This is a genomic window from Pseudomonas syringae (genome assembly GCF_001698815.1).
Lineage (GTDB): Bacteria > Pseudomonadota > Gammaproteobacteria > Pseudomonadales > Pseudomonadaceae > Aquipseudomonas > Aquipseudomonas syringae_A.
This window is the reverse complement of record NZ_LGSI01000041.1, coordinates 1-102,906: the sequence shown is the minus strand read 5'-3', so window position 1 is coordinate 102,906 and position 102,906 is coordinate 1. Positions and strand designations below refer to the sequence as shown.

Sequence of the window (102,906 nt, the reverse complement as noted above, 5' to 3'; positions counted from 1 at the left end):
TGTCACGCCAGTGGCATTGCCGGGTAGCTATGTTCGGAATAGATAACCGCTGAAAGCATCTAAGCGGGAAACTAGCCTCAAGATGAGATCTCACTGGAACCTTGAGTTCCCTGAAGGGCCGTCGAAGACTACGACGTTGATAGGTGGGGTGTGTAAGCGCTGTGAGGCGTTGAGCTAACCCATACTAATTGCCCGTGAGGCTTGACCATATAACACCCAAGCAATCTGTGACTCGAATGAGCATCAGATTGCGGTGACTGTGAAGACGACACGAACCGAAAGTTCGCGACGCACACGCACAAAAGACACCTGACTATCACATACCCGATTTGCCGAAACGTCGCAAGACGCGTCGGTACCCGAATTTCTTGACGACCATAGAGCATTGGAACCACCTGATCCCATCCCGAACTCAGCAGTGAAACGATGCATCGCCGATGGTAGTGTGGGGTTTCCCCATGTGAGAGTAGGTCATCGTCAAGATTGAATTCCAGAACCCCTGATCGCTTACGCGTTCAGGGGTTTTGTTTGTCTGCTCGAAAATGTCCTGTTAGGTGATATCAATTTTGGGCGCGACGGCGCGTCTTGTCTCCGGTATTACCCCGGATAATTGCTTCATCCAGAAATCTGCAAGCTCGCCGAGCTGGAACCGTTCTTGCATTGCGCTAAGGAATGACCTTTTTTTGACTCCTCGCGACAGGAATCTCGATGCTGGCGTACAACCAAAAAAGCTTTCTTATCGTCGATGATTTCTCTGACTTTCGAAGTTCCGTCAGATCGATGTTGCGCGAGTTGGGCGTGAAGGATGTCGATACTGCAGACACTGGCGAGCAGGCGCTGCGAATGTGCGCGCAGAAACGCTACGATTTTGTCCTGCACGATTTCAATCTCGGTGACGGCAAGAAAAACGGTCAACACGTGCTGGAAGATCTCATGGTCGACAAGCTGTTGAGCCATGAAAGCGTGTTCATCATGGTTACCGCCGAAAACAGTCAGGCGATGGTCATGAGCGCTCTTGAATGGGAACCGGACGCTTATCTGACCAAGCCTTTCAACCGTGCAGGCCTGGCCCAGCGCCTCGAAAAGCTTGTCCAGCGCAAGAGCCTGCTCAAGCCTATCCTCCAGGCCTTGGACCGAGGCAAGCCAGCCGAGGTATTGGCTGCCTGCACCGATCTTATAAATCAGGATCAGCGATACGCGCCTTTATGTTTGCGTTACAAGGCCGATGCCCTGCGCGACCTCAATCAGCATGATGCGCTGGAAACCTTTCTCAAGAGCATTCTTGCCGACCGCGCTACCCCTTGGGCTTACGCAGCACTGGGCAATCTGCTGTTCAAGCGCAACAAGGTCAGTGAAGCTCAGTTGGTCTTTGAGCAAGCATTGAAAGCGTTTTCGACAATGCCGGCGCTCTACGATGGACTCGCCGATGTATTGGTGGCTCGCGGCGATTCCAAGCGCGCGCAGGAGGTGCTGGAGGCTGCCGTGCGCTTGTCACCGTTGGCTGTACGGCGTCAACGGTTGCTTGGCAAGTTGGCCCTTGTTAACGAAGATTTCGAAAGTGCTTCCAAAGCTTATCGGCATGCAGTGGCCCAGGGGCAACATTCTCGGTTCAAGGATCCCGAAGCCAATCTGGGATTTGCTCAGGCATTGATCAGCAAAAACGGCGATCAGGGTCTCGATTCGCGATCCAGAGTAGAGCTGAACCAGACGCTGAGTGAGGTCGCCAAAGAGCATGGCAGCGATCAGGGCCTTCAGGTGCGAACCCGCTTGATGAAAGCCACCAGCCTGCAATTGTCGGATCCTGAAGCGGCGGCGAAGCTGACCGAAGATGCAATGGGACGCCTGCAGGGCATGGAGCAGTTTCTTAGTGCCGATGCGGCGTTGGTAGTTGCTGCGCAATTACAAAAGCTGGGGCAGGAGGATGCCGGTGCTGGCGTGCTTAAAAGTTGTGCCGAGATCTACGGCGATGACCCGGTGGTTATGCAAAGTATCGCAAAGCAGACCGACGACCCTGCGATTCTGGGTGCTGGCAAAGCAGCAATGGACCTGAATCTACAGGGCGTTCGCAGCTACAAGGCTGGCAGTTTGCCCGAAGCTCGGGATTTTTTCCGCAATGCTCTGGCCTTGCAACCGAAGAACATCAGTATCGCGTTGAACCTGGCGCAGTCGTTGCTGCATGCCAAGGGATTGGCTCCGGACGCTGCCAACCTACAAGAGTGCCAAACCTGCCTGAAAATGGTCGGCAATATGCCTGACAGCGATCCGCGATATGACAGATTCCAGAAATTACAAAGCAGGGCATTCGGCGCATGAGCGAAATGAATACCGGTCTTGATTTTTCCATGGTCATTGCATCCACAGTGCATGACATGAAAAACGCCCTCGCGACGTTGATGCAGGCGCATGGCCAATGGTCAGGCCGGCTTACCGATGCGGAGCGCGACACTCCCGAACACGGCGTGATCGACTATGAGTTCGCTAATCTTAATGGAATGCTGGTGCAGTTGCTTGGCTTGTACAAGTTGGGTGTCAACCAGTTGCCATTGCGTCCGGATTATCACGAACTCGATGACTTTATCGAAGCACAGCTGGCACTGCATCATGAGGTGCTAAGCAGTCGCGGGATCACCGCTACGTTGGTAATGAACAGCTCGAACCCGCTGGGCTTCTTTGATCGAGAATTGATTGGTTCGGTGATGGCCAACATTATCATCAACGCTATCCGTTTTGCCCGCCGAGCGGTGGTGATCAATATCGGGGAAGCGGCCGACGGGCTGGTAATAACGATCAACGATGACGGCCCCGGCTACCCGCTATTTCTGATCGAGCGCCAGTCCGACTACGTACAAGGCATCAATCAAGCCAGCGGCAGTACGGGCCTGGGCCTTTATTTTGCTGCGCGTATTGCAGAGATCCATGAGCGGAACGGGATTCGGGGTCGAATCGAAATCGCAAATGGTGGCCGTCTCGGTGGGGGACTATTCAGCATTTACCTGCCGTGAACAGCGGGCCAGCGGTAGTCAGGCTGACCCCTCGCTACGCTTAATTTTGTCTGGCTCCAGCCGATGATTGAGTAGGTGCAGATTTAAGGAAGGCAAACGTGAACTTGTTTATCAACCGACTTCAAAACAAGAAAGACTTCCGCAAGGCCGTATATTCCAGTGACATCTCTCTGAATACCAATCTTCAGTCCCCACGTCGATCTTTACGACTATGCTCGTCATAGCGTCACCGCAGCGTTCAGGGGTGAGAGCAATCATCAGGCACTGCACTGCACACGATGATGCCTGTTGAGGAGTTCGTAACGCTGGTCACGCGCCTCAAAGGTCACTTCACTAACTGCCTGGAGGTCAAGGGGATAATCCGCCGTTTCGTTTTGGAAATAGGCGTTGATCCTGCCGAATATCTCTTTGATGTGCCACGAATTCGTGTGGTGCCGAACTATAACTATTTGCACGCAGGCGTCAGCTACGGCTACAAGCCGCATCGCGATACCTGGTACGGTGGGTCGGATTGCCAGATCAACACCTGAATGCCGGTTTATATTATTCAGCCGGACCAGGCAATGATGATCAATCCCGGCTACTTCTCTGCCCCGGCGAAGAATTCTTCAGCCGACTGGAACCTGTCCAACTGGATTAACGTGCAGCGTTCGTTGGCCAAGGACAACGTGAAAGAAGAGTTCGCGTTCATCCGGATCCTCTTGAAGATATATCCACTGCTTCGGAGATCCGGATTGTCGCCAATGCTGGCGAAATCATCACGTTCTCTGGCTCACATCTTCATGCCTAAAGGTGCCATCGTGGTGCTGGACGAAGTTGCCTATCGTAACTTCCCCGGAGAAACGAGCGCGCTGCGTGAAGTGCTGGATCTGAACAAGGTTGAACTCAAGCGCCTGCCGTTTGACTCGTGTGTCGGGTACTTCCGGATCTGATTCAACTGTTCTGGCTCCCCGACCTCTGCGTCGAGGAGCTTCAGACCATTATCCAGCGAATCAAAATAACCAACCCGTCCGCCCGGCATCATTCACGTGTGCCCCTTCAGCATCCAGTCCCGCAGCACCTGCCGCTTCGCCGGGAAACTACAGACTCTTTATTTCAGCAGTTGGATGTCCCAGAGCCATTGGCTTTTTGGCGCGTGTTCGCTGCTCCATTCGCCTGAAGTCTTGTGGATGAGCATTGAGTGCTTGAAATTCCGAACGGCTGGTGCGTATTTTGTACGCCTTGCCGCAGAGTCGGCCTGCACAAAAACGAAGGATTCGAGTCATGACCAGCGATGGCCACAATTCACTCGCGCAGCGATTGATGGGCATTGATGAAGTTGAGTGTGTTACTCCCGATTTGAATGGTATCGCCCGCGGCAAGGTGATGACCGGCGAAGGGTTTCTGCAAGGTCGCAGATTACAACTGGCCCGAGGCGTATTGCTGCAATGCATCATGGGCGGCTATCCGCCGTCGCGCTTTTACGGCAGCGATGATGGTGACGTGGCGATGATTGCCGACCCGCAGCAGATTCATCGCCTGCCGTGGAGCGCAGAGCCACGTGCCCTGGCGATCTGTGATGCCGAAGAGCTGAGCGGGCAGCCCTGCAGTCTGTCGACGCGAGGACAATTGAAGGCGGTGATCGCGCGCTATGCCAGGCACGGTCTGTCACCAGTGGTTGCGACAGAGCTGGAGTTTTTTGTCTTCGCTCCCAACCCGGACCCAACCCACGCGTTTGTGCCGCCTGCCGGTCTGGACGGCCGCCGGGAAGAGGGTTTTTCCGCTTTCAGCATCAGTTCAAATAACGGCTTGCGGCCATTTTTCAGTGAGGTTTATACCTGTATGGCCGCGCTGGGTTTGCCCCGCGATACGTTCATGCATGAAATGGGTGTCAGTCAGTTCGAGATCAACCTGTGGCACGGCGACCCTCTGTTGTTGGCCGACCAGACGTTCCTGTTCAAGCACCTGCTCAAGGAAGTGGCGCTCAAACATGGCTTGATCGTGGTGTGCATGGCCAAACCGTTGGCGCACACGCCGGGCAGTTCGATGCACATTCATCAGAGCGTCGTGGACTCTGCGTCGGGTCGTAACGTATTCACCTCGGATGATGGTTTGCCGACCGACCTGTTTCGGCATTTTTTGGGTGGTCAACAGGCGTGCATGGCGGATTTCACGGCATTGTTCGCGCCTAATGTGAATTCCTACCAGCGACTGTGTCATCCATTCGCGTCGCCCAATAACGCGTGCTGGTCCCATGACAATCGCGCCGCCGGTTTGCGCATTCCGGCCAGCACGCCAGAAGCGCGGCGTGTGGAGAACCGCCTGCCGGGTGCGGATGCCAATCCGTATCTGGCGATTGCTGCAAGTCTTGCTGCCGGCCTGTATGGCATCGAGCATGGGTTGGAGCCTGAGGCTGCCGTGCAGGGGGAAATCCATGTGCCTGACCATTTGTCACTGCCATGTACCCTGCATGCTGCATTGGAACGTCTGAAACGCAGTCAGTTGGCCAAGGAACTGTTTGGTCATGAATTCATCGAAGGCTACATCGCTTCGAAGACGATGGAGCTGACCAGCTTTTTCGACGAAATTACCCCCTGGGAGCGGCGTGTTCTGGCCGCCCAGGCTTAAGAACCGCTGTTTTGCAGTCACCCCGTGCGGGTGACTGTTTATTTTTGGAACGTCGATGCGCCAAATCTGGAAATCTTTTCAAGGGCTCTACTTTGCTTCGCTGATGATGTTGATCGGCTCGGGTCTCTTAAGTACCTACCTTGCGTTGCGACTGGCGGCTGATCAGGTGGACAGCCTGTGGGTTGGTGCGCTGATGGCCGCCAACTATTTCGGTCTGGTGCTGGGCGGTAAGATTGGTCACCGGCTGATCGGCCGGGTTGGCCATATCCGCGCGTACGCAACCTGTGCCGGGATTGTCGGCGCAGCCGTGCTGGGTCACGGTTTGATTGATTACCTGCCCGCGTGGCTGTTTCTGCGGATGATTGTGGGCCTGGGGATGATGTGCCAATACATGGTCATCGAAAGCTGGCTCAACGAGCAGGCAGAAGCCAGGCAGCGGGGCAAGGTGTTCAGCGGCTATATGATCGCCTCGTACCTCGGTCTGGTACTCGGCCAGTTAATCCTCGTTATCCATCCACAATTGGGTCTTGAGCTGCTGATGCTGGTCGCGCTGTGCTTCGCATTGTGTCTGGTGCCTGTGGCCATGACTCGCAGCATTCACCCGGCGCCCATGCACCCCGCGCCTTTGGAACCACGGTTTTTCATCGGGCGTGTGCCGCAGTCGTTGACCACCGTATTGGGCGCTGGATTGATTATCGGCTCTTTTTACGGCCTGGCGCCGGTGTATGCGGCGGAGCAGGGGTTGTCGACCGAGCAGGTCGGTTTGTTCATGGGCTTCTGCATTCTGGCCGGGTTGTTGGTGCAGTGGCCGCTGGGCCTGCTGTCTGACCGTTATGACCGGGCAAGGCTGATGCGTGGTTTTGCCGGCGTGCTGGCTGTGGCCGCGTTGCCGCTGGCGGTATTGCCAAGCGTGCCTATCGAGGCACTGTTCATCATTGGCTTCGTCGCCTCGTTGGTGCAATTTTGCCTGTATCCATTGGCGGTGGCCTTTGCCAATGACCACGTTGAGGGCGAACGCCGGGTGTCACTGACGGCGATGCTGTTGATGACTTACGGTATCGGCGCGAGCATCGGTCCGTTGGCGGCAGGCGTCTTGATGAAGATGTTTGGCGGCAACATGCTTTATGCATTTGTCAGCTTTGCCGGACTGGTTCTGGTTGTGCTGATCCGGCCGAAGGCTGTGACGCACATTCACCAGGTAGACAACGCGCCGCTGCACCACGTGGCAATGCCGGACAGCATGTCCAGTTCGCCATTGGTTGTAGCGCTTGACCCACGGGTTGATGAGCAGGTGGTTCAGGACCAGATGCAAACGACGGTTGATCCGGACGTTACGCCCCAGGAGCCTGTCGAGCCGGCAGCTGAAACGGCTGCGCAGGACGATCCTGAAACGGCGGCTAAACCGCAAGCAGTGGCAGAGCTGGAAGGCGAGGAGATCAACCGGCCCTGAAGCAAACGTGTCATCTGATCTGCAGCGATTCCGCTGATTTGAAGGCACAAAAAAAGGCGATTGCGGATAAAGCGCAATCGCCTTTTTTATGCTGCGTGTTTTGCCTGGAAAACTGCTGCTCAGAAGTCGTCGTCTTTGTCGAATCGGCGCGCTTCACGCTGCAACTGATAGACAAAGCGTTCAACCTGACGCTGCACCAGCCCGCTCATATTATGGAAGCGCACACCGGCAAACGTGGTGTTGACCCTTTCTTCGAAATGCAGGTAACGCAACTCAACCGGCGCAGTCATGGTGCCGAATGGCAGTTGCGCCGCAAACCGTTCGTAGACCTGGCCCAGTTGTATGCGTTCCGAGATGTCGCCTTCAAAGCGCAGCTTGCAGCCAGTCGCGGAGATATCCAGCAGCTTGCCGCCCAGCGGCGCCTTGAGCTTGTCACCGCCAATTTCGACATTAACCAGTGATGCGAGCTTGAGTGCTGCACGAAAGGCGTTGCGACGTTGGTGATAAATGACTTCCTCGGGCAGCGCGCCGCGGTAAAGCCGCTGGCCGTCGTTGTCCGAAATGGTCAACTGGCCGCTGCTTTCCCATGCGATACGCACGCCGTCATGAAAGCCTTCGACACGAAAGGGCTCGCCGTTGGTGAGGAAGCGTTCACCATCGCGGGGGATCATTTCGTCCAGGGCCATGGTGTTGGCTTCGCGATCTACCTCGATCAGGTAGCTTTGAAAACGCTGTGTGCGCTCATGAAAGGTAATGATCAAGGGATCATGACTTTCAAGTAACTGCCGCAGGTTGGCGGCAATTTCCAAAGGTGTAGTTAAAACCTTTGGGGGCTGCGGAGCATCTTCCGCGCTTGAGCCATTCACTTTTTTCCATCTCCAGGCAAAATACGACAGCAACGCAATGGCAGGCATTTTGCCAGCATGCAAAGCGCCTTGATACAGAAATTACGCTTGGCTTAACGGCCTTGGCTTGGCGCGCCCGGATGTCGAGCCACGGCTGTCATAAAGCGTTGGCGTATCGCCCGTCAGGATTCTCAGCTGATGAGCCGTAGCAATTTGCTGATGCTGAATCGAGCCACCATTACTTTCGTTTGCCGCCTGACATTGCACAATCAGCGCGCTCAGTTCATCGCCGGCCTTGACCAGTTCTTCGCCGACTGCCGAATGACTCGCCAGCTCAACCAACCCTTTGCGATCCGGACTCAGGCCCATGGCGACCAACAACTGACTGCGCTTGCGGCCATGCTGCTCCAGCAGAATCACCATCGCCTGCTTCTGCGCGAGGATATGCTCCATCTCGACCATGTCGCGACCGTGAAGGGCAATCGATTCGGCCTGCAAAAGCTCCAGCAATTGCCGGGCGGGTATAAAGTCATCGGTGATCAGTTGCAGCAAAGTAGTGTCTTGCATCGCATGCTCTGGTTTTTAAGCGTCCAGAAAATCCACCGCGAGCACCGGGCTAGCGTTGGGCTTCGAAATTGAGCAGCTTGCTGGCCACCCGGTTGCTGTCCACCTGATAACTGCCGTCTGCAATTGCCTGCTTCAATTCCGCCACTCGGGCGCTGTTGACAGCAGGCTGATCGCGCAACGTATCGGTGATTTTTTTCAACTGCTGAGCCTCGCCGCTCAAATGAACGGATTCTCCGGTTTTGCCAGTTTCAACTGCTGCGCCGGTAGAGGCAGATTCGGTCTTGCCGGTTTCCTTGGTGGTGCTGGTGCGCGATGTACTGCCCACCGATGGCGCGTTGTTCAGCCTGCTGAAATCAATGACCATGATAAAAAACCTCTGGGTATTTGGACGCTTGCCATGGTTTCGACCAAATCCATGAAAACTTTAGTCCGAATGCGAAATGCATGTGAAGCGCACGTGAGAATGGACCTCACATCACGGGACTTGTTTCGCAGTCTAGAAAAAACCAGCGTTCTCTACCAGCAGTCAGTTATTTATATGGCTATTCACATAGGCACTTCCACTTGGCCGGGGCCCGTGACACTGGCTTTTATGACCCGTTTCGAATTGAGGTTGCGCACGCGTATTTGCTCGTTCAGTCCACCATCCGACAAGGCCTCGCCGGGCATGCGTACCGCCAGGGTGCCGCTGCGCGCAATAATCACGACCTGATCGCCTTTATGGATGAGTTGCGGCTGTTCCAGGTACGCCGGGGAAAGAACCTGATCCATTACCGCCGGTCGGACAGTTTTTTGCCCGACGGCCTGATCCAGCGATGTGAGAAAACCTTGCCCGAGTTGGCCAATGTCGCGCTCGCGCAGGGCGACATCCTCTTCGCTGACCAGACTGTCACGCTTGAGGGGCCGCACGGCCGTTACGACGTTGCGAAACAGATGCACCTGCGCAGGCACGAACACCGTCCAGGGCGATGTGCCTTCGCAGCGAACCTTGACGTTGACCCGGCCCACGGGCTTCGGGCTTTCCAGTGATGCTGTCAAATCCTTGTCGCAAAAAGGCATCCGTGTACGTGGATCCAGCTGCTTGACCTCGATTTCCGAACGGCCTTCGATTTGATTGGTCGCCAGATAGTCTTCAACAGTGAATTCAAGAAACCCCTGAGTGACGCCGATAAGCTGTTCAGGCAGTGTGAAAGTGTCGGCGCGGCTGAAACCGGCCAGGCTAAACAGGCACAATGCTGCCACTACACAGAATAGGCTGCGTTTTCTGAAAGAAATGTGTCGGGAAATTGTCGTTTCTGTGTTCATAACGTATAAAAAGCAAGGGCCGTGCCGCTTCCCAAATGGGGTGGAGTGGTGATCGGTTGCTTTTGAAGGGGAGTCGGAGCATGGCCGGTGTAATGGATTCAGTGAACCAGCGCACGCAGCTGGTTGGGCAGAATCGCCTTGAGCTGTTGTTGTTCCGTCTCGACGGCAAGCAACTGTATGGGATCAACGTGTTCAAGGTGAAGGAGGTGCTGCAATGCCCCAAACTTACCGTGATGCCCAAATCCAACCGCATCGTGCGTGGCGTGGCAAGTATTCGCGGGGGAACGATTCCGATCCTCGATCTGGCCATGGCGACAGGCTCGTCCGGACAGATGAGCCTGGACAATACATTCGTGATTATCACGGAGTACAACACCAAGGTTCAGGGCTTCCTGGTGCATTCGGTCGAACGCATCGTGAACATGAACTGGGAAGAGATTCATCCGCCACCCAAGGGCACGGGTCGCGATCACTACCTGACGGCCGTTACCCGGGTCGATAATCAGTTGGTGGAAATCATCGATGTCGAGAAGATCCTCGCTGAGGTGGCGCCGATTTCCGAGGCGGTGTCTGTCGGTGTGATCGATACGGAAACCCAGCACAAGGCTATTTCGCTCAAGGTTTTGACCGTCGACGATTCATCGGTGGCGCGCAAACAGGTCAGTCGTTGCCTGCAAACGGTCGGTGTCGAGGTCGTGGCGCTGAACGATGGCCGCCAGGCGCTGGAATACCTGCGCAAGCTGGTCGACGAGGGCAAGAAGCCCGAAGAAGAATTTTTGATGATGATATCCGACATCGAAATGCCGGAGATGGACGGCTACACGCTGACCGCCGAGATTCGTAACGATCCGCGAATGCAAAAACTGCATATCATTCTGCATACTTCTCTGTCCGGCGTGTTCAATCAGGCTATGGTGAAGAAGGTTGGCGCAGATGATTTCCTTGCCAAGTTCCGGCCTGATGATCTCGCGGCCAGGGTTGTGGATCGGATCAAGGCCGCAGATAACAGTTAGGGTTGCCGCTTTGGCACGGCCCGGCAACGTGGCTTGTGCTGAACGGCAACAGACCCTGGGGACGTCGTCCCTGGTGGTTCACATGATTTGAGAGGCGGCATCTTTGTCTACGGGTAATTTGGATTTCGAACAGTTCCGGGTCTTTCTGGAAAAAGCCTGTGGCATCCTGCTGGGTGAGAACAAGCAGTACCTTGTTTCCAGCCGTCTCAACAAGCTGATGGAACAACAGGGCATAAAATCCCTGGGTGAGTTGATCCAGCGCATTCAGACCCAGCCCCGCAGCGGTTTGCGCGAGCAGGTCGTGGATGCCATGACCACCAATGAAACGCTATGGTTTCGTGACACCTATCCATTTGAAGTCATGAAGAACAAAGTGCTGCCTGAGTCGATCAAGGCCAGCCCTGGTCAGCGCTTGCGTATCTGGTCCGCAGCCTGTTCGTCCGGCCAGGAACCGTACTCGCTGTCGATGACCATCGATGAGTTCGAGCGCAGCAATCCGGGACAGCTCAAGGCGGGGGTGCAGATTATCGCCACCGACTTGTCCGGTCTGATGCTGACCAATTGCAAGTCGGGCGAGTACGACAGTCTGGCGATTGGCCGGGGCTTGTCTCCGGACCGCCTGCAGCGTTATTTCGACGTGAAGACTCCGGGCCGCTGGGTGATCAAGGCGCCGATCAAAAGTCGCGTCGAGTTTCGTGCCTTCAACCTGCTGGACAGCTACGCGAGCTTGGGCAAGTTCGATATCGTGTTCTGCCGTAACGTGTTGATCTATTTCTCTGCGGAAGTGAAAAAAGACATCCTGTTACGCATTCACGGTACGCTCAAGCGGGGCGGCTATCTGTTTCTGGGCGCTTCCGAAGCCCTCAACGGTCTGCCGGATCACTACCAGATGGTTCAGTGCAGTCCGGGCATTATCTACCAGGCCAAGTAGATCGGCCTGATCAATGAGAGGGGACCTTCGGGTTCCTTTTTTTTTGCGCCGAATATTGGAGCGAACTCGTTCGCGAAACAGTGTTGCAGGCGCTGAATCTTTGGCGGGTGTGCCAACCCTCGCGAATAAATTCGCTCCTACAATTTCGAAGTCGGCGCGGTCTGTAGGACCGGATTTATCCGGGAAGGCGTCGGTTCAGACAACACATCGGTGGCGCCCGAGTATTGCCCCCAAACATAGAATCTCCAACGAGCGCGCGCCGTCGAGATGTCCCGGCGCTCTGAACCGGCAACGGCAATGGCAAAATTACGGCGCTCTGTTTGCCGCATTTGACCCGCATAGCGGAAACACCTTGCCGCTTTTCTGACATTGCCGTGCCATGACCGGCCTCGGGCCCTTGGTTTACGGGGATTTCAGAACTGGCACGCTGATTGCTTTGTCACTGATACGAAAATCTGGTCAACCGGTAAAGGTTTCCCGACATGAGCATCAGCTTCGATAAAGCGTTAGGTATCCATGAGCAGGCCCTCAACTTCCGCGCCAAGCGCGCCGAAGTGCTGGCCAACAACATCACCAACGCCGATACGCCAAATTACAAGGCTCGTGATCTGGAGTTTTCTTCCGTGCTGGCCGCTGAAAGCGACAAGGCCAAGAACGGCACCTTTACGCTGAACAAGACTAACAGTCGCCATATCGAAGCTGACGGCGTCGGCAATACCGACGGTTCGCTGTTGTACCGCACGCCTTCGGCGCCATCGCTGGATCAGAATACCGTGGATGCCCAGGTCGAGCAGGCCAGCTATGCCGAGAACGCTATTGGTTTCCAGGCCAGCTTCACGTTGCTCAACAGTAAATTCAAAGGGCTGGTTGCAGCCCTTCGCGGAGAGTAATTCATGTCTCTAGCCAACGTTTTCAATATTGCCGGCAGTGGCATGAGTGCGCAGACCACTCGCTTGAACACCACCGCCAGTAACATCGCCAACGCCGAAACCGTGTCTTCGAGCATGGATCAGACTTACCGGGCGCGCCATCCGGTGTTCGCCACCGTGATGCAGGGGCAGGGCAGCAGCGGTGGCGGTTCGTTGTTTCAGGATCAGGGCGAAGCCGGGCAGGGCGTGCAGGTTTCCGGGATTATCGAAGATGCCTCCAACCTCGAAGCGCGTTACGAGCCAAATCATCCTTCCGCCGACAAGGACGGGTACGTTTACTACCCCAACGTCAATGTCGTCGAAGAAATGGCTGACATGATTTCTGCCAGTCGGTCTTTCCAGACCAACGCAGAGATCATGAACACCGCCAAAACCATGATGCAGAAAGTCCTGACCCTCGGTCAGTGATAAGGGGCGAAACAAATGGCCATTGAAGACGTATCGACGAGTTTTATCAGCTCCTTGCAGAACCCGACACCGACCGCGACCAACTCCGGTACCGCGCTTGGCAAGGATGCGTTCCTGCAGTTGCTGGTGACGCAGATGAAGAACCAGAACCCACTGGATCCGCAGGACAACACGGCGTTCGTCGCCCAGTTGGCGCAGTTCAGTAGTCTGGAAAGCATGCAGAATCTGACCGCGACGGTCGACTCAATTGCTACCAGCTACACGTCGTCTCAGGCACTGCAGGCATCTTCTCTGGTCGGTCGTTCAGTGATCGTGGACGCTGGTTCGGCGGTGGTTGATACCACTAAGGGTATGACCGGTTCGGTGGTCGTGCCGTCTTCGGCTACCGGTACAACGGTCAAGATTTACGATTCCAGCATGACTCTCGTCGACACGGTGGACTTGGGTACGCAACCTGCCGGCACCACCAGCTTCACTTGGGATGGCACTGATAGCAGTGGCGAAGCTGCTGCTTCCGGCACCTATAGCTTTGTCGCAAACGGCACCATCGACGGCAAGGGAACGGCACTGACGACTTACCTGCCGGCCACCGTCAATAGCGTGACCACTGCGGCCGCTGGCGGGGAAATGACTCTCAACCTGGCAGGCGGTACCAGTATCGCTTTGTCCAAAGTGCAAACAATCGGAATTTAGAGCCGACTAGACGGCGTAGGAGTGTTACATGTCATTCAATATCGGTCTTAGTGGGCTCTATGCGGCAAACAAAAGTCTCGACGTCACCGGCAACAACATTGCCAACGTCGCGACCACGGGCTTCAAGTCTTCCCGTGTGGAGTTTGCCGACCAGTACGCGCAATCCATTCGTGGTACTTCAGGCACCAGCACTGTCGGCAGTGGCGTTACCACCGCCGCAGTGTCTCAGCAGTTCACCCAAGGTACGTTGACCACCGGTACTGCCAATAGTCTCGACCTGGCGATCAATGGCAACGGCTTCTTCATGCTCAGCAACAACGGTGAAAAGCTCTACACTCGTGCCGGAGCTTTCCATACGGATAAAGACGGTTTTGTTGTTAACAGCTCGGGCCAGAACTTGCAGGGTTATAACGTCGACGCCAACGGCAATGTTGTGATCGGTGCGCTCAGCGATCTTAAAATCGACTCGTCCAACCTTGAGCCTAAGTCAACAACTTCGATTACCAACGCGGCGAACCTGAACTCTTCAGCAGTTGCTCCTACCATCACGCCGTTCGATGCGACCGAGACCAGCAGCTACAACGTCAAATACAGCACCCCGATCTATGACACGCAGGGCAACGCCCACACGCTTGATCAATATTTCGTGAAGACCGACACCAATACGTGGTCCATGTACTCTTTGGTTGATGGTCGGAGCATCAGTGATCCGGTGAACAGCACGGCTGCTGATGAGGTGAAGCTGACGTTCGATTCCAGTGGTTCTCTCGTCACCAGCGGCACGGGTGCGCCGGTTGGCTCTGCCAACGTCACAGTCAATACCGACGGCACTTTCCAAATAGAAAACTGGCAGCCTGCCGCGCAGGTGGGTACCGGCACAACCGCGACCTGGGTGCTCAATGGTGCTGACGGTACCGCTGACGGCATCAAGCTCGACATGCTCGCCACTACCCAGACCGCGTCGGCGAGTGGTTTGATCAGCCAGAGTCAAGATGGCTACGCCACGGGCCAGATCAGCGCCATGAACGTAGACGCGACCGGCAACCTGTTCGCCACTTATACCAACGGGCAATCGAAGGTCATCGGTCAGATCTCGCTGACCAACTTCGCCAACGTGCAAGGTCTGGCGCCTGCCGGCGGCACCAACTGGCGCGAAACCTACGCTTCGGGCGTGCCGGTCAGCGGTGTGCCGGAGTCGGGCACGCTGGGTTACCTCACAGGTCAGGCGCTGGAAGATTCCAACGTCGATCTGACCGGCGAGCTGGTTAACCTGATCAAGGCGCAGAGCAACTATCAGGCGAACGCTAAAACCATTTCGACCCAAAGCACCATCATGCAGACCACTATTCAGATGACCTGATAACAGGGTTGGGCTGATGGATAAAGAACCCCTCTTTGGAGGGGTTTTTTTATCGCTGCGAGTTGCAGATATCAATAAAATATAAGCAGTGGTTAATATAGAAATAAGTGTCCAAAGTTGTAGAGCTGTCGCACAATTTATATGGAAATTTCCTACTTGCATTGCTGCGAGAATAAAAACTCCTCAATAAAAGTGCCGCGTTTGCGGTTCGGGAGTTTTCATGTCGTTCAATGTTGCTATCAGTGGTATTCATGCTGCCAATAAAAGGCTTGAGACGGCGGGTAATAATATCGCCAACGTCGGGACGCTCGGTTTCAAGTCATCTCGCGCAGAGTTTGCCGCGCTTTATTCTTCTGCACACTTGAGTAACGGGCGTAGCGCTGTAGGTGACGGCGTGCGCCTGGCCAATGTGTCGCAGAACTTCAATCAAGGCACTTCCATGACCACCCATGGCAGGCCGCTGGATATGCGTATTCAGGGTAACGGTTTCTTCGTGGTCAGTGATGGCGGTGCCCTGGCGTATACCCGCGCCGGGGCTTTCTTGAAGGACGCCGAGGATTTTGTTGTGGACAGCGAAGGCGGGCGCTTGCAAGGCTATGCAGCCAATGAGAAGGGCGAGATTATTGATGGGGTGCGTACCGATCTGAGGATCGATACTTCGGCCATGGCCCCCAGGTTCACGACGCAGATCTCGGACACGATCAACCTGAACGCTTCATCGCAATCATTGGCAGCGCTAGCAAAGTTTGATGCAGGGGATGCGGCGACCTATACCAAAATGACGCAAACAACTATTCAGGATAAAGGAGCCGGTGCTATACCGCCCGCTGATCATCAACTCAGCCAATATTTCGTCAGGACGGACGACGATCAATGGTCAATGTATGTATTGATCGATGGTCGCAATCCGGTTGTTCCTTCCAGTACCAGCGCGCTGCACGTCACTTTAAATAAAGCAGCGGATGGGACAATCAAATATTCCGGCAATACCGAACATATCAGAAAGCTCTCTGATACGGAGTTCACATTGATTGGCTGGAAGCCCGCGCAACAAACAGGTGGTTCATGGAGTGCCAGCCCTGCGCCAAATAATGGCGCTGTATCCCTGTCTTTGGAGGATGGCGCGCTCAGTGCGCTGGACGATAATGATCCGGTAATGGCGCGTCCCGTTCCGGTGTTCGATGCGTCCGATATCAAGACCTACAACAACACCTTCCCCACTGGCATCTTCGACAGCCAGGGCAACAAGCACGAACTCAAGCAGTATTTCATCAAGGACGGCGTGAACAGTTGGCAGATGCAATTGCTGGTCAACGACCGCAATCCCATGGACCCTGGCTCGAAACAGCCCCTGACGGCAAATATCGTGTTCAACACCGACGGATCATTGCGATCGATCACCGGTTCTCCGGGGTTGACGGCCAGCGGCGACGGCAAGCTTCAACTGCAAGGCTGGGTGCCGGCCAAGGTGCGGGATCGAGGGACCAGTCGTGAGGAATGGATGTCCAATGGCGCGGTTGCTGGCGCAGGCGGCATCACCCTCGATATGAGCAGGCTCAGCCAATACAGCGCTGCAACGGCGCGGACTTCGCCACAGGTCGATGGTCACGCCGCAGGCGGATTGATGGGCCTCAACCTCGAACGCGACGGCACTCTGCGGGCCTCGTTCAGTAACGGGCTGACCCGCAATATCGGCCAGGTCATGCTTGCCAGTTTTGCCAACGAACAGGGTTTGCAACCGCAAAGCGATTCGCGCTGGACTGCAACCAATGCATCCGGGATCGCCAATTACGGCACGGCCGGGGTGGGTACGCTGGGCAATATCATCGGCGGGGCGCTGGAGGGTTCAAACGTCGAACTCAGCGACGAACTGATCGAGTTGATTCAGGCGCAGACGGCGTATCAGGCGAACTCCAAGGCGATCTCGACGGAGGTCACGTTGCTGCAAACCTTGATTCAATCCACTTGATGAATGTGCGATGAGCCCTGCCGCAATCAGATCGAGCAATCCGATTTGATGAATGCGCCGTGCAAGCGAGTCCAGCCCTTTCCGGGGCTGGTTTGCGCGCAGACCACGCGGTCCGCACCTTGCCATTTGTAATAGCGGGCGGTCTGAGCCTGGACGCTCATTGGGCCCAGCACCAGCAGCGTTGCGATGATCAGAGTGAAACCAATGCGGCTGTTCATGAGGTACCTGCTGCGCTGAAGAGTGCGCTGCGATCAAGCCTATCACTGCGCGGGTGTATGCGAGGAAATTTCATGGCTGCGATGTCGGCGGTTCAACGAAGTTTTTTTGGCGGCGCCTCCGGTGGTTTTGGCCAAATGCGGCAGTCTGCCGCCGCGTCGGCAGAGCGAATTTCGCCGGGGGTAGCGCCTGCGCCCGATATTGCTGGCGAATCAGTGCTTTGTACCCGGCCTGACAAGTTGGTTCGATAATTGCTTTGTCCCTATCAGAACAGCTACAGGCGGCAAGCGTCTGTCAGAGGAGGAAGACTGTGGACAAGTTGCTTTACGTCGCAATGAGTGGCGCATCCGAAAACGCCATTGCGCAAAAGGCTCATGCCAACAACCTGGCAAACGTCTCTACCAACGGTTTCCAGCGTGACCTTGAGCAGGCGCGTTCGATGCCGGTGTTTGGTGAGGTTCAGCCGTCGCGTGCCTACGCCATGAGCGAGCGTCCCGGGACTGACTTCAGTGGCGGCGCAATGATCGACACTGGCCGCGACCTCGACGTTGCCGTCAAGGGCGATGGCTGGATTGCCGTACAGACACCTGACGGTGGCGAGGCTTACACCCGCACTTCCAGCATGAACATCGATGCCCTCGGCGTGTTGCGTGATGGCAGCGGTTTGCCGGTTATGGGCAACGGCGGTCCTATTGCCGTGCCGCCTCAGCAGCAGATCGAGATCGGCGCCGACGGCACGATCAGCGTTCGCTCCCTGGGTGAAACGCCGACAGTGATGGCGCAGATCGACCGCATCAAGCTGGTCCGGCCAGACATCAAGAACATGGAAAAAGGCCCTGACGGCCTGATGCACACCAAGAGCGGGGCTGCCGCTCCGGCAGATGCCACCGTTCAGGTCGAGTCAGGTTTCCTGCAGGCGAGCAACGTCAACGCCGTTGAAGAGATGACTTCGGTGCTGACCTTGTCCCGTCAGTTTGAACTGCACGTCAAGATGATGAAGACCGCCGAGACCAACGACGAGTCCATGGCTCGCGTCTTGCAGATGGTCTAACCATTGACAGCTTGCGTCGATAATCCGACGCACGAGGAGAGAAACAATGCTTCCTGCACTATATGTCGCCAAAACCGGTCTGGCCGCCCAGGACACTAACCTGACGACCATCTCCAACAACCTGGCCAACGTGTCGACCACCGGTTTCAAAAGTGATCGCGCCGAGTTTCAGGACCTGCTTTATCAGATCAAACGCCAGCCAGGCGCTCAGTCGACCCAGGACAGCGAATTGCCGTCCGGTCTGCAATTGGGTACCGGTGTGCGGATCGTTGGCACCCAGAAGAACTTCACTGCTGGCAGCCTGCAAACCACCAATAACCCGCTCGACCTGGCTGTAAACGGTCGTGGGTTTTTCCAGGTCATGCAGCCTGATGGCACCATCGCCTACAGCCGCGACGGGACCTTTCACCTGGACTCCACCGGCCAGATCGTGACCTCCAACGGCTACGCCCTCGAGCCTGCGATTGTCGTGCCGCAGAACGCTCAGACCTTCACGGTCGGGCAGGACGGTACGGTGTCGATCACACTTGCGGGCGCCGTTGCTACGCCCCAGGTTATCGGCAACATCCAGACATCTGACTTCATCAACCCGGCCGGTCTCCAGGCGCAGGGCGGCAACCTGTTCCTGGAAACGGCTTCCAGCGGCGCACCGCAAGTCGGTACGCCTGGCCTGAACGGTCTGGGCCCGGTTCTGCAGAACACCCTGGAAAACTCCAACGTCAGCACGGTTGAGGAGCTGGTCAACATGATCACCACCCAACGCGCCTACGAGATGAACTCCAAGGTGATCTCGACTGCTGACCAGATGCTGCAGAACATCACGCAAAACCTGTAAGGCCTTGATGGATCTGTCCGGCCTGCTGCACCACCTGCTCAATCCGATAGGGCGCCTGATTAAGCGTCTGCTACACCGCGAGGTTTAAGTGTCATGAAACGGCTTCCTGTTCTGCGGCTTTCTCTGTTAGTCGTTCCATTCTGTGGAATCGCGCTACTGACGGGTTGCGTTGCCCCGGCTGCCAAGCCTAATGACCCTTATTACGCGCCGGTGTTGCCGCGCACGCCGTTGCCTGCTGCGGCGAACAACGGTTCGATCTATCAAGCGGGTTTCGAGCAGAACATGTATGGCGACCGCAAGGCTTACAGGGTGGGTGACATCATCACCATCACCTTGTCCGAGCGGATGGCGGCGAGCAAGGCGGCCAGTTCCGGGATCACTAAGGACAGCAGTAACAGCATTGGCCTGACCTCGTTGTTCGGTGCCGGTCTGAGCACCAACAACCCGCTGGGCAGCGGCGATCTGAGCCTGAATGCGGGTTATACCGGCAACCGTACCACCAAAGGTGACGGGAAAGCTGCGCAGAGCAATAGCCTGACCGGTTCGGTCACCGTGACTGTCGCCGATGTGATGCCCAACGGCATCCTGGCGGTACGTGGTGAGAAGTGGATGACCCTGAACACCGGCGACGAACTGGTGCGCATTGCAGGCCTGATCCGCGCCGACGATATCGCCACCGACAACACCGTTTCCTCCACTCGTGTGGCAGATGCGCGCATTACGTATTCAGGTACCGGTTCGTTCGCCGATTCCAGTCAGCCGGGGTGGTTCGATCGGTTCTTCCTCAGCCCGTTGTTCCCTTTCTGATAGCGGGATAGACATGATCAAGCTCAAGCAACTGATAGCGGTCGCACTGCTGTTGTCCGCCACATTCGGTGTACACGCCGAACGTTTGAAGGACATCGCCAGTATTTCCGGCGTGCGGACCAACCAATTGATCGGCTACGGTCTGGTAGTCGGCCTCAACGGTACCGGTGACCAGACCACACAGACGCCGTTCACGCTGCAGACCTTCAACAACATGCTGGCGCAGTTCGGCATCAAGGTGCCGACCGGTTCCGGTACGGTGCAGTTGAAGAACGTTGCCGCCGTGGCGGTGTATGCCGATCTGCCGCCGTTCGCCAAGCCGGGTCAGATGGTCGACATCACCGTCTCGTCCATCGGTAACTCGAAAAGCCTGCGCGGCGGCGCGTTGCTGATGACGCCCATGAAAGGTGTCGACGGCAACGTCTACGCCATTGCCCAGGGCAACCTGGTGGTGGGCGGCTTCGACGCCGAGGGTCGTGACGGCTCGAAGATTACTGTCAACGTTCCGTCGTCCGGGCGAATTCCGGGTGGTGCATCGGTAGAACGTGCCGTGCCAAGCGGTTTCAATCAGGGCAATACCCTGACCCTGAACCTGAACCGTTCCGACTTCACCACCGCCAAGCGCGTGGTCGACAAGATCAACGATCTGCTCGGGCCGGGTGTTGCCCAGGCATTGGACGGCGGTTCGGTGCGGGTGACTGCGCCGCTCGATCCGAGCCAGCGCGTGGATTACCTGTCGGTGCTGGAAAACCTTGAAATCGATCCGGGTCAGACCTCCGCCAAAGTCATCATCAATTCCCGGACCGGCACCATCGTCATCGGCCAGAACGTCAAAGTATCGCCCGCCGCCGTGACCCACGGCAGCCTGACCGTGACCATCACCGAAGACCCGATTGTCAGCCAGCCGGGCGCTTTGTCCGGTGGTCAGACCGTGGTCGTGCCGCGCTCGAAGATCAACGCGCAACAAGAGCTGCACCCGATGTTCAAGTTCGGCCCTGGCACCACGCTGGATGAAATCGTTCGCGCGGTTAACCAGGTGGGCGCTGCGCCCGGCGACTTGATGGCCATTCTCGAAGCATTGAAGCAGGCCGGCGCGTTGCAAGCCGACCTGATCGTGATCTGAGGAACTGCGCATGGATATGCCTAAGAGTCCGATTTCCTCGGCCAGCGATTCAGGGGCCTACACCGACCTCAATCGTCTGAATTCGATGAAAAACGGTGACAAGAACAGCGAGGGCAACCTGAAAAAGGTGGCTCAGGAGTTCGAATCGCTGTTCGTCAGTCAGATGCTCAAGGCCATGCGTTCAGCCAACGAAGTGTTGGCCAAAGACAACCCGATGAACACCGCGGCAACGCGTCAGTACCAGGACATGTACGACCAGCAACTGGCGGTTTCCATGTCCACCAAAGGCGGCGGTATTGGCCTGCAGGACGTGTTGATGCGGCAGCTGTCGAAGAACAAGAGCGTGCCGCCAGTGACTGCGGACACCGCGACGGCTGATGGTGCGGTCGCGCCTGTCAAGACCGCATTGGCCACCAGCGTTTATCAGCGTCCGCTATGGGCCACGCGTTCGGCTGCGGCGGATCAGGCGGCAGCTGCAGCGGCGGCCACCGGCGAAGGGCGCAACGACATGGCGATGCTCAATGCGCGTCGTCTGTCGCTGCCGACCAAACTGACGGATCGGCTGTTGGCCGGCATTGTTCCGAACACTGCCAATGCCTTGTCGCCCACCGCGCGCACGGCTGCCAATGTCGCTGGCAGCAGTGTTGTCGGCAAAGGCAATGGCGACTGGACGCTGGACCCCAATTTCGCACCGGCAACGCCCAGTTATGTGCGCAGCATGGCGCAGCCACCACTGGCTCCGGCCAAGCGGGCGTTTAGCAACGCCGATCAGTTTGTGGCAACCATGTTGCCACTGGCCAAGGAGGCCGCAGCCCGTATCGGCATCGATCCAACGGTGCTGGTTGCCCAGGCGGCGCTGGAAACCGGTTGGGGCAAATCCATCATGCGTCAGCAAGATGGCAGCAGCAGTCACAACCTGTTTGGCATCAAGGCGCAAGGCAGCTGGAAAGGCCCGGAAGCACGGGCAATCACCAGCGAGTTCCGTGACGGAAAGATGGTCAAGGAAACCGCGGACTTCCGTTCCTATTCGTCCTACGCCGACAGTTTTCACGACCTGGTCAGCCTGTTGCAGAACAACGATCGCTATAAAGAAGTCGTGAATTCGGCCGATAACCCGGAACAGTTTGTCAAAGAGTTGCAGAAGGCTGGATATGCCACTGACCCGGACTACGCCAGCAAGATTTCGCAAATCGCCAAGCAGATGAAGAGTTACCAGACTTACGCAGCCGCAACGGGCTCTTCCACTACTTTATAAGGTTTGAACCATGTCACTGATTTCAATTGGGCTCTCAGGGCTGACCGCAAGCAGTGCCGCGATGAACACCATCGGTAATAACACGGCAAACGTGGATACCGCCGGTTACTCGCGACAGCAGGTCATGACCACCGCTTCGGCGCAGCAGAATCTGGGCGCCGGTTATATCGGCTCCGGTACGACGCTGTCCGACGTGCGCCGGATCTATAACAGCTATCTCGATACCCAATTGCAAACCAGTACAGCACTGGGCGCCGATGCGACCGCTTATTCGGCTCAGGCGAGCAAGACCGATACGCTGCTGTCCGACACTGCGACTGGCATTTCACCAGCCCTTGCGTCGTTTTTTACCAATCTGCAAGGGGTCTCGACCTCGGCAACCGACACGACTGCGCGTTCGTTGTTTCTGCAGCAAGCGTCAGCGCTCAGCGCGCGATTCAACTCCATCGCGGCGCAGCTGAACACCCAGAGTTCAACCATCAATACCCAACTGGCGACGCTGGCCGATCAGGTCAACAACCTGTCGTCTTCGATTGCCAAGCTCAATCAGCAAATCACCTCCAGTGCTGCGACCGGCGCCACGCCGAACAGCCTGCTTGATGCGCGCAGTGAATCCGTCCGCCAGCTCAACGAACTGGTCGGCGCCAAGGTGGTTGAAAACAACGGCAATTATGACGTCTACATCGGTACTGGTCAGGCGTTGGTAAACGGTAGCACCGCCAATGCGATGACTGCCGTTCCAAGCGCCGCCGATCCAGCACAGTACAGCATCAAAATAGCCTCGGGTTCCACGACCACGGATGTGACCTCGGTGCTCGCCGGCGGTAGCATCGGCGGCCTATTGCGCTACCGTACTGAAGTCATGACGCCTGCCATCAACGAGCTGGGCCGCGTGGCGCTGGTGCTGTCTGATCAGGTCAACAGCCAGCTGAATCAGGGTGTCGACAGTAATGGTAAGTTCGGCAGTAACTTGTTCAACAGCATCAATGATGCAAGCCAGATATCTCAACGCAGCATTGGCAAGACTGGCAACAGCGCAGGCTCCGGCAATCTGGATGTCACGATTACCGATACGAGCAAGCTGACCGCCAGCGACTATTCGGTAACGTTCACCGACGACAAAAACTTTACTGTTCGCCGTCTGCCCGACGGCACTAGCCTCGGTGCTGGCAACCTGGACGATGATCCGGCCACCGAGTTTGAGGGGTTCACGGTAAGCCTCAATGGCAACCCGGTTGCCGCGGGTGACACGTTCACCCTGACCCCAACGCGCAATGCCGCTGCAGCCTTATCGACGGTTATCAGCGATCCCAAGGATTTAGCAGCCGCTGCGCCGCTGACCGCAACGGAAGGAGCCAGTAACTCGGGTTCAGGCGGGTTCACGCAGCCGACGCTGACCACCGTTGCTGACATATACGACACAGCCGGCACGACTGATCTGCGTAATGGCATTACAGACAGCGCACCACTGAAGTTGTTGTTCGGAGCGGTGGTCGATGGCTCGCAAAGCTATCAGTTGCTCGATGCACAGGGCAATGCGGTGCTGGACAAGACCGGCACCGCTGTAACCGGAACCATCGTACCGGGGCAGAGTAACTTGCTGAGCCTGAAGGTGGGCTATGAAGACTCCACAGGCGCCGCGCAGGAGTATTCGTTTGAAATGACGATCTCTGGTGCGCCCGCCAACAAGGATACCTTCAACATTGCGTTGACAGGTGCAGGTTCGGCGGACAACCGCAATGCCATCAAGACCCTGGACCTGCAGACCAAGGAAACAGTGGGCGTGAGTGGGGAGACAGGCCTCAGCCTGTCCGGTGCCTACGGTGCCCTGGTTTCTGAGGTCGGTATTTACGCTGCGCAAGGTAAAACGGACGTTACTTCTACGGGGGCTCTGGTGACCCAGTCCAAAAGCGCTCGTGACGCAGTCTCAGGTGTGTCTCTCGATGAAGAAGCCGCCAACCTGGTCAAATATCAGCAGTACTACACCGCTTCGTCGCAGATCATCAAGGCTGCGCAAGCCATTTTCAGCACGCTGATCAACAGTCTTTAAGGAGTCGTAATTCATGCGTATTTCAACTGCCCAGTTTTACGAAACCAGCTCCGCAAACTACACCCGGACCTATGCCAACGTCATTAAGACTGGCGAAGAAGTGGCCAGTCAAATCAAGCTTAATTCCGCTGCCGATGATCCCGTTGGTGCCGCACGTGTGCTGCAACTGGCCCAGCAAAACGCAATGCTGACCCAGTACAAGTCCAACATTAGTACGGTCGACACCAGTGTTGCGAAGTCTGAAACTGCGCTGGACAGCATCGGCGACGCTTTGCAGAGGGTTTCGGAATTGCTGGTTTCGGCCGGTAACGGGACCTACACCGACAAGGACCGCCAAGCCTCGGCCGATGAACTCGAAGAGTTGCAGAAGCAGATTCTGAGTCTGATGAACAGCAAGGGTGCTGATGGCCAATATCTGTTTTCCGGATCCAAGAGCGGTACACCGCCGTACTCGCAGAATTCTGACGGCAGCTACTCTTACAACGGTGATCAGACACTGATCAAACTCGCCATTGGTGATGGCCTGAGCATTGCCAGCAACACCACCGGCTGGGATGCATTTGAAACCGCAGTGAATACCACGCGTACCTCCGCCACCCTGACATCACCGGCTACAGATGACGGCAAGATCAGTCTGTCGGGAGGTGTCGTCACTACAGCATCCAAGTACAACTCTGAATACGTCAGTGGTCAGCCTTACAAGCTGACGTTCGTGAGCAGTACCGAGTACAAAATCACCGATGCCAATGACGTTGATGTCACTGCCGATGCCGGTAGTTCAGGAGTCTTCTCCTCGGCCGATGCCTCCACCCAAACGATCAGCTTTCGCGGTGTTGACCTGTCATTGAACGTCAACCTGACGACTGCCGAGCGTGCGACGACTGCTGCTGCCGATGCGGCATTGGCCGGTCGTGAGTTCGCCCTGACCACCACGCCGGATAAAATCAGCACCACGCGCAGCCCAGGCAATGCATCGGCGGCGGTGATCACCGCTGCAGCGGTCGGCACGTCGGCGCAGGATCTGGCGGACTACAACAATAGCTTCCCGGCTGGCGGGGCGATCATCAAGTTCACCAGCGACACCGAATACGATCTGTACGCATCGCCGCTAACCAGCACGTCTACCAAGATTTCCAGCGGTACTATTGGTACACCGGCGACGAGTTCCTCGGGGATCAGTTTTACCGTCAGTGGTACGCCAGTCGTGGGCGATACGTTTGTGGTCAATGGCGGCACTCAACAGACCCAGAACGTGCTCAACACGTTGAACTCAGCGATCACCGCCCTCACCACGCCGGCCGATGGCGACCCGGTTGCTACCCAGAAATTGCAGGCAGCCCTGGATTCTGCGCTGGGCAACATCAAAAGTGGCGACGAAAGGGTTTCCAACGCCATTTCCGAAGGGGGCGCCAGAAAGGCCGCGACCGAATCTCAAGGCACTACCAACGACCTGCTGCAGGGCAATAACACGGTCGAGCAGGGCAAAATTGTCGATTCCGATCCGGTAGATGCTATTGGCCGTCTGACCATGCAGCAAACCATGCTCACCGCTTCGCAGCTAGTCTTCACTCGGGTTTCGCAATTGAATCTGTTCAGCAAGCTTTAATCGACTGGCCGCAAGGACGCGCGCATGTCGAGCCCCAGTTGTCTTTCTACCAGCGGTTAATGGGCGTTGTCTTGTAGCGACAGTGCCCGCTGCTTGCGAGTACGCCTTGTGAATTCAGTTCCCCTCGTCAGTATTGTCATCCCCGCTTTTAATCCGCGTTTTTTTGGCGCCGCCCTTGCCAGTGCCATCAGCCAGACTTATTCGAATCTTGAAATCATTGTCTGCGACGACAGCCATGACGACCAGATCAAGGCAATTTTCGATGCTTACCGCGACAGCACCCGCTGCGACCTGCGTTATGTGCGTAATGCCGGGCACTTGGGGTTGGTCGGTAATCTCCTGGCTTGCGTGGAGGAGGCACAGGGAGATTTCATCAAGTTCCTGTGTGACGACGATCAGTTGTTTCCAGCCTGCATTGCCACTCAGCTCAACGGCTTCGTGGGGCAAGATGATGTGAGGCTGGTACTTGCCCAACGTCTGTTTTGGGATGCCGACAACCTTCAATTGCCCTCCCGCCTGGAAAACAGTGCGTTGGCACCCACCAGTGCGGTTTTCAAAGGGGATGATTTGCTGGCGATCCTCGAGAGCTTCCCCGCCAATTTTCTGGGAGGTTTCAGTAACGCGCTTTTTCGGCGCGCCGACGTCGCCGAGTTGTTGCCGGCATTGACTCAGCCGGGGCACTGCTTCGTAGCTACGCTCGATTTTGCGCTGTACGTCTGCTTGTTTCGGCGCGGCAACCTGACCGTGTTCAATGACATTCTCAGTGTCGAGCGTCTCTATGCCGGACGGTTGAGTGAGCAGCAACCGATGCTTGATGCCAAGCAAGAGGAGCGCCAATGGCTGCGTCAGATGCTTGAGGCGCGTAGTGGCGAAGCAGCGCCCGCTTCCGGCTGGGTTCGTTATCTGCCCTGGTCTCGTGCCACTGAGTCGCCACGTTGTTGGGAAGAGCTGGCGGTGGGGCGAATACTGGGGACCAAACAAGCGACATTGGCCCGCAAAGTCGGTGTCGATAGTCATAGTTTTGCCGAGCTCTATCGGCAATGGCTGGCGTGTCGTACGTTATCGGCTGACCAGCAAAAACGGCTGCCCGATGATCTGGAAAGCTGGCCGGTACGAACGAAGGTTGTCCCCGTTGTAATTGATGACCTGATGGATCGCGTCGGTGTGCAGGCAACACTTGACAGCCTTGCCGAGCAGGTCTACGCACCTGAAATGATTATCTTGCTCTGCGCCGATTGCACTGAGTGCGTGCTGGATGAGCGGGTATTACGTCTGCCGCTTCAGAAAAACTGGCAGCAACAGCTTACTGAAGTTCTGGCGCAGATAGAGGTCTGTGACTGGTTCTACGTGCTGCATGCTGGCGACAAGTTGCGCGACACGGCGTTGCTGATCTTGGCTGAACGGATTGCCGCGTTTCCCGAAGCACTGTGCTTTTACAGCGACGAAGGCGGGATGCGTGACGGTGAGTCCATAGACCCGGCCTTCAAGCCTGATTTCAACCTGGACCTGCTACGCAGTTACCCCTATGTCGGACGTGCGTTGGCTTTCGAGCGCCGTCAGTTCCTGCAGACCGGGGGTTTTGATGCCACTTTTGGTGAGTTGGCCCCCCTTGATCTGCTCTGGCGACTGGTTGAGAGCCAGGGTACTCAGGTTATTGAACACATTGACGAGATTCTCGTTGAATCGGCGCTAACCCTTGCCAAATGGCTGGCCACGCCGGAGGTTATCGAGCAGAACCCGGCAGTGCTTGGGGCGCATCTGCAGCGTATGGGCCTCGCCCATGAAATTCGGCAGGGTAGTTTCGAGTTGATCAATCGGGTGGATTACGAGCATTCAATCCGTCCGTTGGTATCAATCATCATTTCCTTCCATGACCAACTTGCCGCAGTGCAGCGCTGTGTCGAAAGCTTGCTGGAGAAAACCAGCTACAGCGAGTACGAACTGTTACTGGTAGACAATGGCAGCGAGCGGTCCGACACCCTGACCTGGCTACGCGGCATGGCACAGTTGGGCAGCGACAGGCTACGGGTGCTGACATTTGCTGAGCAAGGCAATACGGCTGCACTGTTTAACTTCGCCGCAGGCCAAGCAAATGGCGACTACTTGTTGATGCTCAATCCCCTTGCAGTGGTCACTGACCAGGACTGGCTGGACGAGATGCTCAATCATGGGCAGCGCCCGGAAGTTGCAGTGGTGGGGGCGAAGTTGTTCAGCCCGAATGGTTACATCCTGCATGCGGGCATGGTGCTGGGGCTGCGCGGCACAGCGGGCACGCCGTTTTATGGCGATGCCATGCACGCTTCAGGTTATATGCATCGTTTGCAGGTAGTTCAGAACTTCAGCGCTGTCGGCTCCGATTGCCTCATGGTGCGCAAGCAAGTATTCGATGACCTGGGCGGTCTGGACGAACAAAGTTACCACACCAGTCTGAGCGCGATTGATCTGTGTTTACGCACTCGCCAACTCGGTTATCTGGTGGTTTGGACGCCCTATGCGCTTCTGGCCCTGGGCAGCCAGCCAGTCGAGCCTGCTGACGCCGAGTTCCAGGCGAAGACAGCCAGGGAGCAGGAGGTTTATTTCAAACGCTGGCTCCCAATCATCGCCAGGGACCCGGCCTACAACGCCAACCTTTCTCTCAGTAAAGTAAGTGGGGCCAGTTTCACCCTTGAACCAGGACTCAATACCGGCTGGAGCCCGTTTCTGCGCCGGCAGCTACCGATGATCGCTGCATTGCCTGTCAATACGTCGGCCGTGGGGCATTATCGGGTGACTCAGCCTTTAATCGAGCTGGAAGCGGCAGGACGCGCGGTGGGCCGTATTTTTTATGATATGCCTTCCATTATCGAGTTTGAGCGTCAGGCACCTGACGTAGTGATTCTGCAATGCCGCTATGCCGCAGCGTCTATTGACGAAATGATTCCGCTCAAGACTTATTCACAGGCGCGGCGCATTTACGAACTCGACGACTATGTCATCAGTGCGCCGAAGAAAAATGCGCATACGCGCAATAAGCCAGCCAGTGATGAAATGGAGCGCATGGTGCGGCGCGGTATCAGTATGTGCGATCGGGTAGTGGTTTCGACGCAGCCGCTGGCCGACGCTCTTTCGAGCATGCACCATGATATCCGCGTGGTCCCCAACATGCTGGCGCCTCATCTCTGGAAAGGCGTGACCAGCCAGCGGCGAGTCTCTACCAAGCCACGAATCGGCTGGGGCGGTGGCACCAGTCACCATGGCGATCTGGCGATCATCGCCGAGGTCGTAAAGGAGTTGGCCGATGAAGTCGATTGGGTGTTTTTTGGTATGTGTCCTGAGGACTTGCGGCCTTACCTGCATGAGTTTCATGGAATAACCGGTCTGGACGCCTATCCGGCCAAACTCGCCAGCCTGAACCTGGACCTCGCCCTGGCGCCGCTGGAGTTTCACATCTTCAACGAATGTAAAAGCAATCTGCGTCTGCTGGAGTACGGCGCTTGCGGCTACCCTGTGATCTGTACCGACACCGCCGCTTACCGCGGGTACCTGCCTTGTACGCGAGTAGTGGGCAACAGCACTCAAGAGTGGCTCGCCGCGATCCGTATGCATCTGGCCGATCCCGAGGCCAGCTATAAGATGGGCGACCAACTACGCGAAATGGTGCTGCGCGATTACATGCTCAGCGGCAACAACCTCAGCGCCTGGGAACATGGCTGGCTGGCCAATTGATGCTTATCGCTGACTGATCACCACGCCGGCCCGGGCGATCCGAGCTGGCGCGTTTCCTGCAAGTCCCCTCTCAATCGCCATAAAAGGTGTACTTCCGGCGTTTCTGGAAGATGCATGTTTGTGGTGCTGACGGTTTATTCAGCTGGCCTGCAAAGCCCCGAAAAGCTTGGTTGAGCCCTGTGAAGTAGAAGAGGGGACGAGATGAAGGCAGTAATTCTGGCCGGTGGCCTGGGCACAAGGATCAGTGAGGAATCGCACCTCAAGCCCAAGCCGATGATCGAGATCGGCGGCAAGCCAATTCTTTGGCACATCATGAAGCAGTATTCGGCTCATGGTATCCATGACTTCGTGATTTGCCTTGGCTACAAGGGCTACGCGATCAAGGACTTTTTCGCCAACTACTTCCTGCACACCTCTGACGTCACCTTCGACATGTGCAACAACCGCATGGACGTGCATCAGAACTACAGCGAGCCGTGGCGCGTCACCTTGATCGATACCGGCGAAGACACCATGACCGGTGGCCGTTTGCGCCGGGCCAGTCGCTACGTACAGGACGAAGAAGCGTTCTGCTTCACCTACGGCGATGGCGTTTCCGATCTCAATATCAGTGCGCTGGTGGACTTTCATCTGTCCCATAAACAATTGGCCACGGTCACCGCCGTGCAGCCTCCGGGTCGCTACGGCGCACTGGAGCGCGATGGCGATCTGGTTCGCGGTTTCACGGAAAAACCCCGTGGCGACGGTGGCTGGATCAATGGTGGTTTCTTTGTGTTGTCGCCCAAAGTGCTGTCGCTGATCCCCGACGACGGAACCGTCTGGGAAGCCGAACCTTTGATGGGGCTGGCGGATCGCGGCGAGCTGGCTGCGTTCCAGCACGACGGTTTCTGGCATCCGATGGACACCCTGCGCGACAAGAATTACCTCGAACAACTGTGGCAGAGCGGGGAGGCCCCGTGGAAGCAGTGGGCCTGAGTTCGCAATTCTGGAGTGGCAAGCGGGTATTGCTCACTGGCCACACCGGATTCAAAGGCAGTTGGTTGACGCTATGGCTGCAAAGCCTGGGCGCCGAGGTCAGTGGTTTTGCCCTGGCACCCTCCACCGAACCCAGCCTGTTCGAACTGGCGGGCGTGGCCGACGGCATCAACGATCAACGCGGCGACCTGCGTGATCTTGGCGCCTTGCTGGAGCTGATCGCCGAGACGCGTCCGGAGATTGTCCTGCATCTGGCGGCCCAGCCATTGGTGCGCGAAGGCTATCGCGATCCGCTGGGCACCTATTCCAGCAATGTCATGGGCACGCTCAATCTGCTCGAAGCCATTCGCCAGATCGGCGGCGTGCGCGCCTGTGTTCTGGTAACCACCGACAAGGTCTACGCCAATCAGGAATGGCTCTGGCCTTATCGTGAGAATGAACCCCTGGGCGGGCATGATCCCTACAGCAGCAGCAAGGCTTGCTGCGAGTTGCTGGCCCAGTCATACGCGGCGTCGTTCTTCGCTGCGGATCGGTATGCCGAACACGGCCTGGCGCTGGCGACCGCGCGCGCGGGCAACGTGCTGGGCGGCGGTGATTTCGCCCCGGAACGCTTGATCCCGGATGTACTCAAGGCCTGGTCGGCCAATGAACCCGTGACCTTGCGTTACCCGCAGGCGGTGCGCCCGTGGCAGCACGCCCTGGAACCGCTGGCGGGTTATCTGCTGCTGGCCGCCGGCTTGTACGAACATGGGCCGGCATTTGCCGGTGCCTGGAACTTTGGCCCCGGCGAAAACGATATGTGCAGCGTCGGGGAAGTGGTGCAGTTGCTGGCCAGCCGCTGGCCTCGCGGGCCTGGCATGCGCATCGAACCGAGCGAACTGCACGAAGCCGGCCTGTTGCGTCTGGACAGCAGTCGCGCCCATCAGCTACTGGCCTGGAAGCCGCGCTGGTCGCTGCAACAATGCCTGGAACATACGCTGGATTGGCACCTGGCCTGGAAATCCGGCCAGAACATGCGTGAGATGACCCTGGCTCAGCTGAACCTGTATCGGGGGCAGCCGTGAGCGAGTTCCTGTTGAAAGCATTGCCGTTGCCGGGATTGTTCAGCGTGCAGCACAAGCGTCACGAAGATACTCGCGGGCACTTTTCCCGGTTGTTCTGCGAGGGCAGCCTGAGCGGCTTTGACCAGCCGTTTCATATTCGCCAGATCAATCATTCCCGCACGCGCGAGCAAGGCAGCGTGCGGGGCCTGCACTATCAGAACGGCGACCATCCGGAAGCCAAGCTGATTACCTGCCTGCGCGGCGAAGTCTGGGATGTGGCGGTTGATTTGCGTGCGGATTCGCCAACCTTTCTGCACTGGCATGCCGAGCATCTGCGTGCCGGTGATGGCCGCAGCCTGCTGCTCCCGGCGGGGTTCGCCCATGGCTTCCAGACCCTGACCGATGATGCCGAATTGTTGTATCTGCACAGCGCTGACTATGCGCCGGAGCATGAGGGCGGTCTGTCGGTACATGACCCTCGTCTGGCGATTGGCTGGCCGTTGGCTGTCAAAAATCTGTCGGCAAGGGATGCGTCCCATCCACTGCTGGATTCCCAGTTTTCCGGAGTGCACGTATGAATTGTCGCGGCTGCGGCACCCTTTTGAATCTGCCGCTGATTGATCTCGGCACTGCGCCGCCATCCAATGCGTATCTGCGCCCGGAACAGCTGGAAGTCGCCGAGCAATGGGTGCCTTTGAAAGTCCAGGTCTGCCAGTGCTGCTGGCTGGTCCAGACCGAGGATTACACCAGCGCCGAAAGCCTGTTCGACGCCGATTATGCTTACTTCAGCTCGTTCTCCAGCACCTGGCTGGAACATGCCGAGCGCTATGTGGCAACCATGGTCGAGCGCTTCGGCCTGACTGCCGAGAGTCGCGTGGTGGAAATCGCCGCCAATGACGGTTACTTGCTGCAATACGTTGCAAAACGCGGCATTCCTTGTCTGGGCATCGAACCCACCCGCAGCACCGCCAAGGCCGCGCGGGAAAAGGGCCTGGAGATACGCGAACTGTTCTTTGGCCGCGAGACCGCGTTGCAGCTGGTCGAAGACGGCTGGGCAGCGGATCTCATGGCGGCCAACAACGTGCTGGCCCATGTGCCGGATATCAACGATTTCCTGGCTGGCTTCGCGGTGTTGCTCAAGCCTGAGGGCGTCGCCACCTTCGAGTTTCCGCACCTGCTGGCGCTCATGGCGGGCGCGCAGTTCGACACGCTTTACCACGAGCACTATTCCTACCTGTCACTGACTGCAGTGCAGACGTTGTGCGAGCGCAATGGCCTGGAAATCTTTGATGTCAGCCACCTGCCGACGCACGGTGGCTCGCTGCGTGTGTTCGTTCAACGTGCGGACGGTACGCGTCGCGCTCAGCAACCCGCCGTGCAGCAGGCACTGGCCGCCGAATTGCTGGCTGGCGTCACCCGGCCCGAGTTCTACGCGACCCTGGCGCCAGCCGCCGAACGCATCAAACACGAACTGCTGCGTTTCCTGCTACAGGCCAAGGCCGAAGGCAAGCGCGTCGTAGGTTACGGCGCGGCAGCCAAGGGCAATACCTTGCTCAACTATGCCGGGGTCAAGCCGGACCTGCTGGCCTGGGTGGCGGATGCCAACCCGCACAAGCAGGGCAAGTTCTTGCCGGGCAGTCGTATTCCGGTGGTAGGCCCCGAGCGCATCGAACTGGAAAAGCCGGACTATGTGCTGGTCCTGCCGTGGAATCTGCTGAACGAAGTCAGCGCGCAGCAAGCGACTATCCGTGAATGGGGCGGGCGCTTCGTGATCGCGGTGCCCGAGCTGCGCATTCTGTGAGCAGCATGCAGATATTAGTGACGGGCGCGACCGGGTTTGTCGGGCGCCATCTGGTCAGCGCCTTGTTGGCGCGAGGCTGTCGCGTTCGTGCCGTGGCGCGCAGTCTGGACGTTGCGCGGGGCATGTCATGGTTTGAAGATGTGGAGTTTATCGCTGCCGATGTTCATTCGCCCGAGCTCGATGTTCTGGCGCTGACTCAAGGTATCGATGCCATGGCGCACCTGGCCTGGCCTGGCCTGCCGAACTACAAGGGTCTGTTTCACTTTGAGCACAACCTGTTTGCTGACTATTCGTTCATCAAGCGTGTGGTTGAGGCCGGTGTGCCTCAAGTGATGGTCACAGGTACCTGTTTCGAATACGGCATGCAAAATGGCGCTCTCGACGAGTGCGTCACTCCTCAGCCCGCAAACCCATATGGCCTGGCCAAAAACACGCTACGGCTGTTCCTGGAAAGCCTTCAGCGTGAGCAGCCATTCACCCTGCAGTGGGCTCGACTATTTTACCTGCACGGCGAAGGTCAGAACACGAACAGCCTGCTGGCGAGCCTGGACAGGGCAATCGATGCGGGTGAGGACTCGTTCAACATGTCAGCCGGTGATCAATTGCGCGACTACTTGCCAATCAACGTCGCCGCGGGCTACCTCGCCGGGCTACTGCATTGCCACGAATTTTCAGGCGTTATCAATTGCTGCAGCGGTCAGCCGATTTCGGTCAGAGCACTGGTTGAACAGCGGCTGCGCGAGCGTGGCGTGTCGATGAAATTGAATCTGGGGTTCTACGGTTATTCAGTCCATGAACCTCTGGCGTTCTGGGGTGACGGGCAACGCCTGCAACAACTTTTGAGCGCTGAAGTAATCGATTTGTCATTAGCCTCCTTCACAGAGAACGGAATATGAACAAGACAGCATTAGAAGTATTTGAAGCTGAATGCAAAGAGGAGGTCAGCGCTCAGGGCCAGAACCAGGCACTCAGCAATCTGGCACAAGAATTTTATAACGAGTCGGCCAAATACAAATACACCTATCACTTTTCATGGATGGGCCGGCCGATCATTCAGCTGCCACAGGACATGATGGCGATGCAGGAGCTCATCTGGCAGATCAAACCAGATCTGGTCATTGAATGTGGCATCGCCCATGGCGGGTCGATCCTTTACTACGCGTCGCTGCTGGAACTGCAGGGCCATGGGGAAGTGCTGGGCATCGACCGGGACATTCGCGCGCACAACCGTGAAGCCATCGAGAGCCATCCCATGAGCAAGCGTGTGCGCATGATCGAAGGGTCTAGCATCGATCCGGCGACAGTCGAACAGGTACGTGTCGCGGCGGCGGGCAAGAAAGTCATCGTGGTTCTGGACTCCAATCACACCCATGAGCATGTGCTTGCAGAGCTGAACTATTACGCACCGCTGGTTTCGGTCGGCAGCTATTGCGTGGTGATGGACACTGTGGTGGAAGACATGGCTGATGATGCCTTTCCTGATCGGCCATGGGGCAAAGGCGATAACCCGAAAACCGCAGTCCGGGCCTACTTAAAAGAGAATAGGGATTTCGTGATCGACGAAGCGATACATAACAAGCTGTTGATCACGGTTGCCAGAGACGGCTACCTGCGTCGCATTCGTTAAACATCGGCCGCGTCGACGTCGAGCTTCTAGATTATTTACCGGTTGTGTGGGGAAGATTATGCAAGGCAAGTACGATTCTGAAAACGCTGTACATCTGGACGATCTGCTCACGGTGGTATTGATCAGCCACAATCGCCCCGCATTTCTGCGCCGGGCAGTGCAGTATTACGGCGTTCTGTCTTGCAAAATTCTTGTGCTGGACTCATCGAGCCTGCCCACCGAGGGTGTGGCAGGTCTGTTCGAGAACGTGGAGTATCAGCACCTGCCGCAGTTCGGTTACTGGGGTATGCAGGCCAAGCTGGATTATGGCGTGCAGCAGATCACCACCCCCTATATGGTCTTCGCCGCTGATGACGACTTCATTGTCCATCAGGCCCTGGAGCAGTCCGTGAGCTTTTTGGAGGGCAATGCGGATTACGGCATGTGTCACGGTTATTGCCTGATGTACCTGGCTCGCCCGAGCGGTGTCACCTACTTCCGCCGTGATAAGAAAGTCTGTGAAGACTATGGCAGCGATCTCGCACAGGATCGCATTCTGGATTTCCTGAGTCAGTACCTTCCGCCTTTCTATGCCGTTCACCGTACCGCGTTAATTCGCGATTGGTACGACGCCATGCCCGAGCAGACCAGCATCCAGTGGAATGAAATTGGACACGCCTGGTACATGCTGGCCCGAGCCAAGGCTCGAATTCTGCCCATTCCCTACGTTGTTCGGGAGATCAATTACGGGAAGTCGGAACATTCCACCGAGATTTATCACACACTGTCATTCACCGACCCCAAATCCGTAGCCGACCGGGTGCGATTTGCCGGGGTACTGGCGGCATTGCCGACCCAGATTGATGGGTTGGATGCGCAGCAAGGCGTCGAGTTTGTACTGCAAAGTTTCGAGGCGCTTGCCGATTGCCTGCGCAACCGCCGCAGCCTGACTGCCGAGATCATTATTGAATCTGGCTGGGCCAGCCAGACGATGGAGCCCGAGCGTCGTTTCGCTGCGCGGCAATATGTCGAAATGCCGTTCTATAACCAGCCGTTTTTCGATTTGTTGAGCACCTATGAATTCATGCTGCACGCCATGCCCGCCGGTCGTGTGCAAATGGAAGGGCTTGAAGGTGTCTGGGCTCGCCAGCAGGATTTGATGCGACCGCGCAATAACGATACGCCGGAGAGTATTATTGACCGGTTATGGATGGCTCAGGACTGCAATATTTTCAATCGTGAGGTGGTCAGCCGCCTGGCACGTCAACTGGAACGCATGGGCGATGTAGACGAGGCACGGAAGGTACGGGCATTCGAGGATCGTCTTAATGCATTTCCTGATCCCGACAATCGAAAAGTGTTTAACGCCACGCGATCAGGTCGTTTGCTTATGTGGCTTGGCGCACGCAATCCAGACGGCAACGAAGCGCGGATGATCAGCGAAAATCTGCTCGCCATAAACGGTGGCCCCCAGTTCGGTCTGCTGGTGTTGAACCTCGACGGTGATGTCGCCGCTTTGCAGATCACTCTGGATAGCTTGCTCGAGGGTCACTGCAAGGCCTTCAAGATTGTGGTGTTCACAACAGCAGAGCCGCCGGCCGCGACCCAACCGAGCAATACTCTGCACTTCGTCAAGGTGACCCAGGGTAACTGCATCGACAAGCTGAACCTGATCGTCAATCAGTCGTCCAGCGACTGGATGTTGCTGCTTGAAGCGGGCGATGAATTCACTGCCAGCGGTCTGCTTCGCGCCAGTCTGGAGCTTCAGGCAGCGCCGGAATGCCGAGCCGTGGCTGTTGACGAAATTCAGCGTCAGGCCGATGGTGCGCTGGTCGATGTATTTCGACCGGGTTTTAATCTGGACTTGCTGCAAAGCGTCCCGCGTCTGATGGCGCGTCACTGGTTGATCCGGCGCGATGTGTTGCAGGCCGCCGGTGGTTATTCCGCCGACTGTGGCAAGGCGCTGGAATTTGACCTGCTGCTGCGAATCATCGAAGAGGGCGGTATGGCCTGGCTGGCGCATCTGGATGAGCCGGTGCTGATCTGCCCCGCTGTGGCGTTCGACGAAAACCCCCATGAGCGTCAGGCGCTGATCCGCCACCTCGCGCGTCGTGGTTTCAAGGCGCAGGTCAGGTCTGAGAAGCCCGGTCTCTACCAGATCGACTACCGCCACAGTGAACGCCCACTGGTATCCATCATCGTTCGTTCTCAGGACAATCTCGAGGCACTGCAGCGTTGTCTGGCCAGCATTGGTCAACGTACTCGCTATACCCGGTATGAAATCCTGATTGCCGACAACCAGAGCCAATCTGCCGAGATGAACGGCTGGCTTGACGAGCGGCAATCGGCAGGCAGCGCCATCCGTATTCTGCGCAATGCCGAAGGCTTGAGTCGTTCAGCGCTGATCAATGCCGCCGCCCGTGAAGCTAAGGGCAGCTATATGGTCCTGTTGGACGCCGAGGCGGAAGTGGTCAATCCCAACTGGATCGAGTCCCTGCTCAACCAGGCCCAGCGTCTGGAGGTAGGTGTCGTCGGTGTCAAGCTTATTGATGAACAAGGCTCGGTTACTCAGGCCGGTTTGATCCTGGGCATGAATGGTGGGGTGGGTTCAGCCTTCATCGGTGAGCAACGTGATGCCGAGGGCTATATGTTCCGCCTGGCCGTGGAACAGAATTACTCTGCGGTCTCCGATGCCTGCCTGATGGTGCGCAAGGAGATTTTCGATGCGGTGGGGGGGCTTGATGAAGGCGATTTCGCTGAGTCGCTCAGCGATGTGGACCTGTGTTTGAGCATAGCCGCTGCCGGGTTCCTGATTGTCTGGACGCCACAGGTCGAAGTCATCCATCCGGGGCTGCAGCCCCATGCGCCCCAGGCACTTGACGCCCTGCGCGCCAAGTGGCCTGAGGCTTTCGAGCAGGACTTGGCCTACAACAAAAACCTTACCCTGGCCGGTAAAGGTTTCGAGTTCGGTCGCCCGACCAGTATCAACTGGTCGCAGCTGCTGGCATAAGTTCGATACAGGTCAGAGGATTCAAGGATGTTCAACGGCAAATCCATTTTCATCTCCGGCGGCACCGGCTCGTTCGGCCGCCAGTTCATCCGCACCCTGCTTGAGCGCTATCAGCCCAAGCGGGTGGTGGTGTTCTCTCGGGATGAGCTCAAGCAGTACGAAATGCAGCAGGAATTCACTGCGCCGTGCATGCGGTTTTTCCTTGGCGACGTGCGCGATGCCGACCGCTTGCTGCAAGGCATGCGTGGCATCGATTACGTGGTCCACGCCGCAGCGCTCAAGCATGTGCCCGCTGCGGAGTACAACCCGACGGAATTCATCCGCACCAACGTCAATGGCGCGGAGAACATCATCGCCGCCGCCATCGCCAATGGCGTGAAAAGCGTGATTGCGCTGTCCACCGACAAGGCGGCCAGCCCGATCAATCTGTACGGCGCAACCAAGTTGCTCTCCGACAAATTGTTCGTCGCTGCCAACAACATTGCCGGGGATCAGCCGACACGTTTTGCCGTGGTGCGTTATGGCAACGTGGCCGGTTCCCGGGGCTCGATCGTGCCGTTCTTCAACAAGCTGATTGCCGGTGGCGCCACCGAACTGCCGATCACCGATCCGCGCATGACCCGCTTCTGGATCACCCTGGATCACGGCGTGGATTTCGTGATGCAGAGTTTTGCGCGCATGCATGGCGGCGAAGTGTTCGTGCCGAAAATTCCGTCGATTCGTATCGTCGATCTGGCCCAGGCCATGGCCGCCGAGTTGCCGCACAAACATGTCGGCATTCGTCCTGGTGAGAAACTCCACGAGTTGATGGTGCCGCTGGATGACGCGCGCATGACCCTGGAATTTGCCGATCATTACACCATCGTGCCGTCGATCCGCTTCAATAATGTCGATGCGGATTTCAGCCTCGATGCTACCGGTGAGCAAGGCAGGGCCGTGGCCGACACCTTCGAATACCGCTCTGATATCAACCCGCATTTCCTGTCGGTCGGTCAGATCGGCGAACTGCACGCTGACATTCAGCCATGATTCCCTATGGTCGCCAGAGCCTTGATCAAGCCGATATCGACGCGGTGGTCGAGGTGCTGCAATCAGACTGGCTGACCCAGGGGCCGACGCTGGAACGCTTTGAAGTCGCCATGGCCGCGCGGGTCGAGGCCAGCTTTGCCGTGGCGGTGTGCAATGCCACGGCGGCGCTGCACATTGCCTGTCTGGCTGCGGATCTCGGGCCGGGTGACTGGCTCTGGACGACACCCAATACGTTTCTCGCTTCGGCCAATTGCGGGCGCTATTGCGGCGCTGATGTGGACTTTGTCGACATCGATCCGCTGACCTGGAATCTCGATGCCGAGAGGCTGGCGCGCAAGCTTGAAATCGCCGAGCGCGACGGGCGATTACCCAAGGTTCTGGTGGCCGTGGCATTTTCCGGGCAGAGCTGTGACATGCGCAGCATTGATCAATTGGCCACGCGCTACGGGTTCACTGTGATCGAGGACGCTTCCCACGCGGTGGGCGCCGCTTACGCCGGGCGTCCGGTGGGCTGCGGCGAGTTTGCTGCGATGACCGTGTTCAGTTTTCATCCGGTAAAAATCATCACCACCGGGGAGGGCGGTATGGTCATGACCAATCGTCCCGAGCTGGCCGAGCGCTTGCGCCGCTTGCGCAGCCATGGCATGACCCGGGACCCGGCGCACATGGATGAGCCCAGTCATGGCCCGTGGTATTACCAGCAGGTCGAGCTGGGCTTCAATTACCGGATGACCGACATTCAAGCTGCGTTGGGCGTGTCGCAACTGAGCAAGCTTGATGCGTTCATTGCCCGGCGTCGCGCGCTGGCCGCTCGCTATCAAACGGCACTGGCCGGGCTGCCGCTGACCTTGCCCGGCGCGCAGGCCGAGGCTGAATCGGCCTGGCATTTGTACGTCGTGCGCCTGCATGCCGAGCGCCTCAGCCTGACCCATCGGGAGGTTTTCGAAGCCTTGCGCGCAGCCGGGATCGGCGTCAACCTGCACTACATTCCCGTCCACTTGCAGCCGTATTACCGGGAGCTGGGGTTCAAGGCAGGCGATTTCCCCGAGGCCGAGCGCTATTACGCGCAAGCCATCAGCCTGCCGATCTTCCCGGCCATGAGCGAAACCCAGCAGGACTATGTGATCGAGCAGTTGCAGCGTTTGCTCACCACCGGCAATGCGTAACGCTCGGCCCCCACTGAACTGATGGTAGAAATCCGATATGCGTGAATTGACTGAACAGGAAGAGTTTTGGGTCCGGGACCCACAGTCTTCGGCCGACGACGTTACTGGGTTTCTTCCGGAAAAACGTGCGTGAGCGCGGTAGCCATTATTCCGGCGCGGGGCGGCAGCCAGCGTATCCCGCGCAAGAATCTCAAACTGTTCAATGGCCAGCCGATGATCGTCTGGTCGATTCGCGCGGCCCTGGCCAGTGGCGTATTTGATCGGGTCATGGTCAGTACTGACGATGCGCAAATCGCCGAAATCGCCCTGGCCCATGGCGCCGAGGTGCCGTTCATGCGTCCCGCCGAGCTGGCCGATGCGTTTACCGGCACCCTCGCGGTCATGCAGCACGCAATAGGCGCGCTGGCAGATCAGGGATCGAGCTTCGATTACGTGTGCTGCATCTATGCCACAGCTCCGCTGTTGCAAACGCGTTACTTGCGCCAGGGGTTGGAAATGCTGCAATCCTCTTCGGAAAAATCCTACGCATTCCCAGTGTGCAGTTTTGGCTTTCCGGTGCAGCGTGCTTTATTGGTCGAGCCCGGCGGCGGGCTGGCACCGATGTATCCGCAGTTCCGCGAAACCCGCTCACAGGATCTACCGGCCGCGTATCAGGATGCCGGTCAATTCTATTGGGGGCGTAGCAACGCCTGGCTGCGCGGCGACGTGGTGTTCTCCGGCCTGAGTCTGCCGATCATCCTGCCGCGCCATCTGGTTCAGGACATCGACAGCGAGGAGGACTGGCGCCGTGCGGAGTTTCTCTACGCGGCGCTCAAGGCGAGCGGGGAGCTGGAAGGGTGAGAGTGCTGATTCGTGCCGACGCATCGCTCAATATTGGCAGCGGTCATATTGCGCGGTGCACGGCTCTGGCTGATGTGCTGCGTAACAGCGGGGCACAAGTGAGCTTCGCCTGCCGCCTGCTGCCGGGGCATTTGTCGAGCCGCCTGCAGGCCCAGGGTTACACCGTTCATGCCTTGCCAGCGCACTATGCCGATGAGCAATCGGGTATCGACATCGAGGCGTTATTGCCTTGCCAGGAAGATATCGACGCGCTGGCTCAGGCGTTGCCCGCTCAAGAGCGCTTCGACTGGCTGATTGTCGATCACTACGGTCTTGCCGCCGACTGGGAAACCGCCGCGCGTCGGTTTGCGCCGCGAATCATGGCCATCGACGATCTGGCCAATCGTCCCCATGCGGTTGATGTCCTGCTCGATCAGAATTTTTCCGGCACGCCTCAGGCCTATGCGCCTTGGATCACTGCCCAATGCCAAGCGTTGCTCGGGCCGCATTTTGCTCTGCTGCGTGACGAATTCCAGTGTGAACCGATCCAGATCCGGCCCAGGGTCAAGCGTGTCATCGTCAATTTCGGTGGTTTCGACGCCGCCGGGCAATCGTGGATCGCGATGCGGGCTTTGCTGGCCTATCCGCAGTTGGAGGTGGATTTCATTGCCGGGATCGATAACCCTGAATGGCTCGCCATGCAGGCGCTGGCCGAAGGACGCTTGAACTGGCGCCTGCAAATTCAGGTCAGCGATTTTTCGCGCTTGATGGCCGAGGCTGATCTGTTCATCGGTGCCGGTGGCGGCACGACGTGGGAGCGCGCCGCGCTTGGATTGCCGACCATCTGTGTCGCAGTGGCGGCCAATCAGAAAGCCAATGCCGAACAGCTGGCCGAGGCGGGCGCGCATCTTTATATCGGCACCCGGGAAAAGGCCAGCGTGCAGACCTTGCGTCAGGCGATTGAGCACCTCATGCACAATGAGGAGCTGCGCCAGAGTCTGGCGGCACAGTCCCGAAAATTAGTGGACGGGAAGGGCGCCCGTCGCGTCGCGGCAGTGCTGAGCGCTGCTGTCCCCGGTTTTAATGCGAGTGAACAGCGATGACAGGTTTCAAGATTGGCTCACGTTCCATCGGCGCGGATGCTCCGCCCTTTGTGATTGCCGAAATGAGTGGCAACCACAATCAATCCCTGGAGCAGGCGCTACGCATCGTCGAGGCCGCTGCCAAGGCCGGAGCCCATGCGCTGAAACTGCAAACCTATACCGCCGATACCATGACGCTGGATATCGACGAGGGCGAGTTCTTCATCAAGGACCCGAACAATCTGTGGGCGGGCTCGTCGCTGTATGCGCTGTACGAAAAAGCCCATACGCCCTGGGAGTGGCATGCGCCGATTTTCGCCCGTGCCAAAGAGCTGGGAATGCTGGCGTTCTCCACGCCGTTCGATGAGAGCGCGGTGGACTTCCTCGAAAGCCTGAATGTGCCGGCCTACAAGATCGCAAGCTTCGAAAATACCGACCTGCCGCTGATTCGCCGGGTCGCGGCGACCGGCAAACCAATGATCATCTCCACCGGAATGGCCAGCATTGCCGAGCTGGATGAAAGCGTGCGTGCGGCGCGGGCTGCGGGTTGCCGCGACCTGGTGCTGCTCAAATGCACCAGCACCTACCCGGCAACCCCGCAAAACAGCCACATTCGAACCATTCCTCATCTGCGCGAGCTGTTTGGTTGTCAGGTCGGCTTGTCTGATCACACCATGGGCGTCGGCGTTTCAGTGGCGGCGGTGGCGATGGGCGCGACCGTTATTGAGAAACACTTCACCCTGGACCGCAACGACGGCGGCGTGGATGCCAGCTTTTCCCTGGAACCCGCGGAAATGGCCAGTCTGGTCATCGAAACCGAACGCGCCTGGCAAGGGCTGGGGCATGTGCAGTATGGCGCGACCCTGGCGGAACAGAACTCGCTGCAATACCGCCGCTCGCTGTATGTGGTGCGCGATATGCGTGCCGGCGAAACCTTCAGCAAGGACAACGTGCGCGCCATTCGTCCCGGCCGGGGGCTGGCTCCGAAACATATCGATGCAGTGCTTGGGCGCAAGGCTCGGCAGCCCCTGATCCGGGGTACTCCGCTGGCTTGGGATAATATCGAGTAGGCGGCACATTGGCGTGACATCTTGAAGTCGGCAGGCGATTTTCGGCACGATGGCCACCTTAGTCGGTGACATGGGCGGCGCCAAAAGCGTATAAAACTTAGTGACCTATGAGTCACAACGCGCATCTTCACTGTATCGTGCTCGCGGGCGACGATGACGTAAGGCCGATTTCACGGTTCTCCGGGATCAGTCAAACCTCCCCGCAGCCCTTTATTCAAGGGCAAAAAAGCCTTCTGACTACAATGCCCCGCCATCGAGCGCGCGGTGATATTCAGCTATTTATGATTGGGAAGCCATGATGATTGGCATAAAAAGCATAGCGAGTTACGTGCCCGCAGCCGGCGTTGACAACTACGCGCAGGGCGCCAAATTCGGCAAGGATGATGAGTTCATTCTGGGCAAGATCGGCTCGGCTTTCCTGCCACGTAAAGAAGAGGCTCAGGAAACTTCCGATTTGTGCGTCGAGGCCGTGAATGCCTTGTTCGCCAACAACCCGGAGCTCAAGCGCGAATCCATTGATGTGCTGATCGTCGTTACGCAGAACGGCGATGAAGAAGGTCTGCCGCACACCGCTGCCATCGTTCAGGACAAGCTGGGCCTGTCGACCAGCGTCGCAGCCTTCGATATTTCCCTGGGTTGCTCGGGTTACGTCTACGGCATCTATGCGCTCAAGGGTTTCATGGAAGCCACCGGTCTGAAAAACGGTCTGCTGGTTACCGCTGATCCTTATTCAAAAATCGTTGACCCGGAAGACCGCAACACCACCATGCTCTTTGGTGATGCTGCGACCGCCACCTGGATGGGCGAGGATGCCCAATGGCAGCTGGGCAAGGCCAAATTTGGCACTGACGGTTCCGGCGCGCCGCATTTGAAGGTCAGTAATGGCGTGTTCTTCATGAACGGCCGCCAGGTGTTCAACTTCGCGCTGCTTAAAGTCCCGGCGCACCTGCACGAATTGCTCGACGAATCCGGCCTGCAATCCACTGATATCGATGCCTTCTGCATCCATCAGGGCAGCGCGGCGATTGTCGATGCGGTAGCGCGCCGTTTCGAGGGCGAACCTGAGAAATTCATCAAGGATATGCTGGAAACGGGCAACACCGTGTCTTCCAGCATTCCGCTGCTGTTGGAGCGGCACGCCATGGATTCAAGCTGGAAGCGAGTCGCCTTGAGCGGTTTCGGCGTGGGCTTGTCCTGGGGTTCGGCGATCATTTATCGCCCGTAATCGCATATAGCAGCAAAAATGGCGCGCAAGGTGAGTTAATCTTGAGCGCTATTTTTTTGCCTTCGTTTCAGGTGAGTCTTCATGACCGACAGCTTTGAGCGTAATGCCGCAGTGCTGCAGAACCGTTGGCCGGATGTCTTTGCCCGCTTACTGGCTGAAGACGACGCACTGCTTGAGGTTGAGTTGGTCGAAGGGCTGCAATCAACCCTGAGTATCAATGGCATTCAACTCACCAGCCGTCATGACCGAATCGCCGAGGCTCGTTTGCAGGCTGCCAGTTTGCCGCAGGCCAGTAAAGTTCTTCATCTATATGGCACCGGGCTTGGCGATTTGCAGCGCGTAATGCTGGAGGAACATAGCGCAGCGCGTTTGCAGGTGCATATCCTCAATGGAGCACTGTTCGCCTTGGTGCTCAAGTTGACCGATCAGGATGACTGGTTGAGCGACCCTCGCATTGAATTGGGCTACGCCGCTGACCACTCTGAAATTCAGATTCCCTTCTTCGCTTTGCCTGCCGAGCTGGAGCTGGCCGACGAAAAGAATGCGCGGATTCGTGATCGGTTGGTCAGCGAAGTACACATTCATTTCAACAACCGCGAATTCGATCCGCAGGCGCCGCAGATTCTGCAGCGCCTTGAGGAAAGTTTCGATCTGGTCAGCCGTGATCCTGATGTTGCCGAGCTGTTCGGCTCGCAATCTGGCCGGGAATTCTACGTGATTGGCACCGGCCCTAGTCTTGAGCAGCACTTCGAAAAGTTGCTGGCCGTGCGTGGTCAGGCGCAGCGCCCGTTGTTCATCTGCGTCGACACCGCTTACCGACCGTTGATTGCCCAGGGAATCGTGCCTGATCTGGTGGTGACCATCGATCAGCGCATTTCTGATCGCCATCTGCCGGCGGCGGATACGGCGGGCATCCGCCTGGTCTATCTGCCTTTAAGCAATCCGCAGGTTATATCGGCCTGGCAGGGTGATCGTTATGTAGGTTTCTCGCCGAGCCCGGTGTATGCGCAACTGCGCCAGCGGGTGCAACGGGGCATTCTGGCCGCCGGTGGCAGTGTCATTCATCCGGCGGTGGATCTGGCGGTCAAAATGGGCGCGACGCAGATCACACTGTTTGGTGTGGACTTCGCTTACCCGATGAACAAGAGCCATGCCGGGTGGGGTGACGGGGAGCTGGGGGCGCCGGTCGATCAGGCCAGACAGTGGGTACTCGATGGCCACGGTCAGCGGGTCAAGACCCAGCTCAACTTCCGGCGTTACCTCGGCGAGCTCGAACGTTATATTCAGGCCCATCCGCAGGTTCGCTTCTCTAATAGCAGCCGATCGGGCGCGATGATCGCGGGCACCGCGTTTAATGAAGAGTTCAGCCAATGAACGGGATCGAGTCGTGCGTGCTCGCCAGTATTGAATGTGCCGGGCGGTTTCGCCTTGGTCGCAGCGTCGAGGCGGCTCTGGATATGCTGGAAGTGTTCGAAACTGCAGCCGGTTTGTTTGAGCGCCGTTCTCCGGAGGTCCAGCAGCAGTGGTCACAACTGCTGGTGGCGATGTTCGCTTGTCAGCAGTCACAGGACTGGCTGGGTCTTGCCGACTATATGCAGTACGAGTTAGCGGAACTGGTTCACAGTTAATGACTTGCCGTATCTACGGCGCGGCGGGCGATATATAGAACTTCGCTTGATTGTCCGCATTTGCGACACGCTTTTTTAATCTTTACAAATGCCTAAGCCCTTGTTTTTCGGGGAGCTGGCCGCTTGATGGCATTATTTTTATAAATTGCCCTAAAGCAAAGTCCGATCCCGACGATAACTATTACGAAGGTTCTCTGTGCCATCCCGGCTGTTGCCAGGGCCGGAAGCCGCAGCACCCAACCAACGAGGAATTTCATCATGGCTTTAGGCGTAAACACTAACGTTGCTTCCCTCTCCGTTCAGAAGAACCTGGGTCGCGCATCCGACGCTCTGTCCACTTCCATGACTCGTCTGTCTTCTGGCTTGAAAATCAACAGCGCCAAAGACGACGCAGCCGGCCTGCAGATCGCCACTCGCATCAGCAGCCAAATCCGCGGTCAGACAGTAGCAATCAAAAACGCCAACGATGGTATCTCGATGGCTCAGACCGCTGAAGGCGCTCTGCAAGAATCCACCAACATCCTGCAGCGTATGCGTGAACTGGCCGTACAAGCCCGTAACGGTACCAACGGTACTTCCGATCAGGTAGCGACCAACGCTGAATTCGCCCAGATGTCGGACGAATTGACCCGTATCGCTAACAGCACCAACCTTAACGGCAAGAAACTGCTCGACGGTACTGCTGGCACCATGGAGCTGCAGGTAGGTTCGGAAGTAGGCAGTACTAACCGTATCAACCTGGTACTGAGCGACAGTTTTGACGCTACCACCCTGCTGGTCGACAGCGCGACCGTAGCTCTGACAGGTACAGACAGTGCAGTCGCCGGTACTAACATTGACGCTTCGATCAGTGCAATCGACAATGCTCTGGCGACCATCAACGCCACTCGTGCAAACCTCGGTGCTTCGCAAAACCGTCTGACCAGCACTATTTCCAACCTGCAAAACGTTAACGAAAACGCCACTGCTGCACTGGGTCGTGTACAAGACACCGACTTCGCCGCAGAAACCGCTAACCTGACCAAGCAGCAAACTCTGCAACAGGCTTCCCAAGCTGTTCTGGCCCAGGCTAACCAGTTGCCTTCCGCTGTACTGAAGCTGCTTCAGTAATTTCGGAATAAGTTTTGGCGGGGGAGTGTGCTGGTCATGCTCTCCCGCTTTTTACGTTGAGGAGGTGTTGGAATGGACATGAGCGTGAAGTTGGGCTTGTCTTACCAGGCCGTCAAGCCGGTGCCAGCTGTAGTAGAACAAACAGTCACCGCTCCTCAGGCAGTCTCGGTGCCAGCACCAGCGGCCTCTGCGGATTCTTCCGCAAGTAAAGACTCATCCAAGGAATCCGATGCTGAAAAATCTGAAAAGCTGAAAACTGCGGTACAGGAAATTGAAAAATTCGTGCAGTCGGTGAGGCGTAATCTCGAGTTTTCCATTGATGAAGCATCCGGCGAGATCGTGGTCAAAGTGATCGCCAGTGATACCGGTGAAGTCGTCAGGCAGCTGCCTTCGGCAGAAGCGCTGAAGATTGCAGACAGCCTGCACAATGCACACAGTTTGTTATTCGACGCCAAGGCCTGATCGTGGCATGAATCGTGTTACCAGTTCTTTTGCGTTGGTCGTAGTCAAAAGTCCGACGAAAACTGAAGGAGAAGCAAATGGCTAGCCCAATTACCACATCCACCGGCCTTGGTTCGGGCCTGGCAATCAGCGAGATTGTCACGTCGCTCGTTGACTCGGACAAAAACGCCAAGCAAACCCAGATCACCAACCAAACCACGCTGACGACTACCAAACTTTCGGGTGTCAGTACCCTTAAGTCTGCTCTGGATGCCTTTCAGACGGCAATGACCAACCTGGGCAAGACTGATGCGCCAGCGTTTAATGGTTATTCGGCAACATCTTCAGCCACCAATTTCGTGACCGCGACCACTACCAATACTGCAGTGGCCGGTAGCTACGCTGTTACGGTCGTAGGTCTAGCCACAAGTTCCAGTGTTGCTTCGGCAGCGTTCGATACGGCGGCAGCCAGTGCCATTCCGAGTGGGACACTGACCCTCAGTCAAAATGGCACTACCGATACCGTCATCGATATCGCAGAGGGTTCGTCACTGCAAACCGTTCGCGACCAGATCAACGCCAAGACTTCCACCAGTGGTATCAGCGCCAACATCGTCACTGACTCCACGGGCTCGGCGCGACTGGTGTTCAGTTCGACGAAAACGGGCGCAGGCACGGATATCACTACCAGCGTTACGGGTGCAACCAGTGCCTTGGTTATTGGTACAGGCGCACTCGATACAGCGTCGGCAACAAGTTCTGGCCGTATCGGCGCAGCGCCTGTCGATGGCTCGATTACCGTTGCGGGTCTTACCGTTACCAGTTCGACCAATACCTATAGCACCGCTGTCAGCGGACTGAGCTTCACTGCAGTTGCGAAAGGGGATTCGACAGTCACTGTTGCAAGCAACACCGACGGTCTGAAAACCTCACTGCAGGCCTTCGTTGACGCCTATAACACGGTGGTCAAGACCATCAGTTCGTTGACCAAGGCAACCGCGGATTCCAACGGTGATCTGACTGTCGCGGCCGCAATGACGGGCGACTCCATGCCTCGCAACCTGCTGGCCTCGTTGCGAGAGGTGCTGGTCACTCCAGGGCCTGGTAGCAAGCTTTCTACCTTGTCGCAACTGGGGATCGGAACCGCACAAGCAGATGGCACGCTGTCCTTCGACGCCACCAAGTTCACAAAAGCCATGAGTGACAATAGCCTGGGTGGACAGGTTCAGGAACTGTTCAGCGGTACTGATAGCACGAACGGCTTGTTGGCTCGCATGAATAAAGCCATCAACCCCTACACCGAAACTGGCGGTATCCTTGATCAGCGCAAGACGACGCTGAATACGACGAGCGCCGCTCTGCTCAAGCAGCAGGAGTCGTTGGATATATACGTCAAGAACCTTACATCCACGCTGACTGCCAAGTACAACGCCATGGATTTGTTAGTCGGGCAGATGAAGTCCACGCTGTCGAGCATCACCTCGTTCTTCGATACTCTGAATGCCCAGGCATCTGCCTGATATTCACTGAGTCACTCAACCCGGCTGCGATTAATCGCACGCCGGGTTTTTGGCTTCTGGTCTAAAGTTTTTCGACGGTGCGTCGATACACTGAATATACGAATTCTTCCAGCTTTGACGAGGTTGATCATGAACCCGATGTTAGCCCTTCGGCAGTACCAGAAAGTAAATGCCCACGCGCAAACGTCCGAGGCCAATCCTCATCGTCTGGTGCAGATGCTGATGGAAGTAGGGCTGGATCGCATTGCCCAGGCCAAGGGCGCCATCGGACGCAAGGATATTCCTGCAAAAGGCGTATTGATCGGCAAGGCGATAGAAATCGTCGGTGGCCTGCGTGAAGGCCTGGATATGGAAAAATCGGCTGATACGCTGACCCGTGTGGACAATCTGTACATCTACATGATGCAGCGCTTGGCTGAAGCCAACATAAAAAGCGATCCACTGATCCTTGATGAGGTCAGCAGCTTGCTGGGCACCGTCAAGGAAGGCTGGGACGCAATCGCTGCTCACTAAGCTGTGCTGAGGAGACCAACATGAGTGCTGCACTCAAGCGTATCGAAGAGACCAAGGATGCACTGGTAGGCGCTTTGGCTGAGCGTGACTGGGATGCAATTGGCAAATTGGACCTGGCATGCCGTGCTTGCGTGGACGACATGATCAGTGAGGCGACGCCGAATGCGCCGGAACTGCGCAGCAATCTGGAAGAGCTGCTGACGGTCTACCGGCAGTTAATCGATACCGCAACCGACGCGCGTCAGGCAATCGTCGACGAGATGACGCAGATCCAGCAAGCGAAAAACGCGGCGAAGGTTTACCATCTGTTCGGTTGAAGCTCGTTGATCGAAAAGAAGTGCGCCATAAATTTGACTGTGTACGGTTTTTTGACTTAACTAGTGATGTTTGCCATTTTCTGGCGTCTCAGTAATCGTACCGGCTGAGAATTGCCAAGCTTGCCCTTGTGGGGCACAGAGTTGACTAGGGAAGTTGCTATTGCATGTGGCGTGAAATCAAGATTCTGCTGATCGATGACGATAGCCAGCGCCGCCGTGACTTGGCGGTCATTCTGAATTTTCTTGGCGAAGAAAATTTGGCCTGCTCCAGCCAGGACTGGCAACAGGTTGTCGGCTCTCTGACCTCTACCCGAGAAGTGCTTTGCGTGCTCGTTGGCAGCGTGAGCGCGCCTGGAAGTCTGCAAGGGCTTCTTAAGACAGTCGCTGCGTGGGATGAGTTCCTTCCCGTCTTGCTGATGGGCGAAACTACTTCCATGGACCTGACTGACGATTTGCGTCGGCGCGTGCTTTCCTCACTGGAAATGCCGCCCAGCTACAGCAAATTGCTCGATTCCCTGCACCGTGCCCAGGTCTATCGCGAGATGTACGATCAGGCCCGTGAGCGCGGTCGTCATCGTGAGCCCAACCTGTTTCGCAGCCTGGTCGGTACCAGTCGTGCGATTCAGCATGTGCGCCAGATGATGCAGCAGGTCGCCGACACTGATGCCAGCGTGTTGATCCTCGGTGAGTCCGGGACTGGCAAGGAAGTCGTCGCGCGCAACCTGCACTATCACTCCAAGCGCCGCGACGCACCGTTTGTGCCGGTCAACTGTGGCGCGATCCCGGCCGAATTGCTTGAAAGCGAACTGTTCGGTCACGAGAAGGGTGCCTTCACCGGGGCGATCACTAGTCGTGCCGGACGTTTCGAACTGGCTAACGGCGGCACGCTGTTCCTCGATGAAATCGGCGACATGCCGCTGCCGATGCAGGTCAAGCTGCTACGGGTTCTGCAAGAACGTACCTTCGAGCGCGTGGGCAGCAACAAGACCCAAAGCGTCGATGTGCGCATCATTGCCGCAACCCACAAGAATCTTGAGTCGATGATCGAGATCGGCAGCTTCCGTGAAGATCTTTACTACCGTCTGAACGTGTTCCCGATCGAAATGGCGCCGCTGCGCGAGCGGGTCGAAGACATTCCGTTGCTGATGAACGAGCTGATCTCGCGCATGGAGCACGAGAAGCGCGGTTCGATCCGCTTCAACTCCGCTGCCATCATGTCGCTGTGTCGCCATGGCTGGCCGGGCAATGTGCGTGAATTGGCCAACCTGGTGGAGCGCATGGCGATCATGCATCCCTACGGCGTGATTGGCGTGGCCGAGTTGCCGAAGAAATTCCGCTATGTCGATGACGAAGACGAACAACTCGTAGACAGTCTGCGCAGCGATCTCGAAGAGCGCGTGGCCATTAATGGTCATACGCCGAACTTCTCGTCCGGCGCCCTGTTGCCGCCGGAAGGCCTGGACTTGAAGGACTATCTGGGTGGGCTGGAGCAAGGTTTGATCCAGCAGGCACTGGACGACGCCAACGGTATCGTCGCGCGTGCCGCCGAGCGCCTGCGGATTCGTCGCACGACCCTCGTTGAGAAAATGCGCAAATACGGCATGAGCCGACGTGAAGGCGATGAACAGGCAGATGATTGACGCTTGCTGAATCGCGAAAAAATCAAACCTCTGAATTTTCAGGGGTTTTTTTTCGGCACGAGGATTGCTACGTCTCTAGGAACATACCGTTTAATGACGGTTCGCCACGCGAGAGATGACTGATGCCCCACGCCGCCAAGATGACCCCTGACCTTGCCCATGCAGTCCTGCCGTCCCTTGAGCTGGAAAGTCGTCAAGGGCTTGAGCAGGCGTTTTCGCTGTTCAATCAGATGTCGGCGCAGCTGACTGATTCCTACAGTTTGCTGGAAGCGCGAGTCGCCGAGCTCAAGGGCGAACTGGCAGTGGTCAGCGCGCAGCGCATGGAGGAGCTGGCGGAGAAAGAGCGCCTGGCGTATCGCTTGCAGAATCTGCTCGACCTGCTGCCCGGCGGGATCATCGTGATCGATGGCATGGGCAGGGTACGCGAAGCCAATCCGGCGGCCATCGATTTGCTCGGGCAGCCGATGGAGGGTGAGCTGTGGCGGCATGTCATCAGTCGCTGTTTTGCTCCGCGCGAAGACGACGGCCACGAAGTCTCTCTCAAGGATGGCCGACGTCTGTCCATCGCCACCCGCTCGCTGGATGCCGAACCGGGTCAGTTGGTATTGCTTAACGATCTGACAGAAACCCGCCATCTGCAGGATCAACTGGCGCGTCACGAGCGCTTGTCGTCGCTGGGGCGGATGGTGGCTTCCCTCGCACACCAGATTCGCACTCCGCTGTCAGCGGCATTGATCTACGCCAGTCATTTGACAGAGCAGGAGCTGCCGCTGGAAACCCAGCAACGCTTTGCCGGACGTCTTAAAGAGCGTCTGCATGAGCTTGAACATCAAGTGCGGGACATGTTGGTGTTCGCCCGCGGCGAGTTGCCGCTGACCGACCGACTTACGCCGCAGCAGCTCTTCGCCGCGCTGCAGGACGCTGCCTTGACGCACACTCAGGATATCCAGGTGCGTTGGCAGTGCGACCCATCGGAGGGTGAGTTGCTGTGCAATCGCGACACGCTGGTGGGTGCGCTACTGAATCTGATCGAAAACGCGGTGCAGGCTTGCGCCGGTCAACCACGCTTGAAAATCCATGCCTACAGCCGAGGCAATACGCTGCGGCTGTGCGTCAGTGATAACGGTAGCGGCATTGACGCTGCCGCTCTGGCACATATCGGCGAACCTTTTTTCACCACCAAGACCACCGGCACCGGCCTTGGTCTGGCTGTGGTGACAGCGGTCACCCGTGCCCATCGCGGTGCCGTTCAGTACGCCTCGCGGGTTGGTCGTGGCACTTGCGCGCTGGTCACCTTGCCCTTGATGAGTGCGCCATCCAGCGTCGCGGACAATAACTGATGACGATCAAGGTGCTGTTGGTCGAAGACGACCGTGCGTTGCGCGAAGCGCTGGGGGAAACCCTGGAATTGGCCGGGCATGAGTATCACGCCGTCGGGTCGGCTGAGGATGCCCTGGTCGCCGTCGCGCGTGAGCCGTTCAGTCTGGTGATCAGCGACGTCAATATGCCGGGCATGGATGGCCATCAGTTGCTCGGCCTGCTGCGCGCGCGCCAGCCGCAATTGCCCGTGCTGCTGATGACCGCGCATGGCGCGGTCGAGCGCGCCGTGGATGCGATGCGCCAGGGTGCGGCGGATTATCTGGTCAAACCTTTCGAGCCCAAAGCCATGCTGGCGTTGGTCGCCCGGCATGCGCTGGGGCGTCCTGGCCCGGATGACGGCGATGGGCCGATAGCGGTCGAACCTGCCAGCGCGCAGTTGTTGAACCTGGCCAGTCGCGTGGCGAAAAGCGACTCCACGGTGCTGATATCCGGCGAATCAGGCACCGGCAAGGAAGTGCTGGCGCGTTTCATTCACCAGCATTCGCCCCGTGCCGACAAGCCTTTCATCGCCATCAACTGCGCGGCGATCCCGGACAACATGCTCGAAGCCACCTTGTTCGGCCATGAAAAAGGCTCGTTCACCGGCGCCATTGCTGCGCAAGCCGGTAAATTCGAACAGGCCGACGGCGGCACGATCCTGCTTGATGAAATTTCCGAAATGCCCATGGGCCTGCAGGCGAAATTGTTGCGCGTACTTCAGGAGCGCGAAGTCGAGCGGGTAGGCGCGCGCAAGCCCATTAGTCTGGATATTCGCGTGTTGGCAACGACGAACCGTGATCTGGCCGGGGAAGTTGCAGCCGGTCGGTTCCGTGAAGATCTGTTTTATCGGTTATCGGTATTTCCGCTGGCCTGGCAACCGCTGCGCCAGCGAACCGCCGATATTCTGCCGCTGGCCGAGCGCTTGCTGGCCAAACACGTCAATAAAATGAAACACGCGGCGGTACGCTTGTCTCCCCAGGCGCAGGCATGTCTGGTGGGGTACGCCTGGCCCGGCAATGTCCGCGAACTGGACAACGCGGTGCAACGAGCGCTGATTCTGCAGCAGGGCGGCGTCATTGAGGCGGAAGATTTCTGCCTTGCGGGGCCCGTCTCCTGCGCGCCATTGCTGGCGTTGAGCGTCGCCCCGGCGGGCGCCGCTGCGCCGGTTTTACCCGTTGCCCAAGGGGCTGTATCCGGCGATGGGGCCGGAAACGACGGGGGCAGCGCGTTGGGTGATGATCTGCGCCGGCGCGAGTTTCAGATGATTATTGACACCCTGCGCGCCGAGCGCGGTCGTCGCAAGGAGGCTGCCGAGCGGTTAGGTATCAGCCCGCGTACGTTGCGCTACAAATTGGCGCAGATGCGCGATGCTGGCATGGACGTCGAAGGTCATTTATTTGCGACGTAACATTCGCGCTACAAAAGTCGTTCACTGTGTACGCAGCTCTGCCGTCCAGCGTAGCCGGGGCTTTTGGCCTGCTCGTGCGATGGATTCAAGACCGTGACTCACGGCTTTTCGAGGGACGACTGCCCGGTCGTTATTCTGTTTGAAGTGCATCAATGGCCATTGGCTGCTATCTAGCTGGCACCCTTGTTGCTTTGACATCCATGACCGCTGAATCAGTGTCAAAAATTTGCGGCCCTCACGAGAGATATTTCCATGAGCCAAGGTGTTGAATTTAATCGCTTGATGTTGGATATGCGCTCCATGCAAATGGATGCCATGGCCGCCCCGAAGGCTGCGGCCACGCCGGAAGTCGGCTCCAGCAGCTTTGCCGACATGCTTGGTCAGGCCGTCAACAAGGTTGCCGACACCCAGCAGGCGTCCAGCCAATTGGCCAATGCGTTCGAAATCGGCAAGAGCGGCGTCGACCTCACCGACGTGATGATTTCCTCGCAGAAAGCCGCCGTGTCCTTTCAGGCGTTGACTCAGGTTCGTAACAAACTGGTTCAGGCATATCAAGACATCATGCAGATGCCGGTTTAAGGACATATTGAGTCATGGCAGAAACACTCGCCGATAGCGTTCCGGCCAAGGCAGGCGCCCCAGCGGGCAAGTCGCCTTTGTTCGGTCTGGCTTTCCTGGACAATCTTTCCGAGATGCCCATGCTGCGTCAGGTCGGCCTTATGGTCGGTCTCGCTGCCAGCGTGGCGATTGGCTTTGCCGTGGTGCTCTGGTCGCAGCAGCCCGATTACCGTCCGTTGTACGGCAGTCTTGCCGGCCTGGACGCCAAGCAGGTCATGGACACCCTGACGGCCGCCAACATTGCCTACACCGTGGAGCCTAACTCCGGTGCGCTGTTGGTCAAGGCCGATGACGTACAGCGGGCGCGCATTCAGCTTGCGTCGGCAGGCGTGGTCCAGCAGGACGCCAACATCGGCTTCGAGATTCTCGATAAGGATCAAGGGCTGGGGACCAGCCAGTTCATGGAAGCCACGCGCTATCGCCGTGGTCTGGAAGGCGAACTGGCGCGCACGATTTCTGCGCTCAACAACGTCAAGGGTGCCCGCGTGCATCTGGCGATCCCGAAAAGCTCGGTCTTCGTGCGTGACGACCGCAAGCCCAGCGCTTCGATTCTGGTCGAGCTGTACGCCGGTCGTTCGCTTGAGCCGAGCCAGGTGGTGGCGATCATCAATCTGGTGGCAACCAGCGTTCCCGAGCTGAACAAGTCGCAGATCACCGTCGTTGATCAGAAGGGCAATCTGCTTTCCGATCAGGCCGAAAATTCCGAATTGACCATGGCCGGCAAGCAGTTCGACTACAGTCGTCGCATGGAAGGCATGCTCACCCAACGGGTGCAGAACATTCTGCAACCGATCCTGGGCAATGATCGCTACAAGGCTGAAGTTTCCGCCAACGTGGACTTCAGCGCGGTGGAATCCACTGCCGAAAGCTTCAACCCGGATCAGCCTGCCTTGCGCAGCGAACAGTCGGTCAACGAACAACGCTCCACCAGCAGTGGCGCCCAGGGTGTGCCGGGTGCGCTGAGCAATCAGCCTCCAGGTCCGGCAACCGCGCCGCAAACCACCGGTGGTGCCGCAGGAGGTGCCGCCGCTGCGATTGCGCCGGGCCAACCGCTGCTTGATGCCAACGGCCAACAAATCATGGACCCGGCTACCGGTCAGCCTGCCTTGGCGCCTTATCCGGCTGACAAACGCATCCAGTCGACCAAGAACTTCGAACTTGACCGCTCCATCAGCCACACCAAACAGCAGCAAGGTCGTTTGACCCGGTTGTCGGTTGCGGTCGTCGTCGATGATCAGGTCAAGATCAATGCGGCCAACGGCGAAACCACTCGCAACCCCTGGAGTGCAGAAGATCTGAATCGCTTTACCCGTCTGGTGCAGAACGCAGTCGGTTTCGACGCCAGCCGTGGCGACACGGTGAGCGTGGTCAACGTGCCGTTTTCCGCCGAGCGCGGCGAAACGATTCCGGATATCCCGTTCTACTCGCAGCCCTGGTTCTGGGACATCGTCAAACAAGCCATGGGCGTGATTTTCATCCTGGTGCTGGTGTTTGGTGTGTTGCGCCCGGTGCTCAACAACATCACCAACGGCAAGAGCAAGCAGCTGGCCGGTTTCGACGACGAGATGGGCGGTATGGGTGGCATGGGCGGTGGGGACGAATTGTCCAACGACCGTGTCAGCCTCGGCGGCCCGCAGAGCATTCTGTTGCCTAGCCCGACCGAGGGTTATGACGCACAGCTGAACGCAATCAAGAGTCTGGTGGCCGAAGATCCGGGTCGAGTGGCCCAGGTCGTGAAAGAGTGGATTAACACTGATGAGTGATCGAGCCGTCGTAGCCAAGCTGAGCAAAGTCGAGAAAGCGGCAGTCCTGCTGCTGTCCCTGGGTGAAACCGATGCGGCGCAGGTGCTGCGCCACATGGGCCCCAAGGAGGTCCAGCGCGTGGGCGTGGCCATGGCGCAGATGCGCAATGTGCATCGCGAGCAGGTCGAAGAAGTCATGACCGAATTCGTCGAGATCGTCGGCGATCAGACCAGCCTCGGGGTCGGTTCTGACGGGTATATCCGTAAGATGCTGACTCAGGCGTTGGGCGAGGACAAAGCCAACGGCCTGATCGACCGCATTCTGCTGGGTGGCAATACCAGCGGCCTGGACAGCCTGAAGTGGATGGAGCCGCGCGCGGTTGCCGACGTGATCCGCTTCGAGCACCCACAGATTCAGGCCATTGTAGTGGCCTACCTCGACGCCGATCAGGCAGGCGAAGTGCTCGGCCATTTCGACCACAAGGTGCGCCTGGACATCATCCTGCGCGTGTCTTCGCTGAACACCGTGCAGCCGGCAGCGCTGAAAGAATTGAACCAGATTCTGGAGAAGCAGTTCTCCGGCAATGCCAATACTTCACGTACCACGCTGGGCGGCATCAAGCGTGCTGCGGACATCATGAACTTCCTCGACAGCTCCATGGAAGGCACGCTCATGGATTCGATCCGCGAAGTCGACGAAGACCTCTCGGTGCAGATCGAAGACCTCATGTTCGTCTTCAACAACCTGGCGGACGTGGACGACCGTGGCATCCAGGCGCTGCTGCGCGAAGTCTCTTCGGATGTATTGGTGCTGGCCCTCAAAGGCTCGGACGAGGCAATCAAGGAAAAGATTTTCAAGAACATGTCCAAACGCGCTGCCGAACTGTTGCGCGACGATCTGGAAGCCAAAGGGCCGGTTCGCGTCAGCGACGTGGAAACCGCACAAAAAGAAATCCTCACCATTGCGCGCCGTATGGCCGAGGCCGGGGAGATTGTGCTCGGCGGCAAAGGTGGCGAGGAAATGATTTAAGGTCTTTTCAATGTCCAGCTCCAGCAAAGAACCGGCCAGCGAGCTTATTCGCGCCAAAGACGTCGGCGGTTACGACGTCTTTTCCCTGCCAAGTTTCGATCCGCAACAAGAGCCCGACCCCGAACCTGAGGTCTTGCCAGTTGAAGAAGAACCGGCTGAGATGGAAGAAGTGCCGCTGGATGAAGTCCAGCCGCTGACCCTTGAAGAGCTGGAAAGCATTCGTCAGGAGGCCTACAACGAAGGCTTCGCTACCGGCGAGAAAGAAGGCTTTCACAGCACGCAACTCAAGGTCCGCCAGGAAGCCGAAATCGCCCTGACGGCCAAACTTGCCGGTCTCGAACAGTTGATGGCGAACCTGCTCGATCCAATAGCCGATCAGGACACGCAAATCGAAAGGGGCGTGGTTCTGCTGGTCGAGCATATTGCCCGCAAAGTCATTCAGCGTGAACTGACCACCGACTCCAGACAGATCGGCAATGTATTGCGCGATGCTCTGAAGCTATTGCCGATGGGCGCGCAAAACGTGCGGATCTTCATCAATCCGCAGGACTTCGCCCAGGTTAAGGCGCTGCGCGAGCGCCACGAGGAAACCTGGCGCATTCTGGAAGATGACGGCTTGCAAGCGGGTGGTTGCCGGATCGAGACCGAGCACAGCCGGATCGATGCCAGCATCGAGACACGAATTTCCCTGGCAATGGCCAAGATGTACGACCAGATGCACGAGCAGGCTCTGCATCCGGCTGCGGCGGATGTGAGCATTGATCTTGAGCAGGCCGCTGCGGCCTCTAAAATCGCCAGTCCTGACACCGAGAGCTCCGACATCGAGAAGCCCGATGCGCCTTGATCGCACCAGCTTCGGCAAGCGTCTGGATACCTACGCCGAAGCCATCGACCTGCCGGCCCAGCCCGTTGTGGAAGGTCGTTTGCTGCGCATGGTCGGCCTGACCCTGGAAGCTGAAGGGTTGCGGGCCGCCATGGGCAGTCGTTGCGTGGTGATCAACGATGACAGCCATTCTCCGGTAGAAGTCGAAGCCGAAGTCATGGGGTTCTCCGGCGGCAAAGTATTTCTGATGCCGGTCGGCAGCGTTGCCGGTATCGCCCCTGGCGCGCGGGTCGTGCCATTGGCCGATACCGGTCGCCTGCCGATGGGCATGGCCATGCTCGGGCGCGTGCTCGATGGCGCGGGCCGGGCGCTGGACGGCAAAGGCGGGATGAAAGCCGAAGACTGGGTGCCGATGGACGGCCCGACCATCAATCCGCTCAAGCGCAACCCGATCAGCCAGCCGCTGGACGTGGGTATTCGGTGCATCAACGGATTATTGACAGTCGGGCGCGGCCAGCGTCTTGGCTTGTTCGCCGGTACCGGCGTCGGCAAGAGCGTGTTGCTTGGGATGATGACGCGCTTTACCGAGGCGGACATCATTGTCGTGGGCCTGATTGGTGAGCGGGGTCGTGAGGTCAAGGAATTCATCGAGCACAGTCTTGGTGAGGAAGGCCTCAAGCGTTCCGTCGTCGTGGCTTCGCCAGCCGATGACGCGCCGCTGATGCGTTTGCGCGCGGCCATGTATTGCACGCGCATCGCCGAATATTTTCGCGACAAGGGCAAGAACGTCCTGTTGCTGATGGATTCCCTGACCCGTTTCGCCCAGGCCCAGCGGGAAATTGCCCTGGCGATTGGCGAGCCGCCAGCGACCAAAGGCTATCCGCCATCGGTGTTCGCCAAGTTGCCCAAGCTGGTCGAGCGCGCCGGTAATGCCGAAGCGGGTGGCGGCTCGATCACGGCTTTTTATACGGTGCTGTCCGAAGGCGATGATCAGCAGGACCCGATTGCCGACTCGGCGCGGGGCGTGCTTGACGGGCACATCGTATTGTCGCGACGTCTGGCCGAAGAGGGGCATTACCCGGCCATCGACATCGAGGCTTCGATCAGCCGGGTCATGCCTTCGGTGGTCACCCCTGAACACATGGGGCAGGCCCAGCATTTCAAGCAGTTGTGGTCGCGGTATCAACAAAGCCGGGATTTGATCAGCGTGGGTGCGTATGTGGCCGGCGGCGATCGGGAAACCGACATGGCCATTGCCCTGCAACCGGTGCTGGTGCGTTATCTGCGTCAGGGTCTGAACGACAATGAAAGCATGCAGGAGAGCAGCGCGCGGCTCGCGGCAGTCTTCAATCCCGCAGCGGGCGGCTGATAAGTCATGGCCAAGAGTCGTGCCGAGCGTCTGGCGCCCGTGGTGGATATGGCCGAATCCGCCGAGCGCGCGGCGGCGCAACGACTGGGGCACTTTCAAGGTCAGGTTCGACTGGCAGAAGGCAAGCTCGATGAGTTGGAAAATTTCCGTCTCAGCTACCAGCAGCAGTGGATCGACAAAGGCGGCACCGGCGTCTCCGGGCAATGGCTGATGAACTATCAACGCTTTCTCAATCAACTTGAAACCGCAGTGGGTCAGCAACGCAAGAGCCTGGAGTGGCATCAGAACAATCTGAATCAGGCGCGGGGCACCTGGCAGCAGGCGTACGCGCGGGTCGAGGGGTTGCGCAAGCTAGTCCAGCGTTATGTGGATGAGGCACGCAAACTTGAAGATAAGCGTGAACAAAAACTACTCGATGAACTGTCCCAGCGGTTGCCGCGACACGAGCCGTTCTAGGCTGCGTTTCTGGCTGCATCGCGTGATGATTTCACCCGTCGCGATTCAAATCCGGTTTGCTGTCGTCGACGGGCGGTGTTACACCTTCGTTACGTTACGAAGACCCCACTGAGGAATTTCCCCTATGTCGGTAACCTCCGAGCTCTCTCAAGACGAACAGCAACAACTGACCATATTTATCACCGGACGGTTCGATTTTGCGTCTCATCAGGATTTTCGCAACGCCTACGAAAATCGGACCAACGTGCGCAATTATGTCGTCGATCTGAAGGGCACCAATTACCTGGACAGTTCCGCGTTGGGGATGCTCTTGCTGCTGCGCGATCATGCCGGCGGCGAGCATTCACGGATACAGCTGGTGAATTGCAGCTCCGATGTCATCAAGATCCTGACGATCTCCAATTTCTCGAAACTGTTCAAGATAGGCTGAGCCTGTGCAGCCTTCAATAGAAAGCCTGTGCATCCTGATCGCCGACGACAACACGACGGATCGCTATCTGCTGTCGACCATCATCAGCCGCCAGGGCCACACGGTCCTCTGCGCCAGCAACGGAGCCGAGGCCGTCGAGCTTTTCGAGTCCGGGCGCCCGCAACTGGTATTGATGGATGCGGTCATGCCGATCATGGACGGTTTCGAAGCGGCCCGGCGGATCAAGAAAATGGCCGGCGAGTCGCTGGTACCTATCATCTTCCTGACTTCGATGACCGAGGGCGAGGCACTGGCCCGTTGTCTGGATGCCGGCGGCGACGATTTCATCGCCAAGCCCTATAACCAAGTGGTTCTGACGGCAAAGATCAACGCCATGAATCGTCTGAGAGTGTTGCAGGAAACGGTCCTGCAACAGCGAGATCTCATTTCCCGCCATCACGAGTACCTGCTTAACGAGCAGCGGGTCGCCAAGGAAGTCTTCGATCAGGTCGCCCATTCCGGCTGTCTGGATGCGCCCAATATTCGCTATCTGCAATCACCTTATGCGTTATTCAACGGTGATTTGTTGCTCGCCACCTACACGCCCGCCGGGCACATGCATCTGTTGCTCGGGGATTTCACCGGGCACGGGCTGCCGGCTGCGGTGGGCGCGATGCCGTTGGCCGAAGTGTTCTACGGCATGACCGCCAAGGGCTTCGGGCTTGCCGAAACCCTGCGCGAAATGAATGCCAAGCTCAAACGCATCCTGCCGGTGGACATGTTTTGCTGCGCAACGCTGCTGTGCATCAACTTTCAACAGCGCCACGTCGAAGTCTGGAATGGCGGGCTGCCGGACGGCTATTTGCTGCATACCGAGAGCGGTGAGCGAACGCGGCTGGTGTCGCGGCACCTGCCATTGGGTGTGCTGGACGCCAGTGACTTCGATGACCAGACCGAGGTCTACCCGGTCGCAACCGGCGACCGGATCTTCCTGCTCTCGGACGGTGTTATCGATACCAGCGACAGCGAGGACCGTCTGTTCGGCACCCAGCGTCTGCATGAAGTGTTCGACGCCAATCGCCAGCCGCAGTTGCTGATTGGCGAGATCCAGCAGGCATTGACCGCTTTCGGCGGGCAGGCGCGCGATGACGTCAGCATGGTGGAGATCACCACGGTTGATCAGGCAACGCTGGGGCCGCAAACCGTCACGTATTCCGACAGTGGCGCATCGAGTCCGCTGGACTGGTCGGCGACCTTCGAATTTCGCGCATCGACGTTGCGGCGCTTCAACCCGCTGCCTTATCTATTGCAACTGCTGCTTGAGGTGCATGGTTTGCGCAGCCAGAGCGGTGCGTTGTATAGCGTGCTTTCCGAGCTGTACAACAATGCACTTGAGCACGGCGTTCTGGGTCTGGACTCGAAGCTCAAAAGAGATGCAACAGGTTTTGCCCGCTATTATCGCGAGCGGGGCGAACGCCTGGTTCAGCTCGAAGAGGGGTTCATTCGGGTGCATTTGCGGGTTGTTCCGGCCGAGCGGGGAGGGCGGCTGACCCTGCAAGTCGAGGACAGCGGCGAAGGATTCGACGCCGATACAATTCTGGCGTTGCCCCTGGTGGGTAATGAGTTGTACGGTCGCGGTCTCGGGCTGGTACGCCAGTTGACCGAGCAAGCCTCATGGTCCCGGGACGGTCGTACTGCCAGCGTGGAGTTTTCCTGGGAGGGAATGGCATAATCGCTGAGTCTTTCGCCATTCAACGGCGTGCGTCGAACGGCAGCAGATTCAAGGTTCTTGATCAAGGAGTGAACAAGTGTCGGCTATTCATTTGGATTACAGCGTATTGGGTACGTTGCAGGAAATTATGGAGGATGAATATCCAACATTGCTCGACGTGTTCCTGGATGACTCGGAACATCGCATCACCCGGTTACAGCAGATGCTGCAGGGTTACGCTGGAGGCAGTGGCGCCTTCGACCTCCAGGAATTGAGCCTGATGGCCCACAGTTTCAAGGGCAGCAGCGGCAACATGGGGGCGCTGCGTCTGGCGGACCTGTGTCGCGAGCTTGAAGAGCGCAGCCGTCGCGAAGAGGTTTCAGGCCTCGAAGACTTGCTCGCCAGTATCGATCTTGAATATGTGACCGTACGGCGGCTGATCGACGTCGAGCGTCAGTTGCATGGTGTCCTGCCGTAAACTGGCCCGTATATTGCTCAGGCATTGGTAATACGCTCGCCACCAGCGATTCATGCGGAGACCGACATGCCCCTTGCCTCTAATCCACTCCTTCAGACCACCTCAATGGCGGCGTCCAAGACCAACGCTGCCAATAGCGTGGCCAAGGCGGCTGACAACGGCAAGGACGACAGTTCGAGCTTCTCCGACGTCTATGCCAACCAGGCGCACGCTAAATCCGCCGCCAACAATGACGTGCCGGTCAAGCCCGCGCGGGACAAGACTGTCCCTGCCAAGGACAAGGACGTTGCCGCGAAAGACCCGGCAGCCAAAGACGATGCTGCCGGGGATCAGACGACGGTTGCCGATAGCGGCAATACCTTGCCTGCCGACGATGCAGTCGCCGCATTGCCGGTAGAAACACCTGCCCATGACGTAGCACTGGACCCGGCGTTGCAGGCCATGGTCCAGCCTGTTGTCGTGCCGGTGAACGACGCGCTGGTTGCTGATCCGGCAGCGGTTTCTTCCGCCACCGCTGCGATGGTGGCTGCCTCAGCTGCAACCCCTTCGGCAGCGGTCGCATCCAGCGCTGATTTAGCGAGTGACGCATCGTTCGATCCTGAGGCGGACCCATTGGCAGGCTTGCCCGCCCTGCAGTTTGCCTTGGAGAATGCCAGCGCCAAGGCTCAAGCGGCCCAGCAAGCTAATGGCAGCAACCATTCTGACAAGACTGGCAAGTCCAGCGGCAACGACTCTGCCGACTCAGCCCAGAACATCGCCAATAACCTGACGGCCCTGGCCGATCAACTGCCCACTGATGAAGCCAGCACGGAAAGCAGCGACAAATCTTTCAGTGGCTTGCTCGATGATGGGCTCAAGGATGTGAAAAGTGCCGGCGGTGATACCCGCATGGATAACTTTGCCGAGCGTCTTGCGGCGATGAGCCAGGCTGCGCAAGCGCCGCGAGCAGCTCTGACACCGGTTGTTCCGCTGATCAACCAGCCACTTGCCATGCATCAGAGCGGCTGGAGTGAAGGGGTTGTTGATCGGGTTATGTACCTGTCCAGCCAAAACCTGAAATCGGCGGAAATCCAGCTGGAACCGGCCGAACTCGGGCGTCTGGACATCCGCGTCAACATGGCGACGGATCAGCAGACCCAGGTCACTTTCATGAGTGCCCACGTGGGTGTCCGCGAAGCGCTTGAAAACCAGATGTCGCGCCTGCGTGAGTCGTTTAGCCAACAAGGGCTGGGCCAGGTGGATGTCAACGTGTCCGATCAGAATCGCGGTTGGCAACAACAGCAGCAACAGAGTCAGGACCAGGCCAGCAATAGCCAGCGCAGTTCCGGCACAAGCGGCAGTTCTTCAAGTCTGGACGGTTCGGGTGATGGCGGTCAGGTGGATGCTGGCGTTGCAGTCAGCCAGCCTGCCGCGCGGGTGATTGGCAGCAGTGAGGTCGATTATTACGCTTGATTAGGGATGTGGGAGCCAACTTGTTGGCGAGACTTTGGTCCTGCTTAGTCAGAAATACTGCCTAGCAAATTGATTGCTCCTTTATTGGAATGCGTTTAAGCAGACGCCGCCAAACGCGCGTCGGGAGGCTGAGCGCAGGTGTCGTGGTGTGGGGCGACCGGCATGGATGCCGGTCGAGCGCCGTTGCGCCATGGATGGCGCGTCGGCGCGTACCCACACCCGGCGCCGGAGTCGAAGGAACCCCTGCGAAGCAGGGGCCGGACGTCAGCGCAGATGGTTTTCCCCCATTTTGCCGAAACAAAATGGGGTCGACCGTCAGGGCGAAACCGATCTTCGCAGCGCCGCCAGTGCTGTTGGGCCCCACGATTTGAGATTCGACAAAAGCAGGCGCAGTATCTGACACATCGCCTCGCCAACAAGTTGGCTCCCACACGACATTAAATTCCCGCTGTTAACCCCGGCACAGCACTCGCCCCGCAACTCTGGCATAACACTTGCTCACCCTCTGTCACGCATCAACGAACCCCCCGAATAGTGACGGATTATTGGCATGGCGAAGAGCGACGACGTTAAAGACCCCGCCTCCAAAGGCAAACTCAAGCTCATCATCGTCCTGGTAGTGGCTTTGTTGCTCGCTGTCGGCCTGTCGGTTGGCGCGACCTGGTTTTTCATGCACAAGGCTGGCAGCAAGCCGGATCCAGCGGCTGCGGCTGCGGAGACCGGCGTCAAGCATCCTGCGATCTTTGAAGCCATGACACCGGCGTTCGTGGTCAACTTCAACTCCAACGGTCGCCAACGCTACATGCAGGTCAGCATCACCATGCTGGCGCGCAATCAGGCCGACCTTGAAGCGTTGAAGGTGCATATGCCGGTTATCCGCAACAATCTGGTGATGATGTTTGCGGGTATCCCGTTCGATTCCCTGGCAACCCCGATTGGCCAGGAAATGCTCCGTCAGAAAGCGACGGCCAGCGTTCAGGAAGTCGCACAGAAAGAACTCGGTAAAACCGTGATCGAGCAGTTGCTTTTCACTAACTTCGTACTGCAGTAGGACCACGACATGGCCGTGCAAGACCTGCTGTCCCAGGATGAAATCGATGCGCTGTTGCATGGCGTGGACGATGGTCTGGTTCAGACCGAACAAGTAGCCGAACCCGGTAGCGTCAAAAGTTACGACCTGACCAGTCAGGACCGGATTGTCCGGGGTCGGATGCCGACCCTGGAAATGATCAACGAACGCTTCGCCCGTTATACCCGGATCAGCATGTTCAACCTGCTGCGCCGCTCGGCTGATGTGGCGGTCGGTGGTGTGCAGGTCATGAAGTTCGGTGAATACGTGCATTCGCTGTACGTGCCCACCAGCCTCAATCTGGTGAAGATCAAGCCGCTGCGTGGCACTGCGCTGTTCATCCTTGACGCCAAGCTGGTGTTCAAGCTGGTGGATAACTTCTTTGGCGGCGATGGCCGACACGCGAAAATCGAAGGCCGTGAATTCACGCCGACGGAGTTGCGAGTCGTGCGCATGGTGCTGGATCAGGCGTTCATCGACCTGAAAGAAGCCTGGCAGGCAATCATGGAAGTGCATTTCGAGTACATCAACTCAGAGGTCAACCCGGCGATGGCCAACATCGTCGGGCCGAGCGAAGCGGTCGTGGTCTCCACGTTCCACATCGAACTCGATGGCGGTGGCGGCGATCTGCACGTGACCATGCCGTATTCGATGATCGAGCCGGTGCGGGAAATGCTCGATGCGGGCTTCCAGTCCGATGTCGACGATCAGGACGAACGCTGGGTCAACGCCCTCAAGCAGGACGTGATGGATGTGTCCGTGCCGCTCAGCGCTACGGTTGCCCGTCGTCAATTGCTGTTGCGCGACATTCTGCATATGCAGCCGGGTGATGTTATTCCCGTCGATCTGCCGGAATCGCTGGTCATGCGCGCCAATGGCGTGCCGTCCTTCAAGGTCAAGCTGGGTTCGCACAAGGGTCATCTGGCCCTGCAAGTGATCGAGCCGATAGAGCGACGCTGACCTTTTGTCTGCGTCGAAATTTTGCTGTGTAACTGAATCACTGTTCGCCGAGGACAACCGATGGCTGATGATAAAGATATGACCTCTGCTGAAGATCAGGCATTGGCCGATGAATGGGCTGCGGCACTGGGCGAATCCGGTGATGGCAGTCAGGACGACATCGACGCACTGTTGGCAGCTGATGCTGGCAATTCTTCTGCCTCCAGCCGTCTGGCCATGGAAGAGTTCGGCAGCGTGCCGCGCAGCAACGGTCAGGTGAATCTCGATGGCCCGAATCTGGATGTGATCCTCGACATTCCGGTGTCGATCTCCATGGAAGTCGGCAGCACCGACATCAACATCCGTAACCTGCTGCAACTCAACCAGGGCTCGGTGATCGAGCTGGATCGTCTGGCCGGTGAGCCGCTCGACGTGCTGGTCAACGGTACATTGATCGCCCATGGCGAGGTCGTGGTGGTCAACGAGAAATTTGGCATCCGCCTGACCGATGTCATCAGCCCCAGCGAACGTATCAAGAAGCTGCGCTGAGTGAACATGATCAAGCTTGCCGGAGCATTGCTGTTCATGCCGCTCAGCGCGCTGGCGGCCGAGCCTGCGGTGCAGGCCGCTGCGCCACAGGTGACCGGCTCGTTGCCTATGGGGATGGGCGGGCAGCTGATGCAGTTGCTGTTCGGCCTGTTGTTGGTGATCGGCCTGATCTTCGCTCTGGCCTGGACGATGCGGCGCGTACAGCGCAGCGGGCCGGGTAATGCCCAGCTCATTGAGCTGCTGGGCTCCCGAGCGCTTGGCCCGCGTGATCGACTGGTGCTGGTGCAGGTCGGCAACGAGCAGATATTACTGGGTGTTACGCCTGGGCGAATCACCCCATTGCACGTGCTCAAGGAGCCGGTGCAGGTTCCGGTCCGCGAGCAGGCCACTCCTGAGTTCGCACGGCGCCTGATGGAAATCATGGGCAACAAGGATCAGAAGGATAAGAAGTAATGCCGCGCATTCTGTTGACGCTTCTGCTGGTGCTGGCGGCGCCTGTGGCGTTCGGCGCCGATCCGTTGTCGATCCCTGCGATCACGTTGTCCAACGGCGCCAACGGCCAGCAGGAATATTCGGTCAGCCTGCAAATTCTGCTGATCATGACGGCGCTGAGCTTCATCCCGGCGTTCGTCATGCTGATGACCAGTTTCACCCGGATCATCATTGTCTTTTCCATTCTGCGTCAGGCCCTGGGCTTGCAGCAGACGCCGTCGAACCAGATTCTCACCGGCATGGCGATTTTCCTGACCCTGTTCATCATGGCGCCAGTCTTCGACCGGGTGAATCAGGACGCCTTGCAGCCTTATCTGGCTGAAAAGCTTACCGCTCAGGATGCCGTGGCCAAGGCTCAGGTGCCGATCAAGGACTTCATGCTGGCGCAGACGCGCACCAGCGATCTGGAGTTGTTCATGCGCCTGTCCAAGCGCACCGATATCGAGTCCCCCGATCAGGCGCCGCTGACCATCCTGGTGCCGGCGTTTGTGATTTCCGAACTCAAGACCGCGTTCCAGATCGGCTTCATGATCTTCATTCCGTTCCTGGTCATCGACCTGGTGGTTGCCAGCGTGTTGATGGCCATGGGCATGATGATGTTGTCGCCGCTGATCATTTCCCTGCCGTTCAAGATCATGTTGTTTGTGCTGGTTGACGGCTGGGCGCTGATTATTGGCACCCTGGCCAGTAGTTTCGGTGGTGTATGACCTCTCTTGAGCAGGAGTGCGCGCGATGACGCCAGAAGTAGCCGTCGATCTGTTCCGTGAGGCGTTGTGGCTGACCACGGTACTGGTGGCGATCCTCGTGGTACCCAGTTTGCTCTGCGGTTTGCTGGTGGCCATGTTCCAGGCCGCCACCCAGATCAACGAACAGACCTTGAGCTTTCTCCCGCGTCTGATCGTGATGCTGATCACCCTGATCGTTGCCGGTCCGTGGTTGCTCAAGGTGTTCATGGAATACATCCTGGCGCTCTACACCAGCATTCCAACCGTGATCGGCTAGCGCTTGTGGATCCTGTCCTTGCACTGACCGACGGGCAAATAGGCACCTGGGTCGCCAGCTTCATGCTGCCGATGTTTCGCATCACCTCGCTGTTGATGACCATGCCGATTTTCGGTACGACGCTGGTGCCCAGGCGCATTCGTCTGTACTTCGCGCTGGCGATAACCGTGGTGATCGCCCCCGTGTTGCCGCCCATGCCGCAAGTCAACGCGCTGGACCTCAGCGCGCTGTTGCTCATCGGCGAGCAAATCATCATCGGTGCCGGGCTGGGGTTGTTTCTGCAGTTGTTCTTTCAGGCGTTCGTGATTGCCGGGCAGATCATCTCGACGCAGATGGGCATGGGCTTTGCCTCCATGATCGACCCCACCAACGGCGTCTCCGCCGCGGTGATCGGGCAGTTCTTCACCATGCTGGTCACCCTGCTGTTCCTGGGCATGAACGGCCATCTGGTGGTCCTGGAAACCCTGGTCGAAAGCTTTACCACGATGCCAGTCGGCAGCGGTCTGCTCGTGTCCAACTTCTGGGAGCTTGCCAACAGCCTCGGCTGGGTCATGGGTGCCGCGCTGACGTTAGTGTTGCCGGCGATCACCGCGTTGCTGGTGGTCAACATTGCCTTTGGCGTGATGACCCGCGCCGCGCCGCAGCTGAACATCTTCTCTATCGGTTTTCCGCTGACGCTGGTGTTGGGCATGGGCATTTTGTGGATCAGCCTGGGTGACATTCTCAATCAGTACCAGCCGCTGGCGGCCGATGCGTTGCGAACGTTCCGCGATATGGTGAGGGCGCGCTGATGGCCGAGAACGAGAATGGTCAGGACAAGACAGAAGACCCCACGGACAAGAAGAAGGCGGATGCCCGAAAAGAGGGGCAGATTGCTCGATCCAAGGAGCTCAACACCCTGGCGATCATGCTGGTCGGCGCTGGCGGATTGTTGTCCTTTGGCAGCGATATAGCGCAAATGATGATGGAGTTGATGCGCTCCAACTTCATCATCAGTCGCGAAATGCTCATGGATCAAAGCTATATGGCCAAGATGCTGCTCAGCTCCGGCAAGCTGGCGTTGGTCGCCATGCTGCCTTTGCTGGTGGCGCTGATGCTCGCATCCCTCATTGCCCCGATTTCCCTGGGTGGCTGGCTATTCTCGGCCAAGACCATGGCTCCCAAGTTCAGTCGCATGAACCCGGCATCGGGCCTCAAGCGCATGGTGTCGGTCACGGCGCTGATCGAGTTGCTCAAGGGCTTCGGCAAGTTTTTGATTGTCCTGGTCGTCGCCCTGGTGGTCCTGAACAAGGATAAGGCCGACCTGATTTCCATTGCTCACGAACCCCTGGAAATGGCGATTATTCACAGCTTGCAGGTGGTCGGCTGGAGCACGCTGTGGATGGCCTGCGGTTTGATGATCATTGCTGCCATCGACGTGCCGTATCAGATCTGGGAAGGGCACAAGAAGCTGCTGATGACCAAGCAGGAAATTCGCGACGAGCACAAGGATGCGGAGGGGCGGCCGGAGGTCAAGCAGCGCATACGCCAGTTGCAACGCGACATGTCCCAGCGCCGCATGATGGAGTCGATCCCCACTGCCGATGTGATCATCACCAACCCGACCCACTTCGCCGTTGCCCTCAAATACGATCCGGAGCAGGGCGGCGCGCCGATGCTGGTGGCCAAGGGTACGGATTTCATCGCCTTGAAAATCCGCGAAATCGGCGCCCACCATCAGATTCTGATTCTCGAATCGCCGGGGCTAGCGCGATCGATCTATTACAGCACCGAGCTGGATCAGGAAATCCCCGCCGGGTTGTACCTGGCGGTGGCTCAGGTGCTGGCGTATGTCTATCAGATTCGCCAATACCATTCGGGTCGCGGCAAGCGGCCGGATCCGCTGGGGGATATTTCCATTCCGCCGGATTTGCAGCGCGATTCTTGATTGGGTTCCGCACATCCGTAGGAGCGAATTTATCCACATTCCGTTGGAGCGAGGCTTGCCCGCGAATCAGTATTCCAGTCGACATCTCCACCGCATGAAATAAAGCCTTCGCGGGCAAGCCTCGCTCCAACGAAACCGAGGTTTCAGCTTTTGGTTTTCGCTTTTCCGCGCGGAGATCTATCAGACACCGCCAAACGCGCGTCGCCTCACCACGGCACCGGAGCGAAGGAACCGCCGCGAAGCGGGGGCCGGACGTCAGCGCAGATGGTTTTCCCCCATTTTGCCGAAACAAAATGGGGTCGACCGTCAGGGCAAAACCGGATTAAGCCGCACCGCAAATGCTGTTGGTGCAGCGCAATTCAAGGCGCGTCAGCTTTAGTTGGCGATTGAGGCGTGCGCCAAATCGATTCGCGGGCAAGCCTCGCTCCAACGAGGTGAGTCGCAAAGGCCAACACCACGTCCTACAGCTAATTCTTCAAATAATGGCCCTTTGTCCACTGTTGGAAAGCTTCTTGCAATAGGTCAATTCAGGTCGCCTTCGGCGTCAAAGTTTTGGTTTAGCGCAGGTGAAGAATCGGTGGATCGCTCTCAATTAATCAGTAGCGCACGCAGTAATCTCGCGGGTCTCGGTCGGGGCCAGTTGGGTGTGCCGTTGTTGCTGTTGGTCATGATGGCAATGATGATGTTGCCAATGCCGCCGTTCCTGCTGGACGTGTTTTTCACCTTCAACATCGCGCTGTCGATCGTGGTCCTGCTGGTCTGCGTCTACGCATTGCGCCCTTTGGATTTTTCGGTATTCCCCACCATTCTGCTGGTGGCGACATTGCTGCGCCTGGCGCTCAACGTTGCCTCGACGCGGGTGGTCATGCTTCACGGTCAGGATGGTCACGCCGCAGCCGGCAAGGTGATCCAGGCCTTCGGTGAGGTGGTGATCGGCGGTAACTACGTGGTCGGTATCGTGGTTTTCGCGATCCTGATGATCATCAACTTCGTGGTAATCACCAAGGGTGCCGGGCGGATTTCCGAGGTGAGCGCGCGTTTCACCCTGGACGCCATGCCCGGCAAACAGATGGCAATCGACGCTGACTTGAACGCCGGCCTGATCGATCAGCCGGAAGCCAAGCGCCGCCGTCTGGAAGTCGCCCAGGAAGCCGAGTTTTACGGCTCCATGGACGGTGCCTCGAAATTTGTCCGCGGTGACGCCATCGCCGGTCTGTTGATTCTGTTTATCAACCTTATCGGCGGCATTCTGGTCGGCATGCTGCAACACAACATGACGTTTGCCGATGCGGGCAAGATCTACACGCTGTTGACCATTGGTGACGGTTTGGTGGCGCAATTGCCGTCACTGCTGCTGTCCACCGCTGCGGCGATCATGGTGACCCGTGCTTCCGGTTCGGAAGAGATGGGCAAGCTGATCAATCGACAGATGTTCACTTCCCACAAGGCGCTGGCGGTTTCTGCCGGGATCATGATCGTCATGGGCCTGGTGCCGGGCATGCCGCACTTTTCCTTCATCAGCCTCGGGCTGGTGGCGGGCGGTGTCGCTTACTTACTGTGGAAAAAGCAGAACGTGGTCAAGGTCCAGGCGCTGGAAGAGGTCAAGCGCCAGCAGGAAATGCTGCCGTCGCCGACCCGGGTTCAGGATTCCAAGGAGCTGGGCTGGGATGACGTGACCCCCATCGACATGATCGGCCTGGAAGTGGGCTACCGCCTGATTCCGCTGGTGGATCGCAATCAGGGTGGTCAGCTGCTCGCGCGGATCAAGGGCGTGCGCAAGAAGCTCTCTCAGGAGCTAGGCTTTCTCATGCCCACTGTGCATATCCGTGACAACCTGGATCTGGCGCCCAGTGCCTATCGTTTGACACTCATGGGCGTGACCCTGGCGGAAGCCGAGATTTACCCGGACCGGGAATTGGCGATCAACCCTGGTCAGGTGTTCGGCACCCTCAACGGTATTACCGCCAAGGACCCGGCGTTTGGTCTGGAGGCGGTATGGATCGAAATCAGCCAGCGCAGTCAGGCACAGTCCCTGGGTTACACCGTGGTGGATGCCAGTACTGTAGTGGCCACGCACCTTAACCAGATTCTTTATAAACACTCTCATGAGCTGATTGGTCATGAAGAAGTCCAGCAATTGATGCAATTGCTGGCCAAAAGCTCGCCAAAACTAGCTGAAGAGCTGGTTCCGGGGATTCTTTCGCTCTCGGCGTTGCTCAAGGTCCTGCAGTCGCTTTTGGCCGAACAGGTGCCTGTTCGCGACATTCGCAGCATCGCCGAAGCCATCGCGAACAACGCCATGCGGAGTCAAGATACCGCCGCGCTGGTTGCGGCAGTACGCGTCGGATTAAGCCGCGCAATCGTGCAAAGCATTGTAGGGATTGAGCCGGAGCTGCCAGTTATCACTCTGGAACCAAGGTTGGAACAGATATTGCTCAATAGTTTGCAGAAGGCAGGTCAGGGTCAGGAAGAAGGCGTTCTGCTTGAGCCAAGCATGGCAGAAAAGCTCCAGCGTTCGTTGATCGACGCGGCGCAGCGGCAGGAGATGCAGGGTTTGCCGGTCATTCTTTTGGTTGCGGGCCCGGTTCGCGCCATGTTGTCACGCTTTGGACGACTGGCTGTACCGAACATGCATGTGTTGGCGTATCAGGAAATTCCTGACAATAAGCAAGTCACCATCGTAGCGACTGTCGGGCCTAACGGCTGAGGTAGTGAGTCATGCAAGTTAAGCGATTTTTCGCCGCCGATATGCGTCAAGCCATGAAACTGGTTCGCGATGAGCTGGGCGCAGAAGCGGCCATCATCGGCAACCGGCGGATTGCCGGTGGCGTAGAGCTGACTGCTGCGCTGGATTACAAACTGTCTGCGCTGGCGCCTCGCGTGCCGAACATCGAGCTTGAAGACGAGCTGCGCAAAACCCAGTCGCGGATTGTTTCCGCCCAGGCTGAACTGAGCAATCGCGGCGACAGTGACCCGTCAGTCAACCGTCAGCTGTTCGCCGGCATGCCACTCAGCGCTGCCGACACGCATATCGAACCGACGCTAGAAGAGCCGCCGCGTCCTTTCGTCCAGGCCCACGCAGCCCCAGCGGAACCCGCCGGCGGCCAGCGCGCCTACGAAAACATGCGTTTTGAATTGAATGGCCTGCGTGAACTGCTGGAAGTCCAGCTGGGTTCGCTGGCCTGGAATCAGCTGCAAGGCAGCCGTCCGCAGCAGGCCAACCTGTGGCGTCGCCTGCAACGTATCGGTCTGTCCGGTCCGCTGTCCCGCGATCTGCTGGCGATGGTCAGCGAAATTGAAGAACCTCGTCAGGCCTGGCGCATGCTGTTGGCGCATCTGGCGCGGATGATTGCCACTCCGGAGATCGAGCCGTTGGAAGAGGGTGGCGTGATTGCCATGGTCGGCCCGGCTGGCATGGGTAAAACCACCACACTCGCCAAGCTGGCAGCGCGCTATGTGTTGAAGTACGGCGCACAGAATATCGCGCTGGTGAGCATGGACAGCTTTCGCATCGGCGCTCAGGAGCAGCTCAAGACTTTGGGTCGCATCCTCAATGTACCGGTGACTCATGTCGATCCGGGCCAGTCGCTGGCTCAGGCACTGGAGCCGCTGTTGCGCAAGCGCGTGGTGTTGATTGACACCGCAGGCCTGCAAGCCAGCGATCCGGCCCTGCGCATGCAGCTCGAAAGCCTCGCCGGACGTGGCATCAAGGCGCGTAATTATCTGGTGTTGGCAACGACCAGTCAGAAACAAGTGCTGACCGCTGCCTACCACAGCTACAAACGTTGCGGTTTGTCCGGGTGCATCCTGACCAAGCTGGACGAAACTGCCAGCCTGGGCGAAGTGCTCAGCCTGGCGATCAGTCATGAGCTTCCTGTTGCCTACCTGACTGACGGGCCACGAATACCTGATGATTTACACCTTCCCCGTCGGCACCAATTGGTCACCCGTGCGGTCAATGTGCAGATGCAGGAAGAGCCTAGCGAAGAAGCAATGGCGGATATGTTTGCCGACCTTTACCACAACCCCAGCAAGCGGGTGGGTTAGGTGAAACGAACTACTGGAATTTACCTGCATCGATGGTCTGCCACGCATTGTTCCTCAGCGAACGTGCAGCCCCCAATGTGGCTTCGGTCTACGCAAGACAAGGTAATGAAATAACATGGGCAGCATGCATCCCGTACAGGTGATCGCGGTGACCGGCGGCAAAGGTGGCGTCGGTAAGACTAACGTGTCAGTGAACCTATCGCTGGCCTTGGCCGAGCTTGGCCGGCGCGTCATGCTGCTGGACGCCGACCTTGGCCTGGCCAATGTCGACGTGTTGCTGGGGCTTACGCCCAAACGCACCCTTGCCGACGTCATTGAAGGACGTTGCGAACTGCGCGACGTGCTCCTTCAGGGCCCTGGCGGGATTCGCATCGTGCCAGCCGCTTCCGGCACGCAGAGCATGGTGCACCTGACGCCAGCGCAGCATGCCGGTCTGATTCAGGCCTTCAGCGATATTGGCGATAACCTCGACGTACTGGTCATCGATACGGCCGCCGGCATCGGCGAGTCGGTGGTGAGCTTCGTGCGCGCTGCCCAGGAAGTCTTGCTGGTGGTGTGCGACGAACCGACCTCGATCACTGATGCCTATGCGCTGATCAAGCTGCTCAATCGCGACTACGGCATGAATCGCTTCCGGGTCCTGGCCAATATGGCCCAGAGCCCGCAGGAAGGCCGCAACCTGTTTGCCAAGCTGACCAAAGTGACCGACCGCTTCCTCGATGTTGCCCTGCAATACGTCGGCGCCGTGCCTTACGACGAGTGCGTACGCAAGGCGGTGCAGAAGCAGCGTGCCGTTTACGAAGCGTTCCCGCGCTCCAAATGCTCCCTGGCCTTCAAGGCTATTGCGCAGAAAGTCGACACCTGGCCGCTGCCGGCCAATCCGCGCGGTCATCTTGAGTTCTTCGTGGAGCGACTTGTTCACCAGACATTTGCGGGGCCTGTCCAATGACAGCCAGCGGCTATCAGATGTACAGCAAGACCTCCAAGAACTCGCAGTACGAGCTCATCGAGCGCTATGCGCCGCTGGTCAAACGTATCGCCTATCACTTGCTGGCGCGCTTGCCGGCCAGCGTTCAGGTCGAGGACCTGATCCAGGCCGGCATGATCGGACTGCTTGAAGTGTCCACCAAATACGACTGCACCAAAGGCGCGAGTTTCGAGACCTACGCGGGCATCCGGATTCGTGGCGCGATGCTCGATGAAGTGCGCAAAGGCGATTGGGCACCGCGTTCGGTTCACCGCAATACGCGCATGGTCAGTGACGCAATTCGCTCAATTGAAGCTAAAACAGGTCGTGACGCTAAAGATCACGAGGTTGCGGCCGAACTCCAATTGAGTCTCGATGATTATTACGGGATTTTGAACGATACCCTGGGCAGCCGTCTGTTCAGTTTCGACGACCTTTTGCAGGACGGCGAACATGAAGGGCTGCACGAGGACGGCGCAAGCGGTTCGCTTGAGCCATCGCGGGATCTGGAAGACGAACGTTTCCAGGCTGCGTTAGCAGATGCGATTGCCAATTTGCCAGAGCGCGAGCGACTGGTGTTGGCGCTGTACTATGACGAGGAGCTGAATCTCAAGGAAATCGGTGAGGTCCTGGGGGTCAGCGAGTCGCGAGTCAGCCAGTTACACAGCCAGTGCGCAGCTCGTTTGCGAGGGCGTTTGGGAGAGTGGCGAGCGCGTTGACAGGTGTGGCGCATCCGTAGGGTTGCGCCGTGCGTGTAGGCCGGCTGTGCAAAGCGTTGTGTGGGGAGATGGACAAGGCGGGAACCGGTCATTGGCACTACTGCGAGTTGTTGGAAAGGGTTTTACCTTTCTGGCGGCACGCCGAGCTGCTGCCCGGTTTCTTGACTGTTGATTTACCAAGCCCGTCGTCGTTTTAGTGCAGCCGATGTGAGCTGTGCCGGTATTGATTGAACAGCGCGTTCAGGTGCTGAACGCGTTAAAGACTGCTTGGAGGTCGAATTGGACAAGAACATGAAAATCCTCATCGTTGATGACTTCTCAACGATGCGGCGGATCATCAAGAACCTGTTGCGTGATTTGGGATTCACCAACACGGCCGAAGCCGATGACGGAATCACCGCGCTGCCAATGTTGCAGAGCGGCGCTTTCGATTTTCTGGTGACTGACTGGAACATGCCTGGCATGTCCGGCATCGACTTGTTGCGTCAGGTGCGCGCCGATGAACGACTCAAGCACCTTCCGGTGCTGATGGTCACGGCCGAAGCCAAGCGCGACCAGATCATCGAAGCCGCCCAGGCTGGCGTCAACGGTTATGTCGTGAAGCCATTTACCGCCCAAGTGCTGAAAGAAAAGATCGAAAAGATCTTCGAGCGCGTCAATAGCTGATGTTTGCCGCGAGGGTGCTATGGAGCATAAAGAGTCATCACAGGGCGACTTTGAGTCAACCCTGAAAAAACACGCGCATCAGCTGGTGATGTGCCTTGAAAAAGGCCGTTTCGGCGAAGCCGTGCAATTGATCCATGAACTGAACCAGACTCGTGATCGCGGCTTGTATCAGGAAGTCGGCAAGCTCACCCGTGAGCTGCACAGCGCAATCGTCAATTTCCAGATTGACCCGAATATGCCCCAGGCCGAGGAAGTGTCCCAGATCACGGATGCTACCGAGCGCTTGTCGTATGTTGTCAAACTGACTGAAAACGCCGCCAACCGGACGATGGATCTGGTAGAGCTGAGTACGCCCTTGATGAATGGCTTGAGTACCGACGCCAAAGCGTTGAGCCAGGACTGGGGACGTTTCATGCGTCGGGAAATCGGCGCTGAAGAGTTTCGTGAGCTGGCTAAACGCGTCGACGGCTTTTTGACGCGTAGCGAGCGGGAAACCCACGAGGTCGCTGCCCACCTCAATGACATTCTGCTGGCTCAGGATTACCAGGACCTCACCGGTCAGGTCATCAAACGCGTCACGCAATTGGTCACTGAAGTTGAAAGCAATCTGCTCAAGTTGGTGCTCATGGCCAGTCAGGTCGATCGCTTTGCAGGCATCGAACATGACGATGAATCCATCCTCGCAGAAAAAGATCCACAAAAAGGTCTCTCTCAGGGTGAAGGTCCGCAGATTCATGCCGATAAACGGGAAGACGTTGTGTCCGGACAGGACGATGTAGACGATCTGCTATCGAGCCTTGGCTTCTAGGTCTGTTGACGGTTAATTTTAGGGAGCACCCCAATGAGCTTCGGCGCCGATGAAGAAATCCTTCAGGATTTTCTGGTAGAGGCCGGCGAAATTCTGGAGCAATTGTCCGAACAGCTGGTCGAGCTGGAAAGCCGACCTGATGATGCAGACTTGCTTAATGCAATTTTTCGCGGTTTTCACACTGTAAAAGGCGGCGCCGGCTTCCTCCAGCTCCATGAGCTGGTGGAGTGCTGCCACATCGCCGAGAACGTCTTCGACATCCTGCGCAAGGGTGAACGTCGCGTCGACTCCGAATTGATGGACGTGGTGCTCGAAGCACTGGATGCGGTCAACGGCATGTTCAGCGAGGTTCGCGAGCGTACCGAAGTCACACCCGCCACGCCGGAATTGCTGGCCGCGCTGGCGCGTCTGGCCGAGCCTGCATCTGCAGATGAAGTGGCTGTTGCTCCGGCAGCGGTCGAGGAAGCGCCTGCTCCGGCTTCCGATGAAATTACCGACAACGAATTCGAGCTGCTGCTCGACTCGCTGAATGCCGTCAAGGCTCAGGCCGCCGAATCAGCCAGTGCGCCTGCGCCGGTAGCCCCGGTTGCTGCTCCTGCTTCGGCAGCGGCCAGTGATGAAATCAGCGACCAGGAATTTGAATCGCTGCTCGATCAATTGCATGGCAAAGGCCAGTTCGCGGTCGACGCCGTCGCAACGCCAGTGGTTGCTGCGGCTCCAGCTGCCAGCACCGGCGCTGCCGCCAGCAATGAAATCACCGACGATGAATTCGAAGCCTTGCTGGATCAGTTGCATGGTAAGGGCTCGTTTGACGCTGCTGCTGCGGTAACGCCTGCGCCTGCCGCTGCTGCCGTTGCAGCGCCGGTTGCTCCGGCTGCGTCGACCAGCAACGAAATCTCTGATAACGAATTCGAAGACCTGCTGGATCAGCTGCACGGCAAAGGCAAGTTCGAGCCTGAAGCCATAGCTGCCGCGCCCGTCGCGGCAGTTGTTGCCAAGCCGGCGCCTGCTCCGGTTGCCGCAGCCAAACCGGCTCCAGCGCCTGCTCCGGCAGCTGCGCCAGCTCCGGCTCCAGCTCCAGCCAAAGCGGCGGCACCTGTTCCGGCCAAGGCACCGGCTGCGGCGAGTCCAGACAAACCGGCTTCCGAAGCGGAAACCACCGTGCGGGTTGATACCGCGCGCCTGGACGAGATCATGAACATGGTCGGCGAACTGGTGTTGGTGCGTAACCGTCTGGTACGCCTGGGCCTGAACAGTGGCGATGAAGCCATGTCCAAGGCGGTTTCCAACCTGGATGTGGTCACCGCCGATCTGCAGACTGCGGTGATGAAAACCCGCATGCAGCCGATCAAGAAGGTTTTCGGGCGCTTCCCGCGTCTGGTTCGCGACCTGGCCCGCCAGCTCAAGAAAGAGATCAACCTGGAACTGGTCGGCGAAGAAACCGACCTGGACAAGAACCTCGTCGAGGCCCTTGCCGATCCGCTGGTCCACTTGGTGCGCAACGCGGTGGACCACGGTATCGAAACTCCGGAAGAGCGCGAAGCCTCAGGCAAATCCCGTGGCGGTCGTGTGATTCTCTCGGCGGAACAGGAAGGCGACCATATCCTGCTGTCGATTTCCGATGACGGTAAAGGCATGGACCCCAATGTCCTGCGCGCCATCGCGGTCAAACGCGGCGTGATGGACAAGGACGCGGCCGATCGCCTGAGCGATAGCGACTGCTACAACTTGATCTTTGCACCGGGTTTCTCGACCAAGACCGAGATCTCCGATGTGTCGGGTCGTGGCGTGGGCATGGACGTGGTGAAAACCAAGATCGCCCAGCTCAACGGCACAATCAATATCTACTCCACCAAGGGCCAGGGCTCGAAGATCGTCATCAAGGTGCCGTTGACCCTGGCGATCATGCCGACGTTGATGGTGATGCTGGGCAACCAGGCGTTTGCTTTCCCGCTGGTCAACGTCAACGAGATCTTCCACCTGGACCTGTCGACCACCAACGTCGTCGATGGTCAGGAAGTGGTTATCGTGCGCGACAAGGCCCTGCCACTGTTCTACCTCAAGCGCTGGCTGATCAGCTCGGCCGCTCACGAAGAGCAGCGCGAAGGTCATGTGGTGATCCTGTCGGTCGGCACCCAGCGCATCGGTTTTGTCGTCGATCAGCTGGTAGGTCAGGAAGAAGTGGTAATCAAGCCGCTGGGCAAGATGTTGCAAGGTACGCCAGGCATGTCGGGCGCCACCATTACCGGTGACGGTCGCATCGCCTTGATTCTCGATGTACCGAGCATGCTCAAGCGTTACGCCGCCCGGCGTATTTGATTCTGGTGTCGCGGGCGACGTGTGTCGCCCGCGTAACCTAATGGAGTGTTTATGGCAGTTAAGGTCCTGGTGGTGGATGATTCCGGTTTTTTCCGCCGCCGCGTCACGGAAATTCTTTCTTCGGACCCGAACATCCAGGTTGTCGGTACGGCAACCAACGGCAAGGAAGCGATCGAACAGGCACTGGCGCTCAAGCCTGATGTGATCACCATGGACTACGAAATGCCGATGATGGATGGCATCACTGCCGTGCGTCATATCATGCAGCGCTGTCCGACCCCGGTATTGATGTTCTCCTCGCTGACCCACGAAGGTGCCCGCGTTACGCTGGATGCACTGGACGCCGGCGCGGTGGATTTCCTGCCCAAGAATTTTGAAGACATCTCGCGCAATCCCGAGAAGGTCAAGCAAATGCTGTGCGAAAAAGTGCACAGCATTTCCCGCAGTAATCGGCGCCTGGGCAGTTACAGCGCACCAGCACCGACACCGGCGGCCGCACCGGCCACCACCAGTAAGCACAGCGCGCCTGTCACGGCTCGCAGCATTCTGGCCCCACGTCCGGCGGCCTCGTCGGCGCCAGCCGCCGCAAGCAGTCACGCGCCTTCGTCCCCAGCGCCGAAACGCAAAGCCTACAAGCTGGTCGCCATCGGCACGTCCACCGGCGGCCCGGTCGCGCTGCAACGGGTCCTGACGCAACTGCCCGCCAACTTCCCGGCGCCTATCGTACTGATCCAGCACATGCCCGCAGCGTTCACCAAGGCTTTCGCCGAACGCCTGGACAAGCTGTGCCGCATCAGCGTCAAGGAAGCTGAAGACGGCGACATCCTGCGTCCGGGCCTGGCCCTGCTGGCGCCGGGTGGCAAGCAGATGATGATCGATGGCCGTGGCGCGGTGAAGATTCTGCCCGGTGACGAACGCCTCAATTACAAACCCTGCGTGGACATTACCTTCGGTTCCGCAGCCAAGTCCTATGGCGACAAAGTGCTGGCCGTGGTGCTGACCGGCATGGGCGCTGACGGTCGTGAAGGTGCGCGCCTGCTCAAGCAAGGCGGCAGTCACATCTGGGCTCAGGATGAAGCGAGCTGCGTGATCTACGGCATGCCCATGGCCATCGTCAAAGCCGACCTGGCCGATGCGGTGTACAGCCTGGATGATATCGGCAGGCATCTGGTCGAGGCATGTATCTGATGGATATATTGAGTCTGATCGGCCTGACCCTCGCATTTGTAGCAATCATTGGCGGTAACTTTCTCGAAGGTGGACATCTGGGCGCGCTGCTCAATGGTCCGGCGGCGTTGATCGTGCTGGGCGGGACGCTGGGTGCGTCAATGCTCCAGTCGCCAATGAGCGCCTTTATGCGCGCCATTCAAATTGTCGGCTGGATTCTGTTCCCGCCGCGCATCGATCTGGCAGGCGGCATCGACCGAGTCGTCAGCTGGAGCCTTACCGCCCGCAAGGAAGGCCTGCTCGGCCTGGAAACGATTGCCGATACCGAACCTGATTCTTATGCCCGCAAAGGCCTGCAATTGCTGGTCGATGGCGCGGAACCGCAAGCGATTCGCAGCATTCTGGAAGTGGATTTCATCACCCAGGAAACCCGCGATATCCAGGCTGCCAAAGTCTTCGAAAGCATGGGCGGCTATGCACCTACGGTCGGCATCATCGGCGCGGTGATGGGCCTGATCCATGTCATGGGCAACCTGGCCGACCCGAGCCAGCTGGGCAGCGGTATCGCCGTGGCGTTTGTCGCGACCATTTATGGTGTGGCCTCGGCCAACCTGATTCTGTTGCCGGTTGCCAACAAGCTCAAGGCGATCGCCATGCGCCAGTCGCGCTATCGTGAAATGCTTTTGGAAGGCCTGCTGTCCATCGCCGAGGGTGAAAACCCGCGCTCCATCGAACTCAAGCTGCAAGGTTTCATGGAGTAACACGCTATGGCTCGCCGTCGTCAGCCTGAAGAGCATGAAAATCACGAGCGTTGGCTGGTGTCTTACGCCGACTTCATCACCTTGCTGTTTGCCTTTTTCGTGGTGATGTATTCGATCTCGTCGCTGAACGAAGGCAAGTACAAGATTCTGTCCCAGGCGCTGGTGGGTGTGTTCAGCGAGACCGAACGCAGCATGAAGCCGATTCCCATCGGCGAGCAGCGCCCGGTGACCATCAAGCCTGCCGAGCCGCTGGTCAAGGACAGCGACCAGACCGATGCCGGCATTGGCCAGAACTCCTCGGATCCACTCAAAGCCATCGCCGATGATGTGCGCGATGCGTTCGGCGACTTGATCAAATCCAATCAGATGACGGTGCGTGGCAACGAGCTGTGGATCGAAGTCGAGCTCAATTCGAGCCTGCTGTTTGGCAGCGGCGACGCGATGCCCAGTGATAAGGCGTTCGCGATCATTGAAAAGGTTGCGAAGATCATCAAGCCGTTCGACAACCCGATTCATGTCGAAGGTTTTACCGACGACCAGCCGATCAACACTGCGCAGTTTCCGAGCAACTGGGAGCTGTCGTCGGCGCGTTCGGCCAGCGTGGTCAGGATGCTGGCCATGGACGGCATCAATCCGGCGCGCATGGCGTCCGTCGGTTACGGCGAATTCCAGCCAGTGGCTCCCAATAGTACGGCCGAAGGGCGAGGGCGCAATCGCCGGGTCGTGCTGGTGATCTCCCGCAACCTGGACGTGCGTCGCAGCCTGACCGCGACGGGCACGGCGGCCAATGCACAACCGGATGCCGCAATGCGTCGTGCTGGCACACAAACTGCAATCACGCCAGTCAAGCCAGCGGTGCGCAGCAATACCGTCAATTCTTCGTCACCCGCCCCCTAGTCATTCTCGTTATGGCCATTGCCATGGCGGGAGGAAAAAACACCATGAGAGTCTGGGCAGTAGCCAACCAAAAAGGTGGCGTCGGTAAGACCACCACTACGATCGCGTTAGCCGGATTGCTGGCCGAGGCGGGCAAGCGCGTGGTCGTTGTCGATCTGGACCCCCATGGCTCGATGACCAGCTATTTCGGGCATGACCCGGACTTGCTGGAGCACAGTGTCTACGATCTTTTTCTGAACAAGGGCGCCATCACCGATGGGCTGCCCGGTCAGCTGCTGTTGCCCACCAGTGATCAACGCATCTCGCTGCTGCCTTCAAGTACCGCGCTGGCCACGCTGGAGCGTCAGTCGCCCGGGCAGAACGGGCTTGGCCTGGTCATCGCCAAGAGCCTTGCGCAGTTGTGGCAGGATTACGATTACGCACTGATCGACAGCCCACCGTTGCTGGGCGTCTTGATGGTCAATGCGCTGGCGGCGAGCCAGCAGTTGGTGATTCCGGTACAGACCGAGTTTCTGGCCGTCAAAGGCCTGGAACGCATGGTCAATACCCTGGCGATGATCAACCGCTCACGCAAGACGCCGTTGCCGTACACCATCGTGCCGACCTTGTTCGACCGTCGGACCCAGGCCTCGATGGGCACCCTCAAATTACTCCGTGACAGCTTTCCCGAACATGTCTGGAAGGCCTACGTGCCGGTCGACACGCGTCTGCGCGATGCCAGCCGGGCCGGCGTCACGCCATCGCAGTTCGACAACAAGAGCCGTGCGGTGCTGGCCTATCGCGCTCTGCTCAAGCATCTGTTGTCCGAGCAGCTTCTGGCGCAGGTGGCCTGACGTGGACCTTTGCTCATTCTTGCCGCGCAATGTGCAGAAGCATTCAAGTCGTGCGTCATTGCGGCCGATAACTCAATCAAGCGGTAATCGCGTCAATCATTGTGTGGCATCCGTATGAATCTTCGGCCTGTACAAATCGCAACACGACCGCAACTGGCGCTGCAGTCCTATCTGGATGCGCTGCTTCAGGACGCCACTGAAGAGCTGTTTGAGCTGCCTGAACTGTCCAGCATCGATGAATTCGAGGCAGCGGTTCTTGAAGAACAGGCTTATGACGCCCGGATGCTGGCAATTGCCGCTCCGATAGCCATTGCTGTCGCGGCTCCCGCGCCGGTAGCTGTTCCGGTTGCTGTCGCCGCGCCGGTTGTGGTGCCAGTCGTAGCCCGGGTCGATATCGCTCCGGTGCCAATCGTCGAAGAAATCACGGTACCGGTGGTGGATTTGGTCGAACCGGTGGCCGAGGTGTATCTGCCTTCGGCACAACGTACGCCAACGCCGCCGCCCACCACTGACGGGCGACCTGCTTGGGCTGAAGAGCCATTCGAGTGCCTGTTGTTTGATGTTGCCGGTTTGACGCTGGCGGTACCGCTGGTGTGTCTGGGATCGATTTATCCGCTGGCCGGGCATGATCTGACACCGCTGTTCGGTCAGCCGGACTGGTTCCTCGGAATCCTGCCTAGCCAGGGCGGCAATCTGAAAGTGCTGGATACCGCGCGCTGGATCATGCCGGATCGCTACCGCGACGATTTCCGGCAGGGCTTGCAGTACGTGATTTCCGTTCAAGGCTATGAGTGGGGTCTGGCGGTGCATCAAGTCAGCCGCTCGCTGCGCCTTGATCCCAGCGAGATCAAATGGCGCGCCCATCGCGGACAGCGCCCTTGGTTGGCGGGTACGGTCATTGAACACATGTGCGCGTTAGTGGACGTTTCCGAGTTGGCCGAGCTGATTGCCAGTGGCGCGGTCAAGCAAATGCAAAAAATCAAATAATCATGGGATGACGTTTTGACGTCGCCTGCACAGCACACACGTGAGGGGTTAGGGGTATGAAGAAGTCGTCCGCACAAGGTTCCGAAGATCCTATTCTGCAGTGGGTTACCTTCCGCCTGGATAATGAGTCGTATGGCATCAACGTGATGCAGGTCCAGGAAGTGCTGCGCTACACCGAAATCGCTCCGGTGCCGGGTGCGCCGAGCTATGTGCTTGGCATCATCAACTTGCGCGGCAACGTGGTCACGGTCATCGACACCCGCCAGCGTTTTGGTCTGGAACCGGTTGAAGTCAGTGACAACACGCGCGTTGTGATCATCGAAGCCGACAAGCAAGTGGTCGGGATTCTGGTCGACAGCGTGGCTGAAGTGGTTTACCTGCGTCAGTCGGAAGTCGAAACCGCGCCAAACGTGGGTAATGACGAATCCGCCAAGTTCATTCAGGGCGTGTGCAACAAGAACGGCGAACTGTTGATCCTCGTCGAGCTGGACAAGATGATGTCTGAAGAAGAGTGGTCCGATCTGGAGAACATCTGATTGATTCTTGAGGTTGCTGTCATCTTTCTGGGCATTCTCTGGGTCGTGACCCTGGGAATGTTCCTGGCGCATACCAAGCGCCAGCGCCGGCTTGATCTGGCACGTGCAGAAGCCGATACCGTGCGCGACCATCGTTATCGGGATCTGGCCAGGCGCGTGGATAACTTCCAGAACGGCACGGTGAAGATGGGCGAAGCCTTGCACGAGCTGCGGGCGATTGTCGGGCCGCTGCCCGACAAGCTTACCGCACTTGAACAGCGCGACCCCTCCAGCTTGTCCTTCGCCCAGGCCGCGCGTCTGGTCGGCATGGGTGCCAGCATCGACGAACTCACCCAGGCCTGCGGCCTGACCCAGGCCGAAGCCCAGCTGATGACCAAGCTGCATGGTAATAATCACAGCTGAGCGTCGATCGCTGACCCGTTGGAGCGGGGCTCGCCCGCGAAGGCGTCAGTCCAGCCGACGCCTCTGGCGGCTGACAAACCGCTTCGCGAATGAATTCGCTCCTACAAGGACGGCGGTTAGCCGGTGGGAGAAATGTTGCCATCCGGCCATTTTTCGAACCTGAAACAAAGCCTTCGCGGGCAAGCCTCGCTCCCACAAGGACGGCGCTAAGCCTGTGGGATTGAATCAAGATTCGTTGGAGCGAGGCTTGCCCGCGTAGGCGTCATATCAACAACGGCACTGAACCGGTGGGAGCTAGCTTGCTCGCGAAGGCGGCATACGGCCTCCAGAGATCGGCAGGATCCGCTTATCTCTTCGCGAGCAAGCTCGCAGCACAGTGCTCACCACTTCGGCGTAATATCCCGCTCCACCGGTGCCGCGTTCGGGTCGCGGCCTTCGGGGAATTTGCCTTTCAAATGCCAGGCAAAGGCGATGATCTCGGCAATCGTGCGGTACAGCGGTTCGGGAATGCTGTCGCCCAGTTCCATGCGCGCCAGCAGTTTGACCAGCTCGGCATTTTCGTAGATTGGCACTTCATATTCCCGCGCAATCGCCAGGATCGCTTCGGCGAGTTGGTCGTCGCCCTTGGCGCTCAAGGTCGGAGTGTGCTGGCCGTCGTAGCTCAGGGCGATTGCCTGGCGTGGGGCATGTTCCAATTGGCTCATCAGGCGTTCTCGTCTATCCAGCGGCGTTCGAGGGTGGTGCGCGCACCTTGAGGCGGGGTGCCCTGGCGACATTCCAGGTTACCGACGGTGAGGCCGCACGCCACCAGCCGCTCGCGAAGATGACCCAATTCGCTGTTGATCAACGCGGCGCTGTCAGCGCGCTCGGCCCATAGCTGGCTCGACAGGTTGCCGCGAATCAGTTGGGCTTGTACTTGTAACGGTCCCAATGGGGCCAGGTCGAACGCCAGATCAATCTTCCAGAGTTTTTCCCTAGGCTCGCCTCCCTCGTTTTCGTCCTTGTCCTTGTCCGTGGGCTTGTCTTTTTCAGGTGTGTCCTCGCGCTGCACCTTGACCTGCAGCGGCACGATGTCGTGGGCATTACGCATGGGGATTTCCAGCTGCCATGTGGTCAGCTGTCCGCCATCGGCCGTGGTGCGCGTCTGCTCCAGCCCACCCAGTTGATGGCTTTGCAGGCGCGAGACGGCCGCCGCCGCGAGCTTGAGCAGCATCTCCAGATCATCTTCCTTGCCGCCACCTTTTACCGAGCGCGACGGCAGTGGGAAATGGATTGGCAGTGCCGGCGCGGCCACCAGGCCCATGGTGCCCAGAACGCTGCGCAGGGCACCGGGCATGGACCGGGTCAGCATGTTCGACGCGGCAGCTGCGTCATATCCGGGCCCGCCGGGCAAGCCGGGCAGAATCTGTTGAATCACCCGCATCAAGTTGGCTTTCAGGTCCGGACCGGCCATCGGGTTCAGGCCGGTGAGCAGCTTGGCCTCCATGAACAGGCCGCTGGCATTGATGGCCTGGGCGACAGTCTTGGGATTGGTCATCTGCTCGACGTCTGGCAAGTCCGCCAGTAGTTGATTAATGCTTGCCTGCAAAGGCGTGGAAATCGCCGGACTCGACGCTGGCAGGTTGCGCAGGGCATTGATCAGCACATCCAGAGAGCCTTGGCGGTTCTGCTGGGTGGTGAGCTGCTGGCTCAATGCCAATTGATCGAGGCGGCTGGGCAGGGGCACAAAGCTCAACGCCTGGCTGCCCCGCACCTGCGCACTGAGCAAGGTGCCGGTAGTCAGCGGCTGTGGGCTTTCGATGGTCAGGGTCGTGCCGGCCAGCGCGGTGTTGAGCAGCAGCACCATGGAACGATACAGCGCCGGTTGGGTGAGCTGCGCGCCGGGCTGGACGTTGGGTCTGCTGGCAGCGTCGCTACTCATTTGACTCAACGCATCGTTGCTCATCTGAGTGGTCAAGACTCGGCCTTGTAGCAGGGTGCCCACCGGCAACTGCTTGATGTCGATGCTGGTTTGCGCGTTATTCAGCGCGGTATTGATCTGCTGCAAGGTCAACGTCAGGGTATTGGAGGATGCTTGCGACACGGAGAGGCTGGTGCCTGGCGTGAAGGGCAGGGCGCTTTCCACCTGAACGCTGGTCTGGCCGCCATTGCTGGTGGCCAGGCTGAGCAGCAACTGAAAACTCTGATTCAGCTGTTTGAGTGTCACCACCTCGGCATCAACGGTTTCACCCGGCGGCAGAAGATTTTCCATCGGTTGCAGCAAGGTCAGGACCTGCGCGGGAGAAAGGCCGGCGCGGACCAGAGCAGCGGCCGCAGTCGTCGGTTGGAGGCTGGTGATATCACCTGTCATGGATCGTGACCTTGTTGAAATTGCCCTCTTGTACCGGGACATGCCATGTATAATGCGGCCCGGTCGCGACCGGGCCGGATATGCAATGAATTCGTATCAATATAGCGGCCGTTTCCACGCCGACTTGAACAGCCATTTCTTCGGCCTGCGCCCTGTGTGGCGTGTCTTGAGGCGACAACTCAGCGCCTGGAATCATCAATGACTCGTTCTACCCCTGTTTTGCAGGCACATGACCTGTCCTGCGAGCGTGACTGGCGGGTGCTTTTCGAGCACCTGGACCTGTCCCTGCAAGCCGGTGACATGCTGCAGATCAGCGGCCCGAACGGCAGCGGCAAAACCAGTCTGCTGCGGTTGTTGTCGGGGCTGATGCAGCCGACCTTCGGCGAAATCCTCGTCAAGGGTCAACCGTTGGCCGCGCAACGAGCCGAACTGGCGCGCAATCTGTTGTGGATCGGTCATGCCGCGGGGATCAAGGATCTGCTGACCCCGGTGGAAAACCTCGCCTGGCTCTGCGCCCTGCATTGTCCTGCGGAGTCTGCGGAAATCTGGCAAGCGCTGGAAGCCGTCGGTCTGCGCGGTTTTGAAGATGTGCCTTGCCACACCTTGTCGGCCGGGCAGCAGCGCCGGGTCGCGCTGGCCCGATTGTATCTGGACAGTCCACCGATCTGGATTCTCGACGAACCCTTTACCGCACTGGATAAACAAGGGGTCGCGCAGCTGGAAAATCATCTGGCGGAACATTGCGAGCGAGGCGGGATGATCGTCCTTACCACGCACCACACCCTGACGCGCATGCCGGCAGGTTATCGGGATATTGATCTGGGGCAGTGGTCCGTATGAGTCATGTGTTTACCCTGCTGGTCGCGCGCGAAGCACGGCTGTTGTTCCGTCGTCCGGCAGAGCTGGCCAACCCGCTGGTGTTCTTCGCCATCGTCATCGCGTTGTTCCCGCTGGCGGTCGGACCGGAGACTCAATTGTTGCAAACCTTGTCGCCGGGGTTAGTCTGGGTGGCGGCGCTATTGTCCGTGCTGCTCTCGCTGGACGGCCTGTTTCGCAGTGATTTCGAGGACGGTTCCCTTGAACAGTGGGTCCTTTCGTCGCACCCCCTGGCCCTTCTGGTCCTGGCCAAGGTGCTGGCACACTGGGCTTTCTCCGGGCTGGCACTGGTATTGTTGGCGCCGTTGCTCGCGTTGATGCTGGGTTTACCCAGCCATTGTCTGCCAGTGTTGTTGTTTTCGTTGTTGCTGGGCACGCCAGTACTGAGCCTGCTGGGAGCAGTTGGCGCGGCGTTGACGGTGGGACTCAAGCGCGGTGGCCTGTTGCTGGCGCTGCTGATTCTGCCGTTGTACATCCCGGTATTGATTCTGGGCAGCGGCGCGTTGCAGGCAGCTCTGCAAGGCATGCCAGCCACCGGTTACCTGCTCTGGCTTGGCAGCCTGACCGCCCTTGCGGTAACCCTGACACCTTTTGCAATAGCGGCTGGCCTGAAAATCAGCGTCGGCGAATAATTGAGGTTCTGACAGGCCGACACCGGACTTGTCAGTAAAAACCCGAGCTACACCGTGATGAAAGGCGGCTTGATGAAAGGCAGCGTGACGAAAAACAGCGCTAAAAGCGGCGTGAGTTGGGCTTGGTTCCATAAGCTCGGCTCACCGAAATGGTTCTATGGCATCAGCGGACGCCTGTTGCCCTGGCTGAGCATCGCAGCGGTACTTTTCATAAGTATCGGCGTGGTCTGGGGCCTGGCATTCGCGCCACCGGATTACCAGCAAGGCAACAGCTTTCGCATCATCTATATCCACGTGCCGGCGGCCATGCTCGCCCAATCCTGCTACATCATGCTGGCAGTCTGCGGTGTGGTCGGTCTGGTGTGGAAAATGAAGATCGCCGATGTGGCCCTGCAAAGCGCCGCGCCCATCGGTGCGTGGATGACGGCCGTCGCGCTGGTCACCGGTGCCATCTGGGGCAAACCGACCTGGGGTTCGTGGTGGGTCTGGGATGCACGCCTTACGTCCATGTTGATCCTGCTTTTCCTGTACTTCGGTCTTATTGCCCTGGGCAACGCGATCAGTAATCGTGACAGCGCTGCCAAAGCCTGCGCGGTGTTGGCGATTGTCGGGGTGATCAACATCCCGATCATCAAGTACTCGGTGGAATGGTGGAACACCCTGCATCAGGGCGTCACGTTCAGCCTCACCGAAAAACCGGCGATGCCCGCCGAAATGTGGCTGCCTTTGCTGTTCACGGTGCTGGGTTTCTACTGTTTCTTTGGTGCGGTCCTGCTGTTACGCATGCGTCTTGAGGTGCTCAAGCGCGAGGCGCGCGCCAGCTGGGTCAAGGCCGAGGTGCTCAAAGCCCTGGGTCACCCCTCTGCAAAGGAAGGCGCACAATGAATTTTGCTTCATTCGGTGAATTCCTGGCCATGGGTCACCATGGTCTGTTCGTTTGGTCGGCCTACGGCATTTGTCTGTCGGTGCTGGCGATCAACGTGGCGCTGCCGGTATTGGCGCGTCGACGTTATCTGCAACAAGAGGCGCGTCGTCTGCGCTGGGAGAGCCAGAAGTGAATCCGCTGCGTAGAAAGCGTCTGTTGATCATCGTCGCGATACTGGCCGGGGTCGGTATCGCCGTCACCCTGGCCTTGAGTGCCCTGAAAGAAAACATCAACCTGTTCTATACCCCGAGCCAGATCGCCAACGGCGAAGCTCCGCACGACACGCGTATTCGTGCCGGCGGCATGGTGGAAAAAGGTTCGCTGCAACGCTCCGGTGATTCGCTGGACGTCAGGTTCATTGTCACCGACTTCAATAAATCGGTGACCATCACCTATCGCGGCATCCTGCCGGACCTGTTCCGCGAAGGGCAGGGCATCGTCGCGCTGGGCAAGCTCAATGCCGATGGCGTAGTGGTCGCCGACGAAGTGCTGGCCAAGCACGACGAAAAATACATGCCGCCTGAAGTCACCAAGGCGCTCAAAGAGAGCGGTCAGGCTGCACCGGCGTCGCCTTCTTCACCTTCCAAGCAGGGTTGAACCATGATTCCTGAACTCGGCCATCTGGCCATGATTCTGGCGCTGTGCTTCGCCGTCGTGCAGGCCGTCGTGCCGCTGATGGGCGCATGGCGCGGTGACCGCATGTGGATGGGCCTGGCGCAGCCAGCGGCGTGGGGGCAGTTCACGTTTCTGATTTTCGCTTTCGGTTGTCTGACCTATGCATTCATGACCGACGATTTTTCCGTAGCCTACGTCGCGGAAAATTCCAACAGCGCCTTGCCGTGGTACTTCAAGTTCAGCGCGGTGTGGGGTGCTCACGAAGGTTCGCTGCTGCTCTGGGCGTTGATTCTCGGTGCGTGGACCTTCGCTGTCTCGATCTTCTCCCGCCAGTTGCCTCAGGTGATGCTGGCCCGAGTGCTGGCGGTGATGGGCATGATCAGCGTCGGCTTCATGCTGTTCCTGATCCTGACCTCCAACCCGTTTTCGCGCATCCTGCCGCAAATTCCGGCCAACGGCCGCGATCTCAATCCGTTGTTGCAGGACATTGGCCTGATCGTGCATCCGCCGATGCTCTATATGGGCTATGTCGGGTTCTCGGTGGCCTTCGCCTTCGCCATCGCCGCATTGCTCGGCGGGCGTCTCGATGCGGCCTGGGCGCGCTGGTCGCGGCCATGGACCATCGTTGCCTGGGCGTTCCTCGGCATCGGCATTACCTTGGGCTCCTGGTGGGCTTATTACGAACTTGGCTGGGGCGGCTGGTGGTTCTGGGACCCGGTGGAAAACGCCTCGTTCATGCCCTGGTTGGTGGGCACGGCGCTGATCCATTCGCTGGCGGTCACGGAAAAACGCGGCGTGTTCAAGAGCTGGACCGTGCTGCTGGCCATCGCGGCCTTTTCCCTGAGCCTGCTCGGGACATTCCTGGTGCGCTCCGGGGTCTTGACCTCGGTTCACGCGTTCGCTTCCGACCCGGCGCGCGGCGTATTCATTCTGATTTTCCTGCTGTTCGTCGTGGGCGGATCGTTGACCTTGTTCGCTTTCCGCGCTCCGGTGGTGAAAAGCCATGTGGGCTTTGGCCTGTGGTCCCGGGAAACCCTGCTGCTGGGTAACAACCTGGTGTTGGTAGTCGCCGCTTCTATGATCCTGCTTGGCACCCTGTACCCGCTGGTGCTCGACGCCCTGAGCGGCGCGAAGATGTCCGTTGGCCCGCCTTACTTCAACGCGTTGTTCGTGCCCTTGATGGGCTTGCTGATGGCGGTGATGGCGGTCGGCGTACTGGTGCGTTGGAAAGACACGCCGGTCAAATGGCTGCTGAGCATGCTGGCACCGGTCCTGATCGGCAGCGCCGTGCTGGCGGTGATCGCCGGTTTCGCCATGGACGATTTCCACTGGGCAGTGCTGGCGACCTTCATGCTCGCCGCGTGGGTATTGCTGGCGGGCGTTCGCGATTTGCTGGACAAGACTCGTCACAAAGGCCTGATCAAAGGCGCGCGCGGCATGACCCGTAGCTATTGGGGCATGCAGGTTGCGCACATCGGCATCGCCGTGTGCGCCCTGGGCGTGGTGCTTTCCAGCCAGAACAGCGCCGAACGCGACCTGCGTCTGGCGCCTGGTGAATCCATGGAACTGGGCGGCTACATGTTCGTATTCGACGGCGCCAAACATTACCAAGGCCCGAACTTCACCTCGGATCGCGCCACCATTCGCGTCCTTGAAGACGGCAAACAAGTGACCATCCTGCACCCGGAAAAACGCCTGTACACCGTGCAGCAATCGATGATGACCGAAGCCGGTATCGATGCCGGTTTCACTCGCGACCTGTACGTGGCACTCGGCGAACCGCTGGGCGACGGCGCCTGGGCGGTACGGGTTCACGTCAAGCCGTTCGTACGCTGGATCTGGTTCGGCGGTTTGATCACTGCGTTGGGAGGCGTTTTGGCGGCGATGGACAAGCGTTACAGGGTCAAGGTGAAAAGCAAAGTACGTGACGCCTTGGGCATTGCGGAGGCGGCGGTATGAAGCGTTGGATCCTGTTGTTGCCGCTGGCGATTTTCCTCGGTGTCGCGGTGTTTCTCTATCGTGGTCTGTACCTGGACCCGGCCGAGTTGCCGTCGGCCTTGATCAACAAGCCATTCCCCGAGTTTTCCCTGCCGCAGGTGCAAGGCGACAAGGTGCTGACCCGCGCCGACCTGCTGGGCAAACCGGCGCTGGTCAACGTCTGGGGCACGTGGTGCGTGGCTTGCCGGGTCGAGCATCCGGTGCTCAACAAATTGGCTCAGCAAGGTGTGGTGATCTACGGCATCAACTACAAGGATGTGAACGCCGACGCCTTGAAATGGCTGCAGGACTTTCATAACCCTTATCAGCTCAACATCCGCGACGAGCAGGGTAGCCTGGGCCTGAATCTGGGCGTTTACGGCGCGCCGGAGACTTTCCTGATCGACAGCAAAGGCATCATTCGTCACAAGTACGTCGGCGTGATCGACGAAACCGTGTGGCGTGAGCAACTGGCTGGGTTGTATCAGGGGTTGGTTGACGAGGCTCGCCAATGAAGCACCTGTATTGGCGGACTTCTGTAGGAGCCGAGCTTGCTCGCGATTGCGACGTTACTGACGCCAAAGATGGTAAGGATGTACCGGCCTCTTCGCGAGCAAGCTCGCTCCCACGGGTTGTGCAAGTTTCTGTAGGAGCCGAGCTTGCTCGCGAATGCGACGTTACTGACGCCAAAGATGGTAAGGATGCGCCGGCCTCTTCGCGAGCAAGCTCGCTCCCACGGGTTGTGCCAGTTTCTGTAGGAGCCGAGCTTGCTCGCGATTGCGATGTACCTGCCGCCAAACATGCTGCGGATGCACCGACCTTTTCGCGAGCAAGCTCGCTCCCACGGGTGATCCGGCGCAGCGTCGCTGCCGTCCTGCTCGCTTTGAGCTGCGCAAGCGTGGCCCATGCCGCCATCGATGCTTATGAGTTTCGCGATGACGCCGAACGCGCGCGTTACGCCGAACTGACCAAAGAGCTGCGTTGCCCCAAGTGCCAGAATCAGGACATCGCCGATTCCAACGCGCCGATTGCCGCCGACCTGCGCAAGGAAATCTTCCGCATGCTCGGCGAAGGGCAGAGCAATCAGCAGATCATTGATTTCATGGTCGATCGCTACGGCGATTTCGTGCGCTACAAGCCGGCCCTCAGCTCGCGGACCTGGCTGCTCTGGTTCGGCCCTGCCGGCCTGCTGATCGGCGGTCTGTTGGTAATCGGCGTGATTGTCGTACGTCGCCGTGGCCAGGGTCGCAACGAGAGCGATGCACTTTCCGACGAGGAGCGTCAGCGCCTCGCCCACCTGTTGGATAAAAACCGCGAATGATTGATTTCTGGCTAGCTGCTGGCCTGCTGTTGCTGGTGGCCCTGAGTTTCCTGCTGATCCCCGTCCTGCGTGGCCGTCGTGCGCAAAGCGAAGAAGACCGCACCGCGCTCAATGTCGCCCTGTATCAGGAGCGTGTGGCCGAACTGCAAGGTCAGCAAGCGGAGGGCGTGTTGTCTGCGGTGCAGATGGACAATGGCCGCGCCGAAGCTGCCCGAGAGTTGCTGGCTGACACCGAAGGCGTCGAGCCGCTGCGCACCTCGCGCCTGGGCAAGCCGCTGCCATTGCTGGCGGCGGTGTTGGTGCCGGTTCTGGGTCTGGCGTTGTATCTGCATTTCGGCGCCAGTGACAAGGTCGAGCTGACTCGTGAATTCGCGCAGCCGCCGGGCTCCATTCAGGAGATGACCAGTCGCCTGGAGCGGGCAGTGAAGGCCCAGCCGGATTCGGCCGAGGGGATTTACTTTCTGGCGCGCACCTACATGGCTCAGGATCGTCCGGCAGACGCTGCGGCGATGTTCGAACGTGCCGCGGCCCTGGCCGGCCGGCCACCGGAACTGCTCGGGCAATGGGCGCAGGCGTTGTACTTCGCCGGTGGCAAGAAATTCACCCCGCAGGTCCAGGCGCTGACCGACGAGGCCTTAAAGGCCGATCCGAAGGAGGTCACCAGCCTCGGTCTGTTGGGCATCGCCGCTTTCGAGACCGAGCGTTATCAGCAATCGGTGGATTACTGGAAGCGTCTGTTGGCGGTCCTCCCGCCGCAGGATCCATCACGTTCGGCGCTGGAAGGTGGTATCGCCCGGGCCAGTGAGAAACTGACGGCCAGCGGCGGCGTTGTCCAGGCGCCTGTGGTTGCAGCGAGCCAGACGGCACGCATCAAAGTCCGGGTTGATCTGGCGCCGGAGCTGAAAGCCAAGGTGGCGCCGGGCGATAGCGTGTTCATCTTCGCCCGCGCGATCAAAGGCCCGCCGGCACCTCTTGCGGTCAAGCGCGTGACCGTCGCGGACTTGCCTGCAGAAGTCGAACTGGCAGACGCCGACGCGATGATGCCGCAACTGAAACTGTCGAACTTCCCTGAAGTCCAACTGGTGGCGCGAGTATCCCGTGCAGGCCAGCCGACCACCGGCGAGTGGATCGGCCGCAGCAAGCCGCTGGCCAGCAGCGTTACAGCGTTGCAGACGCTCACCATCGACAGTCCAGATCAGTAGAGAATCCGCTTATGTACCGCGCAGCACGCATCACCTTGTTGGGTATGGTCCTTGGCCTGAGTGCCTGTGCGGTCCAGCCCACCGGTCCACGCAGTCAGGAGCCGATTCAGAGTCTGCCCGGTAAGCCATCGGCGCCGAGTAAGCCAAGCGCTCCGCAAACGCCCAAGGCGCCTGCGGCAGGCCCGAAGACCTCGGCCAACTTCGCGCCGCCACCGGGTGGCAACAGTCACTGGGATGCAAGGCTGGGCGTCCACGTACTGGATGACCAGCCGAACACCTTCTACCGTCAGCGCACTTACTATCGCTGGAACAGCGGCTGGAGCTGGTCAACCACGCCGAACGGCCCTTGGCAGGAAACCGACTCCAGCGGTGTGCCAGCGGGTTTGAGTCGTCAGTTCGGGAATTGAGTGGGTAAGGTATAAACCAACAACAACAACAACGGCGCCTTAGGGCGCCGTTTTTGTAGGCGCTGGATTAAAAATTACCTACACAGTATTCAGCCACTTCCTACTTTTTTTCTATATACATAACACCGCAGATGTAGAAAAATTCCTTCTGTTTTATCACCGCCTTGATGTGTTGCGATGGTTAGAAAGGAATCAATAATGAAATATCTGATAGGCGCTGTTCTCGCTTTGTGTTGCTCCGCAAGTTCATTTGCCAGTGTTTGTGAATATTCCTCACCCGAAACCATATCTTTAACCTACCACCCGGGAGCTTTCCTCCCTGTCTATTTTTCCAGCTATCAGCTCGATCTTCCGGGAGTGCCGGTCGCCCTTTTAAGCGCAGAGGGCTTTATTGCGGCTTATCCTGATAACGGCTACATCGGGGTGCAGCATCTGAATCCCGCCCAGATGGCTGATTCGTTGCCAAGGTTGGCTAAAGATCTAACCAGTGTTGCTGATTTTTATCGTTTGATTTACGGCATGTCTGCGGTTAGAGAAAATGGCATTGATCCCCAAGAGTTGAGCTTGCAGCGCAGCCTGCTGAAGCTTGACTGCAAGTCTGATGTTGTCTTCTTTCAGCGCGACGAAATTCAGATCATCTTTCACGGTGCAGTTGATAGTGCCGGTTTTCATAAAATAGTTCTTATGGATGGCGATAACGTCGAACTCATTACTGCGCGCGGGAGCAGAGCGGTCGCATTGAAGATTGTCGGTAGTATCAAACGGAGGTTGTAGATGGCAGAGATGGATCATAGAGACAAAGAGGTGTTACGAGAGGTCTTGGTAAAGTGGTATGGACCGCAAGCGAATAGTTGGAGCATGAATGATGGTGTGTTGCGTGTGGTATTGAAGATGGTCGGTGAGATACAAAACTGCACTGCCGCCATGCATCTGGTTCCAACACCCATGACATTCGGAAATCAATACTCCCAGCTGGCTCAGGGATATCTGAAGAAGATTTTGGGTATCTTGCGGGATAACTCACAGGTTTATTTGAGTTGTGCAAGAACTACGATCCTGGGCTACAAAACTGAAGTTGCGCTGGCTGCAATGGGTTTGTAGTTCAAGCGTCTATGTACCGGTCATACCCGCCTCGCGAATAAATTCGCTCCTACACGGGTCAACCACGGACAACTGCCCGTGGCAGGAAACTGACTCCACCTTGTTAGCGAGACAATATTCCTGCGTCCGCAGGGACAATGTCTCGCCAACAAGTTGGCTCCTACAGCAATACCGGAAGGTCTCAGGCTTTAGCAGTCTCAGCCGCTTCCTGCGCTTGGCGTGCGGCGTCACGTGAGGCCAGGATGGCTGCATGCGATTCCGGCGTAGCGAGTTCACCCTTGCTCCATAGCTGGTGCGAAAACCAACCCGCGATGGCTTCAGGATTAGGAGTGTTGCCTTTGGGGATGAACAACGCCCCCAGATCAATGGTGCTGGCGAAGTTGTCCTTGTCCAGCTGGTAATCGCCCAGATAAGAACCGCCCCAGGTTCCGTCGGCCGCCACCAGATCTATGGAAGCATCTCGGTAGGTGCCGGCCGCGCTTTTCAGCGAGCTGGAGGCGTTCAACAGCTTATCCAGTTGATCCATATCGGTAGCGCTGAGCTCGCCCGCGCTGTTGAGCGCCTTGAGTTTGCCATCAGCCTCGATGGTGAAGCCGAATTTCTTGTCGGCGAGGTCCGGGAAGGCGGACGCAAGAGCGGAGTTGAACTCCTCGAACGCGGACTTCAAACCATAAAAAGCACCTTGCTGCAGCTTGGCCATCGCCGGGAAATCGGCAGACTGAGGGCGACCATAGGTGTTTACGGCCACCATGGGCTGAGTCGACACTGTCTGACTTAGTGCCTGAGCTGCTTCACTGGGATGGTAAATCGCCGCCGGTGTGGCGTTGCTGAACGCCGCCTTCTGATCTTCGCTGATGGGTTGCGCGGTCAGGGTCTGGCTGGATTGGTTGAGTCGCATTGTCGATGCCAGGGTCGAGCCGGCAGTCAAAGAGATTTCCATGTCGTCACTCCATGTGCGTTTGGTGTAGGAAGTTTATCGACGACGCGTAGGAAATCTTTATAGTGCTTGGCGCAGGCATGAGCGGGAGAGGGGGGAACTTGTAACTCGATATGTAAAGATTGGTAACCTTTAGGAGCCAACGGTTCGCGGGGTTCAGTCCTGACTCATCCGGACCTTCGTCTCGCGAACCCTTGGCTGCTACAGCGCGATTGAGTTACTTCGCCGGGTAAATCTGATCGAACACGCCGCCATCGTTGAAGTGGGTCTTCTGCACGGTGCGCCAGTCGCCGAAGGTTTTCTCAACCGACAGGAAGTCGACTTTCGGGAACCGATCGGTGTATTTGGCCAGCACCGCCGGGTCGCGCGGACGCAGGTAGTTGGCGGCGGCGATTTCCTGACCTTCAGGCGACCACAGGTATTTCAGGTATTCCTCGGCGGCGGCGCGAGTGCCTTTCTTGTCGACGACTTTGTCGACCACACTCACTGGCGGCTCGGCTTCTGCAGAGACGCTTGGGTAAATTACCTCGAACTGGTCGCGACCAAATTCCCGGGCGATCATTTCCGCTTCGTTTTCAAAGGTGATCAGCACGTCGCCGATCTGGTTGGTCATGAAGGTCGTGGTCGCGCCACGGCCGCCGGTATCCAGCACCGGCACATGGCTGAACAGTTGGCCGACGAATTTTTTCGCCGCTGCTTCATCGCCGCCATTCTTCAAGGTGTAACCCCAGGCCGACAGGTACGTATAGCGGCCATTACCCGAGGTTTTCGGGTTGGGCACGATCACTTCAACGCCGCTCTTGATCAGGTCAGGCCAGTCTTTCAAGGCTTTGGGGTTGCCCTTGCGCACGATGAACACGGTCGCGGAGGTGAACGGCGCGCTGTTGTTCGGCAGGCGGGTGACCCAGTTGTCCGGCACCAGCTTGCCATTGTCGGCCAAGGCATTGATGTCGGTGGCCATGTTCATGGTGATCACGTCGGCGGGCAGGCCGTCGATCACCGAGCGCGCTTGCTTGCTCGAACCACCGAACGACATCTGTACCGCGATATCTTCCTGATGATCGGCTTTCCAGTGCTTCTGGAACGCGGCGTTGTAATCCTTGTAGAAGTCACGCATGACGTCATACGACACGTTCAACAGCGTCGGGGCGGCCTGAGCGGCGCTGCTCAGAGCCAAGCCTGCTGCCAGTAACGAGGCGGCGAAAAGTTTGTTCACTGCACATTCCTTTTGTAGATGATGTTTCTTATAAAGTTGATGGCTTATTGCCCGCGACTATAACTGGACAGCCTTAGGCCTTTATAGATTAAAAAATTATTGGGTTATGCCTTTTCGCTGGCGCGCGGAAACAACTGATTGCCGCAACGCGAACAGAACGCCGCCCCGTGCTCATGGGTTTTCTTGGCGCATACCGGGCAATCGTGCTGCAGCTGTTCGCCGCGCATGGCGTTGGCCAGCTCGGCGGTGAAGATCCCGGTGGGTACGGCAATGATCGAATAACCGGTAATCATCACCAGTGAAGACAATATCTGCCCCAGCGGCGTCTTGGGCACGATGTCGCCGAAGCCGACGGTGGTCAGGGTCACGATGGCCCAATAAATCCCGGTGGGGATACTGGTGAAGCCATGTTCCGGCCCTTCGATCACATACATCAGCGTGCCAAAGACAATGACCAGCGTCGAAACGCTGACCAGAAACACGATGATTTTCTGTTTGCTGCCGCGCAGCGCCGCCAGCAGATAGTTGGCCTGCTTCAGATAGGGGCTGAGCTTGAGTACCCGGAAAATACGCAGCATCCGCACGATCCGGATGATCAACAGGTATTGCGCATCGCTGTAATAAATCGCGAGGATGCCGGGCACGATAGCCAGCAGGTCGACCAGCCCATAGAAGCTGAATGCGTACTGCAACGGTCGCGGCGAGCAATACAGGCGCAGAATGTACTCGCCGAGAAATACCGCGGTGAAGCCCCACTCGATATATGCCAACAGGTCCGCGTAGTTGGCGTGGATCGCCGGAATACTGTCGAGGATCACCACGATCAGGCTGCACAGGATCACCACCAGCAGCGTCTTGTCGAAGCGTCGACCCGCCGGCGTGTCGGTCTGGAAAATAATGATGCGTAGCTGTTCGCGCCGACTGATGTTGCTGTCCATGGTGTCTTCCGAAGCAAAAGTCGGGTGAGCCTATGAGCAATACGTCAGGCAACGCAAGCGTAGTCGGGCCTGTCAGACCAGTTTGATTGACCGACGATCGGGTAGCACGGTGACAAGTGAGGACAAGGCCGGGAAGTGGTTCTCCCGGCCCTGATGTATTCAGACGCGGAATTGCTTGAGCAGGCCGTTGAGTTGCTCGCTCAGGTTGCGCAGATGCAGGCTGGCGCTGCTGGATTGCTCGGCGGCGATGGCAGTGGTTTGCGACAGTTGTGCGGCCTGGGTGACGTTCTGATTGATGTCCTCGACAACGTGCGATTGTTGCAGGGTCGCGCTGGCAATCGATGCGTTCAGGCTGTTGAGGTTGCGCAGCGCCTGGCTGATGGAGGTCAGGCTCTGGCCCGCCTGATTGGCCTGCTCGATGGTTAGCTGGGACGAACGGCTGCTGTCGGCGATGACTTTGACCGCTGCGTTGGAGTGGGTTTGCAGGCGCTCGATCATCGCCTGGATCTCCGCTGTGGATTTCTGCGTGCGCTGCGCCAACAAGCGCACTTCATCGGCAACCACGGCAAAGCCCCGGCCTTGCTCTCCGGCGCGAGCCGCTTCGATGGCGGCGTTGAGGGCGAGCAGATTGGTCTGCTCGGCAATCGAGCTGATGACTTCCAGGACGCTGCCGATCTGCGTACTTTCCGCCGCCAGGGTGCGGATCACTTCCACGGCCTGATTGATGGTGCCGGACAGGTGATCGATCTGGCGCAGGCTGCTGTCGATATTGACCTGACCCTGATGGGCCTGGGCTTCGGCATCGCGCATTTCATTGGCGGCATGTTCGGCATTCTTCGCCACGTCCTGAACGCCGTAGGTGACTTCATTGACGGCGGTTGCCACCAGCTCCATTTGTTGCGATTGCTGCTGGCTGCGCGCCTGGGCCTGTTCGGCGTTGTGGCCCAGGTCAGTGGAGGCCTGTTCCAGGCCATTGGCGGAGGTTTGCAACTGGCTCACAACGCCGCGCAGCTTGGCGGTGAAGGCGTTGAAATGCCGCGCCAGTTGGGTAATTTCGTCATTGCCGTGAGTTTGCAACGTGCGCGTCAGGTCGCTTTCGCCACTGGCAATGTCGGCCATAGCCTGCACCGACTCGCGCAATGGCCGGACGATGCTGCGGCCGATCAGGATGACCAACAATGCCATGACCAGCACAATCGCCAGGCTGAACAGCACCGCTCGCCAGACTTGCTGCTGGAACTCGGCCGAGACGTCGTCGACATAGACGCCGGAACCGAGAATCCAGCCCCATGGCGCGAAGAGTTGTACATAGGAGATTTTTTGCACCGGTTCGCTGGCGCCCGGTTTTGGCCAGCGGTACTGGATCATCCCCGCGCCTTTGGACTTGGCTACCGCAACCATTTCATTGAAGACCGCGAAACCGTCCGGGTCTTTGATTGCGGACAAGTCCTGGCCGACCAGCTTGACGCTGACCGGATGCATGATCATTACCGGGCGCAGGTCGTTGATCCAGAAATAGTCGTTCTGGTTATAGCGCAGGCTGCGAATGGCGTTGAGCGCCTGCTCCTGAGCCAGGTCCTTGGTGAGCGTTCCGGCCGTTTCCAGGCCGTGGTAGTACTCGAGAATGCCGCTGGCGGTTTGCACCACGTGCATGGTTTTCTGGGCTTTGGCGTCGTACAGATCGTTATGAACCTGTCTGAGCATCGCCGCTGTCAGCGTGCACAGCATCAATACGGACACTATGAGAATCAGCCAGAGACGGCGGCTGATCGATAAGTTGCGCATAGTCATGACTATTACTCCGTACTTTTTATTGTTTTAGCAATCTGCGCCTAAACCAAGCCAGTGCGTCGAGGGCTATTCCAGACAGACATAGTGAGAGAGCATCCATTCCGATCGTCCTCTACATACTGTCGGCCCGCGACCGCCAAACGTGAGAGACAGTTCACAAATTTTTGTAGGGCGAATCCACGTATAGCCAAAGGCTTACACGAAGTCGGGAAGTTCGCTCTATTGCTGTCCACAGCACAGGCATAGTATTGGTTCCAACAACCGCCGCGAAGGAAGCGCTACGGGGTCAGGGATGATCGACCATTGCCAGGACGGCTACTGACAGGATGTTGGAATGGTCATACAAAAAACCCGCTTCGGCGGGTTTTTTGTTGTTCAGGATTTAGTCGCAAAGAATCAGTTGTGGGAGCGACCGGGGTGGCGATCCACCTTGCTCGCGAAGCCTTCGTCACATTCGACATAGTCTGGTCTGAAGCTATGCCTTCGCAAGCAAGCTTGCTTGTATGTTTAGACTTGAAGGGGTGGGCGGGACTAAAAGCTTGATTCCGACTCTAGCCAGTACGGACCGTGGGAGACTTCTCGTCCCGCCCTTTCTACCCAAAGCGCCGATAAGGAATTCATCGGTAAAACCGACGATAGAGGCAAGCCAGCGCAGCGGTAGAACCCCGACAAGTACCTAAACCCTAGCTCGGAGGATTCGTCATGGCAATCCTTACCTCGCCAACGGTGATTGGCATTGACGTTGCCAAAGCCGAAATAGTCGTTTACCGCGAAGACCTGAAAACCACTCAAGCCATCGACAACAACCGCTTGGCTGTAGGCCGCTGGCTCAAAACGCTGCCAGCGCAAAGCTCGATTGCCCTGGAGGCGACCAGTATCTACCACTTGGACACCGTTGAACTGGCCCACGAAATGGGCCATCGGGTTTATGTTGTGGATGCTTATCGGGTGAGT

At 58.1% G+C, this 102,906-nt stretch carries 97 protein-coding genes, 2 rRNA genes and 3 pseudogenes; 91 read left to right on the top strand and 11 right to left on the bottom strand.

The features are described 5' to 3' along the window. From AFK24_RS12995 to AFK24_RS12960, 8 genes and pseudogenes are all read left to right on the top strand, one after another. A 23S ribosomal RNA gene (locus AFK24_RS12995) occupies nucleotides 1-209 on the top strand; the annotation flags it as partial. 158 nt (nucleotides 210-367) lie between these two features. Next, nucleotides 368-483: ribosomal RNA gene (gene rrf, locus AFK24_RS12990) — 5S ribosomal RNA — on the top strand. A 225-nt stretch (nucleotides 484-708) separates the two neighbouring features. After that, nucleotides 709-2,313 carry a tetratricopeptide repeat-containing response regulator gene (locus tag AFK24_RS12985; protein ID WP_065833620.1) on the top strand — a complete coding sequence of 535 codons (1,605 nt, stop codon included), beginning with the start codon at nucleotides 709-711 and terminating at the stop codon, nucleotides 2,311-2,313. Next, nucleotides 2,310-3,002 carry a sensor histidine kinase gene (locus tag AFK24_RS12980; RefSeq protein WP_065833619.1) on the top strand — a complete coding sequence of 231 codons (693 nt, stop codon included), beginning with the start codon at nucleotides 2,310-2,312 and terminating at the stop codon, nucleotides 3,000-3,002. The genes AFK24_RS12985 and AFK24_RS12980 overlap by 4 nt, the downstream gene beginning before the upstream one ends. A 98-nt stretch (nucleotides 3,003-3,100) precedes the next feature. Further along, nucleotides 3,101-3,786, top strand: a pseudogene (locus AFK24_RS31570) (hypothetical protein); the annotation flags it as partial. Continuing rightward, nucleotides 3,782-3,934: pseudogene (locus AFK24_RS29915) on the top strand (TylF/MycF/NovP-related O-methyltransferase); the annotation flags it as partial. The pseudogenes AFK24_RS31570 and AFK24_RS29915, both read left to right, overlap by 5 nt. A 433-nt stretch (nucleotides 3,935-4,367) precedes the next feature. Then, nucleotides 4,368-5,609 carry a glutamine synthetase family protein gene (locus AFK24_RS12965; RefSeq protein ID WP_170826326.1) on the top strand — a complete coding sequence of 414 codons (1,242 nt, stop codon included), beginning with the start codon at nucleotides 4,368-4,370 and terminating at the stop codon, nucleotides 5,607-5,609. A 55-nt stretch (nucleotides 5,610-5,664) separates the two neighbouring features. Beyond that, nucleotides 5,665-7,059 (top strand): MFS transporter, encoded by a 1,395-nt coding sequence (locus AFK24_RS12960; protein ID WP_065833615.1) that lies wholly within the window; start codon nucleotides 5,665-5,667, stop codon nucleotides 7,057-7,059. A gap of 119 nt (nucleotides 7,060-7,178) precedes the next feature. Here the strand turns inward: AFK24_RS12960 and AFK24_RS12955 are convergent, their stop codons facing one another. The 4 genes from AFK24_RS12955 to flgA form a co-directional block, all read right to left on the bottom strand. Next, a complete protein-coding gene (locus tag AFK24_RS12955) occupies nucleotides 7,179-7,925 on the bottom strand; it encodes a flagellar brake protein (protein ID WP_044901294.1) in 747 nt (248 codons plus the stop codon). Nucleotides 7,926-8,006: 81 nt separating this feature from the next. After that, entirely contained in the window at nucleotides 8,007-8,471 is a 465-nt protein-coding gene (locus tag AFK24_RS12950) for a flagella synthesis protein FlgN (RefSeq protein ID WP_065833614.1), read from the bottom strand. Between the two features lie 49 nt (nucleotides 8,472-8,520). Next, entirely contained in the window at nucleotides 8,521-8,835 is a 315-nt protein-coding gene (flgM, locus tag AFK24_RS12945; RefSeq protein ID WP_065833613.1) for a flagellar biosynthesis anti-sigma factor FlgM, read from the bottom strand. A 182-nt stretch (nucleotides 8,836-9,017) separates the two neighbouring features. Then, complete coding sequence (flgA, locus tag AFK24_RS12940) at nucleotides 9,018-9,776, bottom strand: flagellar basal body P-ring formation chaperone FlgA (protein WP_065833612.1); 759 nt, start codon at nucleotides 9,774-9,776, stop codon at nucleotides 9,018-9,020. Nucleotides 9,777-9,856: 80 nt separating this feature from the next. Between flgA and AFK24_RS12935 the strand changes: the two genes are divergently transcribed. From AFK24_RS12935 to AFK24_RS12905, 7 genes are all read left to right on the top strand, one after another. Next, nucleotides 9,857-10,789 carry a chemotaxis protein CheV gene (locus AFK24_RS12935; RefSeq protein ID WP_065833611.1) on the top strand — a complete coding sequence of 311 codons (933 nt, stop codon included), beginning with the start codon at nucleotides 9,857-9,859 and terminating at the stop codon, nucleotides 10,787-10,789. A gap of 103 nt (nucleotides 10,790-10,892) precedes the next feature. After that, the gene (cheR, locus tag AFK24_RS12930) at nucleotides 10,893-11,720 is read left to right on the top strand and encodes a protein-glutamate O-methyltransferase CheR (protein ID WP_065833610.1); all 828 of its coding nucleotides are present in this window, start codon (nucleotides 10,893-10,895) and stop codon (nucleotides 11,718-11,720) included. 482 nt (nucleotides 11,721-12,202) lie between these two features. Next, on the top strand, nucleotides 12,203-12,610 hold the full coding sequence (flgB, locus tag AFK24_RS12925) for a flagellar basal body rod protein FlgB (protein ID WP_065833609.1): 408 nt from the start codon (nucleotides 12,203-12,205) through the stop codon (nucleotides 12,608-12,610). 3 nt (nucleotides 12,611-12,613) lie between these two features. Beyond that, the gene (flgC, locus tag AFK24_RS12920) at nucleotides 12,614-13,057 is read left to right on the top strand and encodes a flagellar basal body rod protein FlgC (protein ID WP_065833608.1); all 444 of its coding nucleotides are present in this window, start codon (nucleotides 12,614-12,616) and stop codon (nucleotides 13,055-13,057) included. Between the two features lie 15 nt (nucleotides 13,058-13,072). Then, complete coding sequence (locus AFK24_RS12915) at nucleotides 13,073-13,750, top strand: flagellar hook assembly protein FlgD (protein WP_065833607.1); 678 nt, start codon at nucleotides 13,073-13,075, stop codon at nucleotides 13,748-13,750. A gap of 28 nt (nucleotides 13,751-13,778) precedes the next feature. Further along, nucleotides 13,779-15,110 (top strand): flagellar hook protein FlgE, encoded by a 1,332-nt coding sequence (flgE, locus tag AFK24_RS12910; RefSeq protein WP_065833606.1) that lies wholly within the window; start codon nucleotides 13,779-13,781, stop codon nucleotides 15,108-15,110. Between the two features lie 220 nt (nucleotides 15,111-15,330). Further along, complete coding sequence (locus AFK24_RS12905; protein ID WP_065833605.1) at nucleotides 15,331-17,079, top strand: flagellar hook-basal body complex protein; 1,749 nt, start codon at nucleotides 15,331-15,333, stop codon at nucleotides 17,077-17,079. A gap of 26 nt (nucleotides 17,080-17,105) precedes the next feature. On the opposite strand, the gene AFK24_RS12900 is transcribed toward AFK24_RS12905, so the two are convergent. Further along, the gene (locus AFK24_RS12900) at nucleotides 17,106-17,297 is read right to left on the bottom strand and encodes a hypothetical protein (RefSeq protein ID WP_065833604.1); all 192 of its coding nucleotides are present in this window, start codon (nucleotides 17,295-17,297) and stop codon (nucleotides 17,106-17,108) included. Nucleotides 17,298-17,605: 308 nt separating this feature from the next. On the opposite strand from AFK24_RS12900, the gene AFK24_RS12895 reads away from it, so the two are divergent. The 63 genes from AFK24_RS12895 (at nucleotide 17,606) to AFK24_RS12585 (ending at nucleotide 85,664) form a co-directional block, all read left to right on the top strand. Then, complete coding sequence (locus AFK24_RS12895) at nucleotides 17,606-18,346, top strand: flagellar basal body rod protein FlgF (protein WP_065833603.1); 741 nt, start codon at nucleotides 17,606-17,608, stop codon at nucleotides 18,344-18,346. Between the two features lie 46 nt (nucleotides 18,347-18,392). Beyond that, nucleotides 18,393-19,181, top strand: coding sequence for a flagellar basal-body rod protein FlgG (gene flgG, locus AFK24_RS12890; RefSeq protein WP_065833602.1), 789 nt, complete (start codon nucleotides 18,393-18,395; stop codon nucleotides 19,179-19,181). A 93-nt stretch (nucleotides 19,182-19,274) separates the two neighbouring features. Further along, nucleotides 19,275-19,988: a flagellar basal body L-ring protein FlgH gene (flgH, locus tag AFK24_RS12885; RefSeq protein WP_065833601.1), complete on the top strand. Its 714-nt coding sequence runs from the start codon at nucleotides 19,275-19,277 to the stop codon at nucleotides 19,986-19,988. A gap of 13 nt (nucleotides 19,989-20,001) precedes the next feature. Further along, complete coding sequence (locus AFK24_RS12880) at nucleotides 20,002-21,111, top strand: flagellar basal body P-ring protein FlgI (RefSeq protein WP_065833600.1); 1,110 nt, start codon at nucleotides 20,002-20,004, stop codon at nucleotides 21,109-21,111. A gap of 10 nt (nucleotides 21,112-21,121) precedes the next feature. Then, the gene (gene flgJ / locus AFK24_RS12875) at nucleotides 21,122-22,366 is read left to right on the top strand and encodes a flagellar assembly peptidoglycan hydrolase FlgJ (RefSeq protein ID WP_065833599.1); all 1,245 of its coding nucleotides are present in this window, start codon (nucleotides 21,122-21,124) and stop codon (nucleotides 22,364-22,366) included. A gap of 10 nt (nucleotides 22,367-22,376) precedes the next feature. Further along, nucleotides 22,377-24,416 carry a flagellar hook-associated protein FlgK gene (gene flgK, locus AFK24_RS12870; protein WP_065833598.1) on the top strand — a complete coding sequence of 680 codons (2,040 nt, stop codon included), beginning with the start codon at nucleotides 22,377-22,379 and terminating at the stop codon, nucleotides 24,414-24,416. Between the two features lie 13 nt (nucleotides 24,417-24,429). Next, nucleotides 24,430-26,022, top strand: coding sequence for a flagellar hook-associated protein 3 (locus AFK24_RS12865; protein WP_065833597.1), 1,593 nt, complete (start codon nucleotides 24,430-24,432; stop codon nucleotides 26,020-26,022). A gap of 108 nt (nucleotides 26,023-26,130) precedes the next feature. Continuing rightward, the gene (locus AFK24_RS12860) at nucleotides 26,131-29,727 is read left to right on the top strand and encodes a glycosyltransferase (RefSeq protein ID WP_065833596.1); all 3,597 of its coding nucleotides are present in this window, start codon (nucleotides 26,131-26,133) and stop codon (nucleotides 29,725-29,727) included. A gap of 201 nt (nucleotides 29,728-29,928) precedes the next feature. Next, the gene (gene rfbF / locus AFK24_RS12855) at nucleotides 29,929-30,702 is read left to right on the top strand and encodes a glucose-1-phosphate cytidylyltransferase (RefSeq protein WP_065833595.1); all 774 of its coding nucleotides are present in this window, start codon (nucleotides 29,929-29,931) and stop codon (nucleotides 30,700-30,702) included. Further along, nucleotides 30,684-31,766, top strand: a complete 1,083-nt coding sequence (gene rfbG / locus AFK24_RS12850; RefSeq protein ID WP_065833594.1) for a CDP-glucose 4,6-dehydratase — start codon at nucleotides 30,684-30,686, stop codon at nucleotides 31,764-31,766. The genes rfbF and rfbG overlap by 19 nt, the downstream gene beginning before the upstream one ends. Continuing rightward, complete coding sequence (locus AFK24_RS12845) at nucleotides 31,763-32,323, top strand: dTDP-4-dehydrorhamnose 3,5-epimerase family protein (RefSeq protein ID WP_065833593.1); 561 nt, start codon at nucleotides 31,763-31,765, stop codon at nucleotides 32,321-32,323. The genes rfbG and AFK24_RS12845 overlap by 4 nt, the downstream gene beginning before the upstream one ends. Further along, the gene (locus tag AFK24_RS12840; protein ID WP_065833592.1) at nucleotides 32,320-33,546 is read left to right on the top strand and encodes a class I SAM-dependent methyltransferase; all 1,227 of its coding nucleotides are present in this window, start codon (nucleotides 32,320-32,322) and stop codon (nucleotides 33,544-33,546) included. The genes AFK24_RS12845 and AFK24_RS12840 overlap by 4 nt, the downstream gene beginning before the upstream one ends. A 5-nt stretch (nucleotides 33,547-33,551) precedes the next feature. Then, nucleotides 33,552-34,442 carry an NAD-dependent epimerase/dehydratase family protein gene (locus AFK24_RS12835; protein WP_065833628.1) on the top strand — a complete coding sequence of 297 codons (891 nt, stop codon included), beginning with the start codon at nucleotides 33,552-33,554 and terminating at the stop codon, nucleotides 34,440-34,442. After that, nucleotides 34,439-35,173, top strand: coding sequence for a cephalosporin hydroxylase family protein (locus tag AFK24_RS12830; RefSeq protein WP_065833591.1), 735 nt, complete (start codon nucleotides 34,439-34,441; stop codon nucleotides 35,171-35,173). Before AFK24_RS12835 ends, AFK24_RS12830 begins: the two co-directional genes overlap by 4 nt. A 58-nt stretch (nucleotides 35,174-35,231) precedes the next feature. Beyond that, entirely contained in the window at nucleotides 35,232-38,162 is a 2,931-nt protein-coding gene (locus AFK24_RS12825) for a TIGR00180 family glycosyltransferase (RefSeq protein WP_065833590.1), read from the top strand. Between the two features lie 27 nt (nucleotides 38,163-38,189). Then, nucleotides 38,190-39,191, top strand: a complete 1,002-nt coding sequence (gene pseB, locus AFK24_RS12820) for a UDP-N-acetylglucosamine 4,6-dehydratase (inverting) (RefSeq protein ID WP_065833589.1) — start codon at nucleotides 38,190-38,192, stop codon at nucleotides 39,189-39,191. Beyond that, on the top strand, nucleotides 39,188-40,357 hold the full coding sequence (pseC, locus tag AFK24_RS12815) for a UDP-4-amino-4,6-dideoxy-N-acetyl-beta-L-altrosamine transaminase (protein ID WP_065833588.1): 1,170 nt from the start codon (nucleotides 39,188-39,190) through the stop codon (nucleotides 40,355-40,357). The genes pseB and pseC overlap by 4 nt, the downstream gene beginning before the upstream one ends. A gap of 129 nt (nucleotides 40,358-40,486) precedes the next feature. Further along, on the top strand, nucleotides 40,487-41,197 hold the full coding sequence (pseF, locus tag AFK24_RS12810) for a pseudaminic acid cytidylyltransferase (protein WP_065833587.1): 711 nt from the start codon (nucleotides 40,487-40,489) through the stop codon (nucleotides 41,195-41,197). 2 nt (nucleotides 41,198-41,199) lie between these two features. Further along, nucleotides 41,200-42,279 (top strand): UDP-2,4-diacetamido-2,4,6-trideoxy-beta-L-altropyranose hydrolase, encoded by a 1,080-nt coding sequence (gene pseG, locus AFK24_RS12805; protein WP_065833586.1) that lies wholly within the window; start codon nucleotides 41,200-41,202, stop codon nucleotides 42,277-42,279. Further along, a complete protein-coding gene (gene pseI, locus AFK24_RS12800) occupies nucleotides 42,276-43,328 on the top strand; it encodes a pseudaminic acid synthase (protein ID WP_065833585.1) in 1,053 nt (350 codons plus the stop codon). The genes pseG and pseI overlap by 4 nt, the downstream gene beginning before the upstream one ends. 298 nt (nucleotides 43,329-43,626) lie before the next feature. Then, a complete protein-coding gene (locus AFK24_RS12795) occupies nucleotides 43,627-44,553 on the top strand; it encodes a ketoacyl-ACP synthase III (RefSeq protein WP_065833627.1) in 927 nt (308 codons plus the stop codon). An 81-nt stretch (nucleotides 44,554-44,634) separates the two neighbouring features. Then, a complete protein-coding gene (locus AFK24_RS12790; RefSeq protein ID WP_065833584.1) occupies nucleotides 44,635-45,927 on the top strand; it encodes a motility associated factor glycosyltransferase family protein in 1,293 nt (430 codons plus the stop codon). After that, entirely contained in the window at nucleotides 45,924-46,181 is a 258-nt protein-coding gene (locus AFK24_RS12785) for a hypothetical protein (RefSeq protein WP_065833583.1), read from the top strand. Before AFK24_RS12790 ends, AFK24_RS12785 begins: the two co-directional genes overlap by 4 nt. 258 nt (nucleotides 46,182-46,439) lie before the next feature. After that, a complete protein-coding gene (locus AFK24_RS12780) occupies nucleotides 46,440-47,291 on the top strand; it encodes a flagellin domain-containing protein (RefSeq protein ID WP_065833582.1) in 852 nt (283 codons plus the stop codon). Nucleotides 47,292-47,363: 72 nt separating this feature from the next. Then, nucleotides 47,364-47,753 carry a flagellar protein FlaG gene (locus tag AFK24_RS12775; RefSeq protein WP_065833581.1) on the top strand — a complete coding sequence of 130 codons (390 nt, stop codon included), beginning with the start codon at nucleotides 47,364-47,366 and terminating at the stop codon, nucleotides 47,751-47,753. Nucleotides 47,754-47,830: 77 nt separating this feature from the next. Next, nucleotides 47,831-49,252 (top strand): flagellar filament capping protein FliD, encoded by a 1,422-nt coding sequence (gene fliD, locus AFK24_RS12770; RefSeq protein ID WP_065833580.1) that lies wholly within the window; start codon nucleotides 47,831-47,833, stop codon nucleotides 49,250-49,252. Between the two features lie 129 nt (nucleotides 49,253-49,381). After that, nucleotides 49,382-49,765: a flagellar export chaperone FliS gene (fliS, locus tag AFK24_RS12765; RefSeq protein ID WP_065833579.1), complete on the top strand. Its 384-nt coding sequence runs from the start codon at nucleotides 49,382-49,384 to the stop codon at nucleotides 49,763-49,765. A gap of 20 nt (nucleotides 49,766-49,785) precedes the next feature. Then, complete coding sequence (locus AFK24_RS12760) at nucleotides 49,786-50,082, top strand: flagellar assembly protein FliT (protein WP_065833578.1); 297 nt, start codon at nucleotides 49,786-49,788, stop codon at nucleotides 50,080-50,082. A 164-nt stretch (nucleotides 50,083-50,246) separates the two neighbouring features. Continuing rightward, the gene (gene fleQ / locus AFK24_RS12755) at nucleotides 50,247-51,722 is read left to right on the top strand and encodes a transcriptional regulator FleQ (RefSeq protein WP_065833577.1); all 1,476 of its coding nucleotides are present in this window, start codon (nucleotides 50,247-50,249) and stop codon (nucleotides 51,720-51,722) included. Between the two features lie 122 nt (nucleotides 51,723-51,844). Further along, the gene (locus AFK24_RS12750; protein ID WP_065833576.1) at nucleotides 51,845-53,062 is read left to right on the top strand and encodes a sensor histidine kinase; all 1,218 of its coding nucleotides are present in this window, start codon (nucleotides 51,845-51,847) and stop codon (nucleotides 53,060-53,062) included. Beyond that, entirely contained in the window at nucleotides 53,062-54,489 is a 1,428-nt protein-coding gene (locus tag AFK24_RS12745) for a sigma-54-dependent transcriptional regulator (RefSeq protein ID WP_065833575.1), read from the top strand. The genes AFK24_RS12750 and AFK24_RS12745 overlap by 1 nt, the downstream gene beginning before the upstream one ends. Before the next feature lie 252 nt (nucleotides 54,490-54,741). Continuing rightward, nucleotides 54,742-55,068: a flagellar hook-basal body complex protein FliE gene (fliE, locus tag AFK24_RS12740; RefSeq protein ID WP_065833574.1), complete on the top strand. Its 327-nt coding sequence runs from the start codon at nucleotides 54,742-54,744 to the stop codon at nucleotides 55,066-55,068. Between the two features lie 14 nt (nucleotides 55,069-55,082). After that, the gene (gene fliF / locus AFK24_RS12735) at nucleotides 55,083-56,870 is read left to right on the top strand and encodes a flagellar basal-body MS-ring/collar protein FliF (RefSeq protein ID WP_065833573.1); all 1,788 of its coding nucleotides are present in this window, start codon (nucleotides 55,083-55,085) and stop codon (nucleotides 56,868-56,870) included. Continuing rightward, on the top strand, nucleotides 56,863-57,879 hold the full coding sequence (gene fliG / locus AFK24_RS12730; RefSeq protein WP_020290734.1) for a flagellar motor switch protein FliG: 1,017 nt from the start codon (nucleotides 56,863-56,865) through the stop codon (nucleotides 57,877-57,879). Before fliF ends, fliG begins: the two co-directional genes overlap by 8 nt. A 10-nt stretch (nucleotides 57,880-57,889) precedes the next feature. Beyond that, on the top strand, nucleotides 57,890-58,723 hold the full coding sequence (fliH, locus tag AFK24_RS12725; RefSeq protein ID WP_065833572.1) for a flagellar assembly protein FliH: 834 nt from the start codon (nucleotides 57,890-57,892) through the stop codon (nucleotides 58,721-58,723). Next, nucleotides 58,713-60,071, top strand: a complete 1,359-nt coding sequence (gene fliI, locus AFK24_RS12720; protein WP_065833571.1) for a flagellar protein export ATPase FliI — start codon at nucleotides 58,713-58,715, stop codon at nucleotides 60,069-60,071. Before fliH ends, fliI begins: the two co-directional genes overlap by 11 nt. A gap of 6 nt (nucleotides 60,072-60,077) precedes the next feature. Beyond that, nucleotides 60,078-60,527: a flagellar export protein FliJ gene (gene fliJ, locus AFK24_RS12715; RefSeq protein WP_065833570.1), complete on the top strand. Its 450-nt coding sequence runs from the start codon at nucleotides 60,078-60,080 to the stop codon at nucleotides 60,525-60,527. 124 nt (nucleotides 60,528-60,651) lie between these two features. After that, the gene (locus AFK24_RS12710; protein ID WP_065833569.1) at nucleotides 60,652-60,957 is read left to right on the top strand and encodes an STAS domain-containing protein; all 306 of its coding nucleotides are present in this window, start codon (nucleotides 60,652-60,654) and stop codon (nucleotides 60,955-60,957) included. Nucleotides 60,958-60,961: 4 nt separating this feature from the next. Continuing rightward, nucleotides 60,962-62,668: a fused response regulator/phosphatase gene (locus AFK24_RS12705; protein ID WP_065833568.1), complete on the top strand. Its 1,707-nt coding sequence runs from the start codon at nucleotides 60,962-60,964 to the stop codon at nucleotides 62,666-62,668. A gap of 127 nt (nucleotides 62,669-62,795) precedes the next feature. Further along, entirely contained in the window at nucleotides 62,796-63,125 is a 330-nt protein-coding gene (locus tag AFK24_RS12700; protein ID WP_065833626.1) for an Hpt domain-containing protein, read from the top strand. A 66-nt stretch (nucleotides 63,126-63,191) separates the two neighbouring features. Further along, nucleotides 63,192-64,577 carry a flagellar hook-length control protein FliK gene (locus tag AFK24_RS12695; protein ID WP_065833567.1) on the top strand — a complete coding sequence of 462 codons (1,386 nt, stop codon included), beginning with the start codon at nucleotides 63,192-63,194 and terminating at the stop codon, nucleotides 64,575-64,577. A 550-nt stretch (nucleotides 64,578-65,127) separates the two neighbouring features. Next, complete coding sequence (gene fliL, locus AFK24_RS12690; RefSeq protein ID WP_065833566.1) at nucleotides 65,128-65,628, top strand: flagellar basal body-associated protein FliL; 501 nt, start codon at nucleotides 65,128-65,130, stop codon at nucleotides 65,626-65,628. A gap of 9 nt (nucleotides 65,629-65,637) precedes the next feature. After that, nucleotides 65,638-66,606, top strand: a complete 969-nt coding sequence (fliM, locus tag AFK24_RS12685; protein WP_065833565.1) for a flagellar motor switch protein FliM — start codon at nucleotides 65,638-65,640, stop codon at nucleotides 66,604-66,606. Between the two features lie 60 nt (nucleotides 66,607-66,666). Next, complete coding sequence (gene fliN / locus AFK24_RS12680) at nucleotides 66,667-67,134, top strand: flagellar motor switch protein FliN (protein ID WP_065833564.1); 468 nt, start codon at nucleotides 66,667-66,669, stop codon at nucleotides 67,132-67,134. Between the two features lie 6 nt (nucleotides 67,135-67,140). Then, entirely contained in the window at nucleotides 67,141-67,587 is a 447-nt protein-coding gene (gene fliO, locus AFK24_RS12675) for a flagellar biosynthetic protein FliO (RefSeq protein ID WP_065833625.1), read from the top strand. Further along, nucleotides 67,587-68,333, top strand: a complete 747-nt coding sequence (gene fliP, locus AFK24_RS12670) for a flagellar type III secretion system pore protein FliP (protein WP_065833563.1) — start codon at nucleotides 67,587-67,589, stop codon at nucleotides 68,331-68,333. The genes fliO and fliP overlap by 1 nt, the downstream gene beginning before the upstream one ends. Nucleotides 68,334-68,358: 25 nt before the next feature. Then, on the top strand, nucleotides 68,359-68,628 hold the full coding sequence (locus AFK24_RS12665; protein ID WP_020290721.1) for a flagellar biosynthetic protein FliQ: 270 nt from the start codon (nucleotides 68,359-68,361) through the stop codon (nucleotides 68,626-68,628). Nucleotides 68,629-68,690: 62 nt separating this feature from the next. Further along, the gene (gene fliR / locus AFK24_RS12660; RefSeq protein ID WP_065833624.1) at nucleotides 68,691-69,419 is read left to right on the top strand and encodes a flagellar biosynthetic protein FliR; all 729 of its coding nucleotides are present in this window, start codon (nucleotides 68,691-68,693) and stop codon (nucleotides 69,417-69,419) included. Next, a complete protein-coding gene (gene flhB / locus AFK24_RS12655) occupies nucleotides 69,419-70,555 on the top strand; it encodes a flagellar biosynthesis protein FlhB (RefSeq protein ID WP_065833562.1) in 1,137 nt (378 codons plus the stop codon). Before fliR ends, flhB begins: the two co-directional genes overlap by 1 nt. A gap of 577 nt (nucleotides 70,556-71,132) precedes the next feature. Continuing rightward, complete coding sequence (gene flhA / locus AFK24_RS12650; protein ID WP_065833561.1) at nucleotides 71,133-73,262, top strand: flagellar biosynthesis protein FlhA; 2,130 nt, start codon at nucleotides 71,133-71,135, stop codon at nucleotides 73,260-73,262. A gap of 11 nt (nucleotides 73,263-73,273) precedes the next feature. After that, nucleotides 73,274-74,602: a flagellar biosynthesis protein FlhF gene (flhF, locus tag AFK24_RS12645; protein ID WP_065833560.1), complete on the top strand. Its 1,329-nt coding sequence runs from the start codon at nucleotides 73,274-73,276 to the stop codon at nucleotides 74,600-74,602. Between the two features lie 115 nt (nucleotides 74,603-74,717). Further along, entirely contained in the window at nucleotides 74,718-75,551 is an 834-nt protein-coding gene (gene fleN / locus AFK24_RS12640) for a flagellar synthesis regulator FleN (RefSeq protein WP_020294161.1), read from the top strand. Then, complete coding sequence (gene fliA, locus AFK24_RS12635) at nucleotides 75,548-76,288, top strand: RNA polymerase sigma factor FliA (RefSeq protein ID WP_020294162.1); 741 nt, start codon at nucleotides 75,548-75,550, stop codon at nucleotides 76,286-76,288. The genes fleN and fliA overlap by 4 nt, the downstream gene beginning before the upstream one ends. A gap of 291 nt (nucleotides 76,289-76,579) precedes the next feature. Next, on the top strand, nucleotides 76,580-76,954 hold the full coding sequence (locus AFK24_RS12630; protein ID WP_170826324.1) for a chemotaxis response regulator CheY: 375 nt from the start codon (nucleotides 76,580-76,582) through the stop codon (nucleotides 76,952-76,954). A gap of 19 nt (nucleotides 76,955-76,973) precedes the next feature. Then, nucleotides 76,974-77,762 (top strand): protein phosphatase CheZ, encoded by a 789-nt coding sequence (locus tag AFK24_RS12625; RefSeq protein WP_065833558.1) that lies wholly within the window; start codon nucleotides 76,974-76,976, stop codon nucleotides 77,760-77,762. 33 nt (nucleotides 77,763-77,795) lie between these two features. Further along, the gene (locus AFK24_RS12620) at nucleotides 77,796-80,081 is read left to right on the top strand and encodes a chemotaxis protein CheA (RefSeq protein WP_065833557.1); all 2,286 of its coding nucleotides are present in this window, start codon (nucleotides 77,796-77,798) and stop codon (nucleotides 80,079-80,081) included. A gap of 51 nt (nucleotides 80,082-80,132) precedes the next feature. Beyond that, on the top strand, nucleotides 80,133-81,269 hold the full coding sequence (locus AFK24_RS12615) for a protein-glutamate methylesterase/protein-glutamine glutaminase (protein ID WP_065833556.1): 1,137 nt from the start codon (nucleotides 80,133-80,135) through the stop codon (nucleotides 81,267-81,269). Then, nucleotides 81,269-82,009 carry a flagellar motor protein gene (locus tag AFK24_RS12610; RefSeq protein ID WP_065833623.1) on the top strand — a complete coding sequence of 247 codons (741 nt, stop codon included), beginning with the start codon at nucleotides 81,269-81,271 and terminating at the stop codon, nucleotides 82,007-82,009. Before AFK24_RS12615 ends, AFK24_RS12610 begins: the two co-directional genes overlap by 1 nt. A 6-nt stretch (nucleotides 82,010-82,015) precedes the next feature. After that, nucleotides 82,016-82,906, top strand: a complete 891-nt coding sequence (gene motD, locus AFK24_RS12605; protein WP_065833555.1) for a flagellar motor protein MotD — start codon at nucleotides 82,016-82,018, stop codon at nucleotides 82,904-82,906. Between the two features lie 44 nt (nucleotides 82,907-82,950). Continuing rightward, nucleotides 82,951-83,739, top strand: coding sequence for a ParA family protein (locus AFK24_RS12600; protein WP_065833554.1), 789 nt, complete (start codon nucleotides 82,951-82,953; stop codon nucleotides 83,737-83,739). Between the two features lie 114 nt (nucleotides 83,740-83,853). Beyond that, nucleotides 83,854-84,726, top strand: coding sequence for a CheW domain-containing protein (locus tag AFK24_RS12595; RefSeq protein WP_065833553.1), 873 nt, complete (start codon nucleotides 83,854-83,856; stop codon nucleotides 84,724-84,726). A 56-nt stretch (nucleotides 84,727-84,782) separates the two neighbouring features. Then, nucleotides 84,783-85,262 carry a chemotaxis protein CheW gene (locus AFK24_RS12590; RefSeq protein WP_020294171.1) on the top strand — a complete coding sequence of 160 codons (480 nt, stop codon included), beginning with the start codon at nucleotides 84,783-84,785 and terminating at the stop codon, nucleotides 85,260-85,262. Next, nucleotides 85,263-85,664, top strand: coding sequence for a DUF2802 domain-containing protein (locus AFK24_RS12585; protein WP_065833552.1), 402 nt, complete (start codon nucleotides 85,263-85,265; stop codon nucleotides 85,662-85,664). 380 nt (nucleotides 85,665-86,044) lie between these two features. On the opposite strand, the gene AFK24_RS12580 is transcribed toward AFK24_RS12585, so the two are convergent. Further along, nucleotides 86,045-86,368, bottom strand: a complete 324-nt coding sequence (locus AFK24_RS12580; RefSeq protein WP_065833551.1) for an EscU/YscU/HrcU family type III secretion system export apparatus switch protein — start codon at nucleotides 86,366-86,368, stop codon at nucleotides 86,045-86,047. Next, nucleotides 86,368-88,014 carry a flagellar hook-length control protein FliK gene (locus tag AFK24_RS12575; RefSeq protein ID WP_065833550.1) on the bottom strand — a complete coding sequence of 549 codons (1,647 nt, stop codon included), beginning with the start codon at nucleotides 88,012-88,014 and terminating at the stop codon, nucleotides 86,368-86,370. The genes AFK24_RS12580 and AFK24_RS12575 overlap by 1 nt, the downstream gene beginning before the upstream one ends. A gap of 198 nt (nucleotides 88,015-88,212) precedes the next feature. On the opposite strand from AFK24_RS12575, the gene ccmA reads away from it, so the two are divergent. The 12 genes from ccmA to AFK24_RS12510 all read left to right on the top strand — a co-directional run bounded on the left by ccmA (nucleotide 88,213) and on the right by AFK24_RS12510 (nucleotide 97,070). Continuing rightward, the gene (gene ccmA, locus AFK24_RS12565; RefSeq protein ID WP_065833548.1) at nucleotides 88,213-88,854 is read left to right on the top strand and encodes a cytochrome c biogenesis heme-transporting ATPase CcmA; all 642 of its coding nucleotides are present in this window, start codon (nucleotides 88,213-88,215) and stop codon (nucleotides 88,852-88,854) included. Continuing rightward, on the top strand, nucleotides 88,851-89,522 hold the full coding sequence (gene ccmB, locus AFK24_RS12560) for a heme exporter protein CcmB (RefSeq protein ID WP_065833547.1): 672 nt from the start codon (nucleotides 88,851-88,853) through the stop codon (nucleotides 89,520-89,522). Before ccmA ends, ccmB begins: the two co-directional genes overlap by 4 nt. Before the next feature lie 72 nt (nucleotides 89,523-89,594). Further along, on the top strand, nucleotides 89,595-90,407 hold the full coding sequence (locus tag AFK24_RS12555; protein WP_080482143.1) for a heme ABC transporter permease: 813 nt from the start codon (nucleotides 89,595-89,597) through the stop codon (nucleotides 90,405-90,407). Then, complete coding sequence (ccmD, locus tag AFK24_RS12550) at nucleotides 90,404-90,580, top strand: heme exporter protein CcmD (RefSeq protein WP_065833546.1); 177 nt, start codon at nucleotides 90,404-90,406, stop codon at nucleotides 90,578-90,580. Before AFK24_RS12555 ends, ccmD begins: the two co-directional genes overlap by 4 nt. Beyond that, nucleotides 90,577-91,044, top strand: coding sequence for a cytochrome c maturation protein CcmE (gene ccmE, locus AFK24_RS12545; protein ID WP_020294179.1), 468 nt, complete (start codon nucleotides 90,577-90,579; stop codon nucleotides 91,042-91,044). The genes ccmD and ccmE overlap by 4 nt, the downstream gene beginning before the upstream one ends. 3 nt (nucleotides 91,045-91,047) lie before the next feature. Next, nucleotides 91,048-93,021, top strand: a complete 1,974-nt coding sequence (locus AFK24_RS12540) for a heme lyase CcmF/NrfE family subunit (RefSeq protein ID WP_065833545.1) — start codon at nucleotides 91,048-91,050, stop codon at nucleotides 93,019-93,021. Next, the gene (locus AFK24_RS12535) at nucleotides 93,018-93,554 is read left to right on the top strand and encodes a DsbE family thiol:disulfide interchange protein (protein WP_065833544.1); all 537 of its coding nucleotides are present in this window, start codon (nucleotides 93,018-93,020) and stop codon (nucleotides 93,552-93,554) included. The genes AFK24_RS12540 and AFK24_RS12535 overlap by 4 nt, the downstream gene beginning before the upstream one ends. Nucleotides 93,555-93,889: 335 nt before the next feature. Further along, entirely contained in the window at nucleotides 93,890-94,360 is a 471-nt protein-coding gene (locus tag AFK24_RS12530; protein ID WP_065833621.1) for a cytochrome c-type biogenesis protein, read from the top strand. Beyond that, nucleotides 94,357-95,562 carry a c-type cytochrome biogenesis protein CcmI gene (ccmI, locus tag AFK24_RS12525; RefSeq protein ID WP_065833543.1) on the top strand — a complete coding sequence of 402 codons (1,206 nt, stop codon included), beginning with the start codon at nucleotides 94,357-94,359 and terminating at the stop codon, nucleotides 95,560-95,562. The genes AFK24_RS12530 and ccmI overlap by 4 nt, the downstream gene beginning before the upstream one ends. Nucleotides 95,563-95,573: 11 nt before the next feature. Next, on the top strand, nucleotides 95,574-95,969 hold the full coding sequence (locus AFK24_RS12520) for a hypothetical protein (RefSeq protein ID WP_065833542.1): 396 nt from the start codon (nucleotides 95,574-95,576) through the stop codon (nucleotides 95,967-95,969). 198 nt (nucleotides 95,970-96,167) lie between these two features. After that, nucleotides 96,168-96,743 carry a hypothetical protein gene (locus AFK24_RS12515; protein ID WP_065833541.1) on the top strand — a complete coding sequence of 192 codons (576 nt, stop codon included), beginning with the start codon at nucleotides 96,168-96,170 and terminating at the stop codon, nucleotides 96,741-96,743. After that, nucleotides 96,744-97,070 carry a hypothetical protein gene (locus AFK24_RS12510; protein WP_065833540.1) on the top strand — a complete coding sequence of 109 codons (327 nt, stop codon included), beginning with the start codon at nucleotides 96,744-96,746 and terminating at the stop codon, nucleotides 97,068-97,070. 181 nt (nucleotides 97,071-97,251) lie between these two features. On the opposite strand, the gene AFK24_RS12505 is transcribed toward AFK24_RS12510, so the two are convergent. The 4 genes from AFK24_RS12505 to AFK24_RS12490 form a co-directional block, all read right to left on the bottom strand. Further along, nucleotides 97,252-98,010: a hypothetical protein gene (locus AFK24_RS12505; protein ID WP_065833539.1), complete on the bottom strand. Its 759-nt coding sequence runs from the start codon at nucleotides 98,008-98,010 to the stop codon at nucleotides 97,252-97,254. A 214-nt stretch (nucleotides 98,011-98,224) separates the two neighbouring features. Further along, a complete protein-coding gene (locus AFK24_RS12500; RefSeq protein ID WP_065833538.1) occupies nucleotides 98,225-99,223 on the bottom strand; it encodes a sulfate ABC transporter substrate-binding protein in 999 nt (332 codons plus the stop codon). 104 nt (nucleotides 99,224-99,327) lie between these two features. Beyond that, nucleotides 99,328-100,161, bottom strand: a complete 834-nt coding sequence (locus tag AFK24_RS12495) for an ion transporter (protein WP_065833537.1) — start codon at nucleotides 100,159-100,161, stop codon at nucleotides 99,328-99,330. 159 nt (nucleotides 100,162-100,320) lie between these two features. Beyond that, a complete protein-coding gene (locus tag AFK24_RS12490; RefSeq protein WP_065833536.1) occupies nucleotides 100,321-101,952 on the bottom strand; it encodes a methyl-accepting chemotaxis protein in 1,632 nt (543 codons plus the stop codon). 702 nt (nucleotides 101,953-102,654) lie between these two features. Between AFK24_RS12490 and AFK24_RS12485 the strand changes: the two are divergent. Next, a pseudogene (locus AFK24_RS12485) lies at nucleotides 102,655-102,906 on the top strand (IS110 family transposase); the annotation flags it as partial.

Excerpts from the sequence above, each read along its gene's own strand:
- AFK24_RS12985 (WP_065833620.1), top strand. The coding sequence starts at position 709 with ATGCTGGCGTACAACCAAAAAAGCTTTCTTATCGTCGATGATTTCTCT.
- AFK24_RS12980 (WP_065833619.1), top strand. The coding sequence starts at position 2,310 with ATGAGCGAAATGAATACCGGTCTTGATTTTTCCATGGTCATTGCATCC.
- AFK24_RS12965 (WP_170826326.1), top strand. The coding sequence starts at position 4,368 with ATGACCGGCGAAGGGTTTCTGCAAGGTCGCAGATTACAACTGGCCCGA.
- AFK24_RS12960 (WP_065833615.1), top strand. The coding sequence starts at position 5,665 with ATGCGCCAAATCTGGAAATCTTTTCAAGGGCTCTACTTTGCTTCGCTG.
- AFK24_RS12950 (WP_065833614.1), bottom strand. The coding sequence starts at position 8,471 with ATGCAAGACACTACTTTGCTGCAACTGATCACCGATGACTTTATACCC.
- flgM (WP_065833613.1), bottom strand. The coding sequence starts at position 8,835 with ATGGTCATTGATTTCAGCAGGCTGAACAACGCGCCATCGGTGGGCAGT.
- flgA (WP_065833612.1), bottom strand. The coding sequence starts at position 9,776 with ATGAACACAGAAACGACAATTTCCCGACACATTTCTTTCAGAAAACGC.
- AFK24_RS12935 (WP_065833611.1), top strand. The coding sequence starts at position 9,857 with ATGGCCGGTGTAATGGATTCAGTGAACCAGCGCACGCAGCTGGTTGGG.
- flgB (WP_065833609.1), top strand. The coding sequence starts at position 12,203 with ATGAGCATCAGCTTCGATAAAGCGTTAGGTATCCATGAGCAGGCCCTC.
- flgC (WP_065833608.1), top strand. The coding sequence starts at position 12,614 with ATGTCTCTAGCCAACGTTTTCAATATTGCCGGCAGTGGCATGAGTGCG.
- AFK24_RS12915 (WP_065833607.1), top strand. The coding sequence starts at position 13,073 with ATGGCCATTGAAGACGTATCGACGAGTTTTATCAGCTCCTTGCAGAAC.
- flgE (WP_065833606.1), top strand. The coding sequence starts at position 13,779 with ATGTCATTCAATATCGGTCTTAGTGGGCTCTATGCGGCAAACAAAAGT.
- AFK24_RS12905 (WP_065833605.1), top strand. The coding sequence starts at position 15,331 with ATGTCGTTCAATGTTGCTATCAGTGGTATTCATGCTGCCAATAAAAGG.
- AFK24_RS12900 (WP_065833604.1), bottom strand. The coding sequence starts at position 17,297 with ATGAACAGCCGCATTGGTTTCACTCTGATCATCGCAACGCTGCTGGTG.
- flgG (WP_065833602.1), top strand. The coding sequence starts at position 18,393 with ATGCTTCCTGCACTATATGTCGCCAAAACCGGTCTGGCCGCCCAGGAC.
- flgH (WP_065833601.1), top strand. The coding sequence starts at position 19,275 with ATGAAACGGCTTCCTGTTCTGCGGCTTTCTCTGTTAGTCGTTCCATTC.
- AFK24_RS12880 (WP_065833600.1), top strand. The coding sequence starts at position 20,002 with ATGATCAAGCTCAAGCAACTGATAGCGGTCGCACTGCTGTTGTCCGCC.
- flgJ (WP_065833599.1), top strand. The coding sequence starts at position 21,122 with ATGGATATGCCTAAGAGTCCGATTTCCTCGGCCAGCGATTCAGGGGCC.
- flgK (WP_065833598.1), top strand. The coding sequence starts at position 22,377 with ATGTCACTGATTTCAATTGGGCTCTCAGGGCTGACCGCAAGCAGTGCC.
- AFK24_RS12865 (WP_065833597.1), top strand. The coding sequence starts at position 24,430 with ATGCGTATTTCAACTGCCCAGTTTTACGAAACCAGCTCCGCAAACTAC.
- rfbF (WP_065833595.1), top strand. The coding sequence starts at position 29,929 with ATGAAGGCAGTAATTCTGGCCGGTGGCCTGGGCACAAGGATCAGTGAG.
- AFK24_RS12840 (WP_065833592.1), top strand. The coding sequence starts at position 32,320 with ATGAATTGTCGCGGCTGCGGCACCCTTTTGAATCTGCCGCTGATTGAT.
- AFK24_RS12835 (WP_065833628.1), top strand. The coding sequence starts at position 33,552 with ATGCAGATATTAGTGACGGGCGCGACCGGGTTTGTCGGGCGCCATCTG.
- AFK24_RS12830 (WP_065833591.1), top strand. The coding sequence starts at position 34,439 with ATGAACAAGACAGCATTAGAAGTATTTGAAGCTGAATGCAAAGAGGAG.
- AFK24_RS12825 (WP_065833590.1), top strand. The coding sequence starts at position 35,232 with ATGCAAGGCAAGTACGATTCTGAAAACGCTGTACATCTGGACGATCTG.
- pseB (WP_065833589.1), top strand. The coding sequence starts at position 38,190 with ATGTTCAACGGCAAATCCATTTTCATCTCCGGCGGCACCGGCTCGTTC.
- pseC (WP_065833588.1), top strand. The coding sequence starts at position 39,188 with ATGATTCCCTATGGTCGCCAGAGCCTTGATCAAGCCGATATCGACGCG.
- pseI (WP_065833585.1), top strand. The coding sequence starts at position 42,276 with ATGACAGGTTTCAAGATTGGCTCACGTTCCATCGGCGCGGATGCTCCG.
- AFK24_RS12795 (WP_065833627.1), top strand. The coding sequence starts at position 43,627 with ATGATTGGCATAAAAAGCATAGCGAGTTACGTGCCCGCAGCCGGCGTT.
- AFK24_RS12790 (WP_065833584.1), top strand. The coding sequence starts at position 44,635 with ATGACCGACAGCTTTGAGCGTAATGCCGCAGTGCTGCAGAACCGTTGG.
- AFK24_RS12785 (WP_065833583.1), top strand. The coding sequence starts at position 45,924 with ATGAACGGGATCGAGTCGTGCGTGCTCGCCAGTATTGAATGTGCCGGG.
- AFK24_RS12780 (WP_065833582.1), top strand. The coding sequence starts at position 46,440 with ATGGCTTTAGGCGTAAACACTAACGTTGCTTCCCTCTCCGTTCAGAAG.
- AFK24_RS12775 (WP_065833581.1), top strand. The coding sequence starts at position 47,364 with ATGGACATGAGCGTGAAGTTGGGCTTGTCTTACCAGGCCGTCAAGCCG.
- fliD (WP_065833580.1), top strand. The coding sequence starts at position 47,831 with ATGGCTAGCCCAATTACCACATCCACCGGCCTTGGTTCGGGCCTGGCA.
- fliS (WP_065833579.1), top strand. The coding sequence starts at position 49,382 with ATGAACCCGATGTTAGCCCTTCGGCAGTACCAGAAAGTAAATGCCCAC.
- AFK24_RS12760 (WP_065833578.1), top strand. The coding sequence starts at position 49,786 with ATGAGTGCTGCACTCAAGCGTATCGAAGAGACCAAGGATGCACTGGTA.
- fleQ (WP_065833577.1), top strand. The coding sequence starts at position 50,247 with ATGTGGCGTGAAATCAAGATTCTGCTGATCGATGACGATAGCCAGCGC.
- AFK24_RS12750 (WP_065833576.1), top strand. The coding sequence starts at position 51,845 with ATGCCCCACGCCGCCAAGATGACCCCTGACCTTGCCCATGCAGTCCTG.
- AFK24_RS12745 (WP_065833575.1), top strand. The coding sequence starts at position 53,062 with ATGACGATCAAGGTGCTGTTGGTCGAAGACGACCGTGCGTTGCGCGAA.
- fliE (WP_065833574.1), top strand. The coding sequence starts at position 54,742 with ATGAGCCAAGGTGTTGAATTTAATCGCTTGATGTTGGATATGCGCTCC.
- fliF (WP_065833573.1), top strand. The coding sequence starts at position 55,083 with ATGGCAGAAACACTCGCCGATAGCGTTCCGGCCAAGGCAGGCGCCCCA.
- fliG (WP_020290734.1), top strand. The coding sequence starts at position 56,863 with ATGAGTGATCGAGCCGTCGTAGCCAAGCTGAGCAAAGTCGAGAAAGCG.
- fliH (WP_065833572.1), top strand. The coding sequence starts at position 57,890 with ATGTCCAGCTCCAGCAAAGAACCGGCCAGCGAGCTTATTCGCGCCAAA.
- fliI (WP_065833571.1), top strand. The coding sequence starts at position 58,713 with ATGCGCCTTGATCGCACCAGCTTCGGCAAGCGTCTGGATACCTACGCC.
- fliJ (WP_065833570.1), top strand. The coding sequence starts at position 60,078 with ATGGCCAAGAGTCGTGCCGAGCGTCTGGCGCCCGTGGTGGATATGGCC.
- AFK24_RS12710 (WP_065833569.1), top strand. The coding sequence starts at position 60,652 with ATGTCGGTAACCTCCGAGCTCTCTCAAGACGAACAGCAACAACTGACC.
- AFK24_RS12700 (WP_065833626.1), top strand. The coding sequence starts at position 62,796 with ATGGAGGATGAATATCCAACATTGCTCGACGTGTTCCTGGATGACTCG.
- AFK24_RS12695 (WP_065833567.1), top strand. The coding sequence starts at position 63,192 with ATGCCCCTTGCCTCTAATCCACTCCTTCAGACCACCTCAATGGCGGCG.
- fliL (WP_065833566.1), top strand. The coding sequence starts at position 65,128 with ATGGCGAAGAGCGACGACGTTAAAGACCCCGCCTCCAAAGGCAAACTC.
- fliM (WP_065833565.1), top strand. The coding sequence starts at position 65,638 with ATGGCCGTGCAAGACCTGCTGTCCCAGGATGAAATCGATGCGCTGTTG.
- fliN (WP_065833564.1), top strand. The coding sequence starts at position 66,667 with ATGGCTGATGATAAAGATATGACCTCTGCTGAAGATCAGGCATTGGCC.
- fliO (WP_065833625.1), top strand. The coding sequence starts at position 67,141 with ATGATCAAGCTTGCCGGAGCATTGCTGTTCATGCCGCTCAGCGCGCTG.
- fliP (WP_065833563.1), top strand. The coding sequence starts at position 67,587 with ATGCCGCGCATTCTGTTGACGCTTCTGCTGGTGCTGGCGGCGCCTGTG.
- AFK24_RS12665 (WP_020290721.1), top strand. The coding sequence starts at position 68,359 with ATGACGCCAGAAGTAGCCGTCGATCTGTTCCGTGAGGCGTTGTGGCTG.
- fliR (WP_065833624.1), top strand. The coding sequence starts at position 68,691 with ATGCTGCCGATGTTTCGCATCACCTCGCTGTTGATGACCATGCCGATT.
- flhB (WP_065833562.1), top strand. The coding sequence starts at position 69,419 with ATGGCCGAGAACGAGAATGGTCAGGACAAGACAGAAGACCCCACGGAC.
- flhF (WP_065833560.1), top strand. The coding sequence starts at position 73,274 with ATGCAAGTTAAGCGATTTTTCGCCGCCGATATGCGTCAAGCCATGAAA.
- fleN (WP_020294161.1), top strand. The coding sequence starts at position 74,718 with ATGGGCAGCATGCATCCCGTACAGGTGATCGCGGTGACCGGCGGCAAA.
- fliA (WP_020294162.1), top strand. The coding sequence starts at position 75,548 with ATGACAGCCAGCGGCTATCAGATGTACAGCAAGACCTCCAAGAACTCG.
- AFK24_RS12630 (WP_170826324.1), top strand. The coding sequence starts at position 76,580 with ATGAAAATCCTCATCGTTGATGACTTCTCAACGATGCGGCGGATCATC.
- AFK24_RS12625 (WP_065833558.1), top strand. The coding sequence starts at position 76,974 with ATGGAGCATAAAGAGTCATCACAGGGCGACTTTGAGTCAACCCTGAAA.
- AFK24_RS12620 (WP_065833557.1), top strand. The coding sequence starts at position 77,796 with ATGAGCTTCGGCGCCGATGAAGAAATCCTTCAGGATTTTCTGGTAGAG.
- AFK24_RS12615 (WP_065833556.1), top strand. The coding sequence starts at position 80,133 with ATGGCAGTTAAGGTCCTGGTGGTGGATGATTCCGGTTTTTTCCGCCGC.
- AFK24_RS12610 (WP_065833623.1), top strand. The coding sequence starts at position 81,269 with ATGGATATATTGAGTCTGATCGGCCTGACCCTCGCATTTGTAGCAATC.
- motD (WP_065833555.1), top strand. The coding sequence starts at position 82,016 with ATGGCTCGCCGTCGTCAGCCTGAAGAGCATGAAAATCACGAGCGTTGG.
- AFK24_RS12600 (WP_065833554.1), top strand. The coding sequence starts at position 82,951 with ATGAGAGTCTGGGCAGTAGCCAACCAAAAAGGTGGCGTCGGTAAGACC.
- AFK24_RS12595 (WP_065833553.1), top strand. The coding sequence starts at position 83,854 with ATGAATCTTCGGCCTGTACAAATCGCAACACGACCGCAACTGGCGCTG.
- AFK24_RS12590 (WP_020294171.1), top strand. The coding sequence starts at position 84,783 with ATGAAGAAGTCGTCCGCACAAGGTTCCGAAGATCCTATTCTGCAGTGG.
- AFK24_RS12580 (WP_065833551.1), bottom strand. The coding sequence starts at position 86,368 with ATGAGCCAATTGGAACATGCCCCACGCCAGGCAATCGCCCTGAGCTAC.
- AFK24_RS12575 (WP_065833550.1), bottom strand. The coding sequence starts at position 88,014 with ATGACAGGTGATATCACCAGCCTCCAACCGACGACTGCGGCCGCTGCT.
- ccmA (WP_065833548.1), top strand. The coding sequence starts at position 88,213 with ATGACTCGTTCTACCCCTGTTTTGCAGGCACATGACCTGTCCTGCGAG.
- ccmB (WP_065833547.1), top strand. The coding sequence starts at position 88,851 with ATGAGTCATGTGTTTACCCTGCTGGTCGCGCGCGAAGCACGGCTGTTG.
- AFK24_RS12555 (WP_080482143.1), top strand. The coding sequence starts at position 89,595 with ATGAAAGGCAGCGTGACGAAAAACAGCGCTAAAAGCGGCGTGAGTTGG.
- ccmD (WP_065833546.1), top strand. The coding sequence starts at position 90,404 with ATGAATTTTGCTTCATTCGGTGAATTCCTGGCCATGGGTCACCATGGT.
- AFK24_RS12540 (WP_065833545.1), top strand. The coding sequence starts at position 91,048 with ATGATTCCTGAACTCGGCCATCTGGCCATGATTCTGGCGCTGTGCTTC.
- AFK24_RS12535 (WP_065833544.1), top strand. The coding sequence starts at position 93,018 with ATGAAGCGTTGGATCCTGTTGTTGCCGCTGGCGATTTTCCTCGGTGTC.
- ccmI (WP_065833543.1), top strand. The coding sequence starts at position 94,357 with ATGATTGATTTCTGGCTAGCTGCTGGCCTGCTGTTGCTGGTGGCCCTG.
- AFK24_RS12520 (WP_065833542.1), top strand. The coding sequence starts at position 95,574 with ATGTACCGCGCAGCACGCATCACCTTGTTGGGTATGGTCCTTGGCCTG.
- AFK24_RS12515 (WP_065833541.1), top strand. The coding sequence starts at position 96,168 with ATGAAATATCTGATAGGCGCTGTTCTCGCTTTGTGTTGCTCCGCAAGT.
- AFK24_RS12510 (WP_065833540.1), top strand. The coding sequence starts at position 96,744 with ATGGCAGAGATGGATCATAGAGACAAAGAGGTGTTACGAGAGGTCTTG.
- AFK24_RS12505 (WP_065833539.1), bottom strand. The coding sequence starts at position 98,010 with ATGGAAATCTCTTTGACTGCCGGCTCGACCCTGGCATCGACAATGCGA.
- AFK24_RS12495 (WP_065833537.1), bottom strand. The coding sequence starts at position 100,161 with ATGGACAGCAACATCAGTCGGCGCGAACAGCTACGCATCATTATTTTC.
- AFK24_RS12490 (WP_065833536.1), bottom strand. The coding sequence starts at position 101,952 with ATGACTATGCGCAACTTATCGATCAGCCGCCGTCTCTGGCTGATTCTC.